We start from the raw sequence: 115343 nt of genomic DNA, 5'->3' as shown, positions 1-115343 counted from the left end.
CTTTGTGGTTAGTTTTGGCAGCTGTTGCCGGCTGGGGCTTCGTGGTTGTTGAGAAAAAGGCCACTGATCCATTAATTCCTTTGAAATTATTCAAAAATAATTTATTCTTAGGCCAAAATATTGTGGCGGCGTTAGTCAGTGGTATTCTGATTGGCTTTGAAGTCTATATTCCCATGTGGATGCAAGGAATTCTGGGCTTGCCCGCAACCATGGGTGGTTTTGCGGTCACGCCTAGTTCAGTCATGTGGATTTTCGGTTCGTTCTTGGCGGGCCGGTTGCTGGTTTCCATGTCAGCGCCACGAATCGTTGGTGGTAGTTTGATTATTACACTGATTGGTATCGGTGTCTTAGGCTTCTTACCAATTGGCACGCCGTTTTGGGTCTTCTTATTAGTCGCGGCCTTCTTAGGGAGTGGCTTTGGGATCAGCATTACCACCACCACGGTGACGGTACAAAATGTGGTTGATGAAGATGAAATCGGTATTGCGACCTCACTGAATACATTATCGCGGACAATTGGTCAAACTTTAATGATGTCGATTTTTGGGATCATTCAAAATGCCATCTTTGCTCGGGGAATTCAAGGTAATTCCCATTTGAAATTAAGTATGTTGAATCAATTGATCAATCCCGAAACAGCCAAACAAATTGCCAGTGATCTATTACCACAATTGCGGTCAATTTTATTGACGGCGATGCATGGTGTTTATCATACTGGCGTGATTTTAGCCGTGTTAGCCTTAGTGCTGAATTTCTGGACGGCGCGACGTCATCAAGCCGCCGCACGTGTTGAAGACGGAGAGAATTAATACTTTAGATTAATTAGGTCATAAAAAAAGTCACCACACATTTTTAAAATGTGCGGTGACTTTTTTAGTTGGCGTGATTTAAATCAGGTTGCGCCGAATAGTATTGTTTCAAATAAGTTCGTTTCGCAATGAGCCAATGAACTAAGAGGTTGGCAGTTGCTAATAAGAAGCCGGCAGTAACATCGCTAGGGTAGTGGACGTGAACCACTAAACGGCTTAAGCCTAGTAAAAAGATCAAGACTAAGGCAATACCGATAATCAAACCCCGTTGCTTCTTGGAGTGAACCAGGCAGAAACCGATCACGATCAAACTGCCAAAGAACATAATTGCTGCCGTGGCGTGCCCACTGGGGAAGCTGTAGCCAGTTTCAGGGATTAATTTGTGGCTTGGCCGTGGTCGAAGCACCCAATGCTTGACGAAATGATTAAATAGACTGCCTAAACCATTATTCAAGCCTAGAAAAATAGCCAGACGCCAGTGTTTGCCAATGACAAGAATCAACATCACGATTGCCGTTAAGACTGTCATATTAACGGGATTACCGATTTTGGTAAAGGCAATAAAGAATTGATCAAAATTGGGATGAAGCGGCTGAATCCAACGATAAATGGTTTGATCATAGCCGTTGATCCATGCTTGATGATTTTTAACGCCCAACATAAAAATCACAAAAGCGACATAACAGAGAATAATTGCCGTGCCTACAGTGATACGTTTTTTAGTCATGATAATTTCCTTCTTGCCCTGAGTAATGACATTTATTATAGCATATCGCTGAAAATAAAAGCGTTGCTGGCCTTGACTACAAGTAAAACTTAACAATTCATGACTGGTATTAATAAAAAGTCAACCACATAATGGCTGGCTTTATTTATGAGGCAACAAATTAGTGCCACAGATTAAAAATAAGCAGATTGCACTTATTTTGGTGCCGTCGTTCCAAAAATTGTCCTGCCAGATTAAGGAGATCATGGCGCTAAAAAGTAGCGTAATTACACAAATAATTGCAGCTATGACGAGTAAATTATTTGAAAATTTCTTGCTCATAAGTCATGCACCTTTCTGTATTTTATTGATAGTTTTTGAAATCCAATAATGTTCTAAAAATAAGAGTGAAACATTTTGCTCATTATTGATCATCATCTATTTAAATCATATCATATCATATTAATTTCAATCTGTGTTAGGTTTATCATTTTATATTTCAAATGACTTGTTTTTCGGTTAAAAGTTCCAGGCTGTGACATAAGTTGTGTGATCATCATACTCTTACAAATACTGCCTTGAAGTGTTAGTAAAAATAAAGTGCACCGACTGAACTCCAGACGGAATGGAGAGATCTTGTCGTCAGCCGCCAAATTATTGTTGGTGTTTTAGCACTTACAATAAGACCTGTATCTGAGACAATTTGGTTTGTAATTGGCTCAGATCAGCGTCGGCAGCGTTCCACGACAAGCAGCCCGTAATGCAGTCAGAACTGATTCTGTTTTAGACTGATGTCGGCTGCAAAGTGCCTTTTTTCGAGCGCAACCACACTAACTGTTGATAAAACAGCATTTCTAACAGCAGATGTCACAATTGGTTGCGCAATTAATGATGACTTTTTACGTGATGGTCGCAATTAGTTGCTTGATGATTTCAATTCCTGGGCCGATTCTTAAAGGTGTTAATTAGAGAGGAGCATTGTTGATGCTAGAAATTTCTAAAGTGAATACCTTTGTTGGCAAAAAGGAAATTACTAAAAATATTAATTTTAAGATTTCGCCAGGTGAGGTGGTCGGCTTGATCGGTCCTAATGGTGCTGGGAAAACTACCATTATGAAAACAATTTTAGGTGTGATGAAATTTACTGGTCAAATTTCTTTGAATAAGATGGTGGTGACCGAGAATAATCATCAGGCTTTAAGCAACGTCGGAGCTTTAATTGAGCACCCAGCCATCTATCCGTTTTTATCTGGTCGTGAGAATTTGGAACTCTATGCTCAGGATCAACAGGATTGTCAACAAATTATCTCCTTACTACAAATGTCAGCTTATATTGATAATAAGTGCAAAGGTTATTCATTAGGGATGAAGCAAAAGCTAGGCATTGCCATCGCCTTACTCAATAATCCCAAGTTAGTTATTTTGGATGAGCCTTTGAATGGGCTAGATGTTGAGGCAACGATTGTCGTTAGAAAGATCATTGTTAAATACGCTAATGCGGGCACCACCTTTTTGATTTCAAGTCATATTTTAAGTGAACTGCAGAAAGTGATGACCAGAATTATCTTAGTTAATCATGGTGAAATTATTGTGGATCAAAAAATCAGTGACTTTAATCGGCAAAATCGCCCGCAATATCAAATTCAAACTGATAACACTGAGTTAACAGTGAAATTACTGCAAGAAAAGCAGCTTCAATTTAGTCGAGACAATGGTGAATTAATCGTCAAGCAGGCTGATCTTTTTGCCATTCAGGATCTTTTGTATCAGCAACGCCAGCATTTTATTAAATTGACGCCAATCGCCATTAATTTTGAACAGTTAATTATGAATGAATTAAAGCGGCAACGAGGTGAAGACGATGCGAAATGAGTTGCAACTTGAATGGTATAAATTTAGCAAACAGCGGCTGCCATTTTATGGTTTTGCGGCGCTATTGTTACTGATGATTTATAGTGGGCTAACCAGTCGTGATGGTCGGGCGTTGATGCTGTCTAGCTTCGGCGCGATTCAGTGGATTCCCATTATTCTAATTGCTATTGGTTCATCATGCTTAGACATGGAATATCGTTATCATACTGTGATTATGTTGCGCTACAAAAGTTCAAATTTATTTAAAAGTTATTTGGCTAAACTCGTGATCGTGTATTTGTACGGCGTCGTCTTAGTATTTTTGGCGCTGTTACTGACGCTGCTGCTTAAAGGTATTTTTGTGGGCAAACAATTAAGTTGGTTGGTTTTGCTTGGTGGTCGCGGCTCAATTTTGCAAATTGCGGTTTTGAATTTGTTAGCCACCATGATTTATTTACTTTTCATCGTCACCATGGCTTTTATGCTGATTTTAATCGTCAAAATCAATGCGGCGGTGATTGGCATTAGCTTAGCGATTGGCTTTTTCGGTGCTGGCTTCTCGGAGGCATTGATCAAGACGTTTTCGTCAGCGGCCAATTTGCTGCGTTGGAACCCCTTAAATATGATTCTGATTACGCAACAATTGACCAACAGTCAGTACACGCAGATTTCCCATTTAACCAATGGCGAAATTGTGACTGGGGTCGTTGGCTATACCCTATTATTCTTACTGATTGGTTATCAATTATTCAAAGAACGTTCGGTCTAAATAAGGAAAAGGAGGTGCGGTTAAATGAAATTTAGTCTTTATCAGGAGTTCTATAAATTCGTGCATCGCAAATTGACCTGGATTGCGCCGTTAATTCTGCTGCTATTAATGATCATTACTGGCTACTCGATTGGCTATCATCAGGGAAAATTATTGACGATGACTTGTTATAATTCCCCAGATTGGATTGTCTTGATTTTAATTATTGTGGGGTCGACTATGTTTTCAATGGAGTTTCAAAATAATGCCATTTTGACTTTAATATATAAATCTAAAAGTAAAATTCAGGTATACTTAGCTAAGTACGTGATTATTTTTGGCTATAATCTGATCTTGCATGGTTTGGCGATTCTTTATACGGTTGTGCTACGCTATGCGACGTTGAATTCCCGTGTTAGTTGGTCAACCATTTATCGCTATCAACAACCTTTGTGGCAGAATATGTTGCTGACTTCATTGGTTGATTTATTAGCCACCACCTTAATCATCACCTTGGTTTTCCTACTATCCTGTTTAATTGAAAATAATGCGGTGGTAACAACTTTAAGTTTCTTAATTGTTTTTATGGGCCAAGCGGTATCCGCCAGTTTATTAAATCTTGGTAGGTTTACGGCAATTTTAAAATGGAATCCGCTCAATATGACGAACTTAACTAGGCAATACTATAATTATGTGACTTATTTTCAGACTAGCCATTTGCTGAATAGTCAGTTGGTGGTGGGGGCGTTGTTATATATTGTCATCTTTTTCATCTTAGGCTATCAAATCTTTCGAAGTAAACGGTTTTAAAATAATATCAGTCAGGGAGCGATTTTGATGAATGACTTTGCTAATCAATTAAAAAAATATCGTAAGGAAGCTAATATCACCCAAGATGAATTGGCGACCAAATTATTTGTCACGCGGCAAGCTATTTCCAAATGGGAGTCAGGGGATTCAACCCCAGATTTAGGAAATTTGATCAAACTGACGGATATTTTTAACGTTAGTTTGGATACCTTGGTGTTTGGCGCGGAAAAAGATCCGAAAGTTGATCTTACTGAATACGTACTTAATCCGAAGAATAATCGTTATGTGCGCCGGCTAGGAAAAATGAATTTCTGGGATTTTCTGTCAGGATATTGGTGGTCAGTGGTCCTGATCGTTTTTATCATTGGCTTTTTCTGGGCGATACATCCATAAACGCTGACCACTAATTGAATTTAGGATAAATGAATACTGGGCGTGAGCCACGAAATCGTATAATCTTGAATTTCCTCTTGATTATCACCGGCCAAATGGGTTATATTAAAATCATATCAGCTTAATAATGAATTTCAGGAGTAGTAGTCGTGGTTTTCTGGTCAGCGAGTAGACGGTGGTGCAAGTCTATCTGAAGCCGCGACGAACTCACCTGTGTAACTTAACTCGAAAATAGTAAAGTTGAGCGTGGACCAGCGTTAATGGTTTGAGGGTATTTGGCGTTCGTCAAATACTGAATTTAGGTGGTACCACGATCAGACGTCCTATTAGCGTATTTTTACGCTGATGGGATTTTTTTATTAGGTTGAAATTTGAAGGGAGTTAGATTCATGACATACAATCACACAACCGTTGAGAAGAAATGGCAAGAGAAATGGCGCCAGAATCAACAGTTCAAGACGACCACAGATAAAAACAAACAGAACTTCTATGCTTTGGATATGTTCCCTTATCCATCTGGCCAAGGCTTGCACGTTGGCCATCCTGAAGGCTATACAGCCACCGATATTATTGCGCGGATGAAACGGGCTCAAGGTTTCAACGTCCTTCATCCAATGGGTTGGGATGCTTTTGGTTTGCCTGCAGAACAATATGCGCTAAATACAGGTCATCAACCTGAAGAATTTACCGCCGCTAACATTAAAAACTTCAAACGGCAAATTAACTCCCTTGGTTTCTCTTATGACTGGGATCGGGAAGTTAACACCACTGATCCAAGTTTCTACAAGTGGACGCAATGGATTTTTGAACAAATGTACAAAAAAGGCCTCGCCTATGAGGCTGAAGTGCCAGTTAACTGGAGTCCTGATTTAGGCACAGTTGTTGCTAACGAAGAAGTTATCGATGGTAAGACCGAACGGGGCGGCTTCCCAGTATATCGCAAGCCAATGCGGCAATGGATGTTGAAGATCACCGCTTATGCTGAACGCCTATTGAATGATTTAGATTTAGTTGATTGGCCAGAAAGCATTAAAGATATGCAACGGAACTGGATTGGCCGTTCAGAAGGTGCCGAAGTCACTTTCAAAGTGGCTGCTAAAGACGATCCTGAATTCACGGTCTTCACGACTCGTGCGGACACTTTATTCGGTGCTGCTTATATTGTCATGGCCCCAGAACATGATTTGATCGACCAGATCACCACGCCCGAACAATCTGACGCAATCAAAGCTTACAAAGATATGGTCAGCCACAAGAGTGATTTGGAACGGACTGATTTGAATCACGATAAGACCGGTGCTTTCACTGGTGCTTATGCGATTAATCCAGTAAATGGCGAGAAGTTGCCAATTTGGATTTCTGATTATGTTTTAGCAACTTATGGCACTGGCGCGATTATGGCCGTACCTGCTCATGATCAACGGGACTTTGAATTTGCCCAGAAGTTTAACTTGCCAATTAAGCCCGTGATCGCTGGCGGTAATGAGGACGAAGCTTATACTGGCGATGGCGTTCATATTAATTCTGGCTTCTTAGATGGTTTGGATAAAGAGGCTGCCTTAGCGAAGATGAAAGATTGGCTGGTTGAAAATAAAGTTGGTCAGCCAAAGGTCAATTACAAACTACGTGACTGGTTATTCAGTCGCCAACGTTACTGGGGTGAACCAATTCCTGTCATTCATTGGGAAGACGGCGAGACAACTTTAGTACCTGAAAATGAATTGCCATTACGCTTACCTCACGAAACCAATATCAAACCTTCTGGTACTGGTGAAAGTCCTTTGGCTAATCTGACTGATTGGGTCAATGTGGTTGATGAGAATGGTCGTAAAGGCCGTCGAGAAACCAACACCATGCCACAATGGGCTGGTTCATCATGGTATTATTTGCGTTATGTTGATCCTCATAATGAAAAAGCTTTGGCTGACTACGACAAATTAAAAGATTGGTTACCAGTTGATTTATATATCGGTGGTGCTGAACATGCCGTCTTACATTTATTGTATGCTCGTTTCTGGCATAAATTCTTGTATGACCTAGGTGTTGTGCCAACGCCAGAGCCATTCCAGAAGTTATTTAACCAAGGGATGATCTTAGGCGACAATCATGAAAAGATGTCTAAGTCAAAAGGTAATGTGGTTAATCCTGATGAGGTCGTTGAACAATACGGTGCCGACACGTTACGGTTATACGAAATGTTCATGGGACCATTGGATGCTTCGATTTCTTGGAGTGAAGAAGGCCTTGCTGGTTCTCGCCGCTTCTTAGATCGGGTTTGGCGTTTATTCATCGATGATGATGATAAATTACGCGATCGAATCACCACCGTTGATGACGGTAAATTAGATCGAATTTACAATCAAACGGTTAAGAAAGTCACCGAAGATTTCGAACACCTGCACTTTAACACTGGTATTTCACAATTAATGGTCTTCATCAATGAGGCTTACAAAGTCGATGCTTTGCCAGTGCAATATGTGGAAGGTTTCGTGCAAATGTTAGCACCAATCGCGCCACATATGATGGAAGAAATCTGGGAGAAGCTTGGTCATGACGAAAGTTTGACTTATGCTGCTTGGCCAACTTATGACGAAAGTAAATTAGTTGAAGAAACAGCCGAAATTATCGTGCAGGTCAATGGTAAATTGCGGGCTAAATTGCAAGTTGCCAAAGATATCAGTAAAGATGACTTGGAGAAGTTGGCTTTGGCTAATGATCATGTCACTGAGTTTACTGACGGCAAGCAAATTGTGAAAGTGATTGTGATTCCAGGCAAGATCGTCAACGTGGTTGTTCGCTAGACTAATTTGAAAAGTAGGGTAGGTCCGCCACTGAGGATTTGGCGGGTTCCGCGCGATTGAGTGGCGTGGAACATAGCCGACATCGATTTCAGCCTTTCTGGCGAAAGTCTAAAATACGAGTCTTATTCTAACCGCTAAAGACGGTAAGAATAATTTGGCCATTGACGCCATCGCGCTCCACCCGCCAGTTAAACTTGCAGAATCCAGCACCACTCTAACAAAATTAGCTAGTCTTAAACGCAAATAGCGTGTTGACAACTTTTCATAAGAGAAGTGACAACACGCTATTTTTGGTGCTATTAAGTTGTTCAATGAGTTTAAACGATTACTTTTTTATATTTTAGTATTTGCCAAATAATTAGGCCGCAGATAACTAGGCTAAGTACAACGATTGCCTGAATTTTTTCTTTTTTGGAAGTACGGTTGACTTCAACTAAAACATGTTTTGATTGGTATAGTTTCATTGTTTGCACCTCTACAAGCGATAGGTTATAATAAGAGTACCAAAGGGAAGGCCGCTTAGGGCATTCCCCCAAGTGGTAACCGTTAATTACCACTCAAAACTAATCGTGAAAGTCACAATAACCAACATTATCTTGATGGTAAATTTGGTCACTTGTGGCTTTTTTATTAGCTTGAGATGGTGCATGACAGTTTCAACTCCTCTTTGGTACACTTCTGATGATAATAAAAATATTGTGTATTTGCTAGCAATATAAAAATTAGATGTCATAAAGGCTGGGCAGGTCCTTAAGTAGGCGAATAGAGTTGTCACACCGCCTTTTTGTTCCTGTTTAACTATTTTTATTGATGGAATTAAGTTAATGAATCCCACTACCACTGCCTTAAACACCAACAAAGCTAAAGTGAACTAATTCAACTCCAGACGGAATGGAGGGCGTGGTTGTCAGCCGCCAAATTCTTCTTAGCAATTTATTGCTTAGAAGAAGGCTCGTATTTGAAACAATTGTGGTTTTCAATTGGTTCAAATCGATGCCGGCGCGTTCCACAACCAGCAAGCCCGGAATGTAGTCATAACCAATTCTGTTTTTACACTTTCAAAGATTCGTATTGATGGCAAGCTAATTTAATCAATCACACTTTTTCTTAGAATAATTAATTTTTTAGTTAAAATAACCCGTAACTCTATGCGCAATCGATGGTATAATTCAATCATATTCTCTTTTGCGTGTATAGGTGGAAGAGAAACAATTAGAATGAGGTGGACCATGAAATTAGTGGCAGTTGATATTGATGGCACATTTGTAAATCATCATAATGAGTTTGACGTTCCCCGTTTTCGGCGGCTTTTCAAGAAAATGCAGGCGCAAAATATTGAGTTTGTCGTGGCTAGTGGGAATCAGTATCCCCATTGTCGGCGTTTATTCCCAGAAGACTTACAGAATCAAATTAATTATGTTGCTGAGAATGGTGCCTTAGTAACGGCTCATGGCAAAGAAGTCTTCTGTGGCGGTGTTTCCTTTGATACCGTTAAGCGGGCCATTGCTGAGTTAGAGAAAATTCCGGGAACTCAATATATTATTTCCTCAAAAACTCATGGTTATGTGCCAGCGAAATTCATGCCGGAATTCCATGATGAAGTTGTTTATTATTACGCGCAATATCGTGAATACAATGATTTAAATGAATTGAAAGACTTGCCACTTTTGAAATTGACCGCCTTAGTTGGTAAAGAAAATGTGCCAGCAGCTGTTGAGACTTTTAAAAATTGGCCCGATTTATTAGTGACGAGTAGTGGTTTCGGCTATTTAGATATGATCAATCCAGAAATGCATAAAGCAGCTGGTTTAGAAAAATTATCTGAGTATTATGGAATTTCGCCTGAGGACATGGTGGTTTTTGGCGATAGTGGTAATGATAAAGAAATGTTCCGTTACGCCGGCCAAGCTTATGCCATGGCTAATGCAGAGGAACAATTAAAAGCGTTAACTGATTTACGGGCACCTTCAAACGAAGAAAATGGTGTCTTGCAAGTTTTAGACGAATTATTAGCTGATTAATAATCTAATGAAACAAGGTTATTTGTTGTCCGCTTTTTTGGCGGGCAATTTTTATTTTAGAAAAGTATAGGTAAAGTATGAAGAAAATTTGGGTTGGGCTAGTCGGTGTTTTAGCAGTCGGTTTACTAGTGACGTTAACTGGCTGCCGGCAACAGCCACAAACGGCCAATGTGGGTCGCAATTCGCGGCAATTATTAGCAAAATCAGAATTAACTTGGGTTCAAACTGGTCAAGTGACTGGTAAAATCGATCAACACGGTAATTTGAAAAAAGCCAAGCTACACCAAACGCCAAAGTCGCAGTTAGGTAATTCATTGTGGATCACTGACGACGGCAAGTTAGATGGCAGTTATCAACAAATCAGTTACGATGAGGCCAAGCGAACTTTTCAAAAAAACATGCGTGATGACAGTGACCGCGATCATTATCAAATGACCACAATCAAGCAATTTAATGAAGCCTTGGCCGCAGCCAAAGCCAATATTCGGGTCAAACGGTACAGCGACTTAACTTATTATAAATCGGGAAATATCAACGATTTTTTTGGCCGGGCAGTGGTTGCCAGTGGAAAAAAACTTTACATGCTTGACTTAACTCGTGAAATTCAAACGGATAAAGAAACGGAAGCATATCTCATTACAATTTACACACGAGATGTTCTGAAGGCGCCAACAAAACATTTATCATTTGCTAAATTAGCTGGTCAATGGCAAAACAAAAACGATGCCAATGATCAATTGCAAGTGAAGGGTGAGTTTGGCTATCAGGTCACCAAGACTATCAATGGTAGTACTGACGTGACTCGTTTCAAAATCCAAGATTTGCGCCAATTATCAGCGACGGCACTTTACACTGGGACTTTTATTGAGCATCAGCGCCAAGTTGCTGCCAAAGGTTATTATTTGCCGAAAGCGACTAGTTTGGCCGGGGTCATGGATCGCGCCATTTATCTGTTCATTTCTGAGAATGAATTGATCCGCGTGATTAATGGCACCTTGACGAAATACGTGCGGACACCCAAAAATGGCACTAAGGTTGAAATACCAGCGACAATTGCCCAGGTTTATGACGCCTTTGATCAACAAAACAATCCGCAAGTGGCCCTGTCAGTCATGACTTTAAGTACCGATTCCTTTGAAGTAGTTTCTAATGAAGCCAATCAATTGACCAATTATACTAGCTTAGACTTACGCGATTACAAATTTGCGTTTGTCAACGATCAACAAGTGACGATTCGCGATGCTAGTCCAGGTACTAACTAAAAGAGATACCAATCAAAAAAGTTGCCCACAGTTTCAGGACTGTTGGGCAACTTTTTTGGATAATTATTTATTTTTCGAGATGAAAACACTCGCGAATTTGCAGCAATGTTTGGTCTTGATAGTCAAATTCAAAAATAGCTGGTAACCAATTGATCAGGTGCATGAAATCTTCGTAGCCAAAATCCGGTTGATAATAATTCAAAATCGTACTCAATGCGGTGCCATGAGTGCCCACAATAATTGCTTGATTGGGATTAGCTTGTAAAATATCAGTCACGGCCGCTAGATTGCGCTGCTGGACCATAGCAATTGATTCGCCACCAGCTTCGTGCCATGCCGGTTCTTGCCAGCGTCGCTGATAGACTTGCGGTGAAAATTCGGCGCTGCCATTGACCCGTTCTCGCAATCGCGGATCTAGATTGATCGGCAACTTCAAAAAGTCCGCTGTCGACTGAATCGTCGCAATACTGCGCGGGTAGGGACTGCAATAACAAACAGTTGGCGCTTGCGGTAATTTTTGGAAGAAAGCTTTCACATGTTTGGTATCTGCTAAACCAGCAGCTGTTAATGGTCGTGTCGGGCCGTCATGCCAATTAGGATCAGATTCTGCATGCCGGACGAAATAAATTTTGGTCGTCAATTTTTGCCCTCCAAAAAGTGAGATTCAACTCAAAAACCAGCTGGCTAGTGGGGAACAGCTGGTTTGATCATTAAGTATATTGTAGCATTTCAAGAAATAAAAATCTGGTTGCGTTGCGGGTGTGTTCAGTTTTTCCAACCGGCGTATTAAGTTCCACGGGCCTGAAGCTCCAAGACTTTTACAAATGAATTAAGGTGGTTAAAGGTATTAATATTTTAGCGAGTGGCTAGCAGGTCGGCCCGCGATTGTATTTAGGGTTTGGTACGCATCGATTAACCAGGGATGAACGACTTTTAGGTCATTTTGGCGTAAGTAATTCAAATAGACTAGGGCCGCGTCAGCTTTTGAAGTGGCCAATGCTTGCTGTAATTCTGGTAAATATGGCGGCGTGCCCGGTTGATCCCAAGCAATTTTATCGGCCAGGAATAAAGTCAGATCGGAATCAGTGAACTGGCCTTTCAAAGTAGTGTGGCATTCAATGGCAGCAATCATATTGTTATCAGTAATGTGGAAGCAAGTTTGTGCGATATAAGCGGATAATTTCTGATGAAGTAGTAGCGGTAATTGTTGTTCGGCTGGTAAAATTGGCAGCTGTAATTGTTGGGCCAAATTCAAACGCTGATTATTGGGGATGAAGGCACTAATATCGTGTAACAAACCGGCCCAATAAAGTTGTGGCTGGTTATTTTCGCTGAGCAGTTGCGTTTCGGCGGCAACCGCCAGTCCATGTTGATAAGTAGCCATGGTGTTAGTTTGTTGATAAAAATTGCGAATGTTCGTTGATAAATCAACTTGATTATTCAAGTGATATTGTTGGATAAATTTTAGATAATCCACGAAAACACGTCCTTTAAACATAGTTTAGCTTAATTTTGCCAATTAGTGTGCCGTTCAAGTTAAGCATTAGTAAAAATATAAGGATCAGATTGGCGATTAACAATTTTTTCAGAATCGAGTTTGAATTTGGTTGGTGTTACTAGAATAGTTAGCTAATAATTGTTAAGCTAATTTTAGATATCGCGATGAGAAAGGATGGTTGCAATGGCGAATTTAGCGTTAACAATCTGGTTGAATCGGCAATTTAATTCTAAAGCGAAAGCAGGTGTTGGCCGTGGTTAAGGTGGTTATTCATGTTGATGAAGCAGTAAAAGTCCAGCTGGCAATTGGCAACGTGCAAAATTTATTGGCGGCATTACCAACTAGTGAAGTGATTGTAGTAGTCAATGGCCCAGCCATCACAACGCTTCCTGCTGGCGCTTGGGCCAACTTACTAAAGCAGCTGCCTCAAGTTGAACTGGATGCCTGCCATAACGCAATGGTCAGCCACCAAATAACGGCAACTGATTTACCAGCGGGAGTCACAGTGGTAGCGGCTGGTGTAGTCCGCATTGTCGAGTTACAAGGGCAAGGATTCGCCTATTTAAAACCGTGATTAAGATAATTAATCGAATGTTTTTAATGGGTGGCGATTAAAGTTGGTGACTTGCTTGAATTTAAGTGATTGTATCCAGTAAAATAACAGTATGACAACTCCTAAAAAAACTTTAACTTCCGCGGACCAACAGCTGCTAGTTTTCAAGGCATTAGCTGATCCAATTCGGTTAGAAATCATTCAATATTTAAAACAAGTGGAACATGAAGTCGCTTGTGGTGAGGTTGGCCAAGCCATCCAGATTAGTAAAACCTCTGGTTCCTACCATTTCAAATTGTTAGCCGCGGCGCAGCTGATCACGACTCACAAGGTCGCTCGCGAAAAATATGTCAGTCTTAATTTGGCGACCTTTGAACGCTATGTGACTGATTTTTATCAGAATATCTAAAGAATGGTCATTAGGAATGACCTAGCCTAAGTACTGGCGCTTTAACTAGGAAAAGACGTTGATAAAACGCCTTTTTTTGTTGTTCGCTAACTTGTTAATGGTTTTTAGTCATGGTATTTTAAAATAGTTCAAAAATATTTGAACTATATTATTTTAGGGGGAAATATTCATGATGACTAGTAAGGTGAGGACAACCTGGCTATTGATATTGACATCATTGGGATTTTTCATGTCGATGATGGATGCCATGATCGTGACGACGGCGGCAACGGCAATTAGGACCGATTTCAATATTTCGGTGACGACTTTACAATGGGCCTTGAATGCTTACAACATTACAATTGCAGCGGTTCTGTTAGTAGGTGTTTCATTAGGCGAACGGTTTGGTCGCCGGCGCATTTATAATTGGGGCATTTTTATTTTTACTTTAGGATCGATTCTTTGCGCGCTGGCACCCAATATTACGGTCTTAATTCTGGCTCGAATCGTGGCCGGCCTGGGTGCTTCAGTAATGACACCGATGTCGATGGCAATTTTAACTCATGCACTGCCGACAAGCGAACGGGGAAAAGCTTTAGGTATTTGGAGCGGTATTGGTGGTTTGGCCTTGATTATTGGTCCCTCATTAGGTGGTTTGATTGTGGCCAAATTGACTTGGCAATGGATCTTTTGGATCAATGTGCCCATTGGCCTTAGCGCGATTCTTCTAAATCAATATTTGTTGCCGGAAAGTACGGGCAGTCGTGAGTTGGTGCGTTTCATGGACGCGGTGTTGAGTATTCTTGCTTCAGCGAGCATTATTTGGTCGTTAGCTGAAGTGACTGCGACGCCGAAACCAATCGTGCCTATCATGATTGGCGTTGTTGGTGTCGGACTAGGAATTTGGTTTGTGCGTCGCCAACGCATAGAAACGCTGCCCATGGTGCCACTGGATTTTTTTAAGTCTAAGACTTTTATTGGTGCGAACTTAGCGACTTTCTTGTTGTATGCAGCGATGTACGGCGTGGTCTTTTTCTTGCCGCAGTTCTTACAAATCGTGGGTCAGCGGGATGCTTTAACTGTTGGCCTGGGAATTCTTCCTTGGACAGGTACATTAGTTGTGGTCGCACCATTTGCCGGTAAAGCAGTTGATCATTTTGGTGAAAAAATAATTGCGACGCTTGGCTTGCTGGGTCAGGGCGTAGGCTATTGGTTAATTGTCAGATTAGTTGGCAATCAAAGTGGCTATCCAGCGTTGATTTTACCGTTAATGTTAGCTGGAGCGGGCCTTTCAATGGCTGGACCAGCTTTGCAGAAAGCTGTTTTAGGAGCAGTTTCCTCAAGCAAGATTGGTCAGGCTTCAGGAATTTACAATGTTTTTCGATTATTAGGCGGCGCTGTGGGCACAACTATTTCGGTAATTGTCTTTAATCAATTCGGGAATCTCAATGGTCCAATTAATTTTACCCACGGATTTCAGGCAACCATGTTTGTCGCTGGTATTTTATCGATTTCAGGAATTATCTTTTCATTACGATTTAAGCGAGTCGCCTGAGTGTTCTAGCTAGTGGCGTCAGCGAAATTTTTAAAATAAAGCTTGGTTTGCTGAGTCTGTCAATAGAATCGCGACAATAAAAAATAGACAATTATGAAGGCCATTCATAATTGCCTATTTTTATAAAGTTCATATTTTAAACTAAAATGTTTTTGCAAGATATAAAACTAGATCATTATCATTCAGACAAGGGGCGTTCATCTCAAGCGGTTGATTGTGATACCAAACATCGGAACCATCGGGCACAAAGCCACGTTTGATGTAGAGGCGTTACGCTGGACCATAGTCTGAATGCAAGCCGACGCCTAAGGTATTGATTTGGCCGCGTCTTCAATAGCAGCCAACAGTTGGCCACCGACGCCCTGTTTTTGAAAAGATTTGAAGACATTAAAGTCAGGAATTTCCGGATACTTTCCTTGAAACGAACCTTCTTTAGCAAGCGGCATCAAGGTGACGTAGCCAGCAACCTGATCGTTAAGCAAACCAATTTACCAGGCGATCACCAGGTTGTTGAGTAGAAAAGTCATTTTTGATTATTTATTTCAAAATACTTCTGGCAAATCAGTTGGTAGAGGTTAATTGCTTTCAGATAGTCATCTTCGCGAACAAATTCGTTAATCGCATGCGCAGATTCGTTGCCGGGGCCCACGACCACGACTGGCATTTTCGGATTGGCGCGCAAATATTCTGAGGCATCGCTGCCACCAGGAGCGCCGATGCTAAGTGCTGGTTGGCCCCAAATTGCCGCTAAACTGGCTTGGGTGATTTTGACTAATGGCGCTGTTGGTGGTGTTTGCATGGGCTCGTCACTATTAATAATGCGTAACGACAAGTGGTAATCCGGGTTGGCCTGGTTCAAATTGGCAATTAATAATTTCAAATCGTTGATGATCCGCTCATTTGAATATTCGGGGATGGTCCGTAATTTTGCCGTCAAACTAGCTAAATTTGGAATGGTATTGGCCTGTTCACCGGCCTGCAGCATGGTGACGGTGGCTTTAGTCAGCCCCAAAGTTTCATTGCGAAATTCAGTCAGATGAGTAAAATAACGTTTTTGCTCATTATAAAAAGTTATTAAATGGTCCAAGGCATTGATACCGACTTCTGGCACGGAACTGTGCGCGGCCTTGCCCCGGGCGACCACCTGGTAATCCAAGGTGCCTTTATGAGCGAAGAAACAAGCCTGGCGACTATAATTGTGCGGTTGTGCTTGCGGTAATTCGAAGGAATCGGTGGCTAATAATTGGGTCATGATTTTTTTCGAAGAAGCGGTACTAGGCTCACCGACAATCATGCCGGCTAAATCGCTAACAAAATGATTCTTGGTTAACTGTTTCGCACCCAGCCGGCCATTCTCCTCGCCAACAGTGGCAATAAAACGGAGATTGCCATGAAAATTAGGATCTTTACTTAAGCGAATAAAAGCCAATGCCATTGCAGCCAGTCCGCTTTTCATATCGGACGCGCCGCGACCATAAATTTTACCTTGGTCATGATGAGGCATGAACGGGCCATAAGTCCACTCATCAGCAGCCACTGGCGCCACCACATCTTCGTGACCAGTCAAACCAAGAATTGGACCATCATTCTGCTTGTATTGGGCGACCAAATTGACACGATTATAATTTTGATGCCAGGGAATCAGGCTGACTTGAATGCCGTTCTGTTGGAAAATATCTTTCAAGTAAGCCGCAACACTACCCTCGCTACCATTAACGGTAGGCAATTTAATCAAGTTATCCAGCACATTTAACGCAAATTCAGTTTGATTCATCAGGCTACCTCCATTGGCAATACGTTAACTGCCTTCATTATACTAACTTTCAGGAAAAATACGCTGACGAAGGTTAAGGATTTGCTAAATGTCTGTCTAGATAGGTAGGTGCAGGTTGTTTTGCGCTAAAATTAATGGTATTTGCTTTGGAGTGCGCTACAGATACTGATTCGAGTTCTTAAAATCAGAATGAGGTTAGTGTTAAGACTTCCCCAATTTGAAACGGTGGTGGCGGCGCAATTTGAGTGGCGTGGAACGCCATGGGCATTGATTTAAGCTTTTGCTGTGCAAAATCTTAAATACAAGCCTTATCCTAAGCGATAAATCGCCAAGGATAATTTCATGGCTGACGCCAATTGCGCCGCCACCACCAGATGAAAATGGCCAAACTGATCACCACTGTTTGGCTGAACCAGATTGTGATGACAGGAAGCTGTGTGACAATCTTTACTGAAAAAGCAGAGTTAGCACACCGATTTATTTTGCTGTTCAACCATTACTATTGATAGAATTGAGCTAATGAATCCCGCTATCACTGCCATAAATAATAGCAATGATGAAGTGCACCACATCAACTCCAGACGGAATGGAGGGATCTTGGCGTCAGCCGCCAAATTGTTCTTAGTGGCTGGACCACTTAGAACAAGGCTTGTATTTGAGATTGTTGCGCAGCAATAAGCTCAAATCAATGCCGGCCGCGTTCCACGCCAAGCAGCCCGGAATGCAGTCAGACTCTGTTCTGCTTCTGCACTATTGAAACGTGTTCGCAGCGACAAATGGCTATGCCTAATTTGATAATTTGCTCGATCGGTTGCACCGCTCAATCAAATTATCGAAATTAGGCTACGCCAAAAGTGCGTCGCTACTCACACTCTGCTAAAACGTGTTTGCAACTGCAGTCGGCTATGCCTAACTTAATTATTTGCTCAATCTGGTTCGCACCAACTCAAGCAAATAATTGAAGTTACGCTACGCCAACTACCCGCAGCTGCTCGCACTCTATATTTTCTGCCTTTAATGGGTTACAATATTGATATTAGCGTCGTCTTGATTGGTCGATAAGTTTGGTGTTTGCGGCAATCGTGATGGCGGGTTTTTAGTTTTATTCTTTTGACGTTAAAAATTAAATTAAAATTGAAACGAAATCAGTTTCCAGTAAGGGAGCGTTTTTATTGGCGCAGAACTCAACACAATCAGCACCAAGTTCTAAATCGGGCAATTCAAGTCAGGCAAGTTTTGTTAAAGGGTCAGCTTGGATCACTGCTGGTAGTATTTTCTCTCGTATTTTAGGCGCAGTTTATATTATGGCTTGGTTACCAATGATTGGTGACGCGCAAACTGGTAATTTAGCGAATGCCCTATTCAGTAAGGGCTATAATATTTACTCACTGTTTCTCATGATTTCAACGGCGGGGATTCCTGGTGCGATTGCCAAACAAGTCGCTCATTATAATACGCTGAATGAATATCGTGTTGGTCGGCGGCTATTCCATACTGGGATCAAGCTTATGGCGATTTTAGGGGTTGTTTCCGCCGGGCTGATGTTCTTTGGCGCGCCACTATATGCCCAAAGTGCTGCCGAGATTCCGGTGTATCGTTCCTTAAGTGTGGCGGTTTTGATTATTCCGTTCCTCAGTATTTTTCGTGGCTATTTCCAAGGCTTCGCGGAAATGGCACCATCAGCCGTTTCCCAATTTATTGAGCAGTTGGCCCGCGTTGCCTACATGTTAGGGGCAACGTTTGTCATCATGCAGATTCAACATGGGACTTACAAACAAGCGGTGGTTCAATCGACATTTGCTGCTTTTATCGGGGCAATTTTCGGGATTTTGACTTTGTTCTGGTTCTATTTACGGCAACGAGGTAAGTTAGAGCATTTAATGGCGCAATCTAACGATAACCTGCAAGTAACGACCAAGGAATTAGTGATGGATATTATTCATCAGTCCGTACCATTTATTCTGCTCGGATCAGGCATCACAATTTTCCAATTGATCGACCAGTATTCTTTCTTCAAGATGTTACCGCAGTTTTTCCTAGTCACGAAAAAAGAAATGGAAATCTACTTCGCGATTTTTAACTTTAACTCAAATAAATTAGTAATGATCGTCATTTCCTTTGCTTCTGCCATGGCGGTAGCCGCAATTCCGCTATTGTCGGCAGCTCATGCCCGCAATGACAAACGTGACATGGCCCAACAGATCACCAATGTTTTACAATTGTTCTTAATTATCATGGTGCCAGCTTCCTTTGGGGTTGCTGCCGTTGCTGAACCGTTGTATACCTTATTCTATGGTCACGATGTTTTAGGCATTAGTGTTTTACAAGTGAACTCATTTACCGCCATTATTTTAGGTTTATTCACAGTTTTGGCCGCCGTTTTACAGGGCCTTTACCAGAATAATGTGGCGATGCGCTATTTAATTGTCGGGATCGTGGTTAAATTAGTCATGCAATATCCAATGATTGCTTTCTTCAACATTTATGGGCCCATGGTCGCCACAGCGATCGGCATGCTGGTCACCAGCGTCTTAATGTTAATTAGCTTGTATCGACTCTACCACTTCAAATTACAACAAACACTGCGGCGCATGTTAGGCATCATCTTTTTCTCACTGGTCATGTTCTTCTTAACCGGGATTACTGTGAACCTGGTGGGAATGGTCTTGCCAGTGCAACGCAAGATTTATAGCGCCGTGATTTTAATCATTGCTGTGGCCGTCGGGGTAGCGGTTTATGGTTACTTAATTCTAAAAACCCGCCTGGCTGACCGGATTGTCGGTCCGCGCATGGCAGGATTACGCCGGAGGTTACACATTCGATGAGATTAGACCGCTATTTGGCCAACATGGGCCAGGGCAGCCGCCAAGAAGTACGCTTATTAATTAAAAAAGGCCATGTTCAGGTTGACGGCAAGGTTTGTCGGCAAACGGCCACCCAGATCAAGGACAGCAATCAGGTGACCATTAACCAACAAACCATTTCCTATCAAGAATTCAGTTACTATTTATTAAATAAGCCGGCTGATGTGTTGACGGCAACTAAAGATCAGAAGCAGGCGACCGTACTTGATTTGCTTCCGAAAAACTTGCCGCATTATCAAGATTTAGCGCCAGTTGGTCGCTTGGATCGTGATACCACTGGTTTATTGTTGCTTACTAATGATGGTCAACTTGCACATCGCTTGTTGCAACCGAAATATCATGTGGCCAAGACTTATCAAGCTGTCGTTGCTGGTGAAGTCAAGCCAGAATTAGTGGCGGTATTTGCCAAGGGTGTAGAATTGGCCGATTTCACGACTCAACCAGCTCAATTACGTATCAAAAATTACGACGCCAACAAAAAACAATCGTTAGTTGAGCTAACGATTGCTGAAGGTAAGTATCATCAAGTGAAACGGATGTTGAAGACTTTTGACCACGAGGTGTTGGCCTTGAAGCGTTTAAGCTTTGGCCCGTTAAACTTGCCTGCTGATTTAGCAGCTGGCGAGTATCGCGAACTAAATCCTGAGGAAGTCACGGCTTTGCAAACTGCCGGTCAGGCTGGTCTCAAATAGATTGCGATTCAACTGGTCCTTGATATTGCCACATTAAGTGGGGCAACATGGCGATCAGTTGACTAGGTAAAACCAGATATTGTTGCTGGGCTAATTGTTGGCCAGCTAAACTATGAAGATAAACCGCTGCTAGCGTTGCTGGCAGTGGTTTTTTGAATTGAGCGATCATACCAGCAATTACGCCAGTTAAAGTGTCGCCCATGCCACCAGTCGCCATCGCTGCCACGCCAGTTGTATTTTGATAAACGTTAGCGCGCTGATAAATTTCGGTGCGATGTTGTTTAAGCACTAAAATGGTTTTCGTCGGCCACTTTTGCAGGGCTTGTTGGTTGTTGGCGACTGTCTGCTCAGCAATTGTGAGTTGACTAAGCCGGTGCCATTCTTCTTGGTGAGGCGTTAAAATGATTTGGGCCTTGGTCTGAGGAATTTGCTGATGCTCGGCTAATAAGGTCAGCGCCGAACCATCAATGATCACCACCTGTTGTTCCGCGAGTTGGGATAAAACGCGTTGCAATATTTGCCAAGCAAAATCAGTTAAACCTAATCCTGGGCCAATCACGACCACATTGCTGGTTAACAACGTTTGCGTCAATAACAGGTCATCATGCCAATCCAAAAACATAATTTCTGGGTGTTGACTATGAAGTGCGGTGCGATTAACTGGGTCACTGGCCAAGGTTGTCAAGCCAGCGCCAGTCAACAAAGCTGCACTGGCACTCATGATGCCTGCGCCACCATAAATCGCACTGCCAGCGATCACTAGAACCCGGCCGAAAGTACCTTTATGACTTTCCTGAGGGCGGGGCTGAATCACGTCATTTAAAATTTCTTCAGTAATTTCCTTCATCAACTTGGCAACTCCTTCGTTTGAAACCTTTATTTCAGTATAAACTAACTAGTTGAAAAAATCTTAGAATAGAGGTTCACTTGATTTTATTGTGAGTTAGTTATCGAAATTAACTCACTAAAATAAACGATAAATTTTATTGGGATTAGTTTTACCTGTAAATGAGCCTTTATTTAATGATGTGAAAGCAGTATACTGATGATATAAAATGAAATTAATTCACAAAATAAATATTTATCAGGTGAGTAGATGACCACAAAGGAGCAACGAGGCAATTTAATCCGTAGAATAATCAGTCTCATCATTGTGACGCTTATTTGTGTTGTACTGGTGATTGGTTTGGTTAAAGCGCGTGATCTTTTCTTGACTGTAACAACAGTCGTGACGCTTGCTGTTGGCGCCAGCTTTTACTTATGGCTTCGACATTTGCAACAACAGCGACAGTTCGCAGCAATTGATCAATTTTTAAAAATTGTCGGTCGATTGATGGAAGTGGCCTTTATTACACTTAGTATTGCCCTGGTTGTTTTCAAAATTGGTTTTAAAATATCGACCAGTCAAACTTTGTATTTTTGGTATTCAATTCTTGGTGTTGCCCTACTTAGGGAAGCAACCCGGCTATATAGGTTCTTTCGCGTCGATTGATCTGATTTGTGTGGGACTATTCGTTGTGAATTGAAGGAGGTTGGGTAAATGAAGCAGCTGGTTAAAACAACCGCTGATATTTTGTTAGCCTTTGTTTATTACTTGTTTGTACTGGGCAGTCTAATCTACACCACTAAAGTTCCGTTCTCAACTGATTTGGTCGTTGGGACAATTATTGGCGCGTTGTTAATTGCTGGATTGATTTACTGGTTGATCAGTTATTTGCGCCAAAAATTAACGGCGGCAGATTTAAAACAATTCTTACGTCATCGCCGCCAGGATTGTAAAATTATTTATTTAAGTATTCTAAGTTTAATGCTGCTGTTGCTTTGGGCACGTCTGATTCCAGCTTCCACTAACATTTACTTCATTTATGGCGCTGGCTTGTTTCTACTCACTTGGTTTGTGATTGATTTAGAGCAGTCGATTAATGGTTAAACACTATCGGATTGCTTGCCTTCTGGTATCGACCTCGGAGTAAACGCAAGTTCGATGCATGATACGAAAATTTAAATGTTCAACTTTTAAAATGACATTGATTAAGGGGGTGATCTGGTGGGCAGACGACGCCAAATGCTAGTGTGCTTATGGTTAATGCTACTAATTATGCTAACTGGTTGTGAAAAACAAAGCGCTAGTTCAATTAGTGCTGCCGGATTTCAAAAGAGTTGGTCAATTGGTAAGCAATATAATTTTGATTTTAAACAGGAATTAGGTCGTGGTTGGGTTCAGGAGTTTAATCAGAGTGAATACCATTTTGTGGTACCGAATAAAATTAGCTCAACTCAAAAAGAAATAGCGCTAAAGCTAAAGAATTACCCAGATGCAATCACTTTTTTCTTTATTGATGAAGTCTTGATTACAGCGGAAACGACGGCAAATTCAACCGAACGAATACTGGTCCCTTTGTCTACAGCTCAGCGAAAGCCAGGGCGTCATCAGCTAAACTTAATGCAATTTCAACAGGATGACAGTGGCCTGTCAATAACAATGAATCACCTGATTGAATATTGGGTGGAATGATATTTAGAACTATCTGGAGGATTATGATGAGAAAAATAAATAGTCGACTATTTAAAATTTCGCTAGGCTTAGTACTTGCCAGTGTGCTGTTGATAGGAAATAGTGGTCCAATTCAGAATTGGCGCTTATTCTGGAGTACTTGTGTCGTGATACTCCCAATTTTGTTAGGCTTATTAGAGCAGGGTAGCATTATTTTGCCTTAAAGAATAAATAGTTGCCCTGAGTTTGCCATCTTTCTGATATAGGCGGCTTTACTCGACAAACCACGATTAGTTTTTCAGACTAATCGTGGTTTTTGTCTTTTCAATAAGATGTTTGAAAAAAACTGCCAGTTGTCACAAACGCCACTGATAATCATCACTGAACATTCCAAGGACGGCCAACTTTAATAGACAACTTTTTTCGTTATTTAAACTTCTTTGGTTGTATAAATGCGCCGTTCTTGCTAAATTGACGGTAATCAGTCGTGCCACAAATATGAAACTGTTAAGGGTTTGAGCGATAATAATTAGTTTGGAGGAGACTAGCGATGGATGTTGACAATGTTTTGGGACCGGGCATTTTTGGTCTGGTCGTGTTCATCGCTGGTGTTTGGCAGCTGATTAGTTTCGTGAAGTATTTCAATTCAGCGGCAAGTCACAAAATTCGGCAACGTAACTTTCATATTGATTTCTCATTGTGGTTGAGCTTGGCTTTTGGACTAATTATCGCAGCAATCGGACTAAGTACTTTAATTAGCGCCGTGCAAGCCTATCTTAAATAAACCAATATTTTCAGGGGAGGCGTCTTCATGAATGCAAATCAAATCGTCCCATTAGCTTTTGGGATAGTTTTGTTAGTCGTTGGCATTTGGGAATTGCTGACGACCGTCAAGTATTTTAAAAAATTAAAGACTGGCAAGGTCAAATCAAAAAGTGGCTTTATTGGATTTGCCGCATGGGACAGTCTTATTTTCGGCATTGTCTTCACTGTGGCCGGCCTGACAGCCTTAATCAGTTCACTGGTAAATTTATTCAGGTAATCGTTCTTCAGAGAAGGTTAAGTAAAGAATAACAATTGAAATTCCTCACCATGATTAAATAGCTAAGCTAATCATGCTGGGGAATTTTTTGTTTGGAAACGATAAATTTATTAGGATAGGGACTTAAAGTTATTGTGATTCAGATTTGCAAATGCGCGCCTTTACAACAGCTTAATTGAAAATTCAAAGTCGAAAATATGAATTAGAGTAAACACCGCATTTCTTAAGTAATCACTAAATTAGTTTTTTGTGATTGAAAGCGCTTTTTAATTTTATTTTTTGTGCTAAGCTTAAATTGTTAAATGATTAACATTTTGGGATGTGAGTGTTCATGCTGATATTGGATAATTTCTCCGTTTATTATGGCCACAAAAATATCATTACTTCACTAAACTTAAAGATTGCCAATGGCGAGATCATTGGGCTAGTTGCGCCAAATGGTAGTGGGAAAACAACGTTAATGCGAGGGATGACAAGCTTAGCGCAAGCAACTGGTCAGATTGAGTTGAACGGTGCTGTACCGACACATCGTACTGAGTATCGACGTCAATTTTTCTTTGCTGAAAGTACAGCTATTTTTTTGCCTTATTTGACCGGGCGGGATTATTTGCGATACGTAAAAAAAGCTTGGCATTCAACAACAGAACTAGCAGAAATCATTCTGCAAACGCGAATTAATGAATTTGTTGATTGGCGAATTGGCAAATACTCACTGGGGATGAAGCAGCAATTATTGTTGGCAATGGCGTTATTGAGTAGCGCCCCAATCTTAATTCTTGACGAACCAATGAATGGTTTAGATCCAACAAACTTACACGTCTTCTCACATGCCTTGCAAAAATATGCCGACCGTAACAAAACCGTTCTGATTTCTTCCCATATCCTCGACAATGTTAGCGAGCTTTGTAATCACGTGGTGTTTTTGAAGCAAGGTGTCATTGTTCAAGAGCTGGAGCAACCGACAACTACCGAATTAAAAACAACTTATTTACGAGTATATGCTGATGAGGTAGTTAATCATGATTAGATTTGAATTAACTCGTTTTCTTAAAAATAAAACGAATTGGCTATTGGCGTTGTTGCTGGTGACACTAACATTTTATAATTACCAAAAAATTCAAAACGACACATTTAGTTGGGAACAGCAACAATACCAGCAACTTTTAGCAGATGAACGTGAATCGGCCGAAGACCTGAAGTCAGTTAAAGCGGCCCAAGGTGCTTATCACAATACCAAAAAAGTGATTCGCTTACTTGAACAGGTCGAAACAACGATGGCCGCAGGTAATACGCCCCAGAATGTACCTCGGATTAATCGCGCTTTATATCACTATGAGCGCTTTAACTTGAAAATGATGACTGCGGGACAATTATCTAGTCGACCAAGGATTGATCAAGAAGTGCTAGTAAAAGAACTGGCATACAAGGTGAACCAGCAGATCACGCTGTACAGCACTAACAGTAAACAAGTGCCGATGATTAATTACTTGACTAATTTATTTGCTGAAAATGTACCGGTGATTATTTTTATTTTAGTATTGATTATATTAAATGCACCAATTTTCATTTCCGATCACGATCCGGCGGCAACTAATTTCCTAAATTTAGTGCCAGAAGCGCCTTTCAAAAAAATTGTGACTAAAGTGGCGGCTTTTAGTCTGCTCAGTGTGCTAATGCTGATTTTGTCGTTATTGCCGATCAGTCTTTTTTTAGGATTCAAAAACGGTTTTGGCGATTTGGCTTATCCTTTAGCCGGCACCAAAGATTCTGTGACCAGCACTTTGGTTACTTCGGCCACATTTCTTAAGTGGACTTTATTAATTTTACTGGCCGTTAGCCTATTAATTATCAGTGCCAATTATTTGATTTCAGCCTTCACCCGTTCATATGTTGTTTCGCTAAGTCTTAATTTAGTATTGTTTGTTGGTCTCAGTCAGTTACAAATGAGCGCTAATCCTTGGGCTAAATGGTTGCCTTGGTCGTATTTTGATTTGCCAAAGGTTATTGTGGGCCGTAATTCATTATCGTTAGGCGTCAATCCAGTCGCTTTGCAGCCGGCAACTGGTTGCTTAGTCCTGTTAGGATGGGCATTATTTTGTTTCATGTTAGGTTTTATCGCTAAAAAATTTTTCAGAATTCGGCATTAAAAAATTGCGTTATTGCCGTTCAAAGATAGCAAAGGTAAAAGTGATTTTTTCAATCACTAATCTTAAATTCATTCCACACTAATCAAACCAAATAAGAGGTGTCAGGGCAATGCATTACTTATTTGTGGCCTTTAATAGTCGGAAATATCGTTGGTTTCGGCTAATTATTTTACTCAGTTTGACTGGGGCCATTTTTCTCGCCAATTATTATCAAATGCGGCAATTACGCACGCAAACAGTTAAAAATTTAACCATCGAGTGTCAGCAGCTTGAGAAAAGAATCCTTTCTGATGGCACTTTGTCGCCGCCGCAAAAATTGGATTTAATTGAGATATCAGAAACTGCCGGCACGCAATTAGGCGCCTTGAATTTTCAAAAAACAGCTTTGTATTTAAAAAAGCAACGTCAAAAAATTCAGTTGGCAGAACGTTATTATCAAAAATATGGCAATTGGGAATTGATTGAGTCACGGCAGTCCAGTTTGGACAAAAAGTGGCAACGCCAATATTTAAATCAACATCAGCTAATACCAGAAGACCAGTTGGCGACAACCGTTTATCCCAACGGTATCTTCGCTCTATTCAGGACGTTAACGCAACCAGTGTTCTTAATTTTGTTGCTATTCACGCTCTTAGTGCCCTTAGTCTTGCAATTACGCAGCCCCTCATTTACATTAATTCGACTTAATGCGGCTTCAACTTGGCATTTAATACGTCAGTTAGTTCTTTTAATGACTGGACAAATTTTGTTAGATTTGGGATTTGTTTTTGGCGTGGTGGCCTTATTAACTAAAATAGTTGGTCAGCCCTCACTATTTACCAAAGACCGCAGTAGCTGGCATTATCCATTGGTTGATCACACATTTCTGGATCAACGCTTATTGTGGTTATTATTCGTATTGGTGCTACTGGTCATGTTAATCATGGTCCTACTAATCGTTAGCCAAGTAAAGTCATGGCCGCCAATGCTCACAAGCTTGATGTTAATTGGTTTAGTAGGCATTTTATTATTAACTGCCGATCAACCCAGCTTGCAAGTGGGTGTTAATCCGTTCAGTTGGTTATATCAGTGGCCATTTTAATGGCGGAAGAAGGTATTTGATGAGCGCGTACTTAAAGTTTCACTGGCAACTATTACGTCGTCGTTGGCCATGGGCAGGTCTGATCATCTTAATTCTGGGCGTAATGTGGGGCGGGCTACTTCACGAGCAACAGCAACAGACACGCTATGTGACTGCTTATCGTGAATACTTAAAGGCTTCGGCTAAACGTTGGGCTAACCGGCCTGATGATGCCGGAACATATGGGTCAGCCAAATTCCAATTAGCTTCATTGAAGGATCCCGCTGAATATGCGCAAAACTATGCCCAAAGCTTGCCTAAATATATTTCGCGCCAGCGATCTGGTAGACAGATTTATCCTGATGTGTTTTATCATGTGATGGTTTTTGATAGCAATGGCAAAGATCCATTTCACAATAATGAAACCAAAGCGACAATTCAAGAGCTGAAAATCGTGACTCAACAAAAGTTAGTGACCTTGTTTCCAACCAGAATGTTAACCAACGAGAAAACGGCCACTAGTTATTCAGGATCTGAAGAAGAATATCAGAATTTTTTCCAGCGGTCGTCACAGCGGTTTTATACCACCGGCTGGTATTTCTTAGAACATTATTTACGGCAACCACTAGTGTTGGTGCTGATTATTAGTTGCTTAATGATGCTTATCTTTGATTGGCCCCAGTCACTAAGTAAACAGGAATCCCAAAGCCATTGGTTGCGTTTGACGCAAGTTTCTTGGCGGCGCCAGTATTATACAAACTTTATTAATAAAGCGATTGGCAGCCTGCTTATTTTGCTAAGTATCTTGGGGATATTTCTATTAGGTAGCCGGTTAATTGCTGAATGGGGCAGTTTACAATACCCAATTTTTATTTGGCAAGGACTTAAGAAATTTGCTTTTAAACCACTTTGGCAAGTCTTGTTGTTGAAAATCGGTTTGTGCTATTTATTGTTGTTGTTTGCGTTTGCTTGTTACCAGTTGTTGGCCGTGATGACTCGCTCAACGGTTCTGACGACGTTTAGTGCAGCGTTTATTTGCTTATTAAGTCTACTGGTACCGCCGGTTTGGTGGTCACCACTAAGTTATTTTGATGTTCAACGAACAGTCGATCATTTCCGCTATTTGGAAATGGGCGCGGGAAATTGGTGGTTGACGATTATTGTCTTGCTAGTCTGGACCGGGCTGTTATTATTTAGCGGTGATTTGATTTATCAGCTGCATGAGCGTCGAAACGGCCAGCAAATGTATTTAGGAAGCCATAAACTGAAGGGGATGAGGGCATGATTTTAGCAGTGAATCAATTGAACTTTCAATTTTCCAAGCGGCAAGTGATCTTCAATCAAGCCGACTTGCAAATCAATCAACCGGGAATTTACGGTTTAGTTGCACCAAATGGCAGTGGCAAAACAACCTTATTTAATTTAATTACTCATTTATGGCATCAGCAAAGTGGCATCATTTTGCTGAACCAGTCGCCGAATAGTCAGCAAGCTGTTTTCCAGAATATTTCTTACTGTCCCAGTATTGATTGCTTATTTCCTCAGCTAACCGGCGCTGATCACTTGCAGTTTATTGCCAATGCCCGCCAGATCGACGTTCAACAAACGGCGCTTATTAGTCAACGTTTGAAAATAACACCGTTTTTGCCGCGACGAGTCAGAGAATATTCTCTTGGCATGAAGCAACGATTGCTTTTAACGATGAGTTTGTTGCCTGAAACGCCAATTATTTTATTAGACGAGCCGTTCAATGGCATTGATCCCACTAGTCTGCGATTAATGCGCGCCGAACTGAGCGTCTTGGCAACTTCAAGAACGGTGCTGATTGCTTCCCACGATTTAACTGAACTGGCGCGAATCTCGCGAGGCGTTTATTTCCTCCAGCGGCAACAATTCACTTATTGCGAAAATAGTGACCAAATTGATTTGGAACTGAAGTATCAGGAGTTGTATGAGTGATTTTAAGTGAACTGCGGTGATGGTACTTCTTTTTTCGTTATTTACAGTTTAGCGTTAAAAGGCAGATAACGTTAATAAAGTAAAATGAATAACAGCTATATCTCATAAAAAAGGACAATTCTCATGGTAGAATTGTCCTTTTTTATCATTAACAAATTTATGATTGCTGCTTAATGAAGGCAGTCAGTTTACCCGCAAAAATACTGACTAGCATTAAACTGAGGCAAAAGAAAGTGAGATTAGTTGACTGAAATACCGGAATTGTCGGCCGATAATTAGCGATAAATAACACGATGATCATGCCACTACTAATTCCCGCAAGCATCAGCGCCCATTTAGCTGATTTTCGGGCAAGGTTCTGTAAGAAGAGGACGATTGCCAGCGAAACAATTAAATCAAAAAGTAACATTTCACTAGTGGTTGCGAAGACGCCCTTGTAAAAATTTGAGAACAAGATATTTAACAATAACAGAATAACTAAGGCAACATAGCCAATCCCCGCAATTCTAGATTGTTTCATAATTTGCTACCTCCTAGTTGGATATTGTTGTCATAACTCTAGTGTAACAGATAGTTCAGATATTAACTATTGCTTTGGAGGAGTTTCAGTACCTAAGTTAGAGCAATAAAGAAAGCGTTGACATTATTTGCTTGGGATTCTATGATGTGAATATTGAGATGCTTTACACAAAAAGAAAATGGAAAATTCTAAAGTGCCTGCTGCAGGAACTGTTACGGAAAAATATTAGCGAAAGTGGGGGCGTTACGTTGTTTGTTCTGGAGCTCAAGAAACTTACTCGTCAAAAGAAAATTAGTAATTGTTTTTTTATTTTAATTATTGCAATGATTCTTTCCTTAGAGCTAACAATTTTTTTGCAAGCTCAGCATAGAAATCAAAGCCTAGACAATTTTCAAGCGTATTTACAGATCTTTAAAAAAACTGCAGGTACTGATTCTGGCACTAAAAAAGAGCTTAAACAACGAAAAAAGCAGTATTTGGCCTTAAAAGAGAATAATGGTTATCAGGCACAGCTATTAGCTAATGATAGTATGCACCTTCAGAATCCATGGATGAGTTATTCTGGCGAGTCATTGATGCCCAATTTGCACTCAGGTGAGGCTGAAGCAACAAAGAAGCAACTGGAATATTTAAAAAAGAATAAAATTGCTGCTAATCTGCCTTTGACGGTTGTGAGTAATCCGATGACTGAATTAACCAACAGCATTCCCGCTGATCAGTTAGATTTTCTTGCTGAAATATTCAAATCGTCTCATACAACTGGCTATGGGCAAATTTGGTTTTGGGCATCAATCGGTGGCGCTTTTATCCTATTAGCGATTATTAATATTTTTTTGGGTGATATCTTAAGTATTGAATGGACTGATAAAACAAATCATCTTGCCTGGATGCGTCTTAATGGCGTGAGAACTTCAAAACTGATTAGCTTAAAATTTGTAGTTCACTATTTTACTTCTTTAGCAGTTGTGTCTGGCGCAACAATAGTATTTTTATTGTACGCAAAATTTCGTTCTGGGTTAGGTGACCTTCTTTATCCCGTCCAAAATTGGCATAAGGGACCAAATATAGTTAGCCAGTATTCTTGGGGAACAGCAAGTGATGATGCGAATTTCTTTTCACCGTTTCAAATTGAGTTTAGACCATTATCAAATTATTTATTGAAATTCATATTATTTATTCTGGTGCTGTTACTTCTGAACAGTGCATTAACCATTGCAATCAATTATCTGATCAGGAATAGAATATTCTCGCTTTCTTTGATGACGTTTGTGCCACTTTTATATTTCGTCATTCCTCAAAATACGAAAACGCCCTTTCAATTCTTGAATTTCGATTGGCTTGCGACCGGATATTTAAACTATTACTATGGCACGTTTGATTCGCTCTTTGGTTTGACAATATTAACACTGATAATAATAATTAGCGCGATTCTATTATTCGTACCCATAGGATTATGCTTGAGAAAGGAAAGGAAATATTGATGACTGATGAGTTACGAATTCATGATTTAACTTTTTCTTTTTCTAAGAAAAAAATCTATGATCACGCTGATTTGTTGATTACAAATTATGGTGTATATGGATTGGTTGGGCCGAATGGCAGTGGAAAAACGACGCTATTTAATATCATTACAGGTCTACTGCGGCCAAAACAGGGTACAGTCATGCTCAACAATAAATCTTTAACATCCAAGGACGTTTTTGAAAACATTTCTTATGTTCAAGACAATTCAGTACTTTACCCTTACCTCACAGGCCGCAATCATCTAAATTTCATTGTTAAACAGTATGACGTTAAGCAAGAATGGCTTAGTAGGGTCTGCGAATATTTAGAAGTGACAACTTTTATTGATTTACCAACTAAAAAACTGTCACTTGGTCAAAAGCAGCGGCTACTAATTGCACTGAGTCTATTACCTAACTCAAAAATACTCTTGATGGATGAACCGTTAAATGGATTAGATCCTGATAGTGTTATCGTTATTCGGGATTTGCTTAAGTCTTTAAGTAAAAAACAAGAAATTGTTATCGTCTCTTCCCATAATCTCGAGGAGCTATCAAAAGTCACCAAGAAGATAATTTTTAAGACGAACAGTGGCTTAAGTTTAGAAGAGCTTTCTAGCGATGTAGAAGCGCGTTATTCAGAACTTTACCGGAGTAAGAAACTATGAAAACAATCAATATTATGCGATTGGGGTTGAAACAATATCAACGTAGGCACTTCATTCTGGTAATCATCGCGCTGGCTGCCTTTTTCGTGACTTTGTTATTTATAATCACTGCTCAACAAATTGATCAGACTAATGCTAGGACAGTTTTAAGATTGGATAAACAGAGCGAGCTACTTGCAAATGATCTACGAGATGTGCCAGCTAAGCCACAAAAGATTAAGCCAGAACAACGTGATTACTGGCGCATCGTTAAATTAAAAAAGCAGCTTTTATACGAGCTGGTTCAAACAAGCAAAGCAAAAAAAGCTAAGAATGAGATAAATTATCGTCATCACCATGAAAAGATGCTTACTTTCTCAACCGACATAAACGGTCTTATTCCAAATTTCTCTGATCAGTATCTTCAGAAAACCCCTCAGACAGTAAGTAAAGAATTAACTAGGGATCGATTTCTAAAAAAGACCGGACAAACTATTATGATCGATAATTATTCTTTATCTATTCCTGGCTTTCTCCTGTTTGTAACTACAGTCCTGGCTAATCCAATAATATTATCTATTCTTATATTTTTATTCAATTGTATTTGGCGCGAGGATTTTGATTCTGAAACTAATCGCTTGTTGTTATTGAGTACCCCCAATAGAAGGAGTCTTCTGTTTTCAAACTTTATGCTTAACATGCTTACATTTATTACGTTTCTAATTTTGGTAATAGCATTTAGCGTGGTGTTATGTACAGTTCACTACACTCCAGAAAGAATTAGTTGGCAGTATCCATTAGGTAGCAAACAAACTATTGTTCAGAAAATTGTCCAACTACTTATTTATCTGTTGCCTCTGGACCTCATTATTACGATGATAAATGATCTTAGCACAATTTTTATAAAACAACTAAATTTCAGAATAGCAGCTAATATCATAATAGTTGCTGCTATAACATTCGGACCAATATTTAGGGCAAACTTTAATCTGTTTTGGCAAACTGGCAGACAACTTTTTTCTCCAATTAGAATACCTTGGCTTTGCTTATTATTTTCTGTTTTAATAATATTAGTTGGTTTCATTATTTTAACTATATGTTTAAGAAAGTATACAATAAAGAACAAATTTTGAGTTACTGGTATTTAAATCTGAATCACCGTGTACGATAGTTTTGCCGATTCAGAAAAGTTATTAGTGTTTGATATTTAGGGGAATGTTTTTTTGGTGGGCCAGCAAGCGTGGAAAAGTAAAAAATCATGTTTTCGTAATTTGTTGATATCATGATGATGCAAAAGTAATCTTCTATCTTTTAAGTCCACTAAGAAATCTCTTCTCAAAAAAGCTTTGGTCTTTAACACTATTTGTGCCATCAACAAGTTTCGAAAAATAGCCCACAAAAAAAGAACCCTTGTCCACCAAGGATTCCATCGTTAAGCGGGTGACGGGAATCGGACCCGCGACTCCAGCTTGGGAAGCTAGTGTTTTACCACTAAACTACACCCGCAAGGATTAAATTGTAATTATTTAACCACAAGAGCTATTTTATCGAATTTCAGTGCCAGTTTCAATAGCTTTTTAGAATTTAATCCGTTGGATCACTAATTTTCACGTTTAAAAAGATTTGCGCGAACCGCGCCGCTTGTTCTTGATCTAATTTAACGCCATAAAGATCGCCCATTTGGACGCCAAGGTTCTTAAAAATACTTTCGCTAAGATCCAACTTTTTTAAACTAGTGCCCAAAAAGCTAGCTTGTTCCAAACGACTTCCTGAAAAAGTCGTTTTCGTTAATTTGGCCTCACTTAGATCGGCGTCACTTAAATCGCAGTCAGTAAAAGCCGTTTGCTTGGCCGTCACTTGATGCCAATTAGTTAGACTTAATTGGCAATTTTCAAAAGTGACGTCGCCTAAATAAGCTTGGTCAAAAGTGGCGCCAATTAATTTACAATTTACAAAATGAACTTGATAAAAGGTGGCTTCTTCAAAATGACAATTTGAGAAGTCACAATTTTTAATTTCGACTTGGTTTAGGTCAAACTTAGCTAAATCGCAATTATGTAAATCTAATTGGGTCAGTCGGGCCTGTTCAATAATGGCGTGATAAATTTCCAATTGGTCGACTTGTTGTTGGCTAATTTCGACCTCACTTAAGTAATGATCCTCAACTTTAAGAAGGTCAGTAAACTGGGTTGGCTGTAAGTTAGGAAGCGTGAAAGTAGTTGTCATGAGTAAATTCCTTTGTTTAAGATACTTCTAATATACTTACGAACGAATGTTTGGTCAAGGCCAATTTTAGTGGTTCTGGCAATTTCGGTTTTATTTCTGAAAGATTAAAACAAACAATTTCGTTAAAGCGCTAGCAAACCGATTTAATTTTCGCTAGAATGAGGTCATTGTATCTTTAAATAAGGGGATTGTTGCTAAATGTTTTCTCTGTTATTAGGTATTATTTATGTGGCGTTTATTAGTTTAGGTTTGCCGGACTCATTGATTGGAGCCGGCTGGCCAGTGATGCATACGCAATTGAACGTGCCGGTTTCGTACGCGGGCATGGTCACGATGATCATCGCCGGCGACACCATTATTTCCAGTTTATTTTCTGATCGGATGACCCGCAAGTTAGGGGCGGGGATGGTGACGGCTCTAAGTGTGCTGACCACTGCGGTAGCGTTGTTTGGTTTCTCAATTTCAACGGAATTCTGGCAGCTTTGTTTGTGGGCGATTCCTTATGGTTTAGGTGCTGGTGCAGTTGACGCCGCTTTGAACAATTTCGTGGCCTTGCATTTTAATTCTCGCCAAATGAACTGGCTCCATTGTTTCTGGGGCGTTGGTGCGGCAATCAGTCCTTATATTATGAGTTACGCCTTGACCCATGAGCTGGGTTGGCACGCTGGTTACTGGATCGTCGGTATTTTACAAGTGATTTTAACCGCAGTGCTTTTCATCAGCTTGCCCTTGTGGAAGATCTCCACAGGCAGTCAGGCCGAAGCTAGTGCCACTCGTAAAAAAGCCATGCGCCTGCCAGAGATTTTACGAATTCCTGGGCTTAAAATCGCCTTGTTAACTTTTATTAGTTACTGTTCACTGGAGGCAATCGCTGGTTTATGGGCCAGCAGTTTCTTAGTTCAGGCGCGTCAAGTCTTGCCCGCGACTGCAGCTAAATTTGCTTCGCTCTTTTATATCGGCATTACCATTGGTCGCTTTTTGTCTGGGTTGGTTGCTGATAAGTTAGGGGATCGTAAACTGATTGTGTTGGGCAGTTTGGGCGTCTTAGTCGGAGTGATTGCCATCGTGCTGCCATTGACGACTGATTATTTTGCTTTGTTCGGGTTGGTGATTGTCGGTTTAGGTTGTGCGCCAATTTATCCGTCGATCATTCATGCAACACCTTTTAATTTTGGCGCCGAAACTTCCCAAGCCGTTATTGGTGTGCAAATGGCCTCGGCGTACATTGGCAGCACCTTCGCGCCACCATTGTTTGGTTTAGTTGCCAACTGGGTCGGATTAAGCATTTATCCTTGGGCGTTGTTGTTGTTTGTCATTTTATTGTTAGGCGCTAATTTCAAGTTAAATCAGACGATTGATCAGCAACATGCGCTTAATGATGCAGTGGACTAATTTGACACTGCTGCCGAGCATTAATTCAGATATGCCTAATAAAACAAGAATTATTTTGACTATTTCTAGATACCTACTTTCTTTTTTGCGAATATCTGGTAAAATAGTACTTGTTATTGCCGCTGTGGCGGAATTGGCAGACGCGCAGCGTTCAGGTCGCTGTATCCTCACGGGTGTACAGGTTCGACTCCTGCCAGCGGCATAAACAAAAAAGTTCTGAGCGCTGAAAAATTGCGCTTAGAACTTTTTTATTTACGCCGCTAATGATTAATTACTGAAATAGGAATCATCTTCAAAGTAGTAGTTTTAATCAGTGTGTCCAATAATTGCTTGGTTTTTGGACACTTCCCAATCGTTCAGGACATTTGTCAATTGGTTACAAATGGCTTATGATTATGAAGTCGTGTTAGCGATAGCTATGCGTGGATTGAAATATAGATACAATGTAAGGTGTTGAAAAGGGCAGCTGGCCATAAGGTCAGTTGCCTTTTTTAGAAGCAGTTAAAAGTTGTAACTGGTTGATCTAATTCCAGACCATACTCTGGTTGATAACTTTGATAAGCCGAATCAAGTAGTTCCTTGGCATGAGGTGAATTAATCAGTGCCCCAATTGGCAGTAGCAGGCGATTTTGCTTTAAGTGTATATACTCTTGCTGGCTAATCGTGATCGTATAACGTTGACTCCGTTTTAGTAATTGATTTAAGAGAGTGAAGTCGATCTTTTCGGTAGTCAACAATTGATTGATGATTTCCTTTGCTTCGTCATTGTAGGGCACTATCACAGCATGGCCCAGATCATTAATGACCTGAAAGTGATTAGCAATATATTTAGGACTGCTGGCTAAATAATTGACGGTCGGTGATAGTGCTTGGGGAAGATTATATTCTGAGACTGGATTATCAGCGAGCAATTGATAAAGTTTGATTCCATTATTGACAGGGTATTGCAGTTCAAGATTATTTTTTTTCTGATAAAGAAATTCAAAATACTCTTGCTGAACAGTGGCCGTTAATAAGTCGGTTGGTGTCTCTTCATACAGATCAAGTATCCGCGAACTTAAGATTTTAGCATCATCCCAGTCCTTCATTGAACTGATATTTTCAATTTGGCTGTTAGGATTGATCAGATACAGGTCGCCACCTTGAGGCATTTCATTATTACGGTTACAGCGGCCAGCAGCTTGAGCAATTGAGTCCAAGCCCGTCATTGAACGAATCACTGCACTAAAACTAATATCAACGCCGGCTTCAATGAGTGGCGTTGTTACCACGATAATCCGCTCTTTACTGTTATTTTTTAACTCAGCCTTGATGCCAATTTGTTGGCCAATGATGGCACTTGAATCATTGGTGCCATTTAATAAATCAAGGCGATGCTGCGCGCACATGTTCGTGCTCAAATGAAAAATTTTAGTGTTGGGAAGATGCAAGTTGGCTAATTGTTGATAAACCTCATGTACAATCTTTTTTGTATTTAAAATAACTAAGGTGTTCGGATGATCAGTCAACTTTTCAGTGGTTAGGTCAACGATGTCGTTAACTGAGTACTGTGCAGAACGACAGCAATTATTGATTTTTACTCGTGAGAAGTGCGGTTCGATTGTCTCATAATCGGGAATGATATCTCTATCAGCTGAGAATTCAAGACCTTCCGGTAGAATATCCAAAGCTGGTTGAGTGGCGGTACATAAAACAGAAGTCGTATTGGCCAATTTCTTTAGGTAATTTAGGGCGCTAACAAACATTTGTAATGTTTTCAAAGGAAAAGCCTGGGCTTCATCAAAAATAATCACAGCATTGTTTAAGTTGTGAAAGCGACGTAAATTTCGGGTACCACTGCCAAAAATCGCGTTAAGAAAGGCCACACTGGTGGTGAAAACAACGGGTCCATCCCAAGTATCGTGAATCAATTGAATTTGTTGCTGGTAACGAATTTGCGCTGCGGTTGGATTTGCCGGTAAAGCTTGGTCATCAACCAAATTTGAATGATGTTCAACGATGAAGTCCGTTTCGGGTCGGTTAGGATCAGTGAATATTTTACGAAAAACCTCGGCATTTTGCTCAATAATTGTGGTGAATGGTTCAATAAAGATAATTCTTTGCTGTTGATTCACCTGAGCGTGTTTAAGCGCAAAACGCATACTAGCTAAAGTTTTGCCACCACCAGTCGGAATTAATAGCCGGTAAATACCAGTTGGTCGACTGGCTGCCGCTGCAGCCTCAGCTGATAAATGTGACCGATCATGATTGATCGCTTGGTTGGCACTGTCTGATTGAGCCATTTCAGTTATTTTTTTTTCAAGTTTTTGACGATATGTCGTCAAGTATTGCCGGTTGTCCTGAGAAAAGTCAGATTTGTTTAGTTCGAAAAGCATGGTGTTTGTTCGATCAGCATCAATTAAAGCACTGAAGATATTTTGACCAATAAAAAAGTAATCACGGTCGTTTAAAGTGTTCTTGTCTTGAAGCTGACTTAGTTCATTGCTGGCTAGGTCAATTAAATCATTAAGTTCGTTTTGACTAATTATTTCGGTAAAGAAACGTTCTTTTATCTGCGGGAAGTACTTGAACCGTATTTTTTGGTCAGCAATATGATCTAGAGATAGGCGTTTGATGAAACTAGGCACCTGTCCACTAGGCTCAGGTACTAAGTAATCATTTAGCGATTGAGAATGATGGGCGCTGATCGCATTACTGATCAGTTCGCCGATTATTTTGGTATTCTGATTTTTATTTTCCGCGCTGTGAGTAAGCTCCCAGATTAACAATGCGCCGGCATAGCTGTGATCAACACTACCACGAATGGCTTGGTCGGGATGAATTTGAGCCAAGCGGATATAATCCTGAAATTCATCGGAGTATTTACCACAATCGTGGAGCAGCCCCGCTAGATAACAAGCCGTGGGTAAACCAAAATCCTGGCCGTATTTTCCTGCTAGTTTTGCTGCTTGCTGCAAATGATCAACCAGTAATTGAATGTCTGAACTTGAAGTCGTAATTGAATTATCGTTTACGAGAATATGGGCGACGAATGGTGAGTGAATTGTCATCTTATCTCCTTGATGCTTTTCATAGAAATAATATAAATTGTATTGACTTTTTTAAAATGTGGACTATGATATTCTTGTAAGCGCATTATTTGGCAACTGACAATCAATTACATTGTATCACAATGAACAAAAATAATTATCACATGATAAGGAGGTTTTGTAATGGATCAGCTTTGGAATCAAGTTTCGTATTTGGTTCATGGAAAATATGCGTTGTTCACAGATCCTTTGACGAAGGGCGGTGGTGAGAAAGAATCTTATTCGGTGCCAACATATGAGTCACTTGTTGGCATCACCTCATCGATCTACTGGAAGCCCACGATTATTTGGGTCATCGATCAATTGCATGTTTTAAAACCAATCCAAATGGAATCAAGAGGTGTGCGGCCAATGGACTACAACAGTCCTAAACCAAATTTAAGTTATGCCAGTTACTTGTGTGATGTGGCTTACGAAGTGAAAGCACATTTTGAATGGAACAAACAGCGCCCAGATTTAAAGCGTGATTGGAATGAAGACAAACATTTTGCCATTGCTAATCGGGCAATTAATGCTGGTGGTCGGCGTGATATTTTTCTAGGGACTCGCGAGTGTCAAGGGTACGTCGAACCATTGACTGATTCGACGCAAACATCGGGTCCTTATGATCAAATACCTGAGATTGACTTTGGCGTCATGTTTCATGGGTTCAATTATCCGGATACTAATGGCCGTAATCAGTTAGATGTACGTTTTTGGCAAGCTGAGATGAAAAATGGTGTCATTAAGTTTCCGCGCCCAGAAGAGTGTCAATTAGTCCGGCCTAATTTACGTCGGATGACTAGTAAGAATTTTGATGAGAATAATTTCTCATTTGTCGATGATGAGTAGGGAGGTGTATTTGTGACACTTTTTAGTGATTTAATTGACGTTTATCAGGCGAATACGGATCAAATTGGTCAGGAAACAGAACTTCAAAAACGTCATGGTTATTTGTTACCGGTTGCAGCAGCGACACAGCGCGCCCAGATTGAAGTGACTGTGAACAAAGATGGTACTTTTCGTCATGCTCGAGTTGTCGATAAAGATCATGCAACAACTGTCATTCCCACGACAATTGATTCTGCCAATCGCACAACGCAAATAGCTCCACATCCTTTACATGATAAATTGGAGTATGTCGCCGGCGATTATCTTAGTTATGGTGGAAAAAAGAAAAAGGCTGGTGCTTATCAGGCATATCTGACTGCGCTAGGTAATTGGGTTGATTCAGATAATAGCCATCCTCGTGTCAAAATTATTTATGAATATTTAAAACAAGGTACTTTGGTTCATGATTTAGTGGCGGCTGGTATTCTTTTTGTGGATAGCGAACAAAAAGTGCTGCCGGCTTGGCCTAAGGAAAGTACTCAGGAAAAACCACCAATTTTTTCAGTGATAACTGGTAATGATCAACTGAGTGCCTTCGTTCGCTTTGATACGGTGGATTTAACGCCCGTGTGGGAAGATAAATCAATTTTTGACAGCTATTACGCCTATTACCAATCAACCTTCGACAAAGCTGACGCTAGTGTCTATGGCTTAGACTATGTTACTGGTAAGAAGGCGATTTTAACTGACAAGAGCCCGCGTTTTATTAGAAATCCTGGTGATGGCGCTAAAATTATTTCAGGTAATGATTCTTCAGGTTACACGTATCGTGGCCGTTTTACCGATAAAAGTCAGGTGGTACAAGTTGGCCTAGCATCTTCGCAAAAAGCTCATAACGCCTTAACCTGGCTGATCTCATTACAAGGCAGTCAAATTGATGGCCGTGTTTACTTAACATGGCTTAGCAACAAAATAAGTCAGGCACCGGACATCACTGCCAGTTCAACAGAAACTATTCGAAAAATTAGTTCAGCAGAAGAACTGCCCTTAGCCACTAGTCAAATTTTTAGTCATGAATTAAATTTGGCCATGCTTGGTTATCGCACTCAATTTGATCAGAGCAACTATTTAGCTCAAGCTCATTTATTACAATTGGATGCTGCTGTTCCTGGTCGCTTGGCAATTCTCGACTATCGGACGATCAATCAAGACGTCTTTTTTAACCGATTAATGAATTGGTACGAGACAACTAGTTGGCGGCTACAAATTTTTGAGGATAAAAAGCCTAAACAAGTCTATGGTACGCCGTCACTTCGAAAGATTGCCCAGGCCGCGTTAGGTGAAAATACTAAGGATAGTTTGATTAAGAGTATGGTTTCAACATTAATTCCATGCGTAATTGATGAGAAGCCAATCCCACTATCAATTGTTCGTAATATTAATAATCGGACCAGTCGACCGACCGTTTTTAAAGAAAGTGAACAAGGGCGTTGGCGTGATTTGTTAAGTATTGCTTGTTCGGTGAATCGAAAGTTTTATCAAAAGGAGGAATTTACAGTGGCTTTAAATGAGGAGACCACAGATCGTAGTTATTTATTCGGTCGGTTATTAGCAATTGCTGACGTTGTTGAGGCTAGGGTTTTATGGAGCAAGTCGCAAGCGCAAGGAAAAACGACTAGTACACGCTCAACTAATGCTTTACGCTATATGTCAACTTTTAGTGTCCGGCCAATGAGCACGTTGAGCACGATTCATAACGCATTATTACCTTACCTAGAGGCAGCAACTGCTCAAGGATACTATCAACGTATCTGGGGTGAGGTCATCACAAAATTCAGTGAAGGTGATTATAACGATCAGCCACTGAATGGCAAATACCTGTTAGGATATTATTCCCAACGAGAAGCATTATTGAATAAAAACAAAATGACGGAGGTAGAAAGTAATGACTGAATTCCAGAATAAAATTGATTTTAAATTGGTGTTTGCGGTTCATAACGCCAATCCTAATGGTGATCCTTTAAATGGCAATCGACCACGACAGAATTTTGCTGGTTATGGTGAAGTATCCGACGTTGCTATTAAACGCAAGATTCGTAATCGCCTTCAAGATATGGGAAATGCTATTTTTGTCCAATCTAATGACCGTAAAAATGATGGCTTTGATAGTTTAAAAGCACGTGCTGAATCAGTTCCTGAACTTAAAGACAGCAAAGATGCTGATGATTATGCGCGCATTGCTTGTCAGACTTGGTTAGATGTGCGCAGTTTTGGTCAAGTTTTTGCCTTCAAGAAAGGCAAGGATAGTAGCAATGGTGTTTCGATTCCTGTACGCGGACCAGTTTCAGTTCAAATTGCTGAGTCTGTCAATCCGATTACGATCAATGATATGCAAATTACCAAAAGTGTTAACTCAGAACCAGGCGGCGGCCGTGGCTCAGACACGATGGGGATGAAACACTATGTTGATTTCGGCTATTATGTTGTCAACGGCAGTATTAACACACAATTAGCAGAAAAAACTGGTTTTAGTGCTGAAGACGCCGAACAAATCAAGCAAGCTTTATTAACCCTATTTGAGAATGACGCTTCTTCTGCTCGTCCTGAAGGTAGCATGGAAGTAGTCAAGCTGTATTGGTGGACTCATCCCTCAAAATTGGGTAAATATCCGTCCGCACGAGTACATCGTTCAGTTCAAGTGACACCAGTTGAGGCAAATGTCATTCCTCACCAAGTTGCCGATTATAAACTATCAGTTGTTGATCAATTACCTGGTGTCGATTTGAAGATTTATCCAGAAGCATAAGTGTTGTGGATATGGCGTATGATGAACAAGATTTTTTAATGATTTCTGGGATTCAGCATTATCGTTTTTGTCCGCGACAGTGGGCTTTGACTCATATCGAACAACAGTGGCAAGATAATTATCTGACTACTGAAGGTGAACAAGTTCATCAGCGAGTTCATGATGAGACCATCAAGGAAAAACGTGGTGATTTATTAACTGTCCGCGGATTACCAATTCATTCTCGTGAATATGGTATTTATGGTGTTTGCGATGCTGTGGAGTTTCGGCGTAATCAACAAGGAATTTCATTGGCCGAACATCAAGGACTATTTCAAGTGCATCCAGTTGAATATAAACATGGTCATTTGAAGACTGATCAAAGTGATCAGATGCAGTTGTTTGCGGAAATAGTCTGTTTAGAAGAAATGTTAGTTTGTCGGATCGATTACGGTTTTCTATACTTTAATGAAACTCATACTCGTGAGAAAATAGATTTTGGCCCTCCGGAACGACAAGAGCTACAAGCAACATGTCAAGCAATGCATCAATTGTGGCAGCGTCGGCATACGCCGGTTGTTCGGCCTAGTAAGAAATGTGAGCGTTGTTCCTTGAAAGACATTTGTTTACCAGAAATTTCTAAAAAAGAAGCTGTTAGTACTTACCTAAAACGGAGGCTAGCATAGTGCGTAAACTTTTAAATACAATCTATATTAACTCCCCAGAAGCATACTTGGCTTTAGATGGTGGCAATCTCGTTGTTATAATTGACGAGAATAAATCACGCGTACCATTGGTTAATATTGAGTCAATTGTTTCAGTTGGTTATCGTGGTGTTAGTCCAGCTTTAATGCGGTACTGCACAGAAAATAAAATTGGGTTAGCATTTGTCTCTAGAACAGGCCTTTTGACTTGTCGATTAGTTGGTGAGAATAATGGTAATGTGCTCCTAAGAAAGACGCAGTATGCAGTTTCTGAAAGTACAGATCAGGCATTGGCAATTGCTCAAAATTTTATTGTTGGTAAAATTTATAATCAACGTTGGGTCATTGAACGAATGACTCGTGATCATGCTGCTCGCATCAATGTGCCGCAGTGCAAAATAATTTCTGATGAGTTGAAGCAAGCTATTACTAGTTGTTTAGCCGTAACTGACATTGATTCGCTAAGAGGTATTGAAGGACAAGCGGCTAATCGCTATGACTCGGTTTTCGGTCAATTTATTTTGCAGCAAGCTGCCGATTTTCAATTTAATGGTCGTAGTAAACGACCACCACTTGATCGAGTTAATGCACTTTTATCGTTAACTTATACCATGCTGGGTCATGAATGTGCAGCTGCTCTTGAAAGTGTCGGGCTAGATGCGTATGTTGGTTTTATGCATACGGATCGACCGGGCCGTATTTCATTGGCATTAGATTTAATGGAAGAATTGCGGGCACCATTAGCAGATCGTTTTGTTTTGAGATTGGTCAATCAACAAATTGTGAATGTCAAAGATTTTACTGTCAAGGAAAACGGGGCCGTTTTGTTGACTGATGACGGCCGCAAGAAATTCTTCGACGCGTGGCAGAAACGTAAGAACGAAACGATGACTCATCCGTATTTAAATGAGAAAATTGAGTGGGGCCTAATTCCGTATACACAAGCATTATTGCTCAGTAGGTATTTACGAGGGGATTTAGACCAATATCCGCCGTTTTTATGGAAGTGAATTTATGCTAATTGTTGTTGCGTATGATATTTCTCTAGTAGATAAAAAAGGTCAAAAACGTTTACGTAAAGTTGCCAAGAAGTGTGAGCAATATGGACAAAGGGTTCAGAATTCAGTTTTTGAATGTTATTTAAGTTATGATCAGTTTACAAAAATGAAAATTGAGCTTTTGGCATTGATTAATGATCAAGAGGACAGCCTAAAGTTCTATCGATTGGGGAAAAACTACCAAAATAAAATTGAGACTTTTGGAACCAAAGAGGTTTTCGACTTGCATAATGACACGTTAGTTTTCTAGTGCGAGGTTGATACAAACAGAAAAAGCCTGGCGGGTTCGCACCAGAAAAAACCTATTTTTCATAACTTTTTTACTTGTGATTTTATTTTTCAAATAATATATTCAGAATAATTCATTGTTATTCGCATTTTTTAGTGGTTTTTGCATAAAATCACGGTCGCTCCTTATATAGGAGCGTGAATTGAAATTAACAACTTAGGTAGCGTAAAAGTTAGCGTCGGTGTCGCTCCTTATATAGGAGCGTGAATTGAAATAAGTTTGCTAGTCCAGGACGAACGCTTCTCAGGGTCGCTCCTTATATAGGAGCGTGAATTGAAATAAAACGGTGTTAGACTATGGCACGCTAACGATGTCGCTCCTTATATAGGAGCGTGAATTGAAATAGATGATACGCTCGGAATTGTTATGGGTGATACGTCGCTCCTTATATAGGAGCGTGAATTGAAATAAAACAAAAGCTTAATGCAATTCAGGTTTTGCTGTCGCTCCTTATATAGGAGCGTGAATTGAAATATTACCGGGAAACATACTATTGTTTTTACCCTTGTCGCTCCTTATATAGGAGCGTGAATTGAAATAGCGGTTGGTTGATTATGTTACTAGCGCCAGTGTCGCTCCTTATATAGGAGCGTGAATTGAAATAATCAACCGTTATATTTGCCCTATGAAGAGGGTCGTCGCTCCTTATATAGGAGCGTGAATTGAAATATAACAAAGTGTTGTGTATATGGAACTGTTTGAAGTCGCTCCTTATATAGGAGCGTGAATTGAAATATAATTCGGGTGATTTTGTTCATATGCAATTTTGTCGCTCCTTATATAGGAGCGTGAATTGAAATTTAAATGGCATGACTTAGCCCCCCGTATTGTGAAGTCGCTCCTTATATAGGAGCGTGAATTGAAATATCAAACGAATTTTTGTAGGCTGTGTTGAGCGAGTGTCGCTCCTTATATAGGAGCGTGAATTGAAATGCATACGGCAAGGCAAAAGACGGCAATGCTGCTAGTCGCTCCTTATATAGGAGCGTGAATTGAAATCCAGCAAGCAGTTATTCGCGGTGATGATCAATGTCGCTCCTTATATAGGAGCGTGAATTGAAATTAACCAACAGACCCTTCCAATTAATTTTCAGCGTCGCTCCTTATATAGGAGCGTGAATTGAAATCTCGGCCTGGTAAAAGAACATTGATGGCCGATGTCGCTCCTTATATAGGAGCGTGAATTGAAATTGCGCCTAGAGGAGAGCTTGACGAAGGTTAGCGCGTCGCTCCTTATATAGGAGCGTGAATTGAAATATCAGGCCCACTTGGGTTGTTGGAGAAAATGTTGCTAGTCGCTCCTTATATAGGAGCGTGAATTGAAATTGTGCGGCTTTCTTTTCGGGAATGCCTGCTTCAAGTCGCTCCTTATATAGGAGCGTGAATTGAAATTTGCCCTTGCCAAATCCAAATGTAAAGTTGCCGCCGTCGCTTCTTATATAGGAGCGTGAATTGAAATAGCACTCTGATGGTCACGTAACTGTTAATAAGAGTCGCTCCTTATATAGGAGCGTGAATTGAAATAACGGCTGACATGATCAAGATGTTAGACAGCGAAGCGTCGCTCCTTATATAGGAGCGTGAATTGAAATTTATCATTGCGATAGGCAAAGTCGTTCTCGTCATCGCTCCTTATATAGGAGCGTGAATTGAAATTTTGAGCCGCGCATAGCTTTGCGAATCATTTCCGTCGCTCCTTATATAGGAGCGTGAATTGAAATAGTTCACCGGACAACCTCACCCAACTAAAAACGTCGCTCCTTATACAGGAGCGTGAATTGAAATAAACTCGGCGTCGTGGTTTTAAAACTCAACGTGAGTCGCTCCTTATATAGGAGCGTGAATTAAAATATAAAATCCACATGACTAAGCCAGTTCCTAGATTAGCGTTTCTTCGTGTACAAAAACGTGGCTGCAATGCAAATGCACCAATTGGCGTACTGTACAAAATTTATAGAATCGTCTGCTGCGGAATGAACACGATCAACAGATTATCTTGACTAGCTACGAGAGTCTCACCTAAAAGTAATTTTAAAGATTCTCAATTGGACTAATTCGACCATGATTTTTCAAGAATTTAGTTTCTTAATCATTTCAATATACGATTTATCTCAGTGTCGGTACTGCTTGTCGGCTTTCTATGTTAAAATCAAAGTTATGTAGTTAATTGAGGAGTGTGGAATCATGTCTGACAAAATTGCGCTTATTTATGCCAGTAAATCTGGTCGTAACGAGAAAGTAGCCCAATACCTTAATCAACAATTCGCAACGCTTAAGCAGCCAATTGAGTTAGCCGAAATGGCCAGTTTTCCGATTGAACATTTGGCCGATTTTGCTGGGGTAGTGCTGGTTAGTTATACTTATTATGAGGGACAGTTGCCCGATGAAGCGGTGGCGTTTTTTGACGCACTTGAAACCGTTGATTTACGTGGCAAGTACTATGCTTTGACAGGCTCTAGCTCAATTCAGCATCGTTATTTTGGGCGGGCGTTAGATTTATTTGATCAGAAGCTTGCTCATCTTGGTGCGCAACGAGCGACCGCCGTTTTGAAAATTAATTTGGACAGCGATCGGGCCGATTTAGCACGGCTTGATGCGTTTTGTCAGCAAATTATTGATTTCGCACAGAACAATCATTAGTTTTTATCATGGAAAAGTAGGTAATCTTTTTGGCAGCAGCAGAAGAAATTATGCGCGTGCGCTTGGCTGTGCGCGATTATTATCATCAATTTAGCCAAGGCTTGAATTTCGACGAATTAACTGACCAATTACGCCACTTGAAGCGGTCAGTTGAATATAGTAAACGGCGGCAACATGTGGCGCCCATCGCTAGTGGTGACTTAGCCGATCTAAAGAAAACGTTGAACAGTTTGGAGCAGCGGATTTATAATTCTGACGATAGTGCTCTAGTCAGTGATGACGAACTGGATCAGTTGCTGAGTAATATTGGTATTTTGAATCCAGCATTACGTGATGAGAAAATCTTGTTGATTTTTAACGGCTTAGTTGGCCGGCAAGCTTTTACGTCGGCACAAATTTGGCCAACGCTGGCTTATTTGATCCAAGATGATGTGCTCTTCAGTCATATATTGGAACCGGAAAATGATGCGGCTTTTGGTCGTGCCGTCGCGGTGATTTTAATTTCGTTTTTACTTGTGGCTGATCGTTTGTACGGTAATGTCATCACTGATCATCAATATTGGCAGGTCATCCAAAAGTTAACGCTCTACGCAATTTTAGAAAATGATGCGCGTGGTTATGTGCCTGATAAAGGCTGGGTCCACGCTTATGCTCGTCTAGGAAATATTCTTGAGGAAGTGGCTGAGAGCCGGCTAAATCGTGCTCAGAAGCTTTATTTCTTAACGGCGGTGATGGCAGCTTATCAAGAAATCAAAGTGCCATTTGCCTTCGGTGAAGATCAACGACTTGCTAAAGCAGTTGTCAATTTGGCCGGTAAAGAGAAGTTCTACAATGATTATTTAATTAGTCTTCTAGGCCAGTGGTTGCATCAAGCACCGTCGATTCAACCGGGTGTGGGTTATGATTTTTGGGTGCAGCGCTATAATCGCGAGCATTTCTTTGCGAATGTCTTACTGATGCCAGAGGTGCCCCATGATCTTGTGAAGTTTATTAAAAAAATACCAGAATTATTCGGATAGGATGGCATCGTGATTAAAGCAGTTATTTTTGATATGGACGGGGTGCTGATTGACAGCGAACCTTATTATTTACAACGGCGGTTAGACTTTTTCGCTTCAGTAGCGATTACTGTGGCTAAAAGTCAATTGCAACAAGTGGTTGGTGGCAATATGAAAGTTGTGCTGCCACTGTTGCTCCCGGGAAAAACAGCGCCGGAATACGCGGCCTTGTTGCAGTCTTACCGTGCTTATAAAGCAAGTCACCCATTGAATTTCACCGCGGCCTTGCAACCAGGGGCGCGCGAAATTTTGCAAGAGTTGCAACAGCAGGGCTATCAATTGGCCTTGGCATCGTCTAGTGATCGCCAGTTTATTCAAGAAATGCTGACCAAAACACAGTTAACGGACGTATTTTCCGTGGTTCTAAGTGGTCAGGATTTTGCCAAAAGTAAACCAGATCCCAGTATTTATTTAACATCCTTAAACCAATTAGGGGTCACTGCCAAAGAGGCGCTGGCAATTGAGGATTCGCAAATGGGGATTGCTAGCGCTAAAGCAGCCGGTATTTACACACTGGCTTTTGCGGTGACTAATCCTTTAGTGGCCACTGATCAAAGTGCCGCTGATGCCAAAATTGAAAAGTTTGACCAAGTCTTGACTTATTTGTAGCTCGCAAATTTGGTTTTACTGGCCGTTAATTTAGGATTACGACTAAATGATTTGATTTATTTTCGTAGACAAATAAAAGCTCGCCTAATTTGTGATAAATTAGGCGAGCTTTTTTAGATTTGAAAACTATTTTTCAGCTTTTAAAGCTGGTTTGTTATCGAGATCAGTCCGGACAACTAGGACATCGCAAGCCGCATTGCGAGTGACAAATTCAGTAACAGACCCGAGTAATAGGCGTTCGACGGCGTTCAGGCCAGTGGCACCAATCATGATCAAATCAACATGTTCACGATTAGGAAATTCTCGACCTAAGATTGTCTTAGGCGAGCCATATTCGATGAAATAGCTGACTTTTTCAAGACCATTTTCTTGAGCTGTTTTAACATATTCTTCCATTGTTTTCTTCGAAGTTTCTGAAACTTCTTCGACCATGGCCGAATCGAAACTGGAGACGTTTTGGAAAGCACGCGTGTCAATAACGTGAACTAAGAGCAGCTCAGCATTATTCCGCTTGCTAACGGCAACGGCCTTCTTGAAAGCTAATTCTGATTCAGATGAACCATCAATTGCAACTTGAATTCGGTGATATTGTTGTAACATCTGCAACGCTCCTCTCATATACAACTTCATTTTACAGCATCTAAGGTGAAAAAAGAATTAATTAGTCATTACCATTGGTTAAAATAATGGCAAAACCGGCGGCAACGATACTACCAGCAACCAGCGTAATTAAATTTGCCTGGGCTGGGGCGAGCCAAAGAATCAACAAGCCACCAATAGCAACAATAAACAGCAGCACACTGGTAACTAACATCATTTGGCGAATACGCGGAGAACTTTCTGGTTTGAAAACTAAAAAGTCCTTGGAGAGATGAGTTAATAAATAAATTGCTAAAACCAGTAATAAAATAATAAAAATGATCATGGCGACGCTAATTAACGTTTGCATGGCAAACTCCTTAACAAGAAAATTTAGTCAATATTAATAAGTAATACATTACCTTGAAATGCCGGGAAATGCAAAAAAATTCGTTAAACAATGAAATAATTTAAGTAACTGCCATTAAAAACGTCTGCTAAAAGAAGGTTAACCTAATTTAGGCCACAAAAAAGGACCAGACAAGCTGGTCCTACAAAGTCTTAATAACTTTGGGAATATCTAGTGGTGCCGGAGCGTGATTCACTTTGTTGAACCCGCTAATAATTAAAGCAGGATCACGACATCACTGTCAGCGTAGTTAATCAGCGAATGATCGACATGCATAACAGGTATCTGCCGTTTAATGTCATATTACTTGATCGGTCAACATAATTAATGAATCAATCGAACACCTTAGAACTTCCATAACTAAGAGTACCATGATTTTAGAAAAAATGCAACGAGCAAGCGCTTGCTTACCTATAGTGGCCGCGTTTGGCCAAATTTGCGTATCTGGCTAGTAGTGCTAAGTCGAGAAATTTGTTGGTGTAAGTATAGTGGTAAGTCTTCCCCAATTAGGGTGGCGGTTGCCGGGCGATTTAGAGGGCATGGAACGCTGTGGCCGTCGATTTGAAGTTGAATTGGTTTTGGGCAAAATAGCGGACAACTCCGTTGCGGCCGGCGGGTTGTGGAACGCTGCCGACGCTGATTTGAGACTTTCGCAGAAAGGCTCAAATACAGGTCTTCTTCTAAATGGCTACCGCCATCAAGAAGAACTTGGCGGCTGACAACCCGGCGGCCTCCACTACGTTTTGAACTAAACTTACCCACTTTAGATTTGATAGATATCAAGACAATTCAAGTGAAACTAGGTGATAATCGCCTAGCAACCATCTGATAAAACTAGCAGAACTCAGCACACTATTAGAAAAACAGAGTGAAGTAAACTAACAGGCCTGTTTGACAAACTTTCTGGAATTAAACCAGAAAATTGTCAAGCAGGCCTATTTCGATACTACTATTTAGTTACAATAGTAATTTGAATTTAGGTGCTCAATTCCGCTAAAAGTGTCTTAAGTTCTAACCAAGTTGAAGTGCACCAAATTAACTCCAGACGGCGTGGAGGGATCTTGGCGTCAGCCGCCAAATTATCGTTAGTGCTTTAGCACTTACGATAAGACCTGTATTGAAGACTTTTGAAAAAAGGCTTCAATCAGTGTCGGCCGCGTTCCACGTCAAGCAGCCCGGAACAGAGTCAGACGCAATTTTGTTTATTCATCTTCACAGGGTTTTGACTCTTTTGAACTTTGGTCTTTAATTGGCTTCAATCGATGCCGGCCGCGTTCCACAACCAGCAAGCCCGCAATGGCGTCAGAACCAATTCTGTTTCATCACACTCCCTGGTTTTTAATGGCTTTGACGTTTGAAAGACATGCTAGTCCTTTTTACCATTGTTTTTACGTAAGCCGGTTTGTTGGGCTTGGCGTAAACGATAATATTGCTGACCCAAGGCCGTTTCAATTTTGCCATTATCTTTAGGGTGATAATATTGCTTACCTACTAAAGTATCTGGTAAATATTGTTGGGCCAACCAGTCATTCGGCGCGTCGTGCGGATATTGATAACCAACACCGTGGCCTAGCTTAGCAGCACCTTTATAGTGGGCATCTTGGAGGTGGGCAGGAATTCGGCCAGCGTGACCTTCGCTAATGTCGGATAGGGCGGCATCAACTGCCATGATTGCCGAATTAGATTTTGGTGAGACGCAGAGTTCGATCACAGCGTCGGCCAGAGGAATCCGAGCTTCAGGAAAGCCTAAACGTTCGGCAGCTTGGCAGGCAGTGATTGTGCGGGCGGCCGCAGCAGGATTTGCTAAGCCAATATCTTCATAAGCAATTACCATTAAGCGCCGAATAATGATGGGCAAGTCGCCAGCAGTAATTAAACGGGCTAAATAGTGCAGGGCGGCGTCAGTGTCACTGCCACGAATTGATTTTTGTAACGCGGAGATCACGTCGTAATGGGCGTCGCCATCTTTATCATGGGAGAAACTTTTCTTTTGAATCGAGTCTTCTAAATCTTGTAAGGTTAAGTTGATGACACCAGTTTTACTATCAGGTGGCGTTGACTTAGCGGCTAATTCCAAACCGTTTAATGCCGAACGTAAATCGCCATTGGTTCGTTCGGCAACAAAGTCCAAAGTTTGGTCTGCAATTTTGATGGGCAGTTCACCTAAGCCGCGTTCGCGGTCAGCCAGCGCCCGTTGCAACGCTATCTTAATATCGGCCGGTGTCAGGGGATAAACTTCAAAAATCTGCGTTCGACTGCGAATGGCGGGATTAATGGTTAAGTAAGGGTTTTCCGTGGTGGCGCCAATTAAAACAATGCGACCACTTTCTAATTCGGGCAACAGAAAATCTTGTTTTGCTTTATCCAGCCGATGAATTTCATCCAACAACAAAATAACCGTGCCGCTCATTTTGCCTTCAGCAGCGACGGCTTGGAGATCTTTCTTAGTATCAGTTGCCGCATTTAATTTGCGAAATGCGTATTTGGTACTACCGGCAATGGCGCTGGCGATACTTGTCTTGCCAGTGCCAGGGGGGCCATAGAGAATCATCGAACTTAATTGTTTGCTGACGACCATGCGATTAATAATTTTCCCAGGGGCCACTAAATGTTGCTGACCGACGACTTCTTCAAGAGTGCGGGGTCGCATACGCCAAGCAAGGGGATGTTGCGCCATTAAAATAAAACTCCTTTAAATATGAATTGCTTACAGTAAATGATGGAAAAAGCCCTTCTTCTCAGGCTGCTTCTTTTTTTCAGTCGTTGCGCTAGTCGTTAATGGGTGCAGTTGCAATAAATTAACTGTTTCATGATTAACTGCCGCTTCGTTAACAATTAAAATCGCCGTGCTAGTTGGTTCATCCGGTGTTTCTGGCTTGTTAACTAAAGTAAACGGAAAATTCTGTTGGGCCAACTCTTTTAAGAACGAGCCAATTAAGTCGTGATCAACTTTACCATTGATCAGCGCGCTCTGTTGCGGATCTCGGTATTCATTGAGATGTTGGTGGAACAAATCAAACGCCCGCGGATTATTTAAATCTTGAATATCCAATTCCAATAAGACCCGTTCGCGCAACGAACCGAGAAATTGACGTCGCTGATCAGGTAAAGTTTGGGGTGTTCCATACATGGCATTGTTCAGCCGATTATTTACATCTGTTTCTTGAGTCATGATTAGCCACCTCGACTAAATTTTTTATGGTATGATTAAGCGAAAAAACGAAATAATGCGTACTTTCAGTATAACATGTTTAAAAATGTTAGGCTGAGTCGCACGCTACGATGCTAGTAATTGATACGAAAGAGGGAGTTTATTAAATGTTAAGTCGTCAAAGTTTTGCTGTTTTCGAAGCGCCAACGTTACCTGAACGTTTAGGGAGGATCCAACAAGAAGTCGATCCGGATTTTGAAATTCTGGGGCAACAGTTGATCACGCAAATTCAACCAGAATTAACGCAACCACTCTATTTACATATTGCCAAGCATTTACGACGGCATAAAAATCCGCCAGTTGATACTTGGCTGGCGATTAGTACTTATCAACGGGGCTATAAAATGTTGCCGCATTTTGAGGTGGGCTTGTGGCCTGACCGCTTATTTATCACCTTAAGTTTATTGGCTGACTTGGAAGAACGGCCAGCAGTGGCGGCTTGGCTGTCAGCGCACGTTGGCGAATTAAGTCAGTTGCCAATCAGCCAGATTAATTTCGATCACACAGATAAGAAAGCTTTGCCATATAATCAAGCTAATTTAACGAAGGGTATTCAACGTTATCAAAAAGTTAAAAAGGCAGAGCTAACTTTCGGTCGTTGGATCATGGATTATGATGAATTGTTCGCCGACCCACAATTGGTTGATCAAGCCATTAAACAACAAATCAAGGCGTTGGTACCGCTGTATCGCGATTTACTTGAAGTTGTGGCTAACTAGATAATTTAGTGGTATATAAATAGTGCATCGTGCAGCTATAAATTGGCTATGATACCCTATTTTTTGAAAGTAACTGAGTTGTCAGTTAAGAACAGAATAAGTTCTGACTTCATTGCGGCTTGCTGGATGTGGAATACGACCGGCAGTGGTAATGGAATTCGGTAACTCAATTTAATTTTAAAAAAAGGAGATAGAATCAAGGAGTGAATGGTATGAAGATCGAATTAGCTCGGCAATTAAGGGGACCAATCCAATGGTGATGGCGGTAATGTCAGGTGGATTTGCGACCTTTGGTGACATTCAATTCTTACCTGGCTATTCTGTGCTTTTACCGAAACGAAACGTGGCTTCGTTAAACGATTTGTCCTTAGCTGAAAGAGCCGCCTTTTTAACCGACATGAGTTTGTTGGGAGATGCCTTATTGGCAGTCACAAAGGCGCAGCGAATTAATTACGATATTTTAGGTAATACTGATAACTTTCTGCACGCCCATGTTTTCCCACGCTATGAAACTGAGGCGCCTGAACGTTTGCGAAAACCAGTCTGGTTGTATAGTGCTGATCATTGGTCTGATGAGAAGTATCAGTATAATCCAGAACGTGATGATGAACTGCGCCATAAAATTACCCAATATTTAGAACAAAGGCTTGAAAAGCTTTAGCAGCATAATGGATCAGTCAGTTTTGGTCACAACTGGTTACTGGTTGCTACGCTGTTATCTTAGGATATTGTTTACCTAAAATATCCAAGTCTCGCAACTGACCGTCCATTAAAGCAACTTCTGGCAAATGGGCCCACTGTTGAAAACCATGATGTAGAAACAAGTGCTGGCTAGGGATGTTGTGGTGAAAGATAAAGGCGACTAAAGTATCCAATTTAAGTCCAGTTAATTGGGTTTCCACAAAACTTAATGCTTGACGACCATAACCATGGTGAGCGACGGCCGAGTCTAAGTAAATGCTAATTTCAGCGGTGTGCTGATAGGCCGGGCGCCCATAAAAACTTTCCAGACCCACCCAACCAATGGTTTGCTCCTGGTCATCTTGAATGAGCCAGAGTGGGCGTTTGTCTGGGGTGTAGGCGTCAAACCAAGCTTGCTTTGACGCAATCGAAACTGGTTCAAGGTCGGCCGTGGCCAGCCGACCAGGAATCGCCTGATTGTAAATGTCAACAATCCGCGGTAAATCTTTTTGTTGAGCAAGGGTAAATTTTGTCATAAAAAACCAGCTTTCTAATTAATTGTCTCTCTACCTGAGGGTTCATCTAAAAATTTGAAGTCTTGAAATTTCTGAGCTAATTCTGGGCTTTGGTAGGAATTGAAATCAAACCATTTGAGGTGTAATTTTTGATTTTGGTATATTTGAGTGCTGATGCTTATTGATGATTGCCGCTAACTTTACTACCAGCATCCGAAGTAGTGGTTACTGATTTTGGTGACCCACAAGAGGTCAGCAGTATACTACAAAAAGTAATCAGCATGATAATTTGTACTTTTAACATAGTTTTTTCATTAGTTTCATTGACTACTCCCCTTAAAGCATAAGTATACTATAATATTCGTCAGGAAAATTAGACAATAAAAAAACAGCCCCAATCCCAAGTAGGGACCAGAGCTGTAAGCCAAAAATTATAGTTTTTGGTTGTAGAATTCAACGACTAATGATTCGTCGATTTCTGGTTCAAGTTCTTCACGTTCTGGTAAACGAACTAAGCTACCTGTTAAAGTGTTGTCGTCGAAGCTTACAAAAGCAGGGCGGCTAACAGCATTTTCCAATGCACTCTTAACAATAACTAAGTTACGTGAACGTTCACGTAATGAAATTTCTTGACCAACTTCAACTTCGTATGAAGGAATATCAACACGTTTGCCATCAACAGTGATGTGGCCATGAGCAACTAATTGACGAGCTTGTGCCCGAGTAGTAGCTAAGCCTAAACGATAAACCAAGTTATCTAAACGACGTTCCAATAAGATCATGAAGTTAACACCGTGCTTACCTTCTTTAATCTTACCCGCACGAACGAATAAGTTACGGAATTGGCGTTCGTTCAAACCGTACATCATACGTAATTTTTGCTTTTCACGCATTTGTGTACCGTATTCTGATAATTTACGGCGGTTGTTAGGACCATGTTCGCCAGGAGCATAAGGGCGACGAGCTAATTCCTTACCTGTACCAGATAATGAGATACCTAAACGACGTGAAACTTTCCATTTTGGACCAGTATAACGAGACATAAAAAATCCTCCAAATATTTTTTTGGAGTAAAATATACGATCAAGGTTTAACATTCGTGCATTTACCATTGCAATCTTCACCACGTGCAGCTGCGGGTTACGCAATTGAACTGTTAAAAACGTTGGTAAATGTTGACGAGCTTGCCGCCTTGTGCTGCATATTTTACACACTTCGTATATTATAATGATTCAACTAGTCAATGTCAAAGCTATTTTGCTACTTTAGTTGCTGAAGTTGCTCCTAGTAAGTAACGGCAGGGGCCCAGCGATTTTAAGGGCGTGGAACGCTGTGGCCGTCGATTGAAGCCAATTCAAAAACCGAATTGTCTCCAAACGAGGCTTTGACTAGCTGCTAAAGCAGCAAGACAAATTTCACGGCTGACGCCAATCACTGGGCCCCTGCCTAGATTAAACTAACAAAAATGATCACCACTATTTGGCCGAACCAGATTGTGGTAGTAGAAAATCGGTGTGACAATCTCTATTGAAAAATCTATTGAAAAATAGGAATTGTCCACACCGATTTTTTGTGCTACTTAACTATTATTACTGAATGAATTGAGTTGATAAATCTCGCGAACATCGCCTTAATTGCTACAAAAGATTAAGTGTGCCACCTCAACTCCAGACGGAATGGAGGGCGTGGTTGTCAGCCGCCAAATTTGTCTTGCCGCTTTAGCGGTTAGACAAAGGCTCATATTTGAGATTGTTGCGTAGCAATAAGCTCAAATCGACGCCGGCCGCGTTCCACAACCAGCAAGCCCGCAATGTAGTCAGAACCAGCCTGGTTTTAATCTCTTTTCGGCTTTTAATATGTCTGATTTAATCAGCGAGTAACTTAACTAATGCCTGGCCAAGCGCAACTAATTCAGTGGCATCATCATCCTGGAAGCGATTCTTAATTGGCGAATCAATATCCAGTACACCTAATTTTTGCCCATTTTCGCTGGTAAGTGGAACGACAATTTCCGAATTTGTGGCACTGTCACAAGCAATGTGACCAGCAAATTGATGCACATCGGGCACAATCTGAACCTTTTGATGATGAAAGGCGGTGCCACAAACACCAGTACCGCTGGCGATTGTTGAACAAGCAATTTTGCCTTGGAAGGGGCCGACTTCTAGTTGTTGGCGCTCAGGTTGCCATAAATAAAAACCAACCCAATTGATATCAGATAACATTTCATTGAGAAAAGCACTGGTATTTGCTAGAATTGCGACTTCACTGGCTGATTGATATTCAGGATCGGCGAACAAACTTTGATATTGAGCAACTAATAATGACATGTTGAAGACTCCTTTAAGATAAGCGACAGATAATGTTGGCAATTATCGGTAATTTTTAAATAATCTTTAAATAATTAGATTTTTCTCAAGCTTGCCGGTTGGACTGGCGTTTAAATCTGCTATAATTTAATAAGATTGTAGCGAATTTGAAAAACGGATGCAAGCCGATTCGTTGGTAGGGGTGTAACTATCGTGCAAAGTTGGATTTTTATCGTCTTAGGAATTATTATTTTAATCTTAGTGCTGGTCTTGCTAGCCGCAATCAAGCGTGGACGCAATGAGAAGCGCTTGGTTCAGCTGAACGCGTCATTTGAGAAACTGACGAATCAACCTATTTATAAAACCATTGATCAATTGGACGCCATGAACTTAGCTGGTGGTAGTCAGGAAATTTTAGAAAAACGGCGACAAGAGTATTACCACTTATTAAATGATACTTTCGCCACTTTATATCAAACCATGTATGATGCTGAAGCGGCCAATCAAAAATTCTCATTGTTGGTGGCTAATCGGTTGGTTCATGAGGCTGAGGAGCAGTTGGTTGGTGCCACGAAAGATGCTGAACAAATTACGGCAGCGTTGGAGAGCTTGCGTGCCACTAATGAGCATAATCAGGCCGAGTCGAAGTCTTTACTCCATCAATATCAGCAAATGCGTAAGTTGATTTTGACGAAATCCTTCACCTTTGGGCCAGCAGTAGATGAGCTTGAAAATCGCTTGGCCGCTTTAGATGATGAATTTGACCAGGCTAAGAAGTTGACTAGCAAAGGCGATCATCTGGAAGCCAAGAAGACCTTAGCGAATATTAAAGAAAAAATGGCCGCGTTGACTGATTTAACGAAGCGGATTCCCCCACGTTATCAAGAATTAGTCACTGAGTTTCCTGACCAACTATTAGAAATCGACAAGGTTCATCGGCAAATGTTAGATCAACATTACCATTTTACCGATCCGGATATTGGTCAAAGTGTTATTTTACTGAAGAATAAAATTCAAATTATTGATGAACGTTTAGGCCACTTAGAAATTGACTTTGTGGAACAAAATAATCAAAGTTTAGGTCAATCAATTGATGAGCTTTATCAACGTTTGCAAGATGAAATGGATGCGCGCAAACAATTACCGGCGCTCCAAAAAACCACTTTTGAATTCTTAAATCATGCCACTGTCCAGACGCAGAAGTTAATTGAAGCCCTGGATCATTTGAATCAAAGCTATGTTTTGACTCACCACGAACTTGATGATGCTCAAGAAATGCAGCGGAATATTGCTGACATGCAGCGGCAATATGATGTGCAAGTTCAAGCTGTTGCAGACCAGACGGTGATTGCCACTGAGGCGGTAAGTTTATTCAATAAGATTAACGAAAACTTGACGACCACCGAACAACGTCAATACAAAATCAGCAATGATGTGGCAAACTTGTTTGAAGGCGAGAAGGTGGCTAAACAAGGTGTCCAACAATTTGTCTTGGATCTCAAAGAAATTCAACGCGATGTTGAACGGCTGCGTTTACCAGGGTTACCAAAGGATTATCTCGACTACTTCAACATGGTTAAAGATGAAATCGTGAAGTTGGAGCAAAACTTAAATCAAGTTCAAATCAACATTGAAGATATTACCAAACAGTTGATCGTGACCCAAGAAGATTTAAACAACTTGAGCCAGAAATCCAAGGATTTGCGGGATGCAGCGGTCTTAACTGAGCAGGCTTTGCAATATGCTAATCGTTATACTTATGCCAATGCGGAAATTGCCGCCGCTGCCGATGAAGCCAAGGAATTATATACGAAGGCTTTCGATTATCCCACGGCCTTGGATACGATCGCCACGGCCTTGGAACAAATCGAGCCTGGTTCTTTTAAGCGGATTGAGGATTCTTATTATCACGCTGCTGACCAGCAATAAAGTTCGGCCAGTTAAACAAATAAGTTCACTGTGAAAATCACTTTAAGTGGTGTCGCAGCTGAACTTATTTTTATTTTCGCAAACAATCTGGAATATTTGTAAATAAATATTGCCAAGAATTGGCTGGACGTTCATTATAGAAACAGACAGTTTTAGCTGCTAGGAAAATTGCTGTTAATAGGTTACAATAAGTAAGCTGTTAATCTTTTTGAGTTTAAAGAGAGCTGCGTTGTGCAGCGACTTGATTTAAGGGAGTTTTGAGTTTGATTTATTTTGATAATAGCGCCACCACTAAAATTGATCCTCAGGTTTTACAGACTTATCAAACTGTCGCCAATCAATTTTGGGGTAATCCTTCTAGCTTGCATCATTTAGGTGATCAAGCTTTACAAATGTTACAGTCAGCCCGCCAACAAATTGCCGATTTAATGCATTGTCAAGCTGAAGAAATCTTCTTCACCAGTGGCGGTACTGAAGGTGACAATTGGGTGCTTAAGGGGACAGCCATGGCCAAGCAAGAATTTGGCCGTCATATTATCGTCTCAAGTATTGAACATCCAGCGGTTTTGAATTCTGCGAAACAGTTGGAAAAGTTAGGCTGGGACGTGACTTACTTACCTGTCGATGCGCATGGCTATGTGCATGCTGAAGATGTTAAAAAAGCTTTGCGCAAAGACACCGTATTAGTGTCAGTTATGGGCGTCAATAATGAGATTGGCACGGTGCAACCAATTCGGGAAATTGCTGAAGTTTTGAAGGATCGGCCGACCATTCATTTCCACGTGGACGCGGTGCAAACCGTTGGTAAAAATCTTTTTGATCAGGTTTTGCCAGATCGGGTCGATTTTGCCACTTTTTCTGGGCATAAATTTCATGGCCCCCGTGGCGTCGGTTTTGTTTACATTAAGAAGGGCCGCAAATTGGCACCATTAATTACTGGTGGTGGTCAAGAACGTAATTGGCGTAGTGGTACTGAAAATGTGCCAGCAATTGCCGCAATGAGCAAGGCTTTTCGATTAGTTTTAACTGATGAAGCGCAAAAAGCGGCTCAACAAATGGCAATGCGGCAAAAGTTATTAACCGCATTGCAAGCCATGCCGGACATTACGATTTTCTCACCAACTGAGGGGCCAGCCGCACCACATATTCTTTGCTTTGCTTTATCAGGCGTGCGTGGTGAAACCATGGTCCATGCTTTAGAGGAACATGATATTTATCTATCGACGACAAGTGCTTGCTCGTCGCGAACTGGTGATGAATCTGGTACTTTGAAAGCCATGCAAGTGCCTGAAAAGTTGGCGACTAGCGCCGTCCGCATTAGTCTTGATGATCAGAACACGATGGCTGAAGTCGATCAATTTTTAACTGTTTTTCCGAAAGTCTACCAACGTTTTCAACATATGAATGGCCGCGTTGATTAACCACGCGCTGAAAAAGGAGTTATTATGCAATATACAGAAATTACAGTTCGTTACGGTGAACTGTCAACTAAGGGCAAAAATCGCCGCGAATTTATTGGCCGTTTAAATGGCAATGTCACCAAAGCTTTACGGGAATTTCCTGACCTACACATTTATCCTAAACGTGATCGGATGCATATCGCTTTAAATGGCACGAATTCTGATCAAGTCATGGCCAAATTACGCCAAGTTTTCGGCATTCAAAATTTCTCACCAAGTATTTGTATTCGTAAGGATATTGATACTTTGAAGGAAACCGCCGTGGCAATGATGGCCGAATTAGCACCAAAAATTAAAACTTTTAAGGTCAATACGCGGCGCTCTGATCATAATTTTGAATTGGATACCAACCAGTTGAACTTATTACTTGGTGATTTGATTTTAGATCATTTTCCAAATTTGAAAGCCAAAATGAAGTTTCCTGACGCCACTTTACGTGTGGAAGTTCGTCAAGATGGTATTTACTTATCATCAGAAACAATTCTGGGGGCCGGTGGTTTGCCAGTCGGGACCGCGGGAAAAGCTATGTTAATGTTGTCTGGTGGGATTGATTCCCCAGTTGCTGGTTACTTGGCCATGAAGCGGGGCGTGGAAATTGAAATGGTCCATTTCTTCAGTCCGCCATACACTTCTGACCGCGCTTTGGCTAAGGCTAAGGCTTTAACGGCTAAATTAGCACCATATGTGGGCACGATTAAGTTCATTGAAGTACCATTCACCGAGATTCAAGAAGAAGTGAAACGGCGGGTGCCAGAAGGTTATTTAATGACCGTTCAACGGCGCTTTATGCTGCGCTTGGCCACCGCATTGGCTGAAAAACGCCAAGCATTAGCCATCTTTAACGGCGAGTCAGTTGGTCAAGTAGCCTCACAAACCTTGGAAAGTATGGTAGCCATCAATGATGTCACCGCTTTGCCGGTGATTCGTCCCGTAGCCACAATGGACAAGAACGAAATCATTAAAATTGCTGAAAATATTGATACTTTTGATTTATCAATTTTGCCATTTGAAGACTGCTGTACAATTTTCGCCCCACCACGTCCAAAAACTAAGCCACGTTTAGACAAAGCGCGTTTTTATGAAAGTCAACTTGATGGCGATGTATTAATGGCTCGGGCTTTGGCTGGCATCAAGATTACCGAAGTTCATAGTACTGACGATTTCTTGAATACAGATGAGAGCACCATTCAAAGTGTTCTTTAAAGCTAATTGCTAAACAATTTGGTGCACCATTATTACTTCATGTGCTAAATGGGTAGAATAGTGCCAAGCCTTCCTTCATTAGAGTGGTGGTTGCTGGGCGATTTAGAGGGCGTGGAACGCTGTGGCCGTCGATTTGAGCTTATTGCTAACGCAACAATCTCAAATACGAGGCTTTGACTAGCTGCTAAAGCAGCAAGACAAATTTCACAGCTGACGCCAATCGCCCAGCAACCACCAGATGAAACTAACAGAATTCAGCACCACTGTTTAGAAAAGCAGATTGAAGTAAACTAATAGGCCTGTTTGACAAGATTCCTGGATAAAAAACCAGAAACTGTCTGACAGGCTTTTTTGGGACTTTTATTTAGTTGTGATAACAATTTGAATGTAGTTGACTAGTCTTACTAGAATCGGCTCAAGTTCTAACCAAGCTGAAGTGAACTACCTCAACTCCAGACGGAATGGAGGGCGTGGTTGTCAGCCGCCAAATTTGTCTTATTGCTTTAGCAATTAGACAAAGGCTCGTATTGATGACAATTTGGTTTGTAATTGGCATCAATCGATGCCGGCCGCGTTCCACAACCAGCAAGCCCGGAATGCAGTCAAAACCAATTCTGTTTCATCGCCCTAATTGCGCAACTTCAAAAATAATTTCCATTTGCGATTTGTTAGCGCTTGCACAGAGACACAAAATTTGCTATGCTATAAGGTAAATAATGTGCGTCATTTAACAATTGGAGCGAAACGGATGACAATTCAAAAAACTGCGCGAATTCCGCGAAAGACCTTGGAACGATTACCCATTTATTATCGAGTGCTCTGCAATTTGGCTGATAACGGCCAGCGCCGAATAAAATCTCATGAGTTAGGCCAGGCAACTCAGATCGACCCGTCAACCATTCGCCGCGACTTTTCTTGTTTTGGTGAACTGGGCCGCAGTGGTTACGGCTACGATATTGCTCACTTGCTGCGAATTTTAGGCGAAATATTAGAAGTTGATGAGCCACAGCTACTAGGCTTGGTCGGTGTCGGTAATTTGGGGCGGGCCTTGTTAAAGAATAATTTCCGGCGCAATCCGAATATTTCGATTGTTTGTGCCTTTGATGCTGATCCAGCAATTATTGGCCAAACTATTGATGAGGTAACTGTTCAGCCCATGAATGAATTGGCGGCCACGCTGGCTGTCCAGAAAATTAACACGGTGATTTCGACAGTGCCTAGTCATTCGTTGCAAGCAGTTGCTGATTTGTTAGTCAGTAATGGTGTCCGCTCAATTTTGAGTTTTGCACCGGAACCAATTGTTTTGCCGAAAGAAGTGCATATGCGCTATTTGGACTTAACTTCGGAAGTGTTGAATCTGTTATTGCTGTCGGAGGATAAAATTGCCTTAAAAACGCCTTAATATGATTAATTTTGAGCCAGCGGTTGACGCTGACCGTTTTTTAAGCTAGAATTTTGCTAACGACATGTTAACTAAAGACTATGAACAAGAGCGGTGGCATCAACATTCGTCAGTGAGAAAATGCTTAGTGAGAAATTTTCCGAATGTTTGTCAGCGGTAGCTTGGGAGTTGCGCAGGTGAATCAAGTAGTTTGCGCCGACCGACATCGTTACTGTCATTTAAGCGGAGCAGTGATGCTCAAGTTAGGTGGTACCGCGATTAATCGTCCTATTTTTGAATAGGGCGATTTTTTTATTGATTTAAAAAAATATTCATAGTTTGGCGTATTTATTGAAGGAGTGATCAACATGGCAACAGAAATGGCACCGAAATACGATCCACAGGCCGTTGAAGCCGGTCGTTATCAAACATGGCTCGACGAAGATGTTTTCAAACCTAGTGGTAATAAAAAAGCAAAACCTTATTCAATCGTGATTCCGCCACCAAATGTAACTGGTAAATTGCATTTAGGTCATGCTTGGGATACTACCCTACAAGACATGATCATTCGGCAAAAACGGATGCAAGGTTACGACGTTTTATGGTTGCCCGGAATGGACCATGCTGGGATTGCTACCCAAGCGAAAGTCGAAGCTAAATTGCGGGAACAAGGCCTTGATCGTCATCAATTAGGGCGTGAGAAGTTTGTCCAGCAAGTTTGGGACTGGAAAGATGAATATGCGGCGACAATTAAGGCACAGTGGGCAAAACTAGGCTTGTCTTTGGATTATAGTCGTGAACGTTTCACCTTAGATGAAGGCTTATCTAAAGCAGTTCGGACGGTCTTTGTGAAGCTTTACAATGAAGGCTTAATTTATCGTGGCGAATATATTATTAACTGGGATCCGCAATTACAAACGGCGCTCTCAGATATCGAAGTGCTTCATCAAGACGATGAGGGAGCTTTCTACCATGTTCGTTACCCATTGGCTGATGGTTCCGGTGATATTGAAGTTGCGACGACGCGGCCAGAAACATTGCCTGGTGATACTGCCATTGCGGTTCACCCAGGAGATCCCCGCTATGCCAAATTAGTTGGCAAGATGGTCAAGTTACCATTAAGTGATCGGGAAATTCCAATTATCGAGGATTTCTACGTTGACGAGGAATTCGGGACTGGTGCAGTTAAAATTACGCCAGCACATGACCCTAATGACTTTGCCGTTGGTAATCGCCATGACTTGAAACGCATCAATATTATGAATGATGATGGAACCATGAACGCTAATGCCGGTGCTAAATATGATGGCATGGATCGTTTTGTGGCTCGAAAAGCAATTGTGGCTGATTTGAAGGCCGCCGGCTACTTGTTGAATGTTGAGAAAATGACCCATAGTGTTGGCCATTCTGAACGTTCAGGTGTTCAAGTAGAACCACGTTTATCAACGCAGTGGTTTGTTAAGATGAAGCCATTAGCTGAGTTAGCCCTTAAGAATCAACGTTCTGCTGATAAAGTTAATTTTGTGCCAGAGCGGTTTGAAACCACCTTTGTTAATTGGATGGAAAATATTCATGACTGGGTTATTTCTCGACAATTATGGTGGGGTCACCAAATTCCTGCTTGGTATCGCAATGATACTGGTGAGATTTATGTTGGCATGGAAGCACCAAAAGATATTGAAAATTGGCATCAAGAAACCGACGTTTTGGATACTTGGTTCTCTAGCGCTTTATGGCCATTTTCAACAATGGGTTGGCCAGATACAGATAGCGCTGATTACAAGCGCTATTTCCCAACCAACACTTTAGTGACTGGCTATGATATTATTCCTTTCTGGGTTGCCCGGATGATTTTCCAAAGCTTGAAGTTTACCGGCAAGCGGCCATTTGAAAATGCCTTGATCCACGGTCTGATTCGCGACGAACAAGGTCGTAAGATGAGTAAGTCATTGGGTAACGGCATTGATCCAATGGATGTCATCAAGAAATATGGTGCTGATGCTTTGCGTTGGTTCTTGTCAACGGGCTCAACGCCAGGACAAGATACACGGTTTAGTTACACCAAAATGGATTCAGCTTGGAACTTCATTAATAAGATTTGGAATGCTAGTCGTTTTGTCATCATGAATCTTGGTGACGTTAAGGCAAGTGATCAAATTCGTCATCGCGATGAATTTGATTTATCTGATCGTTGGATTTTCAGTCGTCTGAACGAAACCATTGCTGATGTGACTCGCTTAAATGATCAATTTGAATTTGGTGAATCAGGTCGTTTACTGTATAACTTCATTTGGAATGATTTCTGTGATTGGTATATTGAAATGAGCAAGGCTGTTTTAAATGGTGATGATCAACATGCCCAAGAATTGAAACGGCAAAACTTGCTTTATGTATTAGACCAAATCCTGCGCTTAATGCACCCAATCATGCCATTTGTTACCGAAAAGATTTGGTTATCAATGCCACATCATGGCGAATCATTAACAGTTGCTAAGTATCCAGAATTTAATAGTGATTTAACTGATCTGGCTGCTGTTGAACAGATGAATGCGTTGATCGAAGTCATTCGTGGCGTTCGTAATATTCGGACTGAGGCCAATGCCCCAATGTCGAAGCAAATTGAAATTATGATTAAGACCAAGACAACGGCGCTTGAAGAAACATTGCAAGGCAACTTAGGCTTCTTAGAACGATTCTTGAACCCAACAACCTTGTTAATTGGACCAAATGTGGCCGCACCTAAATTGGCAATGTCTAATGTAATTACTGACGCCGAAATCTTTGTACCATTGGCTGAGTTAATTGATCTTGATCAAGAAATCAAACGCTTGACCAAAGAAGATGCACGCTTGGCCCAAGAAATTAGTCGCATTGATCATAAATTAAGCAATCAGGGCTTTGTTGCCAAAGCACCAGCAGCGGTTGTTGATGAACAACGGACGAAACGAGCTGATTACGTTAGTCAACAACAAGCAGTCCAAGCACGGATTGCTGAATTAAAAGCAAATCAGGCATAGAAAGTAAGGTGGGCTGATGATTAAAACAGCAGCAGAAGCAATTGCTTATATTCATCAACGGCCGCGACTTCATCGTAGTAATAAATTAGATACGATGCACCAAGCGTTAGCCTTATTCGATAATCCGCAAAATAAGTTTCCGACAATTCATGTTACTGGGACTAATGGTAAGGGAACCGCTAGTCATTTAATCAGTCGATTACTCGAAGTCCATGGTTATCGAGTTGGCCTCTTCACGTCACCGTTTATTTTAAGATTTAATGAACGGATTCAAATTGATCATCAACAAATTCCTGATGCTGACTTGTTAAAGTGGACTCAGCAAATTAGTGCCACCTTGGCTGAAGCACGGCTTACCTTAACTGAGTTCGAGTTTGTAACAGTACTGATGTTTTGTTATTTTGCTGAACAGAAGATTGATGTTGGGGTGATCGAAGTTGGTATTGGTGGTGCCCATGATCGCACCAATGTCATCAAGGCCGAAATCGGCGTGATTACTTCGATTGGTCTGGATCACCAAGAATTAATTGGGCCCACGCTTGCTGACATTGCCCAAGAAAAGGCGGGCATTATTAAACCCGGCCAAACTGTTTTTCTAGGTAAAATTGACACTGAGCTGCAACCAATTATCAAACAAAAAGTCCAGCAGAATCAGGCTCACTTAGTCCAATTAGATCAAGATTTACAAATTACCCAATTACAACGCCATCAGGGCCAAGCTCATTTTAACTGGCAATGGTCAACGGCGACACCAGCAATCAAACTCACTGGCTTAAAGCTACCAGTTTGGGGTGATTGGCAATTGTGGGATGCGAGCTTAGCGTTAGGAGCTGCGGCCCAATTCTTACGCAACCGGCAGAGTCAACTGGACCCGGCCTTGGTCAAGCAAGTCCTGGCTAACTTTACGGTTCCAGGTCGATTGGAGGTTTTGAGTCAAGAACCATTATTGATGTTGGATGGTGCTCATAATGTGCCAGCGATGACTAATTTAATCGCGAATATTCAACGGAACTTTCGTGGTCAACCAGTTCATTTGATTTTGGGGATGATGGCTGACAAAGACATCAATGCCGTGGCGAAATTGCTAGCCAAAACGAATTGGCAAGTGACTTGGACCACGGTTGCCAATAATCCGCGCGCTGCGAGCCAAGCCGAGTTAGCCGAACAAATTGGTCAACCATTCAGCTATCACGCTTCTTGGCAAGCCGCTTTACAGGAATTTCTGCAAAATGATGGCGGTGAAGGTCTCTATCTGTTTGCTGGTTCATTTTATTTGATCAGTGAAGTTCGGCAGTTCTTGATTGCACCTGAAGATTAATTGAAAATGATCATCTTTTCGTATTTAAAGACGGAGAGGTGATTTTTTTATGGAAAATCAAGTGGTTATTTTACCAACTGAAAAAGCAACACCGAAAAAGTTATTACCCCGTGAATTAGTCGGTCAGCAAGGGGTGCAAGTGGCCACAGATCAGGAATTATTACAGATTATCTTGCGAACCGGTACGGTCAAGTATTCAGTGGCCGAACTAGCAGCTTCATTGTTGCAACGCTATGATAATTTAGCCTTTTTAGCCCAAGCAAATTTGACGCAACTGCAGGAATTTCCTGGTGTAGGTCAAACTAAGGCAGTGGAATTACAAGCCGCCTTTGAATTAGGCCGCCGTTCTTTGCGACAGTCACAATTACGTCAAGGTGTGGTGATTTCATCAGGAATGATCGGCCAACAATTAGTTGAGCGCATGCAGGGCACGGTTCAAGAAGAGCTGCGGGCCATTTATTTAGATACCAAAAATCAAATCATTCAGGAACGGTTGATTTTTACTGGCAGTCTAAATAGTTCCGTTGCTCATCCGCGAGAAATTTATCACTACGCTGTTTTACTGTCGGCAGCGCGGTTAATTGTGGTCCATAATCATCCTAGTGGGCAAGTCACGCCGTCACGCAATGACTTAGAGTTCTCCCAGCGGCTGATCAAATGTGGTGAGTTAATGGGCATTCAATGTTTGGACCATCTAATCATTGGGCAAAGCGAATATTTGTCCTTGCGCGAAGCAAAACTCATCTAAGTCGCGGTAAATTGGCCAAAAAGTAGGCTGGTCTATATCTTAATATCAGGCAACCTGTTAACCTGATTTCAGCACCTGAATTGCTTGATCGACCACAGCAAAGTTCGGGGCATGGCTAAATTATTTGGGCCAGCATGCGGGTTAATTGTTCGTTGGGCCTTCAAAATAGAGCTAAATTAACATCGCCGCCAGAAAATGTTTTTATTTTTCATTCGCCATTAATCCTGTTAAAATAAAACTAGACTATTCATGGTATTGTTTAAGTTTTCCTAGTGAAACCTTTTTAACATTTTGCCATTATGGTATAATTTCTTTTAGTATAATTTTGGTTTTTTAAGGAGAAGAAAACATTGCTAGGATTCGGTGCGAAGAATATTGGTATAGATTTAGGAACAGCCAATACATTAGTTTATATTGAAGGAAAAGGCATTGTTTTAGACGAGCCTTCAGTCGTTGCTAAAAACACAAAAACCGGCGAAATTATCGCCGTTGGTTCCGAAGCACGCGATATGATCGGCCGAACTCCTGCTAACATTGTAGCGATTCGACCAATGAAAGATGGCGTGATTGCGGATTATGATACAACTGCAGCCATGATGAAATATTTTATTGAAAAAACAGTCGGTGGTGGCAAACCATACGTAATGGTTTGTGTCCCAAGTGGTGTGACAGAAGTTGAAAAGCGGGCCGTGATCGATGCAACTCGGGTTGCTGGTGCACGCGAAGCTTATGTGATCGAAGAACCATTTGCCGCGGCAATTGGTGCTGGTTTGCCAGTCATGGATCCAACTGGGAGTATGGTAGTTGATATTGGTGGTGGCACCACTGATGTTGCCACTATCTCATTAGGTGGGATCGTGTCTTCACGGTCGATCCGGATGGCTGGTGACAAGATTGATGAATCGGTTATTTCTTATGTGCGTCAACATTTCAATTTATTGATTGGTGAACGGACTGCGGAAGAAATTAAGATTCAAATCGGTTCGGCTTCAGTTGAAAAAGCTGGCGAATTAGAAAACATGACCATTCGTGGCCGTGATTTGATTTCTGGCTTGCCAAAAACAATTGAAGTTTCAGCGACTGATGTGGCCACGGCGATTCAAGAAGTGATTGAAGCTATTATTGCCGCCATCAAAGAGACCCTTGAAGAAACGTCACCAGAAATTGCTGCCGATGTGATCGATCATGGCATCGTTCTTACCGGTGGTGGTGCTTTATTGAAGAACTTACCAGAAGTGATTTCTGACGCTACTAAGGTACCAGTTTTCATCGCCCAAGACCCGCTTGATTGTGTGGCAATTGGTACTGGCGAATCACTGAAGAGCATTGAAGTTATGAAACGGAAACACTAAAATCCGAATGGCGGGCCTGTCCCGCTTTTTTGATTTATGGAGGATTTAATGAATAAGTTCTTTTCTAATAAAAAACTGATCATTGTGATGGTCACTTTGATTGCGGTTTTCGGGATGATTTCGGTTTCGATTGGGCTACGTAATAATCGCAAGGCGCCAGTTTTCGTACAGCGCTTTGGTAACGATACGTTAGGCATCGTTGGCCGAGTTATTACTGCCCCAGTGAATGCCGTCCGTAATTTCTCAGGTAATATTAGTGACCTATTTAATACTTACGATGAGAACAAGGCTTTAAAAGCTGAAGTGCAAGATTTGGCGGAAACCAAAGTTCAGAATCAAACCTTAAAAAACGAAAATCGTGATTTAAAAAAACAATTAAACCTAAATGAAACCTTAACTGATTATTCAAAAATTACCGCCGCAGTGATGAGTCGCTCACCAGTGAATTGGCAGAATTATTTGGTGATCAATCGTGGTTCGGCTTCAGGTATTAAGAAAGAAATGCCCGTGATGTCAGGCTCAGGCTTGATTGGTCGAGTAATTGAAGTCGATAAGACCAATGCCAAAGTCGAATTGGTTTCTAGCGATAATAATTCCAGTAATCGTTTTGCCGCTGAAATTAGCATTGATGGTGGCACGCCGGTTAGTGGCTTAATTACTGGCTTTGATACCACCACGGCGACACTGAAGATGAGTCATTTAGTAACGGCTGATAAAGTGAAAAAAGGTCAAAAAGTGATTACTTCTGGTCTCGGCGGTTTGACCCCACGGGGATTGTTAATCGGTACTGTTGTCAAGGTCAAGAAGGATAACTACGGTTTAGCAAATACGATTTACTTAAAACCAGCCACCAATTTGAATAATTTCTCCGTCGTTACGGTAATCAATCGGGCAATTGGGGATGATTAAATGAAAGCACAACCACGACAATATCAACATCGCTGGCTGCTACCATTAGTCATTGCAGTGAATTTCTTTTTGGACGGCAGTTTAAGTTTAGTTTTTTCAAATTTGTTTTATGACAATAATTTACAAATGGCACCACAGTTAATTCTACTGAGCGTTGTTATGTGTACCTTTGCATTTCCTGAATCGAAAATGCTGTTTTGGTATGCGTTGATTGCGGGCTTAGCTTATGATTTGTTTTATACGGGTTTGCTGGGTCAATATACGCTGATTGTGCCACTAACTTATTTGATCACCAAGGCCTTAATGAATTATTTCCTGCCCAGCATGGTTTATGAATTAGGCGCCGATATTATTAGTGTTTTGGTTGGTCAAGCAATTCTTTATTTTTTGGCTCACTTTTTTGGCATGACACAAGCTGGTGTGGGTCAGTTTATTAGCAATGCTTTAGCGCCAACAATCATTCTAAATGTCGTGCTATTCTTGATTTTTTATTGGCCAAATAAATGGGCGTTACATTTTATTCATCGTAATCACGGGAGGTAACTGATTTGGAAAATGTTTTTCTACGGGGTCGAAATGATGGCTATGAGATTGAAATTCCAGCAGATCGCAATTTTGCGGACAGTCTAACTGATTTACAAACATTGTTGAAGAAAGTTCGCACTGAAGATGCAAGCTCTGATGAGATTGGCTTTAAAGTTCGAACTGGTCGCCGAATTTTGACGGCTGATCAGCGTAAGAAATTGTATGATTTAGCTGCCGATTTTTCGAATTTCAAAATTTTAGAAATCACTGCCGACGTAATGGATCAACAAACAGTTGCAACTTTATTGCGCTCCAAGCAGGTACATTTAGTTCCCAATACGATTCGTAGTGGTCAAGAAGCCAGCTATGATGGCGATGTGGTTTTATTAGGTAGCGTTCATCAAGGTGCGACCTTGAAAGCATCACGGAATATTTATGTGGTTGGCCCGGCTCAGGGAATCCTCCATGCCGGTTATCCAGATAATGCTGATGCGATTATTGCCGGCAACTTGCAGGAAGCCGCACAATTACGGATTGCCGATTTAGTAGAAATTGTGGCTGATGATGCCACCATCACCCGGGCTCAGTTTGCTTATATTGATGATTTACACAAACTGATGACGGCAAAGCTGACAGAATTACAGAAAGTAAAACCTAAGTTATATCAACAATTGGAGGAACAGTAATGGGAACAGCATTAGTGATCACCTCTGGAAAGGGCGGTGTGGGCAAAACAACCACGACCGCCAATTTAGGCACCGCCTTAGCCTTGCTAGGCAAGAAAGTTTGTTTGGTTGATTTGGACCTCGGCTTACGTAATTTAGACGTGGTCATGGGCTTACAAAACCGAATTATTTATACGATTGTTGATGTTGTCGCTGGCAAGGCGAATTTAAGCCAGGCGCTAATTGTTGATAGTCGGTTTGATGGCAAGTTAGCGGTGCTGCCAGCAGCACAAAACACTGATAAAAATGTTCTAACGCCAGAAAACGTTCGCCAAGTAGTCGAACAATTAAAGCAAAATTACGATTTTGTTTTATTAGATTGTCCGGCCGGAATTGAACAAGGCTTTGAGAACGCAGTGGCTGGTGCTGATGGTGCTATTTTGGTAACAACTCCTGAAAATGCTGCCGTTAGTGACGCTGATCGTATTGTGGGGATTCTTGAAGACCATCACTTGGAATTTGCACCACGGCTGATCATCAATCGAATTCGTAAACACTTGATGAATCAAGGCGAAATGATGAGTATTGATGATATTACGGATCATTTGGGCATTCAACTCCTAGGAATCGTCTTCGATGATGATGGGGTGATTGCCACTGCTAATGCTGGCGAACCTGTGGCACTTAATCCTGATAATCCAGCAAGTCAAGGCTATCGAAATATTGCTCGGCGGATGTTGGGGGATAGTGTGCCCTTAATGACCTTGAAAGAACCAGTTCCTGAAGAGCCAAAAAAAGGTTTCTGGCAACGGCTATTTCATCGCTAAGATGTTTGATATTTTCTAAAATTTAAAAACCAAATAAAAAAAATTTATTTTTCGCTTGACAATTTTCTGACGGATGCTAGAATAATGTCAATCTAATAAATATTCAATCGCGATAAATTGTCCCGATGTTAACCGCTATGATAAGAGAGCTTCTGGATGGCTGCAAAGAAGAGATATGTTAACATGCACAACAATTTTTGCTGATCAATGTCAGTCTATTTTTAACCCTGTCAAATTAACAGGTTATCAATACTTAAAGTTGGTCCGGTTGCCGCCGTTAATGGTCAGTTTTTTAGGAAACTGGTGGAGCCATTTATTGTGAGATAAATGGGATCATGAGGTGGAACCGTGTTTATACATAATGAACACCCTCTAGACGATTATCGTTTAGAGGGTGTTTTTTTATTTAAAAAAAGGAGTGAGTCAAATGAGTTGGCAATATTTTACCGGAATTTTTCCAGCATTGATTAATGGGACCAAAATGACCTTGAGTATTTTCGGATTAACGTTATTACTGGCGTTACCCTTGGGATTATTAGTCAGCGTCGGCTTACGTAGTCGCTTTAAGCCACTACGCGCTTTACTTGATTTTTATGTGTGGGTCATGCGTGGCACACCGTTATTGCTGCAGTTAATTTTTGTTTTTTATGGGCTGCCATTGATTCACATTGTCCTCGAAAGATACAGCGCGGCCTTATTCGCTTTTGTACTGAATTACGCGGCTTATTTCGCCGAGATTTTCCGTGGCGGCTTGCAAAGTGTCGACCAAGGTCAAATCGAAGCTGCCCAAATGCTGAAGTTAAAGCCACAACAAATATTTATGCATATTATCTTGCCGCAAGTGAATAAAAAAGTGATCCCAGCGATCGGTAATGAAGTCATCAATTTGGTGAAGGATTCTTCCTTAGTTTATGTAATTGGCCTTGGTGATTTATTGCGGGCCGGGAATATCGCTATGGCTCGTGACGTGACCTTATTACCATTGCTGGCAGTTGCCGCAATTTATTTACTGCTAACCGCTGTTTTAACTTGGTTGTTACGTCGAGCTGAGCGGCACTACGCATACTACGAATAGGGGGCTTCATAATGTTAACGTTGACTAATATTGGGAAAACAATTGCTGGGCGGCAAATTTTAAAAGATGTTTCGTTGACCGTCAATGATGGTGAAACTTTATGTATCGTCGGTCCTAGTGGCGCCGGCAAAACTACGCTCTTACGAATCATTACCGGGCTAGCGGATTTCGATCAAGGCCAGATTCAGCTTAACCAACAAGACTTTCAACCAAGTCGGGATAATTTACAACAAGGTGTGATTGGCGTTGTTTTCCAAGACTTTCGGTTATTTCCACATTTGACCACCTTAGAAAATGTGATGTTGGCACCGAAATTAACCGGCTTATTATCAGCTGACGATGCTCAAAAACAAGCAACGGCATTGTTGACTCAATTAGGATTGGCCCAACAAGCTGAACAATATCCGTTCCAACTTTCCGGTGGCCAGAAACAACGGGTCAGTATTGCGCGGGCCCTTGCCTTGAAACCGCAAATTTTATGTTATGATGAGCCAACTTCGGCTTTGGACCCAAATTTACGTGATAGTGTTAGCCACTTGCTGCTACAGTTGAAGCAAACCGGCATGACCCAAATCGTAGTCACTCATGATTTGACTTTTGCCGAACAAATTGCCGATCAAACTTATCATTTAGCACCATTGCAGTGAGGTGATCGGGATGAATAAAGTCAAACGTTCTTTAGCATTAATCGGGCTGCTGATTTTGGGATTAACCTTGAGTAGCTGCGGTGGTGTGCGTAATTTGAAGCAAGTCAATCAGGGACAGCGGCCTTTAATTATTGGGTTGGATGACACCTTTGTGCCTATGGGCTTTCAGCGGCAAGATGGTAGTTTAGCCGGATTTGATATTGATTTAGCCCGGGCAGTTGGTCGCAAGTTAAATCAGAAAGTAACTTTTCAGGCAATTGATTGGAACATGAAAGAGACAGAATTAAAAAATGGGACGATCGATTTGATTTGGAATGGTTACACGAAGACAGCAGCGCGGGCCAAAAAAGTTGCTTTTTCCCAACCTTATTTACGAAATCAGCAAGTTTTAGTGACTTTACGGCAAGACAATATCAAATCTTTTGCCGATATGCGCCAAAAGAAGGTCGGGGTGCAGAATGGCTCGTCTGGACAAACATTATTTAACCAAAAGCCAACTGTTTTGAAAAATATTGTTGCTGATCATAATGCAGTCCTGTATGAAAACTTCAATACAGCTTTTCTTGATTTGCAAGCTGGGCGGATTCAAGGTGTGGTTGGTGACAGCATTTATGCTGGGTATTATGTGCGTCAGCAGCACAGTGCAAATAAGTATCGCATCATTAGTGGTGGTTATCCTGAGGAAACTTTCGCAATCGGGATGCGCAAACAAGATACGAAATTACGGCGGCGCATTAATCAGGCCCTTGTGGAATTAACCAATGATGGCACGGTTTCGCGACTTAGTCAGAAATGGTTCCAGCAGGACTTGGCCATTAAGTAATCTCGACCAGGCTGAGACATTTGCGGGGATTGGCCATAAAGATTGACTTTTAGCCGGATTCAGCGTTAAATAATAAGTATCAAAAACCGAATATGCCATCACAAAGGGGAGCTCATGTAGCTGAGAGTGATTTCGGATCAGACCCTAGAACCTGTTGTGCTAATACACGCGTAGGAATTGTGATGGAGTGAAAAAAACACTCCGACTTTGTTGATGGTTAAATTCAAAGGAGGAGTTTTTTTATGCAAGAAAATGAACGATTGAAGATTATGGTGGAGGGCGCTATTTTTGCTGGTTTGGCGATGGCGTTGGAATATGTTCCCCATGATTTAGGGGTTTCCTCAGTTCAATTTGCTTATGGTTTAATTCCCTTAGGTATTTATAGTTTACGACGGGGACCAGTGCCCGGGATGATGGCGGGTTTGGTTTGGGGACTATTAGATATGTGGCTCCGTGGCAGCGGCTCACTATTTAATCCTTTACAAATTATTTTAGATTATCCGTTACCTTTTGCATTGGCAGGACTAATTGGGATCTTTCATAAGCAAGTGGGCCAAGCCTTGCGTCAAGAGAATTGGTCCCAGGCAATTGCTTGGATCAGTGCCGGATTTCTAATTGGTGATTTCGCTAAATATACGGCGCATTATTTTTCTGGGGTTTTCTTCTGGGGGCAATATGCGCCTAAGGGCCAATCACCATGGCTCTATTCATTAGTGATCAATGGCGGTAGCTTTGTGGCTAATGCGATTTTAGGCGTGATTGTCTTTGTTTTAATTGTGCGGTTGCTACCGAATTTATTAACCCGTCATTTATAAGATCACCAGCGGTCAATTGCGGCACTAAGATTGATTCGTGATAATTCAGAAGTATTGCAATAAATACCCCGTCATTATTGGACCTACTGTCTAATAATGATGGGGTATTTTGTTTGCTGAGTGCCAGCTAGGCTTGTTCGTAGTCTTTTTTGTTGGCGCTCAGTTCGTTAATTGAGGTTCTATTTTGAATTGGCCTTATTTTAAGGTAAAATAAAAACGTGCTTCCGCTCGGCCGGCACGTTAGGATAATGAATGAAGTTGGTTAAAGCGGTGGTTGAATCCTAGAAACCAAGGGCACTAACGGCGCCGAAAACAACGCCAGCAACAGTAATGATGATCATTAACCAGACAAAGACCATCGTAATTTTGGTAAAAGTACTTTTCTTCTTCTTCAAGTTGACACCTCATTTACTTATTCTATCTCATTCTACTTAAAAGCCTCATAAATTTCAATTAAAAATACGAAGTAAGGAAGCTCATTCATGACAAGCAATTTGAGAATGCTGGGAATTTTGATCCCACTGATTGGTTTAACTGTTGGTATTTTAGCGCGGACACTTTTGGCCCGTTTTTTAGGACCGAAGTGGCGTTTTTATGACTTTTTACCACCGTTTTTAACAGTGGGTACTGAACTACTTGCCCAAAGTGCCGATATTCAAGGCACTTGGGCCTTTGGCTTGATTGGTGTTTGTATTCTGGCACTGGCTTATGCAGCGTTTTTAGCAGTTGATCGTCATGAAATTCAGTTTGACCATTATTTTCGGGTGGTTTGGCGACTATATTTATTGATCAGCCTCATTTGGTTTGCTTTCATTTTATTGTGGATGTTAATGAAATAATTAACTAATGATTAGTAAGCCTAATTTGATAGGCTTTGCCGTCGCTTTATTAAAAAATAATTACAAATTGATGTTTGTTTCAAAAAGCCTTGGTATCAAGGCTTTTTTTGTTTTCATAAATTGTGGAGGAAATGGGAGATAAAGTGGTTAATAGTGGGGGGATGTGGTAAAATTTAATCAAGATAGGGGGTGGAGCAATGTTAATGGGTGAGTTTCATCATACAATTGATGCCAAAGGCCGGCTGATCATGCCGGCAAAATTTCGCAATGAGTTAGGCGATAATTTCGTTTTAACGCGAGGCATGGATGGCTGTTTATTCGGCTATCCGCTAGCGAAGTGGCAGCAATTGGAAGAGAAGCTTGACCAGCTCCCACTCACTAAAAAGGATGCTCGGGCTTTTGTCCGTTTCTTTTATGCAGCAGCTGCTGAACAAGAAATTGATAAACAAGGCCGAATTAACATTGCTAAACCACTGCTCGAATTTGCTCATTTACAGAAGAGTTGTGTCGTTGTCGGCGTCTCAGATCGGATTGAAATTTGGGATGAAACCCTTTGGCAGCAGTTTAACCAAGAAGCCGAAGCCAACTTTGATGATATTTCTGAAAATTTATTAGATTTTGATTTGTAACAATTAAACGGTAATAGGAGGTGAAAACATTGTTCAAGCATCAAACAGTTTTATTAAAAGAAACAGTTTCTGGATTGGCCCCACATGATCATGGGATTTATGTTGATGCTACTTTTGGTGGCGGTGGTCATACCCGCGAATTATTAACCCGATTTAAAGGCGGACATGTTTTCGCCTTTGATCAGGACGAAATGGCCATTGCGAATGGTCAGCAATTATTAAAAAATGATCCAACGTTTCAGGATCCCACGCGAGTGACTTTAATACATGCCAATTTTCGTCAATTGGCAACTGAATTGCAGAAATTAGGTGTCACACGGGTTGATGGTGTTTTGTATGACTTGGGGGTCTCATCACCACAACTTGATCAAGTTGACCGTGGCTTTAGTTATCGCTTGACGGCGCCGTTGGATATGCGGATGGATCAAGAAAATCCCTTGACCGCTTCGATTGTGGTCAATCAGTGGTCATATCAAGATTTAGTGCGGATCATTAATCGCTATGGCGAAGAAAAGTTTGCCAAACCGATTGCGCGTGCGATTGAACGACAGCGGGCCATCGCACCAATTGCAACAACGACTGAGTTGGCGGAATTGGTGAAAGAAGCGATTCCTGCGGCGACTAGACGAACTGGCGGTCATCCGGCTAAACGGACTTTTCAGGCAATTCGAATTGCGGTTAATGATGAGCTGAGTGCTTTATCTGACAGTCTTGATCAAGCCATCGATTTGTTGGATTTAAATGGTCGTCTCAGCGTGATTACCTTCCAATCGTTGGAAGATCGCATTGTTAAACAAACAATGAAGTCCTATGCTGAAGTGGAATTGCCACCTGGTTTGCCAGTGATTCCTGAAGAATTAAAGCCAACGTTGAAGATTATTCAACGCAAGCCAATTCTGCCAACAGCTGAAGAATTAGCCGAGAATCATCGGGCGCACAGTGCCAAATTACGCGTTGCTGAAAAAATTAAATTAGCTAACTAAATAACGTTACTTAAATATTGGGGTATTTAAAATGAATGATAATACAGTTAGAAAAATTGAAACCGAACCATTAGTGACACCAAGTACACCAGTTGAACCTGCTGGTGTCGCTCAAGCACAATCAACACGGGTTGCCTTTTCAGGCTTAGAACGAATTTGTGCTTGTTGTACCGGGTTATTGACAATTGCCTTAATGGTTTTTCTCGTACATACAAATGTTGGCATTGCTGGTACTCAGCGACAACTGCAGGATGTTCAAGTTAAAATCTCGCAAATTAAAGCCGCCAATGTTGATTTACGCCAAGAAGTTAGCGAGCTGTCAAGTTCTGATCGCTTGTCGGCTTATGCTCAAAAAAATGGCTTAACTTTTAACGACGCTAATGTTAGGAATGTCAGCAAATGACCCCAAAAGAAATTAGAAATAGAAAAACAGCTAGGAGGACGCAGCAAAATCGGATCAAGACAGGATTTATCTTGATGCTGATCATGTCAGCGGTTCTCCTGTTTTTTATCATTCGTTTCAGCTACATCGCGGCTAGTGGACATGTGGGGACAGTTGACTTAAGTCAAAAGACCAAGCAAATTTACCAGCAGGATAACGTTTTGCGCGCACGCCGGGGCACGATTTATGATACGAATGCCAATATTTTGGCTGAAGACTCCAACGTCTACACTCTTTATGCCGTTCTAGATAAGAAGAGTGTTAGTGCGGCTGGCAAGCCACTTTATGTCACTGATAAAAATAAAACGGCTCAAGTGCTCAGCCAATATATAAATTTGCCAGCTGATAAAATACTGCAATTTTTATCGCAAAAAAATTACCAAGTTGAATTTGGTAGTGCTGGTCGGAATTTGTCTTTAGACGTGAAGCAGAAGATTGAAGCGGCTAAATTGCCGGGGATTTTCTTCACGGATACGCCTTCACGTATGTATCCCAACGGCACCTTTGCTTCGCACGTTGTGGGTTTGGCACAATTAGCCGATTCTAAAACTGAAAATAATGTTAGCACCAAACAATTGACTGGGATTTTAGGAATTGAAAAATATTTTAATCAAATTTTAACCGGTAAAAATGGTTGGCAGGTCAGCAAACGGGACTCATACGGTTATAATATTCCTGGATCCAAAACCGTGACTAAACAAGCGGTCAATGGTAGCGACGTTTATTTAAGTCTGGACGCACGTTTGCAAAGCTATATGGAACAATTGATGCAGAATGTTCAAGATAAATACAAGCCGAAAAAAATGGACGCGGTTTTAATGAATGCTAAAACCGGTAAAATTGTAACGGCCACGCAACGACCAACCTTTAATGCGGCGACTAAGAAGGGCTTAGGCGATCTTTGGCGTGATAGTTTAGTTGAAGATACTTACGAGCCCGGTTCTGTTTTCAAACTGTTGACCTTGTCAGCAGCAATCGATTCTGGCCACTATAATCCCAATGCCACTTATCAATCTGGTTCAGTGACGATTGGGGATTCAACTATTCATGACTGGAATAATTCTGGTTGGGGTACAATTCCGTTTTCAGAAGTCATTCCCCGGTCGAGTAACACAGGTGCCGTTGCGATTGAGCGGTCAATGGGCGCACAAGTTTGGCAACAATATTTGAATCGTTTCCATGTGGGTCAAAAGACTGGCATTACTTTGCCAGGTGAGGCCAGTGGTAGTATTCAATTCAAGACGCCACTTGATCGGGCAATTACTTCCTTTGGTCAAGGGGTTGATGTGACGGTTATGCAGATGATGTCCTACCTTAGCGCCATTGCGAATGGCGGCCAGATGTTACAGCCACAAATCGTCGATAAAACGATTAGTAATAGCGGTAAGGTCACCAATTATCCGACTAAAGTATTGGGTCAGCCGATTTCAGCTGACACGGCGAAGCAAGTAATTGCCGCAATGCGTGATGTTGTCGAGAAAGATTACGGGACTGGTTCAGTTTTCAAAATCGATGGTTATGAGAATCAAATTGCTGTGAAAACTGGGACTGCCCAAATTGCTGGTGACGATGGCAAGTATTTAACCGGTTCGGAAAACTATATTTTCTCAGTTGGTGGTATTGCTCCAGCTGATGATCCTGAATATGTTTTGTATTTGACCATTCAACAACCTGATTTGACTGATACTTCAGCTGAAAAAATCATGTCAGAAATTTTCAATCCATTAATGAAACGGGCTTTAAAATATCGGACCACAAGTGCTGATTTAAACGAGAATTCGATTAAAATGCCGAAGCTAACTGGACTCTCAGCGGCAGCAGCAACCAAAACAGCTCAAGAAAAAGGGTTAACAGTTGCTCAAGTTGGGCAAGGAACTAAGATTGTTCAACAATTACCGGTCGCTGACGAGAAAGTTATTGCTAAGCAAAGAATTGTGCTATTAACTGAAGGCGCAATGACCATGCCGAATGTAGTTGGCTGGTCGAAAAATGATGTGTTAAAATTAGCAGAGATTACTGGTTGTCAATTTAAGTTTAGTGGGACTGGTTATGTGACGAGTCAAAGCCTTGGCGCTGGCGAGGTACTAACCACCAACAAAACAATTACCGTCAAATTGGCGGAACCATAAAACGGGAGTGAATGAGGATGCAAGTACCAATCGTTGCACTGATCAGTGCATGTTTACTGACGAGTTTGATTTTACCTTTCTTCATTAGTTATCAACGACGTCATGATGAAGGTCAGCAAATTCGTGAGGAAGGGCCAAAATGGCATGCTAAAAAATCTGGGACGCCAATTATGGGTGGTTTAGTTTTCCTCAGTGTGATTATTTTAGTATTATTAGTGCTAGGGGCTATTTTCCATTTATTAACAACTAGTTTATGGTTGTTCATCTTGGTGATCTTCCTCTATGGCGCCATCGGTTTCTCCGATGACTTTATCAAACTGGCTAAGAAGCGCAACATGGGCTTAACAGCCTTGCAGAAATTTAGTGCTCAGATTTTAACGGCAGTGTTATTCTTATTGATTCTGATGAATGATCATCATCCTCATGCTTTACCAATGCCAGGGGCACTAAATCCAGTGCATTCGCCAATTATCTTTGCGATTTTTGTGGGGATTTGGTTGGTTGGCTTCTCCAATGCAGTTAACTTAAGCGACGGCCTAGATGGCTTAGCTGGCGGACTGAACGTGATTGCTTATGGCACCTATGCCGTTTTAGCCTATCGTGATCATAACTTGGTGATGTTAACCGTCTGCCTGGCGGTTGTCGGCGCTTTAATTGGTTTTCTGTTCTTCAACCATAAACCAGCGCAAATCTTTATGGGTGATGTTGGTTCGCTCGCTTTAGGTGGTGGCTTAGCAGCAATTTCCGTGATTTTGCAACGGCCTTGGTCATTATTGTTAGTCGGCTTGGTCTTTGTTTTAGAAACAGCTTCCGTTATTCTTCAAGTTGGTTCTTTCAAACTGTTCCACCGGCGGATTTTCTTAATGACGCCGATCCATCATCATTTTGAGAAGTTAGGCTGGTCAGAAACAAAAGTTGTCACTGTTTTTTGGCTAGTTGGTTTACTGAGCTCGATTTTATATTTGTCATTGTTCCACTAAAAAATTAAGAAGGGTCCCTTATCATGAAAGAAATTACCGATTATCAAAATAAAAAAGTCCTCGTGCTTGGACTAGCCAAAAGTGGCTTACACGCGGCCTTGTTATTGCATCGCCTAGGCGCGTTAGTCACCGTTAATGATCATGCACCGTTGGAGAAAAGCCCAGAAGCTCAAGAATTAGTTAAGGCCGGCATTCGGGTGATCTCTGGTTCGCATCCTTTAGCTTTGTTAGATGAGGATTTTGCGGTGATGGTCAAAAACCCTGGTATTCCATATTGGAATCCAATGGTGAAACGGGCTCAAGAAATCGGTTTGCCAATTATCACTGAACCAGAATTAGCTTATGAAGTTCTGGATGGTGAATTAATTGGGATTACAGGCTCAAATGGTAAGACGACGACCACAACTTTAATTAATTTAATGTTAAATCAAGACCAACCAGCAACTAAAGCATATGTTGCTGGTAATATTGGGGTACCGGCAACTGAGGTCGCTGAGAAAATCAAACCAGGTCAAACAATGGTGACAGAATTATCAAGCTTCCAATTACTTGGTGTCACTCAATTACGGCCACATATTGCCGTGCTGACAAACATTTATGAAGCTCATTTGGATTATCATGGCAACCGGCATAATTATGTTGAAGCCAAAATGCATTTGATTCAAAATCAAACCGCAGCTGACTATTTCGTGGTTAATTGGGACAGCGATGAATGGCAACAATTAAGTCAGCGCACGAAGGGCCAAGTCGTGCCATTTTCACGGCAAGGTTTGAGTCATGATGGCAGTTATGTTGATGATGGCCAAATTTATTTCCGTGGTGAAAAAATTTGCCCAACGTCGATCATTAAGATTCCGGGTCAACACAATGTGGAAAATGCTTTAGCAGCTGTTGCTGTTGCGAAGTTAAAAGGTGTTAGCAACGCAGCCATTGTCAAAGTGCTAGAAACTTTTGCCGGGGTTAAACACCGTATTCAGTTTGTTGAAGAATGGCAAGGGCGTCGATTCTATAATGATTCCAAGGCGACTAATATTGAAGCAACCACAGTGGCTTTACAAAGTTTCGATCAGCCAATTGTTTTAATTGCTGGTGGTTTGGATCGTGGCTTCACTTTTGAAGCTTTAGTTCCTTTGATTAAGCAACATGTGCGGGCAATGGTGGTTTATGGTGAAACTGCCGATTTAATGATTGATGCTGGCCAACAAGCCGGTTTGTCAGTCATTAAAAAGGAAGCTGATCTAGTGGCAGCGACGAAGACGGCAACGGCTTTATCAGAACCAAACGAAATCGTCTTGTTATCACCAGCGGCAGCAAGTTGGGATCAATTCAAGACTTTCGAAGATCGTGGTGATTTATTCATTAAAACGGTTAACACGATTACTGGAGAAACAGAGGAGTCAGAAAAATGAGATTAATGATTTCTGGAGGCGGTACCGGCGGTCATATTTATCCGGCCTTGGCCTTAATTAAACGTCTACAGGAGCGTCACTTATTAGATGAAGTGATGTATGTTGGCACTGAAAAAGGTTTGGAAGCACGAATTGTTCGCCAAGCAGGAATTCCTTTTGAGACTGTTGAAGTGCAAGGCTTTCGCCGCAAATTAACTTTTGACAATTTCCGCACGATTACGAAATTTCAAAAAAGTATTAAACGAGCCCGGCAATTAATCAAGGAGTTCCAACCTGATATTGTGGTGGGAACTGGTGGTTATGTGTGTGCCCCAGTCGTCTACGCAGCTAGTCGCATGAATATTCCAACGTTAATTCATGAACAAAATTCGGTTGCTGGTTTATCCAATAAGTTTTTAGCGCATTATGTGGATCGCATTGCCTACGTTTTTCCTGAGGTCGCGCATCAATTTTCAGAAAAGAAAAAGTTAGTTCAGACTGGTAACCCCCGGGCCCAAGAAGTCTCAACTTTAAAGCCTCAGGGAATGTTAGCTGATTTAGGTTTGCGGGTAGATTTACCGACGTTACTGATTGTTGGTGGTAGTCGCGGTGCGGAACCTTTAAACAAAGCGATGGTTGCAGCCATTCCTGAATTTTCAGAAAAATCCTACCAAATTTTATTTATTACTGGCCGGGCGCTTTATGATGAGGTTAAGGATAATGTGGGGCCACTAACTGAAAAGTCCAACATTAAAATCGTGCCTTACTTAGACAATTTAAGTCAATTGCTACCGGAAATTTCAGTACTATGTGGTCGTAGTGGCGCGACAACTTTGGCCGAAATCACTGCTTTAGGGATTCCGTCAATTTTAGTGCCAAGTCCTTATGTGACCCACGATCATCAGAATAAGAACGCCGACTACTTAGTTTCTAATTACGCGGCGATCTTATTGCCAGAAGTTGAACTTAATGGCCGCTCATTAGTTGCTGCGGCTGATCATATTTTGTTGGATTCTGATGTTTGGCAACAAATGCATCAATCCGCTTTGAAATTAGCCACACCTGATGCCAGCGATCAACTGATCAAGGTGTTGGAAGATTTGATCTACGAACATCGACAAGCTTAATTAACTAGGTACAACTATTTGGGGAGGTGGGTAACTTGGTTAAGAAGAAAGCTACGACAAAGGTTGCCCAACAAGATCCCAATTCGACGATTCAAGTTTGGGAGTCATTTCAGAAACGATTTCAATCTAAGCAGGCACGAGCTCACAAGCGACCAGTGACTCGAAAACTGCCACAGCTACAAAAACATCGACGCTGGCAATTAACTTGGCATTTGCTAGTGATTGTCTTGATCTTTGGTAATCTATTAGTTGGTCTGCTTTACTACGTTTCGCCAATGGCCCACGTCGGTGAATTATCAGTCACTGGCGTTAAAATTACCGCGGCTCAAGATGTGATCAATGCCAGTGAACTTTCGTCGAAGTCCTACGTTTTACCAACCATGTTGCACCAAAAAAAGATTGAACAAAAAATGCGGCAACAAATACCGGCCTTGAAAAAAGTGACGATTAAGTTTAGTCAGTGGAACCATGGTCGAATCGATGTGGTTGAGCAACAAACAGTTGGTTTCTTCGCTAAGAAGAACGGCTATCAGCGTATTTTTAGTAATGGCGCTGTGGATAAGGCAATTCATAGTAAGCCAATTGGTAATTTCCCCGTTTATGCTGGCTTTAAATCTGGCAAAACGCTGAATCAAGTGGTGGAACTATATGCTAAAATGCCCAATCAAATTCAAAATGCTATTTCAGAAATCAAGGCCGATCCTAGTAAAAGTAATCCCTACCGCATTCATTTGTATATGAATGACGGCAATGAAGTGCTGGCCGATTCGCGAACTGTGATTAGTCGTTTGAAGTATTACGGCAATATTGTTAGTCAAACTCAAGAAAAAGGTGTCGTTGATTTAGAAGTGGGTGCCTTCTTCGTTCCTTTTGCCAAGCAATAGTGCTTAATGACGGTAATCTGGTCGTGAATGAATAAAAAAACAGTCTTTTTTAATTATTTGCTAAGGAAACTTAAAGTTATTCGCCAAAAGCGGTATTAAGAGTTTATTATCAAGCTTGCGGTGTGGTAAACTTTAAGGAGTAATATGTTTTTTTGAAAATGAATATTATAAAAGAAAATCGGGGAGGCTTTATTGAATGAATAAAGCACAAGTGTATGTGGGCCTCGATATTGGCACAACTGCGATTCGCGTGATTGTCGGGGAGGCTGTCAATGATCAGCTCAATGTGATCGGCGTTGGTAGTGAACGATCACAAGGCTTGAAAGACGGCGTTATCGTCGACATTGACAAAGTTGTAACTGCGACTAAAAAAGCAGTGCAACAAGCTCAAACGAAAGCTAATTTAAAATTCGATCAAGTTGTTGTTGGTATCCCTGCAAAGGACTTAACCATTGAACCAGCTCGGGGAATGGTAATCGTTGCGGACCAGCCTAAAGAAGTTACTGAAGTTGAAGTCTTCAATGTTGCTACGGCAACATTGTCACGAAGTGTGCCACCAGAACGAGAAATCGTTGGTATCACTCCAGAACAATTCATTGTCGATGGTCAATCAAACATTATTGATCCTCGGGGCATGAGTGCTGTTCGCATTGAATTAGAAGCACTAGTTTATTCAGTGCCACGAATTGTGGTCAACAATATTCGTAAGGTGCTCGAAAAGGTCGGCTTGAAGTTAAAACATTTTGTTTTGAATCCATTGGCTTTGGCCCAAGTTGCTCTTAATGATGGTGAACAAGATTTCGGCACAGTGCTTATTGATATGGGTGGTTCACAATCAAGTGCTTATGTCATTCATGATCATCAGTTGAAGTTTGTCAGTGTTGACGATGAAGGTGGTATGAATGCCACTAAGGATGTATCGATTGTCCTGAATACGTCGGTTAGCAATGCTGAGAAATTAAAGCGTGATTACGGGGTAGCCGACCCTGATCAAACTTCAGCTAGTGAGAAGTTCCCAGTTGCAGTTGTCGGTAAAGATGATCCAGTCATGGTCGATGAGACGTACTTATCAGAAATTTTGGAAGCTCGTTTCGAACAAATCTTCCAGCGCTTGGATCAGACTTTGGATCAAGTTAATGCCCTTGATTTACCAGGTGGGATTGTTTTAACTGGTGGTGTTGCCGAAACTGAAGGCATTGATACGTTAGCAGCTCGTTTCTTCCCACAAGGTGTGCGGATTTATGCACCGAAAGAAATGGGGATTCGTAATGCTAGCTTTGCGACTAGCCTTGGTTTATTAGTTTATGCTTCCCGTTTAAGTGAAATTGAATTGTTAGTAACTAGCGTGATCAATAAGCGGGCTTTAAACGACACTAAGAGTCAACGTGTTGAAGCACCACGAGCTAAAACTAATGATGAAATCGAGCAAGACCGTGAAGTCAAACAAGCTAACGATGATCAGCACCAACAAACGGAAGCGCCTAAAAAGAGCCTTCGTAGTTTCTTTAGTAAATTTTTTGATTAATAAAAGCATGATGACTGTGAATTAGGAGGAAATCGCATGGATTTTTCAATTGATCCCCAACAAACTACTGGTCCTGTAATTAAAGTTATTGGGGTCGGCGGCGCTGGTGGTAATGCCTTGGATCGCATGATCGAAGAGAGTATTCAAGGTGTTCAATTTATTGCTGCAAATACAGACTTACAAGATTTAACCAAATCAAAAGCTGACATTAAAATTCAAATTGGTCCTAAATTAACACGTGGCTTAGGCGCTGGTTCGACACCGGAAGTTGGTCAAAAGGCCGCTGAAGAAAGTGAAGAAGTCATTACTGAGGCACTTAAGGGTGCTGATATGGTTTTCGTTACCTGTGGTATGGGTGGCGGTACTGGTACTGGCGCTGCGCCAGTAATTGCTCGGATTGCTAAAGACATGGGTGCCTTGACAGTTGGCGTGGTAACACGACCTTTCACTTTTGAAGGTCCAAATCGCAGTCACTTCGCTGCCGAGGGTATTGCTGAATTAAAACAACATGTTGATACTTTGGTGATCATTTCTAATAACCGTTTATTAGAAATCATTGATAAGAAGACACCATTAAACGAAGCTTTCCACGAAGCAGATAACGTCTTACGTCAAGGTGTGCAAGGTATTTCCGATTTGATCACTGCGCCTGGGATCGTTAACTTGGACTTTGCCGATGTGACGAACGTGATGCAAAACCAAGGTTCGGCTTTAATGGGTGTTGGCTCAGCAAATGGTGAAAACCGGATTACTGAAGCCACGAAGAAAGCAATTTCGTCACCATTATTGGAAGTTTCTATTGAAGGCGCCGATAAAGTCTTATTGAATATTACTGGTGGCCCTGATTTATCACTTTATGAAATGGAAGCTGCTTCCCAAATCGTTTCTGACGCGGCTAACTCCAATGTCAATATTATTTGGGGGACTTCGATCAACGAAAATCTTGGTGATGAAGTTCGGGTAACTGTTATTGCTACCGGGATTGAAAATCTCGAAACCAACAAGCGCAAGCGAGTTGCTGACGTTGCCAATAAGAAAGTAAATGGGCAAGTCAAAACAACTTCAGCTAAGTCTAATGATGAGACAGCTAACACCAATCAGAATGGTAAATTTGGTGGTGATTGGAACATTCTAAATGCTAAGAACAATCATCGCGAAGATACTGACCAACAATTTGCTGATATTGAAAAACAAGATTTTGATGTTTTCCAAGCACGCAAAGTTACTGATCAGAATAGTAATGATCAAGACGATGATAGTGATGTGCCACCATTCTTAAAGCGGCGCCAACCAAGAAAATAACGACTAAGATTTAGATAATGAGGTGAAAATCATGGCTTTTGAAAAACTAAGTCATTTCTTCGGAATTTCTGATGAAGATGAGTACGATGAAACTGGATATCAGTCAGAAGCAGATGATGAATCAACGCCTGTTGAAACAACAACAAGCAATGCGACTACTGGTAATGTTGTCGCGATGAATCAAGCTGGTCGTAATGTTTCACGTAAAATTATTATTTTTGAACCACGGATTTATGCTGATGCTAAGGATATCGCAACTAATTTGTTGAATAATCAGGCAGTGATTGTTAACTTTACCCAACTTGATGATAGTCAAGCTCGGCGAATTGTTGATTTCCTGACAGGCACTGTTTTTGCTTTAAAGGGCGAAATTCAACGGGTAGGCGATCAAATTTTCTTGTGCACACCACCAAAGTTCGAAATTGAGGGCACAATTTCAGAGAACTTAAAGGATAATCAGGGTCTCTAATCATGATGATTCTCGGTGTACTTTATCGCATCTTGAGCACGTTGCTCGAATTATATGGGTTAGCGATTATTATTTATGCATTGATGAGTTGGGTACCTCAGGCATATTCTTCTAAGTTTGGTCAGTTGATTGGACGGATTGTTAGTCCACTGATGAATACCATTGAAGATCATGTGCCTAGTATTTTTGGGTTGAGCTTTGCACCAGTAATTGCTTTATTAGTAGTTGGTGGTTTGCAATGGCTATTACGGATGGTTTTTAATTTATTTTAAATTGAGCTGATGAGGGGAAGTGTGGTTAGTCATGGATAGTGCCGTTTTTCAACATTTTCGTCCCGAGGAGCGACCCTTTATTGAACGGATCAATGATTGGCGCAACCAAGCCGTTGACGAATACCGGCCGATTTTAACCAACTTCTTGGATCCACGGCAGATTTTCTTAATTGAATCCGTTTTGGGTAAATTAGATCAGAGTTTTCAATATTGGCAATTTGGTGGCTATAATCAGGCGGAACGGCGGCGCGTTATTTTTGCGCCAGGATATTATACGCCAGAAATGGCCGATTACCAATTGCAGTTATTTGAAATCAAATATCCTCAAAAATTTGCCGATTTGTCCCATGGCAAAATTTTAGGAACTTTGATCAACTCCGGCGTTGAACGTAGCCAATTTGGTGACATTATTACTAATGGTCAGGACTGGCAGTTTTTCGGTGTGAAGAATATGACCGATTTCTTTACTGAGCAAATCAGTAAAATTGGGGCCATTAATGTGCGCGTTGAAGCAATTTCGGATATGGACGTTTTAGTGCCTAGTAACGATTGGGTCAACGAAACGTTATTGATTACGTCGTTTCGACTGGATACGATCGTCGCGGATACGTTTAAGATTTCACGACAACGCGCCAAGGATTTAATTGAAGGGCAACGAGTTCAAGTCAATTGGACCGTAGTTACTCGACCAGATTTCCAAGTTGATTTATTGGATATGCTGAGCGTTCGTAAGTTCGGCCGGGTTCAATTGCGCGCTGTCTTAGGTCAAACACGCAAAGAGCGGTTTAAAGTCCAGATTGGTACCTTACGTCGGCAACCACTTAGCGGACAAAAATAGGAGGCAAGCAATGACATTACAACCAGACGATATTCGTAATAAAAGTTTTGAAACAAAATTTCGCGGTTTGGATCCAGACGCAGTCAAACCATTTTTGACCGAGATTGCCACCGAGTTAGGTGACTTACAAGAGAAAAACCAACAATTAACACAATCATTGAAGGAAAGCCAAGAGCGGGTGGCATATTTTACTGATTTGAAGGATGCTTTAAATCAGTCGATTATTGTTGCTCAAAATGCTGCCGATCGTGTTAAAAACAATGCCCAACATGAAGCTGATGTGATTAAGAGTGATGCTGATAAACAGGCAAAGCAATTATTAACTGAAGCGACTGATCGTTCAAACCAAATTCTCCAGGATGCTTCTGAACGAGCCCGGCATTTAACAATTGAAACTGATGACTTAAAGAAAAATACTCGCGTGTTCCATCAACGGTTACAAGTATTGTTGGAATCCCAGTTGGCAATGATTAAGACACCAGAATGGCAAGCATTATTGGGTCAAGCTGATCAAGGGACTGCTCAAGTTGGGGCCTTGCTAGATCAACAAGCGTCAACGCCAGCTGACCAAAATGGCACCCCGGCGGTCTCCGCAGCAATTACGGCAGATGATGCGCCAACAACCTTGCCCGAGCATGATCTTGCGTCAACACCCGAAGCAGGCGCTGACCCAGAGTCAACAGCTGATGCTGATGAAGTTGCACCAGTTTCTTCGGCTGCCGATATTAATTTAACGACGCCAACAGCAACACCTGTTGATCCAGAACCTGTTGCCGAATCAGACGTGAATACGACACCAGAAGCGAATGCAACTGATGGAGTTGAAGACCAACCAGTTTTTCAGCATCGTGGCAATAATACGCCAGTCCAACCAGAGAATATGGCCACACCTGATGCTCAAAATAATTATGATGGGGTAACGATTGTTTTTCCCGATGAAAACGAGTAAAATATAGACAAGTATTTCTGAAACTAAGCATTTAACTATTATTTAAAGCGAGTCAGTGTAGGTGAGAGACTGATAATTACCAGTTAAACGCGCATCATTTCAGAGAATAATTTAAAACTGTTTTTTAAGTGGAAAAGGCAACTTTTCAAATTAGGTGGTACCACGGGAATCTCGTCCTATAATTAGGCGGGATTTTTTTGTTTTTAAAAACGTGTTCGAGGTGCCAAATGGCTGCTTCTCACACTCTAAAATTAGGAGGATTTTGCATGCGAGTTAAGGATACTTTACATCTTGGCAAAACAGCTTTTCCCATGCGCGGGAGTTTGCCTAAGCGCGAACCAATGTGGCAAGCGGATTGGGAAGAGAATCATGTATATGAACAGCGACAAAAATTAAATGAGGGTAAACCAACTTTTATTCTTCATGATGGACCCCCATTCGCCAATGGTGATATTCATTTAGGCCATGCCTTAAACAAGGTCAGCAAGGATATTGTTGTGCGTTACAAATCAATGCACGGTTTCCGCGCACCATATGTCCCTGGTTGGGATACCCATGGCTTGCCAATCGAACAACAATTGACTAAAAAGGGTATTGATCGCCGCAAAATGCCCCGTGACGAATATCTGGAATTATGCCGGAAGTTTGCCCTTGAAGAAATTGACAAACAACGAATCGGGTTCAAGCGCCTAGGCGTTGCTGGTGATTGGGATCATCCTTACATTACTTTGCAACCGAAATTTGAAGCTGAAGAAATTCGTTTATTCGGTGAAATGGCTGAAAAAGGTTACATCTATAAAGGTAAGAAGCCTGTTTATTGGTCACCATCTTCTGAATCAACCTTGGCTGAGGCCGAAGTTGAATACCATGACATCAAATCACCATCAATGTATGTGGCTTTCAAAGTGGTCGATGGTAAAGGTGTTTTAGATCAAGACACGTCAATGATCATTTGGACGACCACGCCTTGGACGATTCCTGCTAATGAAGCAGTTTGTGTTAATCCACGGTTTGATTACAGTGTGGTGAATGCTGATGGTCATAAATATGTGATTGCCAGTGGTCGCCTTGATGCGGTTCAAGAAGCTTTGGATTTCAAGAATATTGAAGTCTTGAAACAAGTTAAAGGGAAGGATCTTGAATACATCACGGTCCAACATCCACTGTATGACCGGACTTCATTAGTTATTTTAGGCAACCATGTCACCCTTGATGATGGGACTGGTTTGGTTCATACCGCACCAGGTCATGGTGCTGATGACTTTAATGCTGGTCAGAAATATCACTTACCAGTTTTATCAGTTGTTGATGCTCAAGGCATGATGACTGATGATGCTCCTGGCTTTGCTGGTGTTTTCTACGACGATGCTAATAAGATGGTCACTGAGGAGTTAAAGAAGAATGGCGCTTTATTGAAGTTAAGCTTCTTCACCCATAGTTATCCTCATGACTGGCGGACGAAGAAACCGGTTATTTTCCGAGCAACATCACAATGGTTTGCCTCAATTGATGCCTATCGTGACCAAATCTTAGCGCAAATCAAGGATGTTAAATTTAGTCCTGATTGGGGTCAGAAACGACTTTACAACATGATTAAAGATCGTGGCGATTGGGTTATTTCACGGCAGCGTGCTTGGGGCTTGCCATTACCAATCTTTTACGCTGAAGATGGGACTGCCATCATCACACCGGAAACAATCGAACATGTGGCCCAATTAATTGAAAAGCATGGTGCGATTGTTTGGCAACAAATGTCAGCCAAAGAATTGTTACCTGAAGGATTTACTCATCCTGGTTCACCAAATGGCGAATTTACTAAGGAAAAAGATATTCTTGACGTTTGGTTTGATTCCGGTTCATCACATCGCGGTGTGCTTAAAGAACGACCAGAATTATCTTTCCCCGCTGACTTAGTGATTGAAGGCTCTGATCAATATCGTGGTTGGTTTAACTCTAGTTTGATTACTAGTGTGGCGACAACTGGCCAAGCACCATATCGTCATGTCTTATCACAAGGCTTTGTGCTGGATGACAAGGGCCATAAGATGAGTAAGTCGCAAGGTAATGTGATTGATCCTAATGACATTTTCAAGCAAATGGGTGCTGAAATTGTCCGTTTGTGGGTTGCTTCAGTTGATAGTAGCTCTGACGTGATGGTGTCAATGGATGTTTTACGGCAGATTTCTGAATCATATCGGAAAGTTCGGAATACGATGCGCTTCATGTTGGCTAATGTTGCCGATTTTGACGTTAAGAAAGATCGTTTACCAGCAAATGACTTGCGTGATGTTGACCGTTATTTGCTAGCTCGCTTGCATGAAGTCAATCAAAACGCTATTGCGGCATACGATGATTTCAACTTCGCCACGGTCTTCAAACAAATCAATAATTATTTAGTTAACGATTTGTCAGCCTTTTATTTGGACTTTGCCAAAGATGTAATCTACATCAAGTCGGAAAATGATTTGAGTCGGCGGGCAATGCAGACAGTCATTTACGAAGCATTAGTCACGTTAACGAAATTATTGACGCCAATCTTGCCACATACTGCTGAGGAAATCTGGAGCTTCTTACAAGAGCCAGAAGCTTATGTGCAATTAGCAGAATTACCAACAGCAACAGTCAGTGCTGATGATCAGAAATTATTAGATCAATGGGCTGATTTCATGACGTTCCGTTCTGAAGTTTATCGGGCTTTAGAACAAGCGCGGGCTGATAAGTTAATTGGGAAGTCTTTGGAAGCAGCAGTCGTTGTTTATCCAAAAGCTGACTTGATTCCAATGTTGACCGACTTAGAACCAGAATTAGCTGAGTTATTAATTGTGTCGAAATTCCAATTGAGTGAAACCGAAGTTCCCGCAACGGCTACTCAGTTTACGGATTTTGCAATTGAAGTTAGTCATGCTCCGGGCGAGGTTTGCGAACGTTGCCGGAAGACGTTGTTAAGTGTCGGCACTGATCCTGACTTGCCAACGCTTTGTGCTGACTGTGCCAAGATTGTTCGGGAAGAATTTCCTGAAGCAGTAACAGAAGGCTTTGAACCTAAAAAATAATTTTTAAGAATTGAAGAAGAAGGTAAGACTGTGACAAAGAATCTTGTCAATACAGTCTCACCTTCTTTTTCACCAAGTAGGGGGTTAATAAAAGATATGACAGATAATTATTTGGCTGATCCTAAAGTGCAGTCCAAACGGTGGTTGATTTTGACCGCGGTGGGGATGTTTACGTTTATGTCAACACTGGACGGTAGTATTGTGAACATCGCGTTACCGACAATCAGCAAGGACCTGGGCATTCCCATGAATCAATCAGAGTGGGTCGTCTCAGTTTACCTCATTGTGATTTGCGCTTTGTTGTTATTCTTTGGTAAATTGGGGGATATTGTCGGTAAAATTAGAATTTTTCGCATTGGGACCGTGCTCTTCATCTTGGGTTCACTATTCTCCGGATTTAATCATGGCTTAAGTCTATTGCTGGCTGGTCGGGCGGTTCAGGCAATTGGTGCGGCAATGACCATGAGTACGAATAATGGGATTATCACCGAGGTTTTTCCAATTAATGAGCGTGGAAAAGCTTTAGGATGGATCGGCTCCTTTGTGTCTTTAGGAAGTATTGCTGGACCAGGGATTGGCGGCCTGATTTTGGCCAAATTTTATTGGGGTAATATTTTCTGGATCAATGTTCCGGTTGGTATTTTGACCATGATTCTGGGTGCCTTCGTTTTGCCGAAGGATATTTCCTTTGTCAAAACTAAAATTGATTGGCTGGGAACTGTTTCGTTTGCCGTCTTGATTGTTGGTTTGTTTGGTGGCATTTTTATTGGCCAAGATGCGGGGTATCAACACTGGTCAGTCATCAGTCTAATTGTTTTAGCAATTTTAGCTTTAGGTATTTTTATTTATCATGAAAATCGGACCACGACGCCGATGCTTGATTTTAAAATCTTTAAAAATGTCGATTTTTCATTGAGCTTGTTAACTGCCTTTATGATTTTTGTGGTCAATTTTGTGTTTAATGTCATTTCACCATTTTACTTGCAAAATGCGCGAGGATTAGCCGCAAGTACTGCGGGATACTTACTGATGATTTTCCCAGTAGTTCAGGTTTTAGTCGCACCAGTTTCAGGTGCAATCTCTGATCGTATTGGGCCGGAAAGTCTCACGTTCTTTGGTCTAGTATTCATTACTGCCAGTCAAGTTGGCTATTATTTAACGAATTTACAAACACCGCTCTGGTTATTTACCGCGTTTGTAGGCTTAGTTGGTTTAGGTAATGGGATGTTTCAAGCGCCTAATAACACGATTGTCATGAGTTCGGTTAAACGTCAGGATTTAGGTCAAGCTGGTGGGATTAATAGTTTGGCTCGCGAATTAGGGATGATTGTAGGAATAACTTTTGCTACCACAATTCTGTTTAGTGCCATGAGTCATCAATTAGGCCAACATGTGACGACTTATTTGCCTAAGCATCCGGAAACCTTTATTTATGGGATGAAAGTAACCTTTTTGATTTCGCTGGCGTTAAGTTTGGTGGCCACTGTTCTAACCGGCTATCGTTGGTTTAAAGGCCAAGCGAAGAAGAAAGCTCAAGTCCATTAAATATTAAAAGCAATCAGAGAAAGTTGGTTTAACATTTCCTGATTTTTAATATTCAGCATTAAAAAAAGACCTGATTTCAGTCACTCACCGTAGAGTTGGCTGACATTAGGTCTTTTTGCTGGTTTATTTATCTTCAATCCGGGAATCTGGAATCGGGTCAACATCTTTACGAGTTCGATAATCGCTAGTTGTTTCACCACGACTATAAGCTAACAAATGTTCTTTTAATTCTGATTCCATCTTTTGTAATTCACCTTCGGCTGCTTGACGTTTCTTGCGGCCGTCTTGTTGGATCTTCAAGGTCTGTTGTAAAGTTTCGACTAAATCGTTTTGCGTCTTTTGCAGGGTTTCGATATCAACCACACCACGTTCATTTTCCTTAGCCGTTTCAATTGCGGAGATTTTCAGCATTTCTGAATTCTTAGCTAAGAGATCGTTGGTTGTTTGCGAAACTTGACGTTGAGCCGTCACGGCATCTTTTTGACGTAACAAGGTGAGGGCAATGGCCACTTGATTCTTCCATAATGGAATCGCCGTGTTAATTGAAGCTTGGATTTTTTCAGCTAAAGCTTGGTTGGTTCCTTGGATTAAACGAATCTGAGGCGCTTGCTGAATTGTAATCTGGCGGGCTAATTCTAAGTCGTGAGTCCGTTTCTCTAAACGATCAGCGAATTGTTTCAGATCGTTGGCTTCTTGAACTTGCATTTGATCGCCAGATGCCTCAGCAGCGGCTAATAGTTGGGGAATTTCGTTTTCTTCCAAATCCTTCAACTTCACTTTTCCGGCGGCGATGTAAACATTTAAAGCGTCGAAATAAGCCTTGTTTTGGTCGTAGAGGCCATTTAACATTTTATTATCAAGTAACAGGTCGTTTTTCTGATGATCTAATTTAGTAGCGATGGAATCAATTTGGGCACCAATTTTTTGATACTTGGCCGTCAGTTCATAAACCGAGCGTTTAACTTTACCAAAAAGTTTGCGAAAGACATTGTTGTTTTCTGCTTCTAGCTCGCTAGGATTGGCCTCATTTAAACGATACATCAAATCCGTTAAGCCATTGCCGATCTCACCAGTTTGTTGGCTTTGAACTTGGTCCAACATTTTTTGTGAGAAAGCCGACAGTTGTTTCTGAGCATTAGCACCATAATTTAATACGGCGGCCTGGTTTTTAGTATCGATTTGTTTGACCAGCGCTGCAGCTTGTTGCTTCTGGGTATCAGTTAGTCGCTCTAACGCTGCTGTTTCATCAGTTGCGTCAGCTGGTGTTTGTGGCGCCGCGGCTGTTAAATCACTGTTATCAGCGAAAGGGGTCGCCAGCAAATCGTCATATAAATTGGTATTATTTAAATTATCATTATTCTTTTGATTATTTTCCGTCATGATGATCCTCATCGTTTTCTTGGTTTGAGTCATTGGTTGCTGATGTGTCTGGGTTAGTTGGCGTTGGTTGCTGTTTAGCAGCTTCTTTTTCTGCTTGAGTGGATAAATAATCATGTTGAATCTGATTAAGTTCCGCCTGCATTTGTGCGATTGTTTGATCACTTTGACTGCTAAAATCAGGTTGATCATGCTTCTCGTTAACAGAATCTAAAGTTGATTTTAAATCACTAACGTCTTCGGAAACGAAATCGAGATAATCGTGCTTGATTTGTTCACTAAGGGCGGCCAACATTTCGACGCTACGATCCATTACCGCATAAGTGTCGCTGGTTTTCAATTCGTGGTGACTGATTTCTTCATATTTCTTAGCGATTTGCACACTCGTTGGCAAATGCTTATAAAGGAAAGGCGCCGCTTCTTGCAAACGATCAGGTTCTTTAACCAAAGCCGCAAATAAAGCTTTGCTTAAATTGATGGTATCGTGGTTAAGATTAATTGCCCGTAATTTAGGGACTTGTTGCATGGTGGTGTCTAAAGTCACAATTTCTTTTTTGGCATCAGCCATTGTGTCACGGAAAACTTTAATTTCAGCATCACTTAAACCAGATTGTTGATAATGAGTCAACATTTTCTTGCTGATTGGGGCATCGAAACTATCACTTTGTTGGTCGCTGCGCTGTTCGCGGTGACCACGGTGGGTTAAGAATAACAAAACAACCCCAATCAAGGTGAAGACTAACATTGCTCGGAAGCCATCGTGGTCATCATAAGCTAGAACACTGCAACTAGCGAAGATAATCACCCAGGCGGTTAATAAAACGCGCATAATTTTTTTAAATGTCATGATAAACCTCCATCTCACTCAATTACTACCTTGATTCTATCATAATTATGTCAAAGCTGAATAAGGCTAAGGATTGATTTTGCTTATCAGTCCCAAGACGGTGTTGACTTGGGCCTCATCGGGATGATGCAAGCCCTCAGTTATAGTGGATACTGGTAATCATAAAAGCCTGAACGTTAGCGAACTTAACATGATATAATCGAAGCGAGTCGAATAATTTATTTTATTTACAAAAAGTAAGTATTTTTAATTTACATTCATCGGATACTTCGGTATGATATTATTTTATGGGAGTTGGCGAAAAAATGGATTTTACAGAAAAGGTTAAAAGTGATCGGGTCTTATATGATGGTCATATTTTACGCCTGCATCAACAAGTTGTGGAATTGCCCAATGGTAAACCAGCGGAACGTGAAATTGTCGAACACCACGGTGCCGTCGCAATTTTAGCGCTGGCTGACCTTGAACACGCCTATTTTGTGCGACAGTGGCGGTCACCGTTGGCCCATGAAACTTGGGAAATCCCGGCAGGTAAAATCGATCCTTTAGAAACAGATCCTTTGGCTGTGGCCAAACGGGAATTGAACGAAGAAATTGGTCAGTCCGCTTATCAATGGCAATTACTAAGTCGCTTTTATAGTTCGCCAGGTTTTGCAACTGAAAAAATGTCGCTTTATCTGGCCCAAGACTTACAACCAATTGCCCACAAACGTTCATTAGATGCTGATGAATTCTTAGAAGTTAAGTTATTTACCTTACCTGAAATAAATGCTTACCTAACAAGTAGTGACTTTATTGATGGTAAAACTTTATTAGCTGTTCAGTATTGGCAACAATTAGTTGGAGGTCAGCATGAATAAACGTCACCAAAATCAAGAACCGGATATGATTATTGATGTTCATCAACCAGCTGCGGCAACTGATTCTGCCGAACCAACACCAGGTTTATCGCGAGTTGCTCGGCAAGAAGCGTTGCAGCGTCAGGGGCAGGCTTCAACCTATGTGGCTCACCCCAAAATGCGGCGTAAATTAAATTGGACGATTTTGATTGTTAGTGTGTTGATTGTTATTGCTTATTTGGTTTTGTTTTTTGTTTGAAACGTGTTCAGAGTTGCAGCTGGCTATGCCTAACTTAATTATTTGCTCGATCGGTTTTACCGCTCAATCAAATAATTGAAGTTACGCTACGCCGGCTAACCGCAACTCCTCACACTCTACTAAAACGTGTTCGGAGCGACAAATGGCTATGCCTAATTTGATAATTTGCTCGGCCGACGGGGTCGTCCAATCAAATTATCGAAATTACGCTACGCCAAAAGTACGTCGCTCCTCACACTCTATTCAAATGTGTTCAGAGTTGCAGCTGGCTATGCCTAACTTAATTATTTGCTCGATCGGTTTTACCGCTCAATCAAATAATTGAAGTTACGCTACGCCAGCTAACTGCAACTCCTCACACTCTATTTAAAACGTGTTCGGGCTGGTAAATGGCTATGCCTAACTTAAATAATGCTTCGATCTGGTTGCACCAGCTCAAATCATTATTTGAAGTTACGCTACGCCAAAAGACCACCAGCCCTCACACTCTATTCTAAGGAGGGTTTTTATGAAGGTTGGTATTTTAGTGCCGATGGCTGAGGAAATTGGGCTTTATCGGCAGAAATTGTCGGCAGTTGAAACTGTTGAAATTGGTGGCGCTAGTTTTACAGTGGGTAGTTACCAAAGTATTGATTTAGTTTTAGCACAATCTGGTATTGGTAAAGTTCAGGCGGCGATGACGGCTACGATTTTATGTGATCATTTCCAAGTGGATGTCATTATTAATTCTGGTTCGGCGGCCGGTGTTGGTGCTGGCTTGCAAGTTGGCGAATTGGTTGTCGGCGATCGTCTGGTTTATCACGATGTTGATGTGATCAATGGTGGCGATTATGTGTTAGGTCAATTACCTGATCATGATTTGTACTTCCAGACTGATCAACGGTTGGTCCAAATTGTCCAAGCAGCAGCTGAACAATTGGATTTGAAAACAGTGACTGGGCTGATTGCCACTGGTGATCAATTTGTGGCTGATCCACAACGAGTTGCTACGATTAAAAAAGATTTTCCTGGTGTGCAAGCAGTGGAAATGGAAGGGGCAGCAGTGGCGCAAATTGCCGCTAACTTTAACTGCCCAAGCTTAATTATTCGGGCAATTAGTGATAACGGCGATGATGATGCTAGCGTTAGCTTCGACGAATTTGTCGTCCAGGCTGGACGTCATGCCGCACAATTATTATTATTAGCTTTACCAGAAATACAAAAAGTGATTTAATTTATTTTTCAATTGCAATTATTATGGCGGTAATACTTAACCTGAAATTGTAATTGGGGTTAAGGAGTAGAAGCGATTCATGGCACATTATTATTTTGACAATGCAGCAACCACACCGGTTAGTCCCAGCGTTGTGACAGCAATGACGGAAATTCTGCAAAATGAGTTTGGCAATGCTTCCAGTACACATTATTTTGGTCGCCAAGCCCATCATTTGCTGGATCAAAGTCGGCAAATTTTAGCCGAAAGTATTCATGCGGCAGCCACTGACGAAATTATTTTCACCAGTGGTGGGACGGAAAGCGATAATACCGCGATTCTTAGCACGGTGCGCGCTTACAGTGATCGTGGTCATCATATTATTACGACCGCGATTGAACATCCGGCGGTTTTGCAGACAATGGCCTATTTGGAAAAACATGGTTATGAGGTGACTTATTTACCAGTTGACGCTCAGGGTCTAATTTCCCTAGCGGATTTAAAAGCGGCTTTGCGACCAGATACCATTTTAGTCTCAGTGATGATGGCCAATAATGAGGTTGGCAGTATTGAACCGATTGCTGAAATCGGCCGACTGTTAGCTGATCACCAAGCTATTTTTCATACTGATGCGGTGCAAGCTTATGGCGTGTTAGACATTGATGTGCAGCGATTAGGCGTTGATTTCTTGTCGATTTCCGGGCATAAACTCCACGGTCCTAAGGGCGTTGGCTTCCTTTATGCACGTAATGGTGTCAAATTTGTTCCTTTTATGCGAGGTGGCGAGCAGGAGCATAAACGCCGAGCTGGCACGGAAAATCTGCCAGGAATTGTTGGTCTAGCTCAAGCCGCGCAAGATTTGGCCGGTCGTGAAAAAGCCAATAAACGGCAACAGTTGCTGGCTTTAAAACAAGAAGTGATTCAAGTTTTAACGGCACAAGGGGTTGATTTTGCTATTAATGGACCTGATGTTGATCTGGCAGCACCGCACGTCTTAAATATTTGGCTTAAGGGTGTGCCTACCGAGTTGGCCTTAATGAACTTGGATTTGCGGGGCTTTGCTGTTTCCGGTGGCTCAGCTTGCACAGCTGGCAGTTTGGAACCTTCGCATGTACTGATTGCTTTGTTTGGTGAACAGGCACCGCAAATTCGCGAATCGTTACGGCTGTCCTTTGGTAGTGAGAACGATCTGGCTAGTGCCCATGAGTTAGGATTGGCAATTAGTGCCGTCGCCCATGATTACTTACAAAAAAATGCTCAGACAATCTAGGAAGATTATCCTAGTTGACTGACTTTTTGCTATAATGAAACCAGAATATGATCTGGTTCACCTCTTTTGGTGACCGTGATTTGGAGGAATTAACATGGCAAAAGATGAAGCTAAAGTTTTAGGGGATAAACGGACTTTTAAACTTAGTCCCAAAATCAAGGCATATGCTTTACGGGATGTTGGTTTTATGAAAACACCACGAGGCGTCTTTCAATTAGAACGGCCTTTACAAGGCAATTCGCCTTATAATGCGGCTTATATGTTGAAGATGTCGGTTAGTGCTGACTTGACTGCTTTAAAGATGTCAGTCACAGACCGTAGTGGTATGAAGAGCGTTAATATTTTTAAAGATGAAAAAAATGTCGATGAAGTGGAGCAGTTTAATTTCCAAATCGACAATTTGATTGAGCGGGATATCTTAATTGTGACCGCTTAGAAGGAGCTAAAGAGAAAAGATGGATAATTCAAAAACCCGAGTAGTTGTTGGCATGAGTGGTGGCGTTGATTCTTCAGTAACGGCGTTGTTATTGAAAGAACAAGGTTACGATGTTGTCGGCGTATTTATGAAAAATTGGGACGATACGACTGACTCGGGCGTTTGCACGGCCACCGAGGACTTCGAGGATGTCGCTCGTGTCGCAAATCAGATTGGCATTCCTTACTATTCAATCGATTTTGAGAAGGAATATTGGAATCGTGTGTTTGAGTATTTCTTAGACGAATATCGTCATAACCGCACCCCAAATCCTGATGTGATGTGCAACAAAGAGATTAAATTTAAGTCTTTTCTTGATTATGCAATGGCAATGAATGCTGACTATATCGCCATGGGTCACTATGCTCAGTTACGGCGCGATGACGCTGGTCAGGTTCATTTGGTGCGTGGCGCTGATGATAACAAGGATCAGACTTATTTCTTAAACACCTTATCTCAGGACCAGTTACAAAAAGTTATGTTTCCAATTGGCCATTTACGTAAGCCTGAGGTTCGGGCCATTGCGCAGCGGGCTGGTTTAGCAACCGCCAGCAAGAAGGATTCAACTGGGGTTTGCTTCATCGGCGAGCGTGACTTCAAGAAGTTCTTGAAGGAGTTCTTACCTGCACAGCCTGGTGAGATGCGGACACCAGCTGGTGAGTTAAAGGGCCAGCATGATGGTTTGATGTACTACACTATTGGTCAGCGTTCTGGCTTAGGTATTGGCGGCGGTACTGGTTCAAATGATCCTTGGTTTGTTGTTGGTAAGGATATGAAGACCAATACTTTGATCGTTGATCAGGGCTTTGAGAATCCTTTGCTTTACGCAACAAGCTTAAAAGCAGTCAAGCTATCATTTGTTGCTGGCCAAGCACCAGCTGATGAGTTCCATTGCACTGCTAAGTTCCGTTACCGTCAGGCCGATGTTGGTGTAACCGTTAAGCTTGACGCCGATGATCCTAGCCAAGCAACAGTTACTTTCGATGCACCAGTTCGGGCCATCACACCTGGCCAGGCTGTTGTCTTCTACGAAGGCGACGAGTGCTTAGGTGGCGGTACGATCGACGTTGCTTACAGTGAGGCTAAGGCACTTCAGTACGTTTAATCAACGTTCGTTTTGGGTAGAATAGTGCCAAGACTGCCCCAATTGGTTGTGGTGGTTGCTGGGCGATTTAAACCTTAACTGGTTTTTGGCTGAATCGTGGTCAGCTTCGTTGCGGCCGGCGGGTTGTGGAACGCTGCCGACGCTGATTGAAGCTTATTGCTCCGCAATAATTTCTAATACAGGTCTTCTTCTAAATGGCTACCGCCATCAAGAAGAATTTGGCGGCTGACAACCCGGCGGCCTCCACTGCGCTTTGAGTTAGGTTAGTCCACTTTATTTTTGATTGACGTCAAGGCAATATTAGTGGAGCTAGACGCTAATCGCTCAGCAACCACCTGTGGAAACTAACAGAATTGAGCACCACTAATTAGAAAAACAGATTAAAGTATACTAATAGGCCTGTTTGACAAGTTTTCTGGAATTAAACCAGGAACTGCCAGATAGGCTTTTTTGATGCTGACATTCAGTTATGACAACAATTTGAATTAAGTTGCTCTGCCCCGCTACAATTGCCTTAAGAACTAACCAATTTGAAGTGTATTACTTCAACTCCAGACGGCGTGGAGGGATCTTGTTGTCAGCCACCAAATTATTGTTAGTGCTTTAGCACTTATAATAAGACTTGTATCTGAGACTTTGTACAACAAAGGCTCAGATCAATGTCGGTAGCGTTCCACGACAAGCAGCCCGGAACAGAGTCAGACGCAATTTTGTTTATTCATCTTCACAGAGTTTTAACTCTTTTGAACTTTGGCTTTTAATTGGTTCAAATCAATGCCGGCCGCGTTCCACAACCAGCAAGCCCGGAATGCAGTCAGACGCTATTCTGTTTTAACATTTTCATCGGGCTTTAATAATTCTTGGTCTTTAATATTTTTAAACTTAAACCCGTCTGTTTTGTTTCCTTTTGGCAACAACTTGCCGGCAAATCTTGAAGAATTTGCTAAACTCAACTAAAATAAAAACATTAACCTAAATCAATTAGCGATGTCTGACAAATAATTGGGTCACAAATTGATTGGGAACAAGTTTTAGTGCGACATGAAATTAGGGTAAGGGTAGGTTAGGCTATGACCAAAATTTATTTTGTTCGCCATGGTAAAACAGAATGGAATTTAGAGGGACGTTATCAAGGTGCTCATGGGGATTCACCATTGTTACCTGTTAGTTATCGGGACATCACTCGTTTGTCTAAGTTTCTGTTAGAGAAGCATGTTCAATTTCAGGCGATTTATACCAGTCCATTATTACGCGCGCAAACAACTGCGGTTTTTATTAGCGAGCATTTGAATCAGACAATTCCCATTATTGTTTGTCCTGATTTGCGTGAGTTTAATTTGGGCTTGATGGAGGGGAAAACTTTCAAAGAAGTTGAGAGTAAATATCCCAATGAAGTTGATGCGTTTCGTCATCGGCCAGACCAATTTGATGCGGCTAAAATCAAAGCCGAAAGTTTCAGCCAATTGATTTTAAGAATGCGCAAGGTGATTGTTAGTATTGCTGAAAAATATCCCACAGCGACTGATAATATTTTAGTGGTTAGTCATGGGGCGGCGTTAACTGCTTTGATGCAGTCCTTGATTGGCACACCTCTGGCTGATTTACGTAAAGACGGCGGCTTGGCTAACACTAGTTTGACCGTTTTAGCAACGACTGATGCCGGGCAAAGTTTCCAGAAAGTCGTTTGGAATGAGACGTCCTACCTTGGCAAAAAATTAGGCGCCACTGATTCAGTTTAATTTAAAGGAGATGACAGCTTGAACGCCAGTGAACAGAAAAAAATTGAAGCCGAAATTCATGAGTTAACGATTACTTTGACGAAGACGCCCCATGATATTACCGCCTTAATGACTTTAGCGACTGATTTAATTGCCGTGGCCGATTTCAGTCAGGCCCAAGTTGTCTTAGCCCAAGTCCATCAATTAGCACCGGCAAAAATTGAAGTGCCTTATAATCAAGCCCTGATTTTTCATCAATTGAAACAGGATGATCAGGCTTTGAAATTATTGACACCTTTATTGAAAACAAAATTAGTCGGTGCTGCCAGCTATTTAATGGCGGTGATTTATTTCGAACAGCAACAGATTCAATTAGCGAACGCCTTTGCCCTAACAGCGGTGGAGCAAGCAACGGTGGCTTTTCCGGAGTACTTATTGATGGCGCAAATTTTGACTAAGCAGCATTTATGGACAACAGCCAAATCATATGCACAAAAAGCCTATGATTTGGCTAACGATGATCCGGACGCCATGTTTGTGTTAGGTGGTTGCTTATTAAATACGGTTGATCAAAAAGCTCAAGGCGAGCAATTATTGAGGCGTGCCGCGCAACTAGCACCAACGAAGTATCAAACGGCTGTCCAAGCTATTTTTCCCAAGTAATTGATGACAGATTTTCTGCGGAAGTGAGGTGAGTTCCATGGCTCAACAAGAATTAGAAGGAACCGTTGATGGCTTCTTATTTGAAAGTCCCAGCAGTTTATTCAAGATTGTCTCCATTAAAATCAAAAAGGCCGATTTCCAGTGGGAAACGAATACGATCGTCGTGACCGGGAACTTCGCTGAACTGAATTACGCTGAACGCTATCAATTCTTTGGTGAATTAGTTGAGCATCCTAAGTATGGCAAGCAGTTTAGAGCGAATACTTACCAACAAGTGCGACCAGACAGCGAAGCCACTTTGGTTAATTATTTATCAGGTGATCAATTTCCGGGAATTGGCAAAGTCGCGGCTAAACGAATTGTCCGGCAATTGGGGTTAGATGCCATTGACCAAATTTTGGCGGATCCCACTTGTTTGAATCAAGTCGGTCTTAAAGCCGATCAAATTCAGGTGTTGACCGAACAGTTACAGAGCTCTCACGGAACAGAACAGGTTTTGTTAGCGCTAGGCAACTTAGGTTTTGGTCCCCAATTAGTTGAAAAAATTATTGAAAAATATCAAACAGATGCTTTGAAGATTATTCAAACGAATCCTTATCGTTTAGCATTGGATATTCGCCAAATAAGCTTCCGTCAGGCTGATCAAATTGCCGTAGCGGAGAATATTGCCGCCGACGCGCCAATTCGCTTACAGGCAGCTTTAATTCAATATTTGCGGCATGATTTGGCAGTGACTGGCAATACATACGCTGCCGCCCGGGAGACTTTAGCTGGTGCGGCCAATTTATTAGCGCAAACGCGTTCGGAACGAATTTCTGATCAACAAATTGCCGACCAATTGGTTCAAATCGCTAGTGATGGTCGAATCGCCGTTGAAGAAGATCGCTTATATTTGACCAATACTTACTTAAGCGAAATGCAAATTGCGCAGTCGATTCAGCAATTACAGCAGCATCAGATTAAAGCTTGGCCTCAAGCAACTTTTAAAAAAGAATTGCGGGCCTTAGAACGTTGGCACAAAGTTACTTATAATGAGCAACAAGTTGCCGCGATTGAAGCCGCCTTGGATCAGCCCTTAACGATTTTGACTGGTGGTCCTGGGACGGGGAAAACCACAATTTTGAATGCAGTGGTGACCTTATTTGCCAAGAAGAATCATTTTCAATTAGAAATTCGTAAAGGTGAAGAAGAGGACTTTCCAATTCAGTTAGCGGCACCAACAGGTCGGGCAGCCAAACGTTTGGCAGAAATGACGGACTTGCCCGCGAAGACGATTCATCGTTTATTAGGTTTAAATCGGACCGATGATCAGTTTGAGCCATTAATGGGTCAGGATATTCATGGCCAGTTATTAATTGTTGATGAAATGTCGATGGTCGATCAGCAACTTTTCCAAGCCTTACTACAAGCCTTACCAAGTGGCATGCAAGTTTTACTAGTTGGTGACCAAGATCAATTGCCATCAGTCGGACCTGGTCGGGTTTTTGCCGATTTAATCAGTAGTCAGCAAGTGCCAGTGACCGCTTTAACGGAAATTTATCGCCAATCCACTGATTCGACGATTATTGACTTGGCTCGAGATATTAAAGAGGGACAAGTGCCAGATAATTTAACGGCTAATTTACCAGACCGCTCTTTTATTGCTTGTCAGCCCAGTCAAGTGGCCCACATTGTTGATCAGGTGCTACTATTGTCACGCCAGAAGAAATTCAGTTTGGCTGAGACCCAAATTTTAACGCCGATGTATCGTGGGGTGGCTGGCATCGATCAGTTGAATGCATCGATTCAAGAACTGGTCAATCCCCGGAAAACTGAAGCCACTAAACAAGTCACTGTTGGCAAGGTCAATTATCGAATCGGTGATAAAGTCATTCAGCTGGTCAACGATGGGCAACGTGGCATCTACAACGGTGATATCGGTAAAGTTATCGGTATTGAAAAAGCTAGTGCGGCTAATGATAATCAAGCCCAGCTGATCATCGATTTTTCGGGCTTAGAAGTTAGTTTGGCACGGCCTGATTGGATCAATTTAGGCTTGGCGTATTGTGTGTCGATCCATAAATCTCAGGGTAGCGAGTATCAGCTAGTGATTTTACCGTTAACTATGGATAATCGTCGGATGTTGCAGCGCAAATTGCTTTATACGGCGGTGACGCGAGCCAAGGATAAATTGGTGATGGTCGGGCAGAAGGAAGCCTTTGTTCAGGCAATTCTCGAACAAGGTACCGAACGAAAGACCACTTTGGCCTTGCATATCAAACAACAATTTGCCGAGCCGGGCCGAAAGAAAAAGTCGACTGATCCAGCAGCTGCAACAAACGAAACAGAATCCCAGCCCGCAGCTGCTAAAATTAATCGCAAATTAATTCAATTGACCGATGACGAAGCCACTGCACCAGCCAACCAAGCCGCCGTAACGACCACAAACGACCAACTCGTCGAGGAAACCCCTGTGACCGAATATCGCTTAACCGCAAAATTAATTGCCGGTAACACCATTGACCCAATGATCGGTATGGACCAAGTGAAACTAGGGTAATTCAGCCTAAACTCCAGACGGCGTGGAGGGATCTTGTCGTCTGCCGCTATTCTGTCTGACATTTTTTAATTTATTTTTAAACGAGAAGTATCATTAAACAAAAACCCCATTGACAATTTTGCTGTCAACGGGGTTTTTAGTTAGTATTTAAATCCAAAACGGATATTGTTGATTAGTTGCTTGTAGTTGAAACGCATGATGGCCCATATCCTCGCCATCCATTTGCCCATATTGTGCCGGTTGACAGCTAATCTGAATCTGATCGGTCTTAAAAAGATGGACCGCCGGACTATTCAGATGTCGCCCATTTGCCAGCATTAAAATAAAGAGGCCAATGAATTTTAAGAGATTAGGCTTTTCCAGAATAATTAAATTTAATTCCTCAATGTGCGGGTCGGCAGTGGGGACAATCGGCACGCCGCCGCCAAAGTAAGCAATGTTAGTCAATGTCACCAAGTAGGCCTGATCAAAATGAGCTTGTTGCTGTTGCGTTTTCACATCAACTGCGAAGGACTTTTGATTTTTTAGCACAGAAATTAAGTTGATGACGTAAGCCAAATTACCTAAATGCCAGCGATTTAGCTTCGCTTTCAGTGGCGAATGTTCAGTGAGGTGAACGACATGGGCATCAAAACCCATGCCGAAATTATTGATGAGTAACTGTTGTTGTGTTTGGCCAGTTTCATCTTTGATTTGAACCGCGAAAACATTTAAATCGCTAGCTTGCCGAATTTTTTGTAAATGCTCAATGAAGGTGCTGATTTTTTGCTTCAGATGGAGACTACGAGCGAAATCGTTCCCCGAACCAGCCGGGAAATAAGCAATGGGAATTGGTCTGTCAGTAACGTCGTGAATACCATTCAGCACTTGATTGACCGTGCCATCACCACCAACGACCAGGAAAACATCATTTGTGGCCTGACTAGGAGTTAACTGTTGCGCTAATTTGCGGCTAAGACTGGTTGCGTGACCAGAATATTCAGTAAAATAATAATCAAAGTTAATTTGAGCTGTGGTTAACGCCGCTTTTAATTTTGGCCAAACTTTAGCGGCAGCACCACTACCAGCTTGGGGATTAATAATGATCGTATACTTCGGCAAAACAGTTTTCCTCCAAGAATATAGGCTAAATTGTACCATTTCAGATAAAGTTGAAATATTTCAGGACAATGAACAAATAAGAAAGTGGTCAAAAGGATAGTTTCCTTTTGACCACTACCTAAGATTATCAATAATTTTAAGCTGTGGTGATTAGCATTGGTAAAATCATTGGATGGCGTTCAGTTTGATTGAAGAGGAATTCCTGAAGGGAGTCAATGATTGCATCGCGTAACATCGCTTCAGTCACATTTTCTTCATCAGCAAAGGTTTTGCGAATTAAATTGTAGATCCGCTTTTGAGCTGATTCAATTAAACTACCAGATTCACGCATATAGACAAAGCCCCGTGATAAAATATCCGGACCGGCTAAGACTAACTTGCGCTTATAGTCGATTGTGGCCACGACGACAACTAAACCTTCCTCAGAAAGGATGCGCCGATCGTGGAGCACGATATTGCCAATATCACCAATGCCAGAACCGTCAACGTAGACGTCGTCAGCAGGGAAGTGACCAGCAACACGCGCGCGATCGCTAGTTAAAGCTAAAACATCACCGTTTTCGAGAATATAACTGTGATCCATTGGCACGCCACATAATTCAGCTAATTCCGTATGAATCTTCAACATCCGGTATTCACCATGAATTGGCATGAAGAATTTAGGCTTCATTAGCCGTAACATTAATTTCTGTTCTTCTTGACCACCATGACCAGAAGTATGAATATTGTTGACCTTGCCATGAATCACATGGGCGCCAGCTTCTGATAACTGGTTGATCAAATGGTTGACGCTGATCGTGTTCCCAGGAATTGGGTTACTTGAGAAAATGACCGTGTCGCCAGGATTAATTGAAATCTGGCGATGAGTACCGTTAGCAATTCGACTCAAAGCAGCCATTGGTTCACCTTGCGAACCAGTACAGAGAATCATCACTTCATTAGCAGGCAAGTGATTGATTTCGTGGGCGTCAACTAAAACACCATCGGGAATCTTCAAGTAGCCTAACTCTTGACCATTAACAATCGCGGTTTCCATACTACGACCGAAAACAGCAACTTTACGATGATGTTCAATGGCGGCAGAAACAGCTTGCGCGACCCGAGAGATATTTGAAGCGAAGGAAGCAAAGATGATCCGACCTTCAATACCTTCGAAAATATGACGAATGGAATTACCAACAAAGCGTTCGGATTTAGTAAAGTTGGGAATTTCGGCATTGGTTGAATCAGACATCAATAATAAGACGCCTTCTTCACCTAAACGCGCCATTCGTTGTAAGTTAGGTGAAGGTTGGTCACCAACTGGCGTCAAGTCAAACTTGAAGTCACCGGTTTCGACAACCACACCTTGAGGCGTATGCACAGCCACACCTAATGTGTCAGGAATGGAGTGCGTTGTCCGGAAGAAAGTGACACTAACCTTAGGGAATTTCAACACACTGTCTTCACTTAATTCATGAAGTTCAGTTGTATTCAAAAGACCGTGTTCTTCCAATTTACCCTTAATTAAAGCTAATGCCAAAGGACCGGCATAGATTGGGATATTCGGGATTTGTTTCAATAAGAAAGGAATTCCGCCGATATGGTCTTCGTGGCCGTGAGTAATTACTAAAGCCTTGACCTTATCGATATTTTCAGCAATATAACTATAATCAGAGATGACATAATCGATCCCTAGTAAATCATCTTCAGGGAATTTGATCCCCGCATCAATAATGATGATTTCATCTTGGAATTGAACGCCATACATGTTCTTGCCGATTTCGCCTAATCCGCCAATGGCATAAACTGCGGTTTCGTTGTTCTGTATTTTAAGCTTTTTGACCATTAATTAAACTCCGTTAGCTTAAAGTTAGGACTCTTTTGTTCATAATCCAAGAAATTGCCGGTTAATTCTTGAATCAATTCAACATTATAGTCAGTGTTTTTTGCGACTAAGGCACGAGCAGCAACGGCAGAATCAGCTTCTAAATAAAGGGCTTGAGTTAATTCCCGTTGAGGATTGCGAATCGCATTTGGTTGGTACAATACTTTAAAAATCAAAATAAAAACTCCTTATAAACGATATTTTTAGTTTTCCGAACGTTGGGTCAATGAAAAAATCATTATTTTTCATTCACAGTTATGATGATATTATCATATTTTGCCCAACTTGTATACTCGCAAGAACCAATGAAGACGGTTGTATGGGCAAATTGTTGGCTTTTTTTGAATCCATATTTACTAGATTTTCGGTTTTTCTTAAGATGTGTAAAAATATTTATTTTGAAACTCGTAAATTGAAATTGATGTAAGTCGCTCCTTAATTGAAAAACGACAGGCCCAGCGATTTGAATCTTTGAAACTAAATGGTGCTAAGTCTTCCCCAATTAGCTTTTGGTGGTGGCTGGGCGATTTAGAGGGCGTGGAACGACGTGGCCGTCGATTTGAGCTTTTCTGCGAAAATCTCAAATTCGAGGCTTATTGTAAGTGCTGAAGCACCAACAATAATTTCACATCTGACGCCAATCGCCCAGCCACCACCAGATGAAACTAACAGAATTGATTATCACTGTTTGGAAAACCAGATTTGTGGGAACTAAAAGTATGTTTGACAAGCTTTCTGATATTGACGAAATCAATGTACTTCAAAGATTGAGATATCCAATCAAACTATTTTGGTTTTCTGTTCAAACTTAATATCATTCTGACAGGGTTGAGCAACTCTACAATAGACTGCCTTAATCACTAACAATAATGAAATGAACCGCACTAACTCAAGACGGAATGGAGGGCGTGGTTGTCAGCCGCCAAAATTTGTCTTGTCGCTTTAGCGATTAGACAAAGGGTTGTATTTGAGATTGTTGCGGAGCAATAAGCTCAAATCAATCCCGGCCGCGTTCCACAACCAAAACGCCCGCAATGCAGTCAGACTCAATCTTGTTTTAAAACTTTACCAAGGTTTTAGTAGTCTCGATCTTCAATAATCGCTCAAACCTATGTTCTACAATCAATGAGTCCAGAATGCAGTCTGTAATCAGTTCAGTTTATTAACTAAATTTTCCTTAAATAAATTTGCCAAACCCGTTAAGTAAGCCTTGAAAATAGTTTTTTACTTCGTGAGTCGGTATACTAACTTTAAAAGGATGTGAAGCCATGATTATTTGGTGGTCGATTTTAATCATATTAATGCTTATTATTCTCGGCTGGACTGGTCACCATTTGTGGCTGATCCGCCAGCAACATCGTCAGCAGCAATTAGTGGATACGCAGATTAACCAGGCTATTCAAAAATGGGCGCCTAAATTATCGCAATTACAAGTGCAAACACTGCATAGCGAAGTGCCAGTTTCGATTTGGCATCGTGATGTTTTGGTGTTTGAATATCAAGTGCAGCTAACGACTGCGGAACCAATTAATTTGACGATTGGTGAGTTTGAACGTTATTTGCGTGAAGCCGTTGAACTGCCCGCTCAAATTATTGTAACTGAATGTTGGCAGCTCCATGACCAATTTCATTTTGATGTGGCTTATTTAGATAATCAAGCGACGATTAATTATGTTCATGATATGGCCCGGGTTTTCAATGATGAGTCGCAAACAAAAACGCCGACTGCTCACCCAAATTGGCAAACAACGGCGTCAAAGAAATCATCGTCTAAGTAGGCTGCTCATGCAGTTAGTCGCTTAGTCAATGAGTACAGTATTCTGATCAGTTAATTGGTAAGGATCTTTTTGATTGATCAAGTCGTAATAGAGATGACCATTTAAATGATCAATTTCGTGTTGGCAAACAATGGCCGGGTAGTCGCGTAAACGAATTTTATGCGTTTTGCCGTCAATGTCTTGGTAACGAACAGTAATGCGATCATGGCGAACCACATAACCAGGTAAATCGTGATCAACAGACAGGCAGCCTTCACCTTCAGAAAGTGCCGCTGGCTGAACGGAGTGACTAACAATCACGGGATTAATAATAACTTCTTTAAATAATGGTTTCGGATGATCCTCAGTACCAGGAACCAACACGGCGGCCATCATTTCGGAAACACCAACTTGAGGTGCGGCTAAGCCAACACCAGGACGGAGCCCGTATTTTTCTGCCGTTTCTGGGACTTGACTAACTTCTAAGTATTCCATCATATCGTGAGCCAATTTTTGATCAGCTTCGCTTAAGGGAAATGCGACTTTGGCTGCGACTTGCCGTAAAACAGGATCGCCATCACGAGTAATGTCTTTCATTAAATACACGATATTTCCTCCAAACAATCTAACATATTAAGTTAATTTTAGCAGATAGCCCCGTTTTTTTAAAGCAAGCATCTGGCCGCAACGATTTTTTTTACAATTAATCCGGGAAAAATATGGTGAGCCTGCGTAGGCAATTAGTTGCAATTCCCAGAAAAATCAGTATTATAAGTAAATGAATGGTCCCAAAACTAAATAACACCTGTTAGGTGAGGCTCCTATACAAACATAAGCTACTGCTCAGAAACATCGAGAGATGCCCATGAGTCAGCTGGAATTGCCTTCAAGGCTCTTTCTAATGTAGCTGAATTTATTTTCTACGTTGTATAGTGCTAAAACTCAACAGTGATTAAGCAAATATTTGCGCACACTCACTGTTGATGAGTGTGCTTTTTTAGTTTCAAAGTGATTATTAGTCGTTGGTTCGTGTTCATACTTTAGGAGGTGATCTTGTGCCCGCTGGTCCTGATTCAGATAATTTACCAATACAACATTCGCGTACAATCGACAATGATTGTACGCCAGAAAAACCTGGAGGTAGCAACAATGTTGTTTTCAACCAAGAAGGGTGCAATCACCCAAAGCAAAACCGAGGCGTTACTGGCGGATAGCCGGGTTACACCAGAGGAAATTTTAAACAAACTTCACACGACTACAGCTGGCTTAAGCGCTGATGAAGTCGAAAAACGTCAAGACCAATATGGCCTAAATCAAGTCGTTGTTAATGCAGAGGCTAGTCGCTGGCAGATATTGGGACAATCATTCCTAGATCCATTTGTCATCGTTCTAATTGCCTTAGCAGTTGTTTCTGCCTTGACCGCGGATTATGATGGCGCCATTGTCATGTCAATGATGATTCTATTATCAGTGGTGTTGCGCTTTACTCAAGAAGTTCGTTCACAAAAAGCCAGCCAAGCTCTGAAGAAAATGATTGCCAATACTTGTGCCGTGACTCGTGAAGGCTTCACGGCAGAACGGCCCATGACTGAGGTCGTTCCTGGCGATATTATTCAATTACAAACAGGTGATTTAATTCCAGCCGATGCTTATTTATTAACAGCGAAGGACTTATTTTTAAATCAATCTTCAATTACTGGTGAATCAATGCCAGTCGAAAAATTTGTTGGTGCTGATCGGCAAAATGATGCAGCGACTGATCAACAAATCTTTGATCATCCCAATCTTTTATTTATGGGTACAGATGTGATTAGTGGTGCTGGCCAAGCAGTGATTTTAAAAACAGGTCGGGAAACATTGTTTGGTGATTTGGCCAAGTTGGCGACCGCCAAACGTGGCGACACCCAGTTTGATCGGGGCTTGCGGCATATTTCCAAACTGTTGATCATTATGATGTGTGTGCTCGTGCCCATTGTATTTGCAATCAATGCCATTACTAAGGGCGATTTAACCCAAGCTTTCTTCTTTGCAGTAGCCATTGCCGTTGGTTTAACACCAGAAATGTTGCCAATGGTCGTTAATAGTAATTTAGCGAAGGGTGCGACCACCTTGGCTAAGAAGAAAGTTATTGTTAAAGAATTACGGGCGGTGCAAAATCTGGGCGCCGTTGATGTCCTTTGTACAGATAAAACCGGGACTTTAACGCAAGATCAAATTACCTTGATGTCACATTTGGATCCCCAAGGCGAAAACGATCAAGAAGTTTTGCACTTAGCTTATATGAACTCGAATTATCAAACTGGTTGGAAGAACTTACTGGATCAGGCCGTAATTGATTACGGCAATCTACCAAATCATCAAGCGATGATGGCGAGTTTACCAGCTGATTTACAAAAGGTTGATGAAATTCCTTTTGATTTCAACCGGCGGCGCTTAACAGTCGTCGTTAAAAACGATCAACATCAGTGGATGGTTACCAAAGGTGCCTTTGAAGAAGTATTGGGCATTTGTAATCGGGTGCGCTGGAATGGCAGCATTCAAAAGTTAACTCCTAAAATTAAGCAACAATTGATTGAACTTAATCAACAGTTAAACGATCAAGGGATGCGGATTCTCGGGATTGCTTACCGAATTGATGTTCACGAACAGGCTACTTATGAAGTTGGCGACGAAAATGGCATGGTTTTTGCGGGCTTAATGGGCTTTTTAGATCCTGAAAAAGCCAGTGCCGCCCAAGCAGTGCAATTACTGCAGAATCATCACGTGACGGTTAAAATCCTGACTGGTGACAACGGCACTATCACTCAACATGTTGCTGGTAAGGTGGGCATCAAAAATGATCGCTTCTATGAAGGCCGCCAAATTGCCGAAATGACCGATGAAGAAATCGACCAGATTGTTGACGATTGCGATTTGTTCGTGAAATTAAATCCCGTTCAAAAAGCGCGGTTGATCAAGATTCTTCAGGAAAAGCATACTGTTGCCTATATGGGCGACGGCATTAACGATGCACCGGCTTTGCGGCAAGCTGATGTGGGGATTTCCGTCGATAATGCGGCTGATGTCACTAAGGAAGCCAGCTCAGTTATTCTGCTAGAAAAAAGTTT

108 protein-coding genes, 2 tRNA genes, 1 pseudogene, 1 CRISPR repeat array, 2 riboswitches and 2 other annotated features (2 of these 116 only partly in view) are annotated in these 115343 nt (G+C 41.5%); of the genes and pseudogenes, 87 read left to right on the top strand and 24 right to left on the bottom strand.

Annotation, left to right across the window (positions count from 1 at the left end; all coding sequences use genetic code 11):
* Nucleotides 1-809: the 3' portion of an MDR family MFS transporter gene (locus tag EKM82_RS01960; RefSeq protein WP_125766649.1), read on the top strand. 682 nt of this gene lie to the left of the window's left edge; only the last 809 of its 1491 coding nucleotides appear in the window; the start codon falls outside the window, past its left edge; the stop codon is at nt 807-809.
* Nucleotides 810-873: 64 nt separating this feature from the next.
* Here the strand turns inward: EKM82_RS01960 and EKM82_RS01955 are convergent, their stop codons facing one another.
* The gene (locus EKM82_RS01955) at nt 874-1536 is read right to left on the bottom strand and encodes a phosphatase PAP2 family protein (protein ID WP_125766648.1); all 663 of its coding nucleotides are present in this window, start codon (nt 1534-1536) and stop codon (nt 874-876) included.
* A gap of 963 nt (nt 1537-2499) precedes the next feature.
* On the opposite strand from EKM82_RS01955, the gene EKM82_RS01950 reads away from it, so the two are divergent.
* From EKM82_RS01950 to EKM82_RS01920, 8 genes are all read left to right on the top strand, one after another.
* Nucleotides 2500-3387, top strand: coding sequence for an ABC transporter ATP-binding protein (locus EKM82_RS01950; protein WP_125766647.1), 888 nt, complete (start codon nt 2500-2502; stop codon nt 3385-3387).
* Complete coding sequence (locus EKM82_RS01945) at nt 3377-4135, top strand: ABC transporter permease (protein WP_125766646.1); 759 nt, start codon at nt 3377-3379, stop codon at nt 4133-4135. Before EKM82_RS01950 ends, EKM82_RS01945 begins: the two co-directional genes overlap by 11 nt.
* Before the next feature lie 24 nt (nt 4136-4159).
* Entirely contained in the window at nt 4160-4924 is a 765-nt protein-coding gene (locus tag EKM82_RS01940; RefSeq protein WP_125766645.1) for an ABC transporter permease, read from the top strand.
* Nucleotides 4925-4951: 27 nt separating this feature from the next.
* Nucleotides 4952-5317 carry a helix-turn-helix domain-containing protein gene (locus tag EKM82_RS01935; RefSeq protein ID WP_125766644.1) on the top strand — a complete coding sequence of 122 codons (366 nt, stop codon included), beginning with the start codon at nt 4952-4954 and terminating at the stop codon, nt 5315-5317.
* A 127-nt stretch (nt 5318-5444) separates the two neighbouring features.
* Nucleotides 5445-5646: a binding site (T-box leader), on the top strand.
* A gap of 60 nt (nt 5647-5706) precedes the next feature.
* Nucleotides 5707-8118, top strand: a complete 2412-nt coding sequence (leuS, locus tag EKM82_RS01930; protein ID WP_125766643.1) for a leucine--tRNA ligase — start codon at nt 5707-5709, stop codon at nt 8116-8118.
* An 891-nt stretch (nt 8119-9009) separates the two neighbouring features.
* On the top strand, nt 9010-9150 hold the full coding sequence (locus tag EKM82_RS11225; protein ID WP_164508053.1) for a hypothetical protein: 141 nt from the start codon (nt 9010-9012) through the stop codon (nt 9148-9150).
* A 197-nt stretch (nt 9151-9347) separates the two neighbouring features.
* Complete coding sequence (locus EKM82_RS01925; RefSeq protein WP_164508052.1) at nt 9348-10139, top strand: Cof-type HAD-IIB family hydrolase; 792 nt, start codon at nt 9348-9350, stop codon at nt 10137-10139.
* A 77-nt stretch (nt 10140-10216) separates the two neighbouring features.
* The gene (locus tag EKM82_RS01920) at nt 10217-11401 is read left to right on the top strand and encodes a hypothetical protein (protein ID WP_125766641.1); all 1185 of its coding nucleotides are present in this window, start codon (nt 10217-10219) and stop codon (nt 11399-11401) included.
* Between the two features lie 67 nt (nt 11402-11468).
* On the opposite strand, the gene EKM82_RS01915 is transcribed toward EKM82_RS01920, so the two are convergent.
* Both EKM82_RS01915 and EKM82_RS01910 read right to left on the bottom strand, forming a co-directional pair.
* Nucleotides 11469-12041, bottom strand: coding sequence for a histidine phosphatase family protein (locus tag EKM82_RS01915; RefSeq protein WP_164508051.1), 573 nt, complete (start codon nt 12039-12041; stop codon nt 11469-11471).
* A gap of 207 nt (nt 12042-12248) precedes the next feature.
* Nucleotides 12249-12878: an HD domain-containing protein gene (locus EKM82_RS01910; protein WP_164508050.1), complete on the bottom strand. Its 630-nt coding sequence runs from the start codon at nt 12876-12878 to the stop codon at nt 12249-12251.
* Between the two features lie 274 nt (nt 12879-13152).
* Between EKM82_RS01910 and EKM82_RS01905 the strand changes: the two genes are divergently transcribed.
* From EKM82_RS01905 to EKM82_RS01895, 3 genes are all read left to right on the top strand, one after another.
* Complete coding sequence (locus EKM82_RS01905; RefSeq protein WP_125766638.1) at nt 13153-13473, top strand: DsrE family protein; 321 nt, start codon at nt 13153-13155, stop codon at nt 13471-13473.
* 91 nt (nt 13474-13564) lie between these two features.
* On the top strand, nt 13565-13861 hold the full coding sequence (locus EKM82_RS01900) for an ArsR/SmtB family transcription factor (RefSeq protein WP_125766637.1): 297 nt from the start codon (nt 13565-13567) through the stop codon (nt 13859-13861).
* Between the two features lie 169 nt (nt 13862-14030).
* Entirely contained in the window at nt 14031-15395 is a 1365-nt protein-coding gene (locus tag EKM82_RS01895) for an MFS transporter (RefSeq protein ID WP_125766636.1), read from the top strand.
* Between the two features lie 141 nt (nt 15396-15536).
* Here EKM82_RS01895 and EKM82_RS11910 read toward each other — a convergent pair.
* Nucleotides 15537-15856, bottom strand: a pseudogene (locus EKM82_RS11910) (GNAT family N-acetyltransferase); the annotation flags it as partial.
* 62 nt (nt 15857-15918) lie between these two features.
* Entirely contained in the window at nt 15919-17169 is a 1251-nt protein-coding gene (locus EKM82_RS01885) for a M20/M25/M40 family metallo-hydrolase (protein WP_125766634.1), read from the bottom strand.
* A 1172-nt stretch (nt 17170-18341) separates the two neighbouring features.
* Between EKM82_RS01885 and EKM82_RS01880 the strand changes: the two genes are divergently transcribed.
* Both EKM82_RS01880 and EKM82_RS01875 read left to right on the top strand, forming a co-directional pair.
* Nucleotides 18342-19994, top strand: coding sequence for a putative polysaccharide biosynthesis protein (locus EKM82_RS01880; protein ID WP_125766633.1), 1653 nt, complete (start codon nt 18342-18344; stop codon nt 19992-19994).
* Complete coding sequence (locus EKM82_RS01875) at nt 19991-20725, top strand: pseudouridine synthase (protein ID WP_125766632.1); 735 nt, start codon at nt 19991-19993, stop codon at nt 20723-20725. The genes EKM82_RS01880 and EKM82_RS01875 overlap by 4 nt, the downstream gene beginning before the upstream one ends.
* Here the strand turns inward: EKM82_RS01875 and EKM82_RS01870 are convergent.
* Nucleotides 20718-21572, bottom strand: coding sequence for an NAD(P)H-hydrate dehydratase (locus tag EKM82_RS01870; protein ID WP_125766666.1), 855 nt, complete (start codon nt 21570-21572; stop codon nt 20718-20720). The genes EKM82_RS01875 and EKM82_RS01870 overlap by 8 nt on opposite strands.
* Nucleotides 21573-21821: 249 nt before the next feature.
* Between EKM82_RS01870 and EKM82_RS01865 the strand changes: the two genes are divergently transcribed.
* The 10 genes from EKM82_RS01865 to EKM82_RS01820 all read left to right on the top strand — a co-directional run bounded on the left by EKM82_RS01865 (nt 21822) and on the right by EKM82_RS01820 (nt 29427).
* Complete coding sequence (locus EKM82_RS01865) at nt 21822-22217, top strand: hypothetical protein (RefSeq protein ID WP_125766631.1); 396 nt, start codon at nt 21822-21824, stop codon at nt 22215-22217.
* 48 nt (nt 22218-22265) lie between these two features.
* Nucleotides 22266-22655 carry a hypothetical protein gene (locus EKM82_RS01860; protein WP_125766630.1) on the top strand — a complete coding sequence of 130 codons (390 nt, stop codon included), beginning with the start codon at nt 22266-22268 and terminating at the stop codon, nt 22653-22655.
* Between the two features lie 156 nt (nt 22656-22811).
* Entirely contained in the window at nt 22812-23240 is a 429-nt protein-coding gene (locus EKM82_RS01855) for a hypothetical protein (RefSeq protein ID WP_125766629.1), read from the top strand.
* Nucleotides 23241-23769: 529 nt separating this feature from the next.
* Nucleotides 23770-24003, top strand: coding sequence for a hypothetical protein (locus tag EKM82_RS01850; protein WP_125766628.1), 234 nt, complete (start codon nt 23770-23772; stop codon nt 24001-24003).
* Nucleotides 24004-24030: 27 nt separating this feature from the next.
* On the top strand, nt 24031-24261 hold the full coding sequence (locus tag EKM82_RS01845) for a hypothetical protein (protein ID WP_125766627.1): 231 nt from the start codon (nt 24031-24033) through the stop codon (nt 24259-24261).
* A 331-nt stretch (nt 24262-24592) separates the two neighbouring features.
* Nucleotides 24593-25288 (top strand): ATP-binding cassette domain-containing protein, encoded by a 696-nt coding sequence (locus EKM82_RS01840; RefSeq protein WP_125766626.1) that lies wholly within the window; start codon nt 24593-24595, stop codon nt 25286-25288.
* The gene (locus EKM82_RS01835; protein WP_125766625.1) at nt 25281-26408 is read left to right on the top strand and encodes a hypothetical protein; all 1128 of its coding nucleotides are present in this window, start codon (nt 25281-25283) and stop codon (nt 26406-26408) included. Before EKM82_RS01840 ends, EKM82_RS01835 begins: the two co-directional genes overlap by 8 nt.
* 109 nt (nt 26409-26517) lie before the next feature.
* Nucleotides 26518-27489: a hypothetical protein gene (locus tag EKM82_RS01830; protein WP_125766624.1), complete on the top strand. Its 972-nt coding sequence runs from the start codon at nt 26518-26520 to the stop codon at nt 27487-27489.
* A gap of 19 nt (nt 27490-27508) precedes the next feature.
* On the top strand, nt 27509-28753 hold the full coding sequence (locus EKM82_RS01825) for a hypothetical protein (RefSeq protein ID WP_125766623.1): 1245 nt from the start codon (nt 27509-27511) through the stop codon (nt 28751-28753).
* Nucleotides 28750-29427, top strand: a complete 678-nt coding sequence (locus EKM82_RS01820; RefSeq protein WP_125766622.1) for an ATP-binding cassette domain-containing protein — start codon at nt 28750-28752, stop codon at nt 29425-29427. The genes EKM82_RS01825 and EKM82_RS01820 overlap by 4 nt, the downstream gene beginning before the upstream one ends.
* Nucleotides 29428-29584: 157 nt before the next feature.
* Here EKM82_RS01820 and EKM82_RS01815 read toward each other — a convergent pair whose 3' ends face one another.
* The gene (locus EKM82_RS01815; protein ID WP_125766621.1) at nt 29585-29947 is read right to left on the bottom strand and encodes a hypothetical protein; all 363 of its coding nucleotides are present in this window, start codon (nt 29945-29947) and stop codon (nt 29585-29587) included.
* 146 nt (nt 29948-30093) lie between these two features.
* Between EKM82_RS01815 and EKM82_RS01810 the strand changes: the two genes are divergently transcribed.
* The 3 genes from EKM82_RS01810 to EKM82_RS01800 are packed head-to-tail and all read left to right on the top strand — an operon-like array spanning nt 30094 to nt 33229.
* Complete coding sequence (locus EKM82_RS01810) at nt 30094-31428, top strand: hypothetical protein (protein WP_125766620.1); 1335 nt, start codon at nt 30094-30096, stop codon at nt 31426-31428.
* Nucleotides 31428-32117: an ABC transporter ATP-binding protein gene (locus EKM82_RS01805; protein ID WP_164508049.1), complete on the top strand. Its 690-nt coding sequence runs from the start codon at nt 31428-31430 to the stop codon at nt 32115-32117. The genes EKM82_RS01810 and EKM82_RS01805 overlap by 1 nt, the downstream gene beginning before the upstream one ends.
* Entirely contained in the window at nt 32114-33229 is a 1116-nt protein-coding gene (locus EKM82_RS01800; RefSeq protein WP_125766618.1) for a hypothetical protein, read from the top strand. Before EKM82_RS01805 ends, EKM82_RS01800 begins: the two co-directional genes overlap by 4 nt.
* Before the next feature lie 302 nt (nt 33230-33531).
* Here the strand turns inward: EKM82_RS01800 and EKM82_RS01795 are convergent.
* Both EKM82_RS01795 and EKM82_RS01790 read right to left on the bottom strand, forming a co-directional pair.
* Nucleotides 33532-33602 (bottom strand) — tRNA-Gly (locus tag EKM82_RS01795).
* A gap of 78 nt (nt 33603-33680) precedes the next feature.
* On the bottom strand, nt 33681-34322 hold the full coding sequence (locus EKM82_RS01790) for a pentapeptide repeat-containing protein (RefSeq protein WP_125766617.1): 642 nt from the start codon (nt 34320-34322) through the stop codon (nt 33681-33683).
* Between the two features lie 198 nt (nt 34323-34520).
* On the opposite strand from EKM82_RS01790, the gene EKM82_RS01785 reads away from it, so the two are divergent.
* Entirely contained in the window at nt 34521-35714 is a 1194-nt protein-coding gene (locus EKM82_RS01785) for an MFS transporter (protein ID WP_125766616.1), read from the top strand.
* Nucleotides 35715-35832: 118 nt separating this feature from the next.
* Nucleotides 35833-35916, top strand: a tRNA-Leu gene (locus EKM82_RS01780).
* 289 nt (nt 35917-36205) lie between these two features.
* Here the strand turns inward: EKM82_RS01780 and cas3 are convergent.
* The gene (cas3, locus tag EKM82_RS01775; protein ID WP_125766615.1) at nt 36206-38764 is read right to left on the bottom strand and encodes a CRISPR-associated helicase Cas3'; all 2559 of its coding nucleotides are present in this window, start codon (nt 38762-38764) and stop codon (nt 36206-36208) included.
* A gap of 162 nt (nt 38765-38926) precedes the next feature.
* On the opposite strand from cas3, the gene cas5c reads away from it, so the two are divergent.
* From cas5c to EKM82_RS01730, 9 genes are all read left to right on the top strand, one after another.
* Complete coding sequence (gene cas5c, locus EKM82_RS01770; RefSeq protein ID WP_125766614.1) at nt 38927-39634, top strand: type I-C CRISPR-associated protein Cas5c; 708 nt, start codon at nt 38927-38929, stop codon at nt 39632-39634.
* 12 nt (nt 39635-39646) lie between these two features.
* Nucleotides 39647-41566, top strand: coding sequence for a type I-C CRISPR-associated protein Cas8c/Csd1 (cas8c, locus tag EKM82_RS01765; RefSeq protein ID WP_125766613.1), 1920 nt, complete (start codon nt 39647-39649; stop codon nt 41564-41566).
* Nucleotides 41559-42419, top strand: coding sequence for a type I-C CRISPR-associated protein Cas7/Csd2 (gene cas7c, locus EKM82_RS01760; protein WP_125766612.1), 861 nt, complete (start codon nt 41559-41561; stop codon nt 42417-42419). The genes cas8c and cas7c overlap by 8 nt, the downstream gene beginning before the upstream one ends.
* 11 nt (nt 42420-42430) lie before the next feature.
* On the top strand, nt 42431-43084 hold the full coding sequence (gene cas4, locus EKM82_RS01755) for a CRISPR-associated protein Cas4 (RefSeq protein ID WP_125766611.1): 654 nt from the start codon (nt 42431-42433) through the stop codon (nt 43082-43084).
* A complete protein-coding gene (cas1c, locus tag EKM82_RS01750) occupies nt 43084-44112 on the top strand; it encodes a type I-C CRISPR-associated endonuclease Cas1c (protein WP_125766610.1) in 1029 nt (342 codons plus the stop codon). The genes cas4 and cas1c overlap by 1 nt, the downstream gene beginning before the upstream one ends.
* A gap of 4 nt (nt 44113-44116) precedes the next feature.
* Nucleotides 44117-44410, top strand: coding sequence for a CRISPR-associated endonuclease Cas2 (gene cas2 / locus EKM82_RS01745; protein WP_125766609.1), 294 nt, complete (start codon nt 44117-44119; stop codon nt 44408-44410).
* A 156-nt stretch (nt 44411-44566) separates the two neighbouring features.
* A CRISPR array of direct repeats spans nt 44567-46300; the repeat unit is 32 nt; unit sequence GTCGCTCCTTATATAGGAGCGTGAATTGAAAT.
* 333 nt (nt 46301-46633) lie between these two features.
* Complete coding sequence (locus EKM82_RS01740; protein ID WP_125766608.1) at nt 46634-47089, top strand: flavodoxin domain-containing protein; 456 nt, start codon at nt 46634-46636, stop codon at nt 47087-47089.
* Between the two features lie 29 nt (nt 47090-47118).
* On the top strand, nt 47119-48108 hold the full coding sequence (locus EKM82_RS01735) for a DUF2785 domain-containing protein (RefSeq protein WP_125766607.1): 990 nt from the start codon (nt 47119-47121) through the stop codon (nt 48106-48108).
* A 9-nt stretch (nt 48109-48117) separates the two neighbouring features.
* Nucleotides 48118-48756 (top strand): HAD family hydrolase, encoded by a 639-nt coding sequence (locus EKM82_RS01730; RefSeq protein ID WP_125766606.1) that lies wholly within the window; start codon nt 48118-48120, stop codon nt 48754-48756.
* A 126-nt stretch (nt 48757-48882) separates the two neighbouring features.
* Here the strand turns inward: EKM82_RS01730 and EKM82_RS01725 are convergent, their stop codons facing one another.
* Nucleotides 48883-49356 (bottom strand): universal stress protein, encoded by a 474-nt coding sequence (locus tag EKM82_RS01725; RefSeq protein WP_125766605.1) that lies wholly within the window; start codon nt 49354-49356, stop codon nt 48883-48885.
* A gap of 61 nt (nt 49357-49417) precedes the next feature.
* Nucleotides 49418-49705: a hypothetical protein gene (locus EKM82_RS01720; RefSeq protein ID WP_125766604.1), complete on the bottom strand. Its 288-nt coding sequence runs from the start codon at nt 49703-49705 to the stop codon at nt 49418-49420.
* A 557-nt stretch (nt 49706-50262) separates the two neighbouring features.
* Between EKM82_RS01720 and EKM82_RS01715 the strand changes: the two genes are divergently transcribed.
* Entirely contained in the window at nt 50263-50463 is a 201-nt protein-coding gene (locus EKM82_RS01715) for a hypothetical protein (protein WP_125766603.1), read from the top strand.
* Between the two features lie 647 nt (nt 50464-51110).
* On the opposite strand, the gene EKM82_RS01710 is transcribed toward EKM82_RS01715, so the two are convergent.
* Complete coding sequence (locus EKM82_RS01710; RefSeq protein ID WP_125766602.1) at nt 51111-52421, bottom strand: replication-associated recombination protein A; 1311 nt, start codon at nt 52419-52421, stop codon at nt 51111-51113.
* A 30-nt stretch (nt 52422-52451) separates the two neighbouring features.
* Nucleotides 52452-52916, bottom strand: a complete 465-nt coding sequence (locus tag EKM82_RS01705; protein WP_125766601.1) for a YueI family protein — start codon at nt 52914-52916, stop codon at nt 52452-52454.
* 146 nt (nt 52917-53062) lie between these two features.
* Between EKM82_RS01705 and EKM82_RS01700 the strand changes: the two genes are divergently transcribed.
* Nucleotides 53063-53674: a DUF1054 family protein gene (locus EKM82_RS01700; RefSeq protein WP_125766600.1), complete on the top strand. Its 612-nt coding sequence runs from the start codon at nt 53063-53065 to the stop codon at nt 53672-53674.
* A 253-nt stretch (nt 53675-53927) separates the two neighbouring features.
* A complete protein-coding gene (locus tag EKM82_RS01695) occupies nt 53928-54335 on the top strand; it encodes an HIT family protein (protein ID WP_125766599.1) in 408 nt (135 codons plus the stop codon).
* 46 nt (nt 54336-54381) lie between these two features.
* On the opposite strand, the gene EKM82_RS01690 is transcribed toward EKM82_RS01695, so the two are convergent.
* From EKM82_RS01690 to EKM82_RS01680, 3 genes are all read right to left on the bottom strand, one after another.
* Nucleotides 54382-54891 carry a GNAT family N-acetyltransferase gene (locus tag EKM82_RS01690; protein ID WP_125766598.1) on the bottom strand — a complete coding sequence of 170 codons (510 nt, stop codon included), beginning with the start codon at nt 54889-54891 and terminating at the stop codon, nt 54382-54384.
* Between the two features lie 410 nt (nt 54892-55301).
* Nucleotides 55302-55913: a 30S ribosomal protein S4 gene (rpsD, locus tag EKM82_RS01685; protein ID WP_125650333.1), complete on the bottom strand. Its 612-nt coding sequence runs from the start codon at nt 55911-55913 to the stop codon at nt 55302-55304.
* Nucleotides 55914-56735: 822 nt separating this feature from the next.
* Nucleotides 56736-57200: a GAF domain-containing protein gene (locus tag EKM82_RS01680; protein WP_125766597.1), complete on the bottom strand. Its 465-nt coding sequence runs from the start codon at nt 57198-57200 to the stop codon at nt 56736-56738.
* Nucleotides 57201-57392: 192 nt separating this feature from the next.
* On the opposite strand from EKM82_RS01680, the gene EKM82_RS01675 reads away from it, so the two are divergent.
* The 17 genes from EKM82_RS01675 (at nt 57393) to thiT (ending at nt 75873) form a co-directional block, all read left to right on the top strand.
* The gene (locus EKM82_RS01675) at nt 57393-59108 is read left to right on the top strand and encodes a septation ring formation regulator EzrA (protein WP_164508048.1); all 1716 of its coding nucleotides are present in this window, start codon (nt 57393-57395) and stop codon (nt 59106-59108) included.
* A 263-nt stretch (nt 59109-59371) separates the two neighbouring features.
* The gene (locus EKM82_RS01670; RefSeq protein WP_125766595.1) at nt 59372-60529 is read left to right on the top strand and encodes a cysteine desulfurase family protein; all 1158 of its coding nucleotides are present in this window, start codon (nt 59372-59374) and stop codon (nt 60527-60529) included.
* Between the two features lie 24 nt (nt 60530-60553).
* Nucleotides 60554-61771 carry a tRNA uracil 4-sulfurtransferase ThiI gene (gene thiI / locus EKM82_RS01665; protein WP_125766594.1) on the top strand — a complete coding sequence of 406 codons (1218 nt, stop codon included), beginning with the start codon at nt 60554-60556 and terminating at the stop codon, nt 61769-61771.
* 461 nt (nt 61772-62232) lie between these two features.
* Nucleotides 62233-62484 carry a hypothetical protein gene (locus EKM82_RS11220; protein WP_164508047.1) on the top strand — a complete coding sequence of 84 codons (252 nt, stop codon included), beginning with the start codon at nt 62233-62235 and terminating at the stop codon, nt 62482-62484.
* Nucleotides 62485-62519: 35 nt separating this feature from the next.
* Nucleotides 62520-63173 (top strand): redox-sensing transcriptional repressor Rex, encoded by a 654-nt coding sequence (locus EKM82_RS01660; protein WP_125766593.1) that lies wholly within the window; start codon nt 62520-62522, stop codon nt 63171-63173.
* A 71-nt stretch (nt 63174-63244) separates the two neighbouring features.
* Nucleotides 63245-63446: a binding site (T-box leader), on the top strand.
* A gap of 74 nt (nt 63447-63520) precedes the next feature.
* Nucleotides 63521-66169 (top strand): valine--tRNA ligase, encoded by a 2649-nt coding sequence (locus EKM82_RS01655; protein WP_125766592.1) that lies wholly within the window; start codon nt 63521-63523, stop codon nt 66167-66169.
* Between the two features lie 16 nt (nt 66170-66185).
* On the top strand, nt 66186-67487 hold the full coding sequence (locus tag EKM82_RS01650) for a bifunctional folylpolyglutamate synthase/dihydrofolate synthase (RefSeq protein WP_125766591.1): 1302 nt from the start codon (nt 66186-66188) through the stop codon (nt 67485-67487).
* A gap of 49 nt (nt 67488-67536) precedes the next feature.
* Entirely contained in the window at nt 67537-68235 is a 699-nt protein-coding gene (radC, locus tag EKM82_RS01645; protein ID WP_125766590.1) for a RadC family protein, read from the top strand.
* A gap of 350 nt (nt 68236-68585) precedes the next feature.
* Nucleotides 68586-69587 (top strand): rod shape-determining protein, encoded by a 1002-nt coding sequence (locus EKM82_RS01640; protein ID WP_125766589.1) that lies wholly within the window; start codon nt 68586-68588, stop codon nt 69585-69587.
* Nucleotides 69588-69635: 48 nt separating this feature from the next.
* Nucleotides 69636-70496: a rod shape-determining protein MreC gene (mreC, locus tag EKM82_RS01635; protein WP_125766588.1), complete on the top strand. Its 861-nt coding sequence runs from the start codon at nt 69636-69638 to the stop codon at nt 70494-70496.
* Nucleotides 70497-71039 (top strand): rod shape-determining protein MreD, encoded by a 543-nt coding sequence (gene mreD, locus EKM82_RS01630; RefSeq protein WP_125766587.1) that lies wholly within the window; start codon nt 70497-70499, stop codon nt 71037-71039. It begins immediately after the preceding gene.
* A gap of 5 nt (nt 71040-71044) precedes the next feature.
* Nucleotides 71045-71707, top strand: coding sequence for a septum site-determining protein MinC (locus EKM82_RS01625; RefSeq protein WP_125766586.1), 663 nt, complete (start codon nt 71045-71047; stop codon nt 71705-71707).
* A complete protein-coding gene (minD, locus tag EKM82_RS01620) occupies nt 71707-72513 on the top strand; it encodes a septum site-determining protein MinD (RefSeq protein WP_125766585.1) in 807 nt (268 codons plus the stop codon). The genes EKM82_RS01625 and minD overlap by 1 nt, the downstream gene beginning before the upstream one ends.
* 427 nt (nt 72514-72940) lie before the next feature.
* Nucleotides 72941-73588, top strand: coding sequence for an amino acid ABC transporter permease (locus tag EKM82_RS01615; RefSeq protein ID WP_125766584.1), 648 nt, complete (start codon nt 72941-72943; stop codon nt 73586-73588).
* Nucleotides 73589-73599: 11 nt separating this feature from the next.
* On the top strand, nt 73600-74235 hold the full coding sequence (locus tag EKM82_RS01610) for an amino acid ABC transporter ATP-binding protein (protein WP_125766583.1): 636 nt from the start codon (nt 73600-73602) through the stop codon (nt 74233-74235).
* A 10-nt stretch (nt 74236-74245) separates the two neighbouring features.
* The gene (locus tag EKM82_RS01605; protein ID WP_125766582.1) at nt 74246-75058 is read left to right on the top strand and encodes an amino acid ABC transporter substrate-binding protein; all 813 of its coding nucleotides are present in this window, start codon (nt 74246-74248) and stop codon (nt 75056-75058) included.
* A gap of 94 nt (nt 75059-75152) precedes the next feature.
* Nucleotides 75153-75252, top strand: a riboswitch (TPP riboswitch).
* A 48-nt stretch (nt 75253-75300) separates the two neighbouring features.
* A complete protein-coding gene (thiT, locus tag EKM82_RS01600; protein ID WP_125766581.1) occupies nt 75301-75873 on the top strand; it encodes an energy-coupled thiamine transporter ThiT in 573 nt (190 codons plus the stop codon).
* Between the two features lie 281 nt (nt 75874-76154).
* On the opposite strand, the gene EKM82_RS01595 is transcribed toward thiT, so the two are convergent.
* The gene (locus EKM82_RS01595; RefSeq protein ID WP_125766580.1) at nt 76155-76268 is read right to left on the bottom strand and encodes a DUF4044 domain-containing protein; all 114 of its coding nucleotides are present in this window, start codon (nt 76266-76268) and stop codon (nt 76155-76157) included.
* 87 nt (nt 76269-76355) lie between these two features.
* On the opposite strand from EKM82_RS01595, the gene EKM82_RS01590 reads away from it, so the two are divergent.
* From EKM82_RS01590 to EKM82_RS01510, 17 genes are all read left to right on the top strand, one after another.
* The gene (locus tag EKM82_RS01590; RefSeq protein ID WP_125766579.1) at nt 76356-76712 is read left to right on the top strand and encodes a DUF3397 family protein; all 357 of its coding nucleotides are present in this window, start codon (nt 76356-76358) and stop codon (nt 76710-76712) included.
* Nucleotides 76713-76909: 197 nt separating this feature from the next.
* Nucleotides 76910-77341, top strand: a complete 432-nt coding sequence (mraZ, locus tag EKM82_RS01585; RefSeq protein WP_125766578.1) for a division/cell wall cluster transcriptional repressor MraZ — start codon at nt 76910-76912, stop codon at nt 77339-77341.
* Nucleotides 77342-77370: 29 nt separating this feature from the next.
* Nucleotides 77371-78324 carry a 16S rRNA (cytosine(1402)-N(4))-methyltransferase RsmH gene (rsmH, locus tag EKM82_RS01580; protein WP_404802884.1) on the top strand — a complete coding sequence of 318 codons (954 nt, stop codon included), beginning with the start codon at nt 77371-77373 and terminating at the stop codon, nt 78322-78324.
* Nucleotides 78325-78355: 31 nt separating this feature from the next.
* The gene (ftsL, locus tag EKM82_RS11745) at nt 78356-78727 is read left to right on the top strand and encodes a cell division protein FtsL (RefSeq protein WP_191988093.1); all 372 of its coding nucleotides are present in this window, start codon (nt 78356-78358) and stop codon (nt 78725-78727) included.
* On the top strand, nt 78724-80895 hold the full coding sequence (locus EKM82_RS01570) for a penicillin-binding protein (RefSeq protein WP_125766576.1): 2172 nt from the start codon (nt 78724-78726) through the stop codon (nt 80893-80895). Before ftsL ends, EKM82_RS01570 begins: the two co-directional genes overlap by 4 nt.
* A 17-nt stretch (nt 80896-80912) precedes the next feature.
* Nucleotides 80913-81875 (top strand): phospho-N-acetylmuramoyl-pentapeptide-transferase, encoded by a 963-nt coding sequence (gene mraY, locus EKM82_RS01565; protein WP_125766575.1) that lies wholly within the window; start codon nt 80913-80915, stop codon nt 81873-81875.
* Nucleotides 81876-81898: 23 nt separating this feature from the next.
* A complete protein-coding gene (murD, locus tag EKM82_RS01560) occupies nt 81899-83284 on the top strand; it encodes a UDP-N-acetylmuramoyl-L-alanine--D-glutamate ligase (protein WP_125766574.1) in 1386 nt (461 codons plus the stop codon).
* Nucleotides 83281-84390: an undecaprenyldiphospho-muramoylpentapeptide beta-N-acetylglucosaminyltransferase gene (gene murG / locus EKM82_RS01555; RefSeq protein WP_125766573.1), complete on the top strand. Its 1110-nt coding sequence runs from the start codon at nt 83281-83283 to the stop codon at nt 84388-84390. The genes murD and murG overlap by 4 nt, the downstream gene beginning before the upstream one ends.
* A 35-nt stretch (nt 84391-84425) precedes the next feature.
* Nucleotides 84426-85274 carry a cell division protein FtsQ/DivIB gene (locus EKM82_RS01550; protein ID WP_125766572.1) on the top strand — a complete coding sequence of 283 codons (849 nt, stop codon included), beginning with the start codon at nt 84426-84428 and terminating at the stop codon, nt 85272-85274.
* 196 nt (nt 85275-85470) lie between these two features.
* Entirely contained in the window at nt 85471-86799 is a 1329-nt protein-coding gene (gene ftsA / locus EKM82_RS01545) for a cell division protein FtsA (protein WP_125766571.1), read from the top strand.
* A gap of 36 nt (nt 86800-86835) precedes the next feature.
* Nucleotides 86836-88101 carry a cell division protein FtsZ gene (gene ftsZ, locus EKM82_RS01540; protein WP_125766570.1) on the top strand — a complete coding sequence of 422 codons (1266 nt, stop codon included), beginning with the start codon at nt 86836-86838 and terminating at the stop codon, nt 88099-88101.
* A gap of 31 nt (nt 88102-88132) precedes the next feature.
* Nucleotides 88133-88570, top strand: a complete 438-nt coding sequence (locus EKM82_RS01535) for a cell division protein SepF (RefSeq protein WP_125766569.1) — start codon at nt 88133-88135, stop codon at nt 88568-88570.
* A 2-nt stretch (nt 88571-88572) separates the two neighbouring features.
* Nucleotides 88573-88842: a YggT family protein gene (locus EKM82_RS01530; protein WP_225419630.1), complete on the top strand. Its 270-nt coding sequence runs from the start codon at nt 88573-88575 to the stop codon at nt 88840-88842.
* Nucleotides 88843-88873: 31 nt separating this feature from the next.
* A complete protein-coding gene (locus EKM82_RS01525; RefSeq protein ID WP_125766568.1) occupies nt 88874-89680 on the top strand; it encodes a YlmH family RNA-binding protein in 807 nt (268 codons plus the stop codon).
* Nucleotides 89681-89690: 10 nt separating this feature from the next.
* Nucleotides 89691-90629 (top strand): DivIVA domain-containing protein, encoded by a 939-nt coding sequence (locus EKM82_RS01520; RefSeq protein ID WP_125766567.1) that lies wholly within the window; start codon nt 89691-89693, stop codon nt 90627-90629.
* Between the two features lie 266 nt (nt 90630-90895).
* Nucleotides 90896-93682, top strand: coding sequence for an isoleucine--tRNA ligase (gene ileS / locus EKM82_RS01515; protein WP_125766566.1), 2787 nt, complete (start codon nt 90896-90898; stop codon nt 93680-93682).
* Nucleotides 93683-93778: 96 nt separating this feature from the next.
* Nucleotides 93779-95227, top strand: a complete 1449-nt coding sequence (locus EKM82_RS01510) for an MFS transporter (RefSeq protein ID WP_125766565.1) — start codon at nt 93779-93781, stop codon at nt 95225-95227.
* Between the two features lie 123 nt (nt 95228-95350).
* On the opposite strand, the gene EKM82_RS01505 is transcribed toward EKM82_RS01510, so the two are convergent.
* A complete protein-coding gene (locus tag EKM82_RS01505) occupies nt 95351-96607 on the bottom strand; it encodes a toxic anion resistance protein (RefSeq protein WP_125766564.1) in 1257 nt (418 codons plus the stop codon).
* The gene (locus EKM82_RS01500; RefSeq protein WP_125766563.1) at nt 96594-97451 is read right to left on the bottom strand and encodes a 5-bromo-4-chloroindolyl phosphate hydrolysis family protein; all 858 of its coding nucleotides are present in this window, start codon (nt 97449-97451) and stop codon (nt 96594-96596) included. Before EKM82_RS01500 ends, EKM82_RS01505 begins: the two co-directional genes overlap by 14 nt.
* A gap of 305 nt (nt 97452-97756) precedes the next feature.
* Between EKM82_RS01500 and EKM82_RS01495 the strand changes: the two genes are divergently transcribed.
* The 10 genes from EKM82_RS01495 (at nt 97757) to recD2 (ending at nt 107511) form a co-directional block, all read left to right on the top strand.
* Complete coding sequence (locus EKM82_RS01495) at nt 97757-98311, top strand: NUDIX domain-containing protein (protein ID WP_125766562.1); 555 nt, start codon at nt 97757-97759, stop codon at nt 98309-98311.
* Nucleotides 98304-98549, top strand: coding sequence for a hypothetical protein (locus tag EKM82_RS01490; RefSeq protein WP_125766561.1), 246 nt, complete (start codon nt 98304-98306; stop codon nt 98547-98549). The genes EKM82_RS01495 and EKM82_RS01490 overlap by 8 nt, the downstream gene beginning before the upstream one ends.
* Nucleotides 98550-99057: 508 nt before the next feature.
* Nucleotides 99058-99762 (top strand): 5'-methylthioadenosine/adenosylhomocysteine nucleosidase, encoded by a 705-nt coding sequence (locus tag EKM82_RS01485; RefSeq protein ID WP_125766560.1) that lies wholly within the window; start codon nt 99058-99060, stop codon nt 99760-99762.
* 79 nt (nt 99763-99841) lie between these two features.
* On the top strand, nt 99842-101011 hold the full coding sequence (locus EKM82_RS01480; RefSeq protein WP_125766559.1) for a cysteine desulfurase family protein: 1170 nt from the start codon (nt 99842-99844) through the stop codon (nt 101009-101011).
* Between the two features lie 94 nt (nt 101012-101105).
* Nucleotides 101106-101447, top strand: a complete 342-nt coding sequence (locus EKM82_RS01475) for a DUF1831 domain-containing protein (protein ID WP_125766558.1) — start codon at nt 101106-101108, stop codon at nt 101445-101447.
* Between the two features lie 19 nt (nt 101448-101466).
* The gene (gene mnmA, locus EKM82_RS01470) at nt 101467-102591 is read left to right on the top strand and encodes a tRNA 2-thiouridine(34) synthase MnmA (RefSeq protein WP_125766557.1); all 1125 of its coding nucleotides are present in this window, start codon (nt 101467-101469) and stop codon (nt 102589-102591) included.
* Nucleotides 102592-102646: 55 nt separating this feature from the next.
* Nucleotides 102647-102820: a hypothetical protein gene (locus EKM82_RS11215; RefSeq protein WP_164508045.1), complete on the top strand. Its 174-nt coding sequence runs from the start codon at nt 102647-102649 to the stop codon at nt 102818-102820.
* 841 nt (nt 102821-103661) lie between these two features.
* The gene (locus tag EKM82_RS01465) at nt 103662-104330 is read left to right on the top strand and encodes a histidine phosphatase family protein (protein ID WP_125766556.1); all 669 of its coding nucleotides are present in this window, start codon (nt 103662-103664) and stop codon (nt 104328-104330) included.
* A gap of 18 nt (nt 104331-104348) precedes the next feature.
* Nucleotides 104349-104972 carry a tetratricopeptide repeat protein gene (locus EKM82_RS01460; protein ID WP_125766555.1) on the top strand — a complete coding sequence of 208 codons (624 nt, stop codon included), beginning with the start codon at nt 104349-104351 and terminating at the stop codon, nt 104970-104972.
* Nucleotides 104973-105009: 37 nt separating this feature from the next.
* Nucleotides 105010-107511, top strand: coding sequence for an SF1B family DNA helicase RecD2 (gene recD2, locus EKM82_RS01455; protein WP_125766554.1), 2502 nt, complete (start codon nt 105010-105012; stop codon nt 107509-107511).
* Nucleotides 107512-107658: 147 nt separating this feature from the next.
* On the opposite strand, the gene EKM82_RS01450 is transcribed toward recD2, so the two are convergent.
* From EKM82_RS01450 to EKM82_RS01440, 3 genes are all read right to left on the bottom strand, one after another.
* The gene (locus EKM82_RS01450; RefSeq protein WP_164508044.1) at nt 107659-108612 is read right to left on the bottom strand and encodes a diacylglycerol/lipid kinase family protein; all 954 of its coding nucleotides are present in this window, start codon (nt 108610-108612) and stop codon (nt 107659-107661) included.
* A 136-nt stretch (nt 108613-108748) separates the two neighbouring features.
* Nucleotides 108749-110440, bottom strand: coding sequence for a ribonuclease J1 (gene rnjA, locus EKM82_RS01445; protein WP_125766552.1), 1692 nt, complete (start codon nt 110438-110440; stop codon nt 108749-108751).
* The gene (locus EKM82_RS01440; protein WP_125766551.1) at nt 110440-110655 is read right to left on the bottom strand and encodes a DNA-directed RNA polymerase subunit epsilon; all 216 of its coding nucleotides are present in this window, start codon (nt 110653-110655) and stop codon (nt 110440-110442) included. Before EKM82_RS01440 ends, rnjA begins: the two co-directional genes overlap by 1 nt.
* 1092 nt (nt 110656-111747) lie before the next feature.
* Between EKM82_RS01440 and EKM82_RS01435 the strand changes: the two genes are divergently transcribed.
* Entirely contained in the window at nt 111748-112257 is a 510-nt protein-coding gene (locus EKM82_RS01435) for a hypothetical protein (RefSeq protein ID WP_125766550.1), read from the top strand.
* Nucleotides 112258-112278: 21 nt separating this feature from the next.
* Here EKM82_RS01435 and def read toward each other — a convergent pair whose 3' ends face one another.
* A complete protein-coding gene (gene def / locus EKM82_RS01430) occupies nt 112279-112842 on the bottom strand; it encodes a peptide deformylase (RefSeq protein WP_125766549.1) in 564 nt (187 codons plus the stop codon).
* A 191-nt stretch (nt 112843-113033) separates the two neighbouring features.
* A riboswitch (M-box (ykoK) riboswitch) is annotated at nt 113034-113193 on the top strand.
* A 192-nt stretch (nt 113194-113385) separates the two neighbouring features.
* Between def and mgtA the strand changes: the two genes are divergently transcribed.
* Nucleotides 113386-115343, top strand: the 5' portion of a protein-coding gene (mgtA, locus tag EKM82_RS01425; RefSeq protein WP_125766548.1) for a magnesium-translocating P-type ATPase. Its footprint extends 658 nt past the window's final position; the window shows 1958 of its 2616 coding nt (coding positions 1-1958); its start codon is at nt 113386-113388; the stop codon falls past the right edge of the window.

This window comes from Lapidilactobacillus wuchangensis (genome assembly GCF_003946645.1).
Classification (GTDB): Bacteria; Bacillota; Bacilli; order Lactobacillales; family Lactobacillaceae; genus Lapidilactobacillus; species Lapidilactobacillus wuchangensis.
Note: the sequence above shows the minus strand (reverse complement) of the source record. Positions and strands in the feature narration are given on the sequence as shown.

Bases quoted from the DNA above. Each gene is read 5' to 3' on its own strand.
- EKM82_RS01955 (WP_125766648.1), bottom strand. From the start codon at position 1,536: ATGACTAAAAAACGTATCACTGTAGGCACGGCAATTATTCTCTGTTAT.
- EKM82_RS01950 (WP_125766647.1), top strand. From the start codon at position 2,500: ATGCTAGAAATTTCTAAAGTGAATACCTTTGTTGGCAAAAAGGAAATT.
- EKM82_RS01945 (WP_125766646.1), top strand. From the start codon at position 3,377: ATGCGAAATGAGTTGCAACTTGAATGGTATAAATTTAGCAAACAGCGG.
- EKM82_RS01940 (WP_125766645.1), top strand. From the start codon at position 4,160: ATGAAATTTAGTCTTTATCAGGAGTTCTATAAATTCGTGCATCGCAAA.
- EKM82_RS01935 (WP_125766644.1), top strand. From the start codon at position 4,952: ATGAATGACTTTGCTAATCAATTAAAAAAATATCGTAAGGAAGCTAAT.
- leuS (WP_125766643.1), top strand. From the start codon at position 5,707: ATGACATACAATCACACAACCGTTGAGAAGAAATGGCAAGAGAAATGG.
- EKM82_RS11225 (WP_164508053.1), top strand. From the start codon at position 9,010: ATGGAGGGCGTGGTTGTCAGCCGCCAAATTCTTCTTAGCAATTTATTG.
- EKM82_RS01925 (WP_164508052.1), top strand. From the start codon at position 9,348: ATGAAATTAGTGGCAGTTGATATTGATGGCACATTTGTAAATCATCAT.
- EKM82_RS01920 (WP_125766641.1), top strand. From the start codon at position 10,217: ATGAAGAAAATTTGGGTTGGGCTAGTCGGTGTTTTAGCAGTCGGTTTA.
- EKM82_RS01900 (WP_125766637.1), top strand. From the start codon at position 13,565: ATGACAACTCCTAAAAAAACTTTAACTTCCGCGGACCAACAGCTGCTA.
- EKM82_RS01895 (WP_125766636.1), top strand. From the start codon at position 14,031: ATGATGACTAGTAAGGTGAGGACAACCTGGCTATTGATATTGACATCA.
- EKM82_RS01885 (WP_125766634.1), bottom strand. From the start codon at position 17,169: ATGAATCAAACTGAATTTGCGTTAAATGTGCTGGATAACTTGATTAAA.
- EKM82_RS01875 (WP_125766632.1), top strand. From the start codon at position 19,991: ATGAGATTAGACCGCTATTTGGCCAACATGGGCCAGGGCAGCCGCCAA.
- EKM82_RS01870 (WP_125766666.1), bottom strand. From the start codon at position 21,572: ATGAAGGAAATTACTGAAGAAATTTTAAATGACGTGATTCAGCCCCGC.
- EKM82_RS01865 (WP_125766631.1), top strand. From the start codon at position 21,822: ATGACCACAAAGGAGCAACGAGGCAATTTAATCCGTAGAATAATCAGT.
- EKM82_RS01860 (WP_125766630.1), top strand. From the start codon at position 22,266: ATGAAGCAGCTGGTTAAAACAACCGCTGATATTTTGTTAGCCTTTGTT.
- EKM82_RS01855 (WP_125766629.1), top strand. From the start codon at position 22,812: ATGCTACTAATTATGCTAACTGGTTGTGAAAAACAAAGCGCTAGTTCA.
- EKM82_RS01850 (WP_125766628.1), top strand. From the start codon at position 23,770: ATGGATGTTGACAATGTTTTGGGACCGGGCATTTTTGGTCTGGTCGTG.
- EKM82_RS01845 (WP_125766627.1), top strand. From the start codon at position 24,031: ATGAATGCAAATCAAATCGTCCCATTAGCTTTTGGGATAGTTTTGTTA.
- EKM82_RS01840 (WP_125766626.1), top strand. From the start codon at position 24,593: ATGCTGATATTGGATAATTTCTCCGTTTATTATGGCCACAAAAATATC.
- EKM82_RS01835 (WP_125766625.1), top strand. From the start codon at position 25,281: ATGATTAGATTTGAATTAACTCGTTTTCTTAAAAATAAAACGAATTGG.
- EKM82_RS01830 (WP_125766624.1), top strand. From the start codon at position 26,518: ATGCATTACTTATTTGTGGCCTTTAATAGTCGGAAATATCGTTGGTTT.
- EKM82_RS01825 (WP_125766623.1), top strand. From the start codon at position 27,509: ATGAGCGCGTACTTAAAGTTTCACTGGCAACTATTACGTCGTCGTTGG.
- EKM82_RS01820 (WP_125766622.1), top strand. From the start codon at position 28,750: ATGATTTTAGCAGTGAATCAATTGAACTTTCAATTTTCCAAGCGGCAA.
- EKM82_RS01815 (WP_125766621.1), bottom strand. From the start codon at position 29,947: ATGAAACAATCTAGAATTGCGGGGATTGGCTATGTTGCCTTAGTTATT.
- EKM82_RS01805 (WP_164508049.1), top strand. From the start codon at position 31,428: ATGACTGATGAGTTACGAATTCATGATTTAACTTTTTCTTTTTCTAAG.
- EKM82_RS01800 (WP_125766618.1), top strand. From the start codon at position 32,114: ATGAAAACAATCAATATTATGCGATTGGGGTTGAAACAATATCAACGT.
- EKM82_RS01790 (WP_125766617.1), bottom strand. From the start codon at position 34,322: ATGACAACTACTTTCACGCTTCCTAACTTACAGCCAACCCAGTTTACT.
- EKM82_RS01785 (WP_125766616.1), top strand. From the start codon at position 34,521: ATGTTTTCTCTGTTATTAGGTATTATTTATGTGGCGTTTATTAGTTTA.
- cas3 (WP_125766615.1), bottom strand. From the start codon at position 38,764: ATGACAATTCACTCACCATTCGTCGCCCATATTCTCGTAAACGATAAT.
- cas5c (WP_125766614.1), top strand. From the start codon at position 38,927: ATGGATCAGCTTTGGAATCAAGTTTCGTATTTGGTTCATGGAAAATAT.
- cas7c (WP_125766612.1), top strand. From the start codon at position 41,559: ATGACTGAATTCCAGAATAAAATTGATTTTAAATTGGTGTTTGCGGTT.
- cas4 (WP_125766611.1), top strand. From the start codon at position 42,431: ATGGCGTATGATGAACAAGATTTTTTAATGATTTCTGGGATTCAGCAT.
- cas2 (WP_125766609.1), top strand. From the start codon at position 44,117: ATGCTAATTGTTGTTGCGTATGATATTTCTCTAGTAGATAAAAAAGGT.
- EKM82_RS01740 (WP_125766608.1), top strand. From the start codon at position 46,634: ATGTCTGACAAAATTGCGCTTATTTATGCCAGTAAATCTGGTCGTAAC.
- EKM82_RS01725 (WP_125766605.1), bottom strand. From the start codon at position 49,356: ATGTTACAACAATATCACCGAATTCAAGTTGCAATTGATGGTTCATCT.
- EKM82_RS01720 (WP_125766604.1), bottom strand. From the start codon at position 49,705: ATGCAAACGTTAATTAGCGTCGCCATGATCATTTTTATTATTTTATTA.
- EKM82_RS01710 (WP_125766602.1), bottom strand. From the start codon at position 52,421: ATGGCGCAACATCCCCTTGCTTGGCGTATGCGACCCCGCACTCTTGAA.
- EKM82_RS01705 (WP_125766601.1), bottom strand. From the start codon at position 52,916: ATGACTCAAGAAACAGATGTAAATAATCGGCTGAACAATGCCATGTAT.
- EKM82_RS01700 (WP_125766600.1), top strand. From the start codon at position 53,063: ATGTTAAGTCGTCAAAGTTTTGCTGTTTTCGAAGCGCCAACGTTACCT.
- EKM82_RS01695 (WP_125766599.1), top strand. From the start codon at position 53,928: ATGGTGATGGCGGTAATGTCAGGTGGATTTGCGACCTTTGGTGACATT.
- EKM82_RS01690 (WP_125766598.1), bottom strand. From the start codon at position 54,891: ATGACAAAATTTACCCTTGCTCAACAAAAAGATTTACCGCGGATTGTT.
- rpsD (WP_125650333.1), bottom strand. From the start codon at position 55,913: ATGTCTCGTTATACTGGTCCAAAATGGAAAGTTTCACGTCGTTTAGGT.
- EKM82_RS01680 (WP_125766597.1), bottom strand. From the start codon at position 57,200: ATGTCATTATTAGTTGCTCAATATCAAAGTTTGTTCGCCGATCCTGAA.
- thiI (WP_125766594.1), top strand. From the start codon at position 60,554: ATGCAATATACAGAAATTACAGTTCGTTACGGTGAACTGTCAACTAAG.
- EKM82_RS11220 (WP_164508047.1), top strand. From the start codon at position 62,233: ATGGAGGGCGTGGTTGTCAGCCGCCAAATTTGTCTTATTGCTTTAGCA.
- EKM82_RS01660 (WP_125766593.1), top strand. From the start codon at position 62,520: ATGACAATTCAAAAAACTGCGCGAATTCCGCGAAAGACCTTGGAACGA.
- EKM82_RS01655 (WP_125766592.1), top strand. From the start codon at position 63,521: ATGGCAACAGAAATGGCACCGAAATACGATCCACAGGCCGTTGAAGCC.
- EKM82_RS01650 (WP_125766591.1), top strand. From the start codon at position 66,186: ATGATTAAAACAGCAGCAGAAGCAATTGCTTATATTCATCAACGGCCG.
- radC (WP_125766590.1), top strand. From the start codon at position 67,537: ATGGAAAATCAAGTGGTTATTTTACCAACTGAAAAAGCAACACCGAAA.
- mreC (WP_125766588.1), top strand. From the start codon at position 69,636: ATGAATAAGTTCTTTTCTAATAAAAAACTGATCATTGTGATGGTCACT.
- mreD (WP_125766587.1), top strand. From the start codon at position 70,497: ATGAAAGCACAACCACGACAATATCAACATCGCTGGCTGCTACCATTA.
- minD (WP_125766585.1), top strand. From the start codon at position 71,707: ATGGGAACAGCATTAGTGATCACCTCTGGAAAGGGCGGTGTGGGCAAA.
- EKM82_RS01615 (WP_125766584.1), top strand. From the start codon at position 72,941: ATGAGTTGGCAATATTTTACCGGAATTTTTCCAGCATTGATTAATGGG.
- EKM82_RS01610 (WP_125766583.1), top strand. From the start codon at position 73,600: ATGTTAACGTTGACTAATATTGGGAAAACAATTGCTGGGCGGCAAATT.
- EKM82_RS01605 (WP_125766582.1), top strand. From the start codon at position 74,246: ATGAATAAAGTCAAACGTTCTTTAGCATTAATCGGGCTGCTGATTTTG.
- thiT (WP_125766581.1), top strand. From the start codon at position 75,301: ATGCAAGAAAATGAACGATTGAAGATTATGGTGGAGGGCGCTATTTTT.
- EKM82_RS01590 (WP_125766579.1), top strand. From the start codon at position 76,356: ATGACAAGCAATTTGAGAATGCTGGGAATTTTGATCCCACTGATTGGT.
- mraZ (WP_125766578.1), top strand. From the start codon at position 76,910: ATGTTAATGGGTGAGTTTCATCATACAATTGATGCCAAAGGCCGGCTG.
- ftsL (WP_191988093.1), top strand. From the start codon at position 78,356: ATGAATGATAATACAGTTAGAAAAATTGAAACCGAACCATTAGTGACA.
- EKM82_RS01570 (WP_125766576.1), top strand. From the start codon at position 78,724: ATGACCCCAAAAGAAATTAGAAATAGAAAAACAGCTAGGAGGACGCAG.
- mraY (WP_125766575.1), top strand. From the start codon at position 80,913: ATGCAAGTACCAATCGTTGCACTGATCAGTGCATGTTTACTGACGAGT.
- murD (WP_125766574.1), top strand. From the start codon at position 81,899: ATGAAAGAAATTACCGATTATCAAAATAAAAAAGTCCTCGTGCTTGGA.
- murG (WP_125766573.1), top strand. From the start codon at position 83,281: ATGAGATTAATGATTTCTGGAGGCGGTACCGGCGGTCATATTTATCCG.
- ftsA (WP_125766571.1), top strand. From the start codon at position 85,471: ATGAATAAAGCACAAGTGTATGTGGGCCTCGATATTGGCACAACTGCG.
- ftsZ (WP_125766570.1), top strand. From the start codon at position 86,836: ATGGATTTTTCAATTGATCCCCAACAAACTACTGGTCCTGTAATTAAA.
- EKM82_RS01535 (WP_125766569.1), top strand. From the start codon at position 88,133: ATGGCTTTTGAAAAACTAAGTCATTTCTTCGGAATTTCTGATGAAGAT.
- EKM82_RS01530 (WP_225419630.1), top strand. From the start codon at position 88,573: ATGATGATTCTCGGTGTACTTTATCGCATCTTGAGCACGTTGCTCGAA.
- EKM82_RS01525 (WP_125766568.1), top strand. From the start codon at position 88,874: ATGGATAGTGCCGTTTTTCAACATTTTCGTCCCGAGGAGCGACCCTTT.
- EKM82_RS01520 (WP_125766567.1), top strand. From the start codon at position 89,691: ATGACATTACAACCAGACGATATTCGTAATAAAAGTTTTGAAACAAAA.
- ileS (WP_125766566.1), top strand. From the start codon at position 90,896: ATGCGAGTTAAGGATACTTTACATCTTGGCAAAACAGCTTTTCCCATG.
- EKM82_RS01510 (WP_125766565.1), top strand. From the start codon at position 93,779: ATGACAGATAATTATTTGGCTGATCCTAAAGTGCAGTCCAAACGGTGG.
- EKM82_RS01505 (WP_125766564.1), bottom strand. From the start codon at position 96,607: ATGACGGAAAATAATCAAAAGAATAATGATAATTTAAATAATACCAAT.
- EKM82_RS01500 (WP_125766563.1), bottom strand. From the start codon at position 97,451: ATGACATTTAAAAAAATTATGCGCGTTTTATTAACCGCCTGGGTGATT.
- EKM82_RS01495 (WP_125766562.1), top strand. From the start codon at position 97,757: ATGGATTTTACAGAAAAGGTTAAAAGTGATCGGGTCTTATATGATGGT.
- EKM82_RS01490 (WP_125766561.1), top strand. From the start codon at position 98,304: ATGAATAAACGTCACCAAAATCAAGAACCGGATATGATTATTGATGTT.
- EKM82_RS01485 (WP_125766560.1), top strand. From the start codon at position 99,058: ATGAAGGTTGGTATTTTAGTGCCGATGGCTGAGGAAATTGGGCTTTAT.
- EKM82_RS01480 (WP_125766559.1), top strand. From the start codon at position 99,842: ATGGCACATTATTATTTTGACAATGCAGCAACCACACCGGTTAGTCCC.
- EKM82_RS01475 (WP_125766558.1), top strand. From the start codon at position 101,106: ATGGCAAAAGATGAAGCTAAAGTTTTAGGGGATAAACGGACTTTTAAA.
- mnmA (WP_125766557.1), top strand. From the start codon at position 101,467: ATGGATAATTCAAAAACCCGAGTAGTTGTTGGCATGAGTGGTGGCGTT.
- EKM82_RS01465 (WP_125766556.1), top strand. From the start codon at position 103,662: ATGACCAAAATTTATTTTGTTCGCCATGGTAAAACAGAATGGAATTTA.
- recD2 (WP_125766554.1), top strand. From the start codon at position 105,010: ATGGCTCAACAAGAATTAGAAGGAACCGTTGATGGCTTCTTATTTGAA.
- rnjA (WP_125766552.1), bottom strand. From the start codon at position 110,440: ATGGTCAAAAAGCTTAAAATACAGAACAACGAAACCGCAGTTTATGCC.
- EKM82_RS01435 (WP_125766550.1), top strand. From the start codon at position 111,748: ATGATTATTTGGTGGTCGATTTTAATCATATTAATGCTTATTATTCTC.